General features: G+C 42.4%; 65 protein-coding genes and 8 pseudogenes. 40 read left to right on the top strand and 33 right to left on the bottom strand.

From position 1 onward, the window contains the following. Window positions 1–223: 223 nt before the first annotated feature. Window positions 224–430: pseudogene (locus QQ041_RS19980) on the top strand (type II toxin-antitoxin system RelE/ParE family toxin); the annotation flags it as partial. A gap of 3 nt (window positions 431–433) precedes the next feature. Here QQ041_RS19980 and QQ041_RS19975 read toward each other — a convergent pair. The 3 genes and pseudogenes from QQ041_RS19975 to QQ041_RS19965 form a co-directional block, all read right to left on the bottom strand. After that, a pseudogene (locus QQ041_RS19975) lies at window positions 434–863 on the bottom strand (recombinase family protein). 135 nt (window positions 864–998) lie between these two features. Continuing rightward, complete coding sequence (locus tag QQ041_RS19970) at window positions 999–1,913, bottom strand: AAA family ATPase (protein WP_171388188.1); 915 nt, start codon at window positions 1,911–1,913, stop codon at window positions 999–1,001. Further along, window positions 1,910–2,935 (bottom strand): DNA mismatch repair protein, encoded by a 1,026-nt coding sequence (locus QQ041_RS19965; protein WP_105058895.1) that lies wholly within the window; start codon window positions 2,933–2,935, stop codon window positions 1,910–1,912. The genes QQ041_RS19970 and QQ041_RS19965 overlap by 4 nt, the downstream gene beginning before the upstream one ends. A gap of 1,328 nt (window positions 2,936–4,263) precedes the next feature. On the opposite strand from QQ041_RS19965, the pseudogene QQ041_RS19960 reads away from it, so the two are divergent. Next, window positions 4,264–4,602 (top strand): annotated as a pseudogene (locus QQ041_RS19960) (hypothetical protein); the annotation flags it as partial. Window positions 4,603–5,777: 1,175 nt separating this feature from the next. Here the strand turns inward: QQ041_RS19960 and QQ041_RS19955 are convergent. Next, the gene (locus QQ041_RS19955) at window positions 5,778–6,077 is read right to left on the bottom strand and encodes a hypothetical protein (RefSeq protein WP_171750933.1); all 300 of its coding nucleotides are present in this window, start codon (window positions 6,075–6,077) and stop codon (window positions 5,778–5,780) included. A 116-nt stretch (window positions 6,078–6,193) separates the two neighbouring features. Here QQ041_RS19955 and QQ041_RS24180 point away from each other — a divergent pair. Beyond that, window positions 6,194–6,651, top strand: a pseudogene (locus QQ041_RS24180) (metal-dependent hydrolase). A 120-nt stretch (window positions 6,652–6,771) separates the two neighbouring features. Here the strand turns inward: QQ041_RS24180 and QQ041_RS19950 are convergent. After that, window positions 6,772–7,200, bottom strand: coding sequence for a GNAT family N-acetyltransferase (locus tag QQ041_RS19950; RefSeq protein ID WP_171388189.1), 429 nt, complete (start codon window positions 7,198–7,200; stop codon window positions 6,772–6,774). Window positions 7,201–7,291: 91 nt separating this feature from the next. Further along, window positions 7,292–8,578, bottom strand: coding sequence for an opine metallophore biosynthesis dehydrogenase (locus QQ041_RS19945; protein WP_285954900.1), 1,287 nt, complete (start codon window positions 8,576–8,578; stop codon window positions 7,292–7,294). Window positions 8,579–9,045: 467 nt separating this feature from the next. Between QQ041_RS19945 and tnaA the strand changes: the two genes are divergently transcribed. Further along, window positions 9,046–10,461 (top strand): tryptophanase, encoded by a 1,416-nt coding sequence (tnaA, locus tag QQ041_RS19940; RefSeq protein WP_171750945.1) that lies wholly within the window; start codon window positions 9,046–9,048, stop codon window positions 10,459–10,461. Between the two features lie 68 nt (window positions 10,462–10,529). Here tnaA and QQ041_RS19935 read toward each other — a convergent pair whose 3' ends face one another. From QQ041_RS19935 to QQ041_RS19920, 4 genes are all read right to left on the bottom strand, one after another. Further along, window positions 10,530–11,156, bottom strand: a complete 627-nt coding sequence (locus QQ041_RS19935) for a winged helix-turn-helix domain-containing protein (RefSeq protein WP_285954899.1) — start codon at window positions 11,154–11,156, stop codon at window positions 10,530–10,532. Window positions 11,157–11,271: 115 nt separating this feature from the next. Beyond that, a complete protein-coding gene (locus QQ041_RS19930) occupies window positions 11,272–11,448 on the bottom strand; it encodes a hypothetical protein (protein ID WP_171750932.1) in 177 nt (58 codons plus the stop codon). A 733-nt stretch (window positions 11,449–12,181) separates the two neighbouring features. Then, window positions 12,182–13,255, bottom strand: coding sequence for a ParB family protein (locus tag QQ041_RS19925; protein WP_105058899.1), 1,074 nt, complete (start codon window positions 13,253–13,255; stop codon window positions 12,182–12,184). Beyond that, complete coding sequence (locus QQ041_RS19920) at window positions 13,255–14,454, bottom strand: ParA family protein (RefSeq protein WP_108167740.1); 1,200 nt, start codon at window positions 14,452–14,454, stop codon at window positions 13,255–13,257. Before QQ041_RS19920 ends, QQ041_RS19925 begins: the two co-directional genes overlap by 1 nt. A 238-nt stretch (window positions 14,455–14,692) precedes the next feature. On the opposite strand from QQ041_RS19920, the gene QQ041_RS19915 reads away from it, so the two are divergent. The 4 genes from QQ041_RS19915 to QQ041_RS19900 all read left to right on the top strand — a co-directional run bounded on the left by QQ041_RS19915 (window position 14,693) and on the right by QQ041_RS19900 (window position 19,385). Next, on the top strand, window positions 14,693–15,823 hold the full coding sequence (locus QQ041_RS19915; RefSeq protein WP_285954898.1) for a carbohydrate porin: 1,131 nt from the start codon (window positions 14,693–14,695) through the stop codon (window positions 15,821–15,823). 162 nt (window positions 15,824–15,985) lie between these two features. Next, window positions 15,986–17,242 carry a phosphoadenosine phosphosulfate reductase gene (locus QQ041_RS19910; RefSeq protein ID WP_171388193.1) on the top strand — a complete coding sequence of 419 codons (1,257 nt, stop codon included), beginning with the start codon at window positions 15,986–15,988 and terminating at the stop codon, window positions 17,240–17,242. Beyond that, window positions 17,232–17,870: a ParB/RepB/Spo0J family partition protein gene (locus tag QQ041_RS19905; protein ID WP_171388194.1), complete on the top strand. Its 639-nt coding sequence runs from the start codon at window positions 17,232–17,234 to the stop codon at window positions 17,868–17,870. The genes QQ041_RS19910 and QQ041_RS19905 overlap by 11 nt, the downstream gene beginning before the upstream one ends. Window positions 17,871–18,086: 216 nt before the next feature. After that, complete coding sequence (locus QQ041_RS19900; RefSeq protein ID WP_237300755.1) at window positions 18,087–19,385, top strand: aromatic amino acid transporter; 1,299 nt, start codon at window positions 18,087–18,089, stop codon at window positions 19,383–19,385. Window positions 19,386–19,878: 493 nt separating this feature from the next. On the opposite strand, the pseudogene QQ041_RS19895 reads toward QQ041_RS19900, so the two are convergent. The 8 genes and pseudogenes from QQ041_RS19895 to QQ041_RS19860 form a co-directional block, all read right to left on the bottom strand. Further along, window positions 19,879–20,096, bottom strand: a pseudogene (locus QQ041_RS19895) (IS110 family transposase); the annotation flags it as partial. Between the two features lie 77 nt (window positions 20,097–20,173). Beyond that, window positions 20,174–21,007, bottom strand: a complete 834-nt coding sequence (locus QQ041_RS19890) for a DMT family transporter (protein ID WP_285954897.1) — start codon at window positions 21,005–21,007, stop codon at window positions 20,174–20,176. Window positions 21,008–21,017: 10 nt separating this feature from the next. Then, entirely contained in the window at window positions 21,018–22,292 is a 1,275-nt protein-coding gene (locus QQ041_RS19885) for an opine metallophore biosynthesis dehydrogenase (protein WP_285954896.1), read from the bottom strand. Continuing rightward, complete coding sequence (locus QQ041_RS19880) at window positions 22,289–23,077, bottom strand: nicotianamine synthase family protein (RefSeq protein WP_285954895.1); 789 nt, start codon at window positions 23,075–23,077, stop codon at window positions 22,289–22,291. The genes QQ041_RS19885 and QQ041_RS19880 overlap by 4 nt, the downstream gene beginning before the upstream one ends. Window positions 23,078–23,097: 20 nt before the next feature. Further along, the gene (locus QQ041_RS19875) at window positions 23,098–23,865 is read right to left on the bottom strand and encodes an ABC transporter ATP-binding protein (RefSeq protein ID WP_237300751.1); all 768 of its coding nucleotides are present in this window, start codon (window positions 23,863–23,865) and stop codon (window positions 23,098–23,100) included. Next, the gene (locus tag QQ041_RS19870; RefSeq protein ID WP_285954894.1) at window positions 23,865–24,926 is read right to left on the bottom strand and encodes an iron ABC transporter permease; all 1,062 of its coding nucleotides are present in this window, start codon (window positions 24,924–24,926) and stop codon (window positions 23,865–23,867) included. The genes QQ041_RS19875 and QQ041_RS19870 overlap by 1 nt, the downstream gene beginning before the upstream one ends. Further along, complete coding sequence (locus QQ041_RS19865) at window positions 24,919–25,926, bottom strand: ABC transporter substrate-binding protein (protein ID WP_237300749.1); 1,008 nt, start codon at window positions 25,924–25,926, stop codon at window positions 24,919–24,921. Before QQ041_RS19865 ends, QQ041_RS19870 begins: the two co-directional genes overlap by 8 nt. 438 nt (window positions 25,927–26,364) lie before the next feature. Further along, window positions 26,365–26,955: a winged helix-turn-helix domain-containing protein gene (locus tag QQ041_RS19860; protein ID WP_237300748.1), complete on the bottom strand. Its 591-nt coding sequence runs from the start codon at window positions 26,953–26,955 to the stop codon at window positions 26,365–26,367. A 1,451-nt stretch (window positions 26,956–28,406) separates the two neighbouring features. Here QQ041_RS19860 and QQ041_RS19855 point away from each other — a divergent pair. Then, window positions 28,407–32,681 carry a beta-prism lectin domain-containing protein gene (locus tag QQ041_RS19855; protein WP_285954893.1) on the top strand — a complete coding sequence of 1,425 codons (4,275 nt, stop codon included), beginning with the start codon at window positions 28,407–28,409 and terminating at the stop codon, window positions 32,679–32,681. A gap of 119 nt (window positions 32,682–32,800) precedes the next feature. Here the strand turns inward: QQ041_RS19855 and QQ041_RS19850 are convergent, their stop codons facing one another. Together QQ041_RS19850 and QQ041_RS19845 are read right to left on the bottom strand one after the other, a co-directional pair. Beyond that, complete coding sequence (locus tag QQ041_RS19850) at window positions 32,801–33,973, bottom strand: YbfB/YjiJ family MFS transporter (RefSeq protein ID WP_237300746.1); 1,173 nt, start codon at window positions 33,971–33,973, stop codon at window positions 32,801–32,803. 19 nt (window positions 33,974–33,992) lie between these two features. Further along, complete coding sequence (locus QQ041_RS19845; protein WP_265676754.1) at window positions 33,993–35,789, bottom strand: FAD/NAD(P)-binding protein; 1,797 nt, start codon at window positions 35,787–35,789, stop codon at window positions 33,993–33,995. Between the two features lie 522 nt (window positions 35,790–36,311). Between QQ041_RS19845 and QQ041_RS19840 the strand changes: the two are divergent. Continuing rightward, a pseudogene (locus QQ041_RS19840) lies at window positions 36,312–36,443 on the top strand (GNAT family N-acetyltransferase); the annotation flags it as partial. Window positions 36,444–36,545: 102 nt separating this feature from the next. Here QQ041_RS19840 and QQ041_RS19835 read toward each other — a convergent pair. The 5 genes from QQ041_RS19835 to hipB all read right to left on the bottom strand — a co-directional run bounded on the left by QQ041_RS19835 (window position 36,546) and on the right by hipB (window position 41,818). After that, window positions 36,546–37,556, bottom strand: coding sequence for an AbrB family transcriptional regulator (locus QQ041_RS19835; protein ID WP_237300744.1), 1,011 nt, complete (start codon window positions 37,554–37,556; stop codon window positions 36,546–36,548). Window positions 37,557–38,625: 1,069 nt separating this feature from the next. Beyond that, entirely contained in the window at window positions 38,626–39,936 is a 1,311-nt protein-coding gene (locus QQ041_RS19830; protein ID WP_285954892.1) for a hypothetical protein, read from the bottom strand. Window positions 39,937–40,952: 1,016 nt separating this feature from the next. Further along, window positions 40,953–41,219: a HipA domain-containing protein gene (locus tag QQ041_RS24175; protein WP_353057843.1), complete on the bottom strand. Its 267-nt coding sequence runs from the start codon at window positions 41,217–41,219 to the stop codon at window positions 40,953–40,955. Window positions 41,220–41,297: 78 nt separating this feature from the next. Further along, window positions 41,298–41,576: a HipA N-terminal domain-containing protein gene (locus tag QQ041_RS24170; RefSeq protein ID WP_353057842.1), complete on the bottom strand. Its 279-nt coding sequence runs from the start codon at window positions 41,574–41,576 to the stop codon at window positions 41,298–41,300. A gap of 44 nt (window positions 41,577–41,620) precedes the next feature. Then, window positions 41,621–41,818 (bottom strand): type II toxin-antitoxin system antitoxin HipB, encoded by a 198-nt coding sequence (gene hipB / locus QQ041_RS19820; protein ID WP_285954891.1) that lies wholly within the window; start codon window positions 41,816–41,818, stop codon window positions 41,621–41,623. A 391-nt stretch (window positions 41,819–42,209) separates the two neighbouring features. Here hipB and QQ041_RS19815 point away from each other — a divergent pair, with 391 nt between their 5' ends. Then, on the top strand, window positions 42,210–42,479 hold the full coding sequence (locus QQ041_RS19815) for a hypothetical protein (RefSeq protein WP_285954890.1): 270 nt from the start codon (window positions 42,210–42,212) through the stop codon (window positions 42,477–42,479). A 429-nt stretch (window positions 42,480–42,908) separates the two neighbouring features. Here the strand turns inward: QQ041_RS19815 and QQ041_RS19810 are convergent, their stop codons facing one another. Further along, window positions 42,909–45,026, bottom strand: coding sequence for a hypothetical protein (locus QQ041_RS19810; protein ID WP_285954889.1), 2,118 nt, complete (start codon window positions 45,024–45,026; stop codon window positions 42,909–42,911). A 1,060-nt stretch (window positions 45,027–46,086) separates the two neighbouring features. On the opposite strand from QQ041_RS19810, the gene QQ041_RS19805 reads away from it, so the two are divergent. From QQ041_RS19805 to QQ041_RS19765, 9 genes and pseudogenes are all read left to right on the top strand, one after another. Beyond that, window positions 46,087–46,377 (top strand): co-chaperone GroES, encoded by a 291-nt coding sequence (locus tag QQ041_RS19805; RefSeq protein ID WP_237300828.1) that lies wholly within the window; start codon window positions 46,087–46,089, stop codon window positions 46,375–46,377. 33 nt (window positions 46,378–46,410) lie between these two features. Further along, window positions 46,411–48,015 (top strand): chaperonin GroEL, encoded by a 1,605-nt coding sequence (gene groL, locus QQ041_RS19800; RefSeq protein WP_285954888.1) that lies wholly within the window; start codon window positions 46,411–46,413, stop codon window positions 48,013–48,015. Window positions 48,016–48,246: 231 nt separating this feature from the next. Continuing rightward, window positions 48,247–48,726, top strand: coding sequence for an Hsp20 family protein (locus tag QQ041_RS19795; protein ID WP_285954887.1), 480 nt, complete (start codon window positions 48,247–48,249; stop codon window positions 48,724–48,726). A gap of 71 nt (window positions 48,727–48,797) precedes the next feature. Next, on the top strand, window positions 48,798–49,415 hold the full coding sequence (locus tag QQ041_RS19790) for an Hsp20/alpha crystallin family protein (RefSeq protein ID WP_285954886.1): 618 nt from the start codon (window positions 48,798–48,800) through the stop codon (window positions 49,413–49,415). A gap of 335 nt (window positions 49,416–49,750) precedes the next feature. Beyond that, window positions 49,751–50,206 (top strand): annotated as a pseudogene (locus QQ041_RS19785) (IS5 family transposase); the annotation flags it as partial. A 149-nt stretch (window positions 50,207–50,355) separates the two neighbouring features. Next, window positions 50,356–50,577, top strand: a complete 222-nt coding sequence (locus QQ041_RS19780; RefSeq protein ID WP_285954885.1) for a hypothetical protein — start codon at window positions 50,356–50,358, stop codon at window positions 50,575–50,577. Window positions 50,578–50,922: 345 nt separating this feature from the next. Then, window positions 50,923–51,339: pseudogene (locus tag QQ041_RS19775) on the top strand (GFA family protein). Between the two features lie 148 nt (window positions 51,340–51,487). Next, window positions 51,488–52,223, top strand: a protein-coding gene (locus tag QQ041_RS19770; protein WP_285954884.1) for an IS6 family transposase whose coding sequence is annotated in 2 segments (ribosomal slippage) — window positions 51,488–51,852 and window positions 51,851–52,223 — 738 coding nt in all. Because the reading frame shifts where the segments join, the coding sequence is not laid out codon by codon here. A gap of 67 nt (window positions 52,224–52,290) precedes the next feature. Further along, entirely contained in the window at window positions 52,291–53,010 is a 720-nt protein-coding gene (locus QQ041_RS19765) for an endonuclease (RefSeq protein WP_171388291.1), read from the top strand. Between the two features lie 932 nt (window positions 53,011–53,942). Here the strand turns inward: QQ041_RS19765 and QQ041_RS19760 are convergent. The 3 genes from QQ041_RS19760 to QQ041_RS19750 all read right to left on the bottom strand — a co-directional run bounded on the left by QQ041_RS19760 (window position 53,943) and on the right by QQ041_RS19750 (window position 57,503). Further along, entirely contained in the window at window positions 53,943–54,515 is a 573-nt protein-coding gene (locus QQ041_RS19760) for a DUF2913 family protein (protein WP_237300742.1), read from the bottom strand. Window positions 54,516–54,825: 310 nt separating this feature from the next. Beyond that, the gene (locus tag QQ041_RS19755) at window positions 54,826–55,956 is read right to left on the bottom strand and encodes a hypothetical protein (protein ID WP_285954883.1); all 1,131 of its coding nucleotides are present in this window, start codon (window positions 55,954–55,956) and stop codon (window positions 54,826–54,828) included. A 713-nt stretch (window positions 55,957–56,669) separates the two neighbouring features. Continuing rightward, window positions 56,670–57,503 carry a hypothetical protein gene (locus QQ041_RS19750; RefSeq protein ID WP_048661255.1) on the bottom strand — a complete coding sequence of 278 codons (834 nt, stop codon included), beginning with the start codon at window positions 57,501–57,503 and terminating at the stop codon, window positions 56,670–56,672. A 796-nt stretch (window positions 57,504–58,299) separates the two neighbouring features. Here QQ041_RS19750 and QQ041_RS19745 point away from each other — a divergent pair. The 20 genes from QQ041_RS19745 (at window position 58,300) to QQ041_RS19650 (ending at window position 78,305) form a co-directional block, all read left to right on the top strand. Next, window positions 58,300–58,479, top strand: coding sequence for a TraY domain-containing protein (locus QQ041_RS19745; RefSeq protein ID WP_048661537.1), 180 nt, complete (start codon window positions 58,300–58,302; stop codon window positions 58,477–58,479). 345 nt (window positions 58,480–58,824) lie between these two features. Further along, window positions 58,825–59,190, top strand: a complete 366-nt coding sequence (locus tag QQ041_RS19740; protein ID WP_048661538.1) for a hypothetical protein — start codon at window positions 58,825–58,827, stop codon at window positions 59,188–59,190. Between the two features lie 78 nt (window positions 59,191–59,268). After that, a complete protein-coding gene (traA, locus tag QQ041_RS19735; RefSeq protein ID WP_048661539.1) occupies window positions 59,269–59,556 on the top strand; it encodes a type IV conjugative transfer system pilin TraA in 288 nt (95 codons plus the stop codon). Window positions 59,557–59,565: 9 nt separating this feature from the next. Then, window positions 59,566–59,868, top strand: a complete 303-nt coding sequence (gene traL / locus QQ041_RS19730) for a type IV conjugative transfer system protein TraL (protein WP_048661540.1) — start codon at window positions 59,566–59,568, stop codon at window positions 59,866–59,868. Between the two features lie 14 nt (window positions 59,869–59,882). Then, complete coding sequence (traE, locus tag QQ041_RS19725) at window positions 59,883–60,458, top strand: type IV conjugative transfer system protein TraE (RefSeq protein ID WP_048662546.1); 576 nt, start codon at window positions 59,883–59,885, stop codon at window positions 60,456–60,458. After that, window positions 60,445–61,230: a type-F conjugative transfer system secretin TraK gene (gene traK / locus QQ041_RS19720; protein ID WP_080967332.1), complete on the top strand. Its 786-nt coding sequence runs from the start codon at window positions 60,445–60,447 to the stop codon at window positions 61,228–61,230. Before traE ends, traK begins: the two co-directional genes overlap by 14 nt. Then, the gene (locus tag QQ041_RS19715) at window positions 61,220–62,758 is read left to right on the top strand and encodes a TrbI/VirB10 family protein (protein ID WP_132785210.1); all 1,539 of its coding nucleotides are present in this window, start codon (window positions 61,220–61,222) and stop codon (window positions 62,756–62,758) included. Before traK ends, QQ041_RS19715 begins: the two co-directional genes overlap by 11 nt. Before the next feature lie 2 nt (window positions 62,759–62,760). Beyond that, on the top strand, window positions 62,761–63,156 hold the full coding sequence (traV, locus tag QQ041_RS19710) for a type IV conjugative transfer system lipoprotein TraV (protein ID WP_171350078.1): 396 nt from the start codon (window positions 62,761–62,763) through the stop codon (window positions 63,154–63,156). A gap of 150 nt (window positions 63,157–63,306) precedes the next feature. After that, on the top strand, window positions 63,307–65,856 hold the full coding sequence (traC, locus tag QQ041_RS19705) for a type IV secretion system protein TraC (protein ID WP_171350080.1): 2,550 nt from the start codon (window positions 63,307–63,309) through the stop codon (window positions 65,854–65,856). Then, window positions 65,807–66,538: a type-F conjugative transfer system protein TraW gene (gene traW, locus QQ041_RS19700; protein WP_080967333.1), complete on the top strand. Its 732-nt coding sequence runs from the start codon at window positions 65,807–65,809 to the stop codon at window positions 66,536–66,538. The genes traC and traW overlap by 50 nt, the downstream gene beginning before the upstream one ends. A gap of 159 nt (window positions 66,539–66,697) precedes the next feature. Then, window positions 66,698–67,708 carry a conjugal transfer pilus assembly protein TraU gene (gene traU / locus QQ041_RS19695; RefSeq protein ID WP_048661614.1) on the top strand — a complete coding sequence of 337 codons (1,011 nt, stop codon included), beginning with the start codon at window positions 66,698–66,700 and terminating at the stop codon, window positions 67,706–67,708. Between the two features lie 253 nt (window positions 67,709–67,961). Then, window positions 67,962–68,675, top strand: a complete 714-nt coding sequence (gene trbC / locus QQ041_RS19690) for a type-F conjugative transfer system pilin assembly protein TrbC (RefSeq protein WP_171762886.1) — start codon at window positions 67,962–67,964, stop codon at window positions 68,673–68,675. Window positions 68,676–68,711: 36 nt separating this feature from the next. After that, complete coding sequence (traN, locus tag QQ041_RS19685) at window positions 68,712–70,439, top strand: type-F conjugative transfer system mating-pair stabilization protein TraN (RefSeq protein WP_171762885.1); 1,728 nt, start codon at window positions 68,712–68,714, stop codon at window positions 70,437–70,439. A 23-nt stretch (window positions 70,440–70,462) separates the two neighbouring features. Next, window positions 70,463–71,248: a type-F conjugative transfer system pilin assembly protein TraF gene (gene traF, locus QQ041_RS19680; protein ID WP_132974765.1), complete on the top strand. Its 786-nt coding sequence runs from the start codon at window positions 70,463–70,465 to the stop codon at window positions 71,246–71,248. Window positions 71,249–71,323: 75 nt separating this feature from the next. Next, window positions 71,324–71,737, top strand: coding sequence for a type-F conjugative transfer system pilin assembly thiol-disulfide isomerase TrbB (trbB, locus tag QQ041_RS19675; protein WP_048665083.1), 414 nt, complete (start codon window positions 71,324–71,326; stop codon window positions 71,735–71,737). Then, on the top strand, window positions 71,734–73,140 hold the full coding sequence (locus QQ041_RS19670) for a conjugal transfer protein TraH (RefSeq protein ID WP_048661582.1): 1,407 nt from the start codon (window positions 71,734–71,736) through the stop codon (window positions 73,138–73,140). The genes trbB and QQ041_RS19670 overlap by 4 nt, the downstream gene beginning before the upstream one ends. A gap of 3 nt (window positions 73,141–73,143) precedes the next feature. Beyond that, a complete protein-coding gene (gene traG / locus QQ041_RS19665) occupies window positions 73,144–75,957 on the top strand; it encodes a conjugal transfer mating-pair stabilization protein TraG (protein ID WP_285954882.1) in 2,814 nt (937 codons plus the stop codon). Window positions 75,958–76,040: 83 nt separating this feature from the next. After that, window positions 76,041–76,577, top strand: a complete 537-nt coding sequence (locus QQ041_RS19660) for a hypothetical protein (RefSeq protein WP_285954881.1) — start codon at window positions 76,041–76,043, stop codon at window positions 76,575–76,577. Between the two features lie 357 nt (window positions 76,578–76,934). Continuing rightward, a complete protein-coding gene (locus tag QQ041_RS19655; RefSeq protein ID WP_285954880.1) occupies window positions 76,935–77,504 on the top strand; it encodes a GNAT family N-acetyltransferase in 570 nt (189 codons plus the stop codon). Window positions 77,505–77,516: 12 nt separating this feature from the next. Further along, entirely contained in the window at window positions 77,517–78,305 is a 789-nt protein-coding gene (locus QQ041_RS19650) for a DUF2971 domain-containing protein (RefSeq protein ID WP_285954879.1), read from the top strand. A gap of 66 nt (window positions 78,306–78,371) precedes the next feature. Here the strand turns inward: QQ041_RS19650 and QQ041_RS19645 are convergent, their stop codons facing one another. The 4 genes from QQ041_RS19645 to QQ041_RS19630 form a co-directional block, all read right to left on the bottom strand. Further along, window positions 78,372–78,686 carry a regulator gene (locus QQ041_RS19645; protein ID WP_285954878.1) on the bottom strand — a complete coding sequence of 105 codons (315 nt, stop codon included), beginning with the start codon at window positions 78,684–78,686 and terminating at the stop codon, window positions 78,372–78,374. A gap of 421 nt (window positions 78,687–79,107) precedes the next feature. Continuing rightward, window positions 79,108–79,410 (bottom strand): type II toxin-antitoxin system RelE/ParE family toxin, encoded by a 303-nt coding sequence (locus QQ041_RS19640; RefSeq protein ID WP_285954877.1) that lies wholly within the window; start codon window positions 79,408–79,410, stop codon window positions 79,108–79,110. After that, a complete protein-coding gene (locus QQ041_RS19635) occupies window positions 79,382–79,618 on the bottom strand; it encodes a hypothetical protein (RefSeq protein ID WP_285954876.1) in 237 nt (78 codons plus the stop codon). The genes QQ041_RS19640 and QQ041_RS19635 overlap by 29 nt, the downstream gene beginning before the upstream one ends. A gap of 510 nt (window positions 79,619–80,128) precedes the next feature. Beyond that, on the bottom strand, window positions 80,129–81,334 hold the full coding sequence (locus QQ041_RS19630) for a hypothetical protein (RefSeq protein WP_285954875.1): 1,206 nt from the start codon (window positions 81,332–81,334) through the stop codon (window positions 80,129–80,131). Between the last annotated feature and the right edge of the window lie 262 nt (window positions 81,335–81,596).

Raw genomic sequence — 81,596 nt, 5'->3', positions numbered from 1 at the left:
CCCCCCCCCCCCGACTCCCTCATAGATAATCAATCGTAATTTCTCCTTTAATAACATGTCATTAGCCGTAAACGCTCATAAGGTTGAGTGGCATTTAATTAATCAAAAAAGAGCACAGCAACTCGTTGCTCAAACTATAAAAAGCATGCACAGGCCCCAGGACCACTCACAACCAAAGAAAACAGAGTATGTCAGGAACTCCCCATAACCTTCTTCATCGATTTACTTTTCAGAACTAAAGCAATCTATGGAATTACTGGCGAACAACAAGTTGCTCAGCATAGAAGTTTTTGAACTGGGCCAAAACTACTTCCGGTTTCCTTTAAAGCACCATGTAATTTATTACATCCAGAAACAAGAGCACATAGTTATTGCAGCCGTTCTGAGTAAACACATATCTCCAGCTAAGCACTTTTCACAAATCTCTTAACCCTCAAGCTAATTTAAGGGTTAACTTGCGTTGCTTAATATAGTCACGCAGCGTACTCGGCGCTTCATCGAACAATTTTTCTGTGGGACTAATCCCCAAGCCCATCTTTAAGTACTTCCTTCGCTCTCATCGAGATAAACTCACGCTCTATTTCGGCCGTAAGTCCTAGCACCGTAGCGGTTATGCAAGATTGCATTAAACCATCCAGTGGTAAGTTATGTTTAGCTATATAAACATTGATCTTCTTTTCCATACGCACTTCAAGTACCTCAAGCACTTGTAACATCGAACGAGCAATTCGAATGACTTCAATAAACACGATGTAATCTCCGTTCGTCATACCCTCGACTAACTTACGTTACCGCCATTTTTTCTTTCCTGTTGCCACATCTAGGCTGTCTGAGGAGACTCTTAAATACGCGTAGTTCGCCATGCTTTCTCCTTAAGTAAAAGCGATCCAAACTGAACAAGCTGAGCGAAAAAATTGAACGAGTAACAGAAAGTGCGAACAGTGTCAGATAAGAAAACAGCACCGGATGTCGGTGCTGTTCAAAGTGTGATAGGTTACTTACAAGACGTCTCTAAGGTTTTTTCGCTCTTCAATTTCTTTTTGCTCTGGAATAGTTCCGGGCAGTGTGATTTTTTTTGGGTTTTGCTTAATGCTTTGCGCTGAGCGAGCAGGCTTAGACGCCTTAGATTTTAAACTGAATACCTGTGGATTAATAGTGAGGCTTTGTCTCACTTCAACCGCAAACTCTTGATTTTCATTTTCAGGTAAATAATTGCTCTTAAGATATTTAATCGACAAAGATTCTTTGTTTCTCTTTAACGTAAACAAGCACTTTGTTAGTCGCATTACCGATGTTAAACCTGCGCCTGATGCCATGGTAATTTCTTGGTTACCGCGGATCTCATCTTTATTTACATGATGGACAAGCAACAAACTGGCACCTGATTCACTGGCAAGGCTCTGAAAAACATTTTTGATTAAGCGATCGTGTTTTACCTCTTCACAACGGCCTATTGATTCCGTCACCGTATCCACTATCACTAAGTCGAATTCCGAGAAGGTTTGCTTGAGTTGTGCTAAATACTGCTTATGTTCTGCCTGTTCTTGTGCAGAGCTATCTGGCGGGATCACTATCGGTTCAATATCGGTTAGAAAGTGGAGATTATTTTTTAGCTCTGACTTAATAGTGGCAGTGCAATTAGTCAGCTTTTCTTTCATGCGAGATTGAATCACGCCAACTCCGTCTTCTGAACTCAATACCAAAGTTTTTGCGGGTTTTCCGGCCGCGCTCATCCCGAGTAAAGACATTGAAGAAGCGTGTTCCATTGCAATACACAATGCTAGATGAGACTTACCGACATTAGGCGCAGCAATCAACATGCCTACATGTCCTTTAAGTAAACCTTTCAGGCTGAAGCTTAGGTTTTGACTTGCAGATGAAGACATCAAGCTATCAAGAGATTGAGTGTTCATGATCCACCCTCCCCTATATAAAATATCTGTATACCATTACCTACATCGCGAAATTGAAGGCTAAAGTCTTTTTCGATTTGTACGGCATTAGCCAACAAATCTTTTCTGAGATCACTACGGAAGCTATGGCTGACTTTTGAAGCAATAGATTGAATGTAGCTATCGAGTGCCCACTCAAACTTCTTGTTGTGTAAGAATTCAGCTTTATGCGTAGTAATGTATTTTAAGAATGAACGAACCGACGGTTTACTGTAGTTGGTCATTTTGTGTTGTTCTAATCGATAGTAGTAACCATGGTCGCGTATTGCTTGCAGTAAACGCATATCTGGCACTAAGAACACGTGGTTAGTGAGGTTCTTACTGTTCTTACGACCTGTTTTGAATTTACTTCGATCACAATAAAATCGGTAATCTTGAACAAACTCTAACGGCTTTTTGCTGACTACATTCTGCTCTTCATCAAGTTCATTTATCACCAAGTGAGCCGTTGCTAACTGAGTAATACGACGCTCTATTTGATCATAGTTCGCGCGAGTGGTCGCCATACCCATTCGGGTTGCTAACTCATACATACCCATTGACAGAACAGTCGCATCTCGATCAATAAATGAATCGAAACCATCTTGTTGAGTATCAGAGATATCACCGTCCGTTATGGTTTGGTATACCTGAGACCAGGTTAAACGTGAGCCAGCATCATAAGAATTGTCGTCCAATTGAATAGTTTGGGCATAGGCCAGCATGGTTTCTAAGATATCTCGATGTGGTTGAAGTAGGTAATCAACATGCAGATCAACTCTGAAGTTTTTTCCATAACTGTTAATATTCACGCTTTCTAATGGATAGTTAGGATCAGTCCCCCCGCTTTGTGCAATCTCAATGAGTTTGGATTGCATTGTGGATGTTAAGCGTGAAGCTGGATGAAAGATGGTAGCTCTCGAAAATAAAATGGATGAGATAAACCGATTTTTACGGTCTTCTTCATTAATAACCGTCAAACTAGAGCTAGATGTTGAAGTCATGATCATTACCTAATAACGCGATAGTATTATTCTAACAGATAACCTTACTTACCTCACCAACTTCGGTAGATGTCTATATGATTTCGGTAAATATCTATAGTACATCACATAAATTATGTATAAATATCGGTAAATAACCACTTACTTCGGTAAATGTTTACTTGAGTGTTAAGGATCAAACTAACTATTGGATTAATAATCAAGCCTATGTTTTGATCGTTTTTTAGACAACTTTGCCTAATAACCATAAATTAAATTTAAATCATGATCTTCCCTATCTTCTAGATCGGTTAATGTTAACAGTGAAATTCTTTAATTCGGTAAATGTTTATATGTTTGATCGTTTAATATCAATATGTCTTCGGTAAATATTGATATACCTTCGGTGAATATCTATATAATTTCGGCAAATGTTCATATTTTTAGGCGGGTACTAAGAAACTAGAACCTTTAGGATCTAGTTTTATAACAATACCAACTTCACTTAGGTTCAGCCGGTGACTTAACGAGCAACGTCAAATCTCTAGGGAGCTTTGACGTTGCTCATTAAGTAAGTGTTAACACTCTAACAATCTTATTTGATCCATTAATTTTTTGTTATGTACTTGCATCTTAGGGGATTACTACTCTGATCGTTGTAGGTATTCACCAGTGATATAAAATAAATGGGGGGAACTAAGTTTTTAGCTTGGTAAAAATAGTAAGTCACAGTGTCACAGTGTCACATTGTCTAGATGGAAACACGTTATGTGGATCATTGATTGTTAATGATCCAAGATGCTTTCCCAAATTGTGATCGTAAAGAAACCAGTTTGCTGTCAGACAATTACTGGAGTGTACAATTTAGGTAGGGAGATGAAATACATTGCAAAATGGTCCCAAGACAACAAAGTACATTCAGAACATTATAAGCCTTGGAGGAGGCTCAATTTGATAAAAGTGGATTTCTTGGCTGATTATCTTCTTGATACTCAAGCTTTACTTCGATGATACGCATAAACTGACTAGAAAGCACAGATAGTACGTAAATGTTTACTATCTTCCAAAGTGTGGTTAATGGCGTCAAGCAAGGACTACTTCTTCTATCTTTTTGGCCTATTGTCACGTCTTTTTCACAGCTAATTAACTTAGTAAGCGATGTAAGTTATACACAGCAAAACCTTGATTTGGTTTATGGTTGTGGGTGCTTGGTGATTTACAGATGTTAGGAATGGGAAGAAGGTCAACGCGTGTTGATTAATGTTTTCCTTATATGGATTAGTTTATTTGGGTTCAGTGCTGCTTACGCCAATGATTGGGGGATGAGTATCCCTTGAGAAGAAGCTGAGTTGCTTCCGTCAGAAATCAAGTCTTACGACCCCCCTACTTTAAAAGTTAAAAGGTTAAGATCCCCACTATAATGTCTCAACCCATACCCTCCCGCCGGCACCAAAAGTGGATCCGGATTTAATTTTTAATACTGTACTTAAGTGCTACCCAGAGAAGAGTAAGCTTGGTGCTGGCATGAAATTCAATATCGATGAATATGACCCAGAAGGATGGCTTGAAGCCACAAAGCATTACATTGGGGTTATTGGCAAGATGCCGTTTTACTCGACAACTGAACAATCTCGCGAGCTGAATGGGAGTATCAACGTCGTATCGCCACAGTTACCTCAGTAGCAAGCAAGCTATCGATCGATAGAAACTAATGGGGCTTTATCTCTTTTTGGTGGTGATGTGTGAAGCTACATATACCGATTGGATTGTGTATATCGGAGCATTCTGATAATCCATTTAGGTTTAAACCGATCACTGATTCCCGCTGTTTTTCAAGCAAGTTGTCGTTTTTTTACAATTCAGTAACACTAATGGTTACGCTGCACTTTTTAGGGTCAAGTACACCTCATAGATATAACTCCAGTCTCTTGTTTGCCGATTCTGCCTGGATGAGCCAATTGAGTCTGGCCGTAGATTTATATACGCTGACGGAGAGTCTCGTTATCCTCGCTGCATTGTCTCTGTTGAGGTGTTATATACTTTATGCTCATTATTTACCAATCTACAAAGTTATCCATCCAACATTGAGCTTCTTCAATGGAAGATAACCCATCAAGTGGCCAAGAAGGGCAATATTTTATTGGTTTAAACAACGACTCTAAGTATGGGTTGTCATTGCTTACTCAAGGCCTAGAGTAAGGTAAGATCTACTACTCCAAGGGCATACATCTTTGCAAGTATAGTGTAGCTTCTCATAGGAGCACCGTTGTCAGAGTGCAGTGCTCCTATGAACGCACCTTTCTCGCCATATTGTCCTTTGGAGTAACTCTGCTTCCTATTCCCCCAATTCCAGACCTGATTTGGTTTGCAGGCTTTTTGTATCTTTGGTGCGAGTTCGTTTGCTTAGCTGATTGGTTTTAGTACTCGATAAAATTTTGACTTGGAAGAAATATAAATACCTTTGTCAGCCAACATTGGAACTATGATATTTGTTGGTAAATCTGCATACTTTGGAGCATTGCAGGTATCTAAGATCTGCTGTCTTTCTGTTTCTGATTGCTTGTTGTGAGGCTCATTTTTATGAAGGTGTTGTCGCTTGTCGTCTGAGATTTCTCCTGTATTCTGTGTCCAGCGCTGAAACGTTCGTATGGACAATCCAATGGGTAGTGCAAGCTGTTGTCTTTGTTGTCCCCTTACGTACAGCTTCGTCAACAATAGTGACAATTTTAAGCCGCTCTGGAATAGGAATCAGTCTTCCTCGCTGGTTTCCCTGAGGGCATTGAACTTTTCCCGCAGAATCAGGTAATAAAGCCGTTTCAGTGCGTGATTTCTCTTTACGTGCTAATTCTTTTGTCTAGATTTTTTATTTTTCGGCGATATTCACGTAGTTGCTTATTTTCATTGTGTGATAATGAGGAGGCCGATGTTGTACTCTGTGCCTTGATTGATAGTGTTCGCCAAGCTTTAACGTCATCGACAAATAACCCTTTAGCTTACAGTATTCAGCCAACTCTCGTTCAGACATTGTTGCAGTATCAATTACGATGAAAAATAGCTGCTCTGTTGAATAATCAGTTGTGTTATTTTCTAATGACGATTCTGTTGATAATAGACCGCTTTCAACAAGTTCATTTATCCACTTAGATACCATGGAAGGACTCACTTCTAATTCTTTAGTAATTAGGAATGAGTCCAATTATACGGTGGTAACAACCAAGTTTGACCTTTACCTTCAAAAACTCGCTTTCCTCTCCGCTCTACTTCCGATACTTATTCACAATTAAATGGCTCAATCACACATTAATTGTTGGCGCTATTTGCGCTGTAATTTCATCGCCTCATTGTGTTGAAGGTGTAACTGCCCCCAATTGGTTTGAATACGTGCTTAAGCTTGGTAATAGACACATCAAGCATCGAGGCTCTACGCATGTATTTACTCATGGTTACTCGCTGCCCTCGCCTTTATTTCGGTTTAGGATTCCTACGGGATCGGGATGGCATTTGCTTGGGGCGGCGCTAGCCATATCTTGATTGATGTGATGACAGTGTCTGGGGTCCCTTTCTAGCCTTACAGCGACAGAAGTTTTTATTTGTTTGGAGGAATATTTCGGACAGGCTACCCAATTGAATATGCTATTTCGGCCGGAGGGGTGATGGTGTGTACTACCCTCTCCCACCTTACTTGTGGGACTGGTTTTCACCTTTTCTTTTTTGATTGGGGATGCATGTATCAATAAGGTGTGATTGAGGCGCTTGAATGGAAAGCTAATCGTTTTAGACTAATTTAAATACGGGGAAAAGTTGTCAATGCTCAGCCTGAGCATTGACAACTTTTCCCCGTATTTTGAAAGATAATATTAGTGGGTTGATTTGTGTTTTTTCCAATAATCAAAACTATTGAGTAGTGCTAGTTCAATACCTTGTCCGTGATATTGACACGATACATAGAACCGTTCGATATAAGCATAGAAAGATGGAGCTCGTTGTTGGATTACTGGCTTTTTTTTAGGATAATGAACACTGATTATTAGGTAGCCTACTATTTGTTTCTTTTTTGTTTCAGCGACAAAAAAATAAATGTTTTTATTCTCGATCTTTTCTTTCATCAAGGATTCGGTGAAAAGTAAGTCAATAATTCTTAGATTACTTAAGTTGTAATCATTCAAGCTGTATTCGTTTTGCTCTCTGTTGTAATGCCTAATTTTACTGTGGCTGCCTGCCAGCTGTTCATGACATAGAGCATTGATAGAGGATATGTCGTTGATAGTTGCTTTTCTTATTCGCACCTTAATCTCCTTTTCCTTCGTTACTTCTTGTGAAGCAAAACAGTAAAATGCGAAGCAAACACCTTCTATGCTTATAGTAATTAAGGATAATTTATTGGCTGATAGAAGGTGTCGCATAAACGTAGTATTCATAAGCGCGTTGTTTTAAGGCTTGGATTAATGTACTGGGTAGGTTTCTTTCTTTTACCCAAGATTCAAACACTTCTATTGATTGAAAGGTGATAGAAGAAACAAGGCTAGATTGTTGAACTAAGTGATTAAGCCAGTAAAGTGTCTGCAAATCTTCTAATGGTGCTCTAGGTAGTTGTAGTCGTCCTTGCCTAACCTTTCCCTTGAGATAAGGTTTAGCTGAAACCTCAAAAGTGTTTTTTTTTGTGTTGGATTCTGAAAAAGGGTCTGGGTCTATCAGTATTGTGCTATATCGGACATAGAGTAGGTACTCTTGCTCCATCTCACTAAGTTCATTGAAAGAATCTATTTTATTCCTTGGAATTGTAACCTCATGTATAGGGAAGTTTTCATCATTGAGCAACTGAAGCAAGTTGATTGGTTCCGCTGAGTAATGCTCTAGTAGTCGAGAAATTGATTTCCAATGATGTAGTAATTCTTTGATCAACCCCATGGTGATAGGGCCTTCGGGATAGAGCTTGTACATATATTTAATGTCTTCTTCGTTTGAAATAATATGATCTAAAGAAAACGTATTGATTAAAAAAGCAGGATGTACATAAGTTGCGATGTTTCTGCCTTCTACACTAAATGGGTTATCAAATAGGATGACTTGAACTTCAACTTTTTCTAAGGCGTTTCTTAAAGCATTAAACAATACCTCATTGGGTTCGGAGAGATAAATATACACCCTTTTTTTCACAGTTTTAGTCGTGACAGTAAGGGGGTGTTGTGTTGTTGGATTATATGAAAAATGAGACGTTGCAAAGTAGCTAGAAAAAAGAATGATATTTGGAGATGCCTCTTTCTTTTTTAACATCCCTTTTAGAATAAGACACCCACCGATCATGGATGACATAAGGATGATTTGCTTTAGATTTTTTAAGCAGAGTTCAGAAAAAGAAGCCAGCACATCACAATAAGCGTGAGCGGGAGTCGCTAGGACTAACGTATCCCAGGAAGAGGGAAGGGGAGATAAGTCTGTATAAAGCTCATCAAATTTAATAAGACCAACTAGTGGTGCTAATTGTGGATTACTTACTTCACAGTTAGCAACGTTTTCGTGCTGTCGCATTAGTCTTTTTCTATTCTCCCATTGATGAGAACTTTTGCTTATGAGAGCTATTTTTTTGCTAAAAGGAGAAAGAATCTGACTGGTTTGAATGCCGGCGGGTCCTGCGCCTACAACTAATGTATTGCCTAGAATCATAATAAAATCGCTATCTCTATTTTACCAGAAAGGTATCTTTATTTTCTTTATCAATACCATGATTTTCTATAGTAAAACTATAGAGAATATATCTTTTATTTAATTATTATTAATAATAAAAATTAATGACTTAGCTTTACTCTCCTTCTTGTCAATTGCGCGTGAATTTGAATATTTTCTTTCTTGGGAAAGCGCAATTTTTTGGCCTCTCCAGTTCCATTTTTTACTTAATATACCTTGTTTATTAATAGTTAATTTACGCTGAAATTAATATCCAAACCCATTTTTTGGGTTAATTTTAATGAGGTTGGATTGAGAAAAGCTAGAAGCGCCTTAATCCGTAATTAATCAGGGTGGAATGTACTGACTACAGAGTTTTAGTTATGCCTTCCCCAAGCACTCATTTAATAATAAAAATGTCTGGAGAAATACCTATGTCAGTAAGTAGCAATAATCAAGAACATCCGATGGATTCACACTATTTGCCGGAGCCTTATCGAATCAGGGTTATTGAACCAGTTAAAAGAACAACGGAGCGAGAACGAGAGCAGGCGCTGATGAAAGCAGGGTACAACCCTTTTTTATTAGAGAGTGACGATGTGTTTATCGATTTGCTGACTGATAGTGGTACAGGTGCAGTGACGCAAGCCATGCAGTCTGCAATGTTGAGAGGTGATGAGTCGTACAGTGGCAGTCGAAGCTACAGGACACTTAGTCAAGCGGTAAAAAATATTTTTGGTTATAATTTTACCATCCCCACACACCAAGGGCGGGGAGCTGAACAGCTATATGTCCCCGCTTTGATCAATAAATGTGAGCGAGATAAGGGGCTAGAACGAAACAAAATGGCTGCATTTTCAAATTACTTTTTTGATACCACACAAGGGCACACCCAACACAATAACTGTCGAGTGATCAATGTGCCTTTACCTGAAGCTTTTAATACTAAAATTAAAGCAGACTTTAAAGGTAACTTTGATTTGAAAGCGCTCGCAGCTGGAATCGAAGAGGTTGGAGCTAAAAACGTGCCTTATATTGTGAGCACGATTACTTGCAATTCTGCAGGTGGCCAGCCAGTCTCTATTGGAAATCTTAAGGCTGTTTATGAATTAGCGAAATCTTATGATATCCCTGTTGTTATGGATTGCGCCCGCTTTGCTGAGAATGCTTATTTTATTAAGCAGCGTGAAGTAGGCTATTCAGAGTGGAGTATTCAAGAGATCACTAGAGAAGTGTTTAAATATGCCGATATTTTTGCTATGTCAGCAAAAAAAGATGCAATGGTTCCTATTGGGGGGCTACTCGCTTTCAAAGACGATAGCTTCTTAGATGTGCAGTTGGAATGCAAAACGTTATGTGTGTTATTGGAGGGCTTTCCAACATATGGAGGCCTCGAAGGTGGGGCGATGGAACGTTTGGCTGTTGGGCTTTATGATGGAATGGAAGAAGACTGGTTAGCGTCACGCTTGCAGCAAGTCGAATATTTAGTTAATGGCTTAGAAGCGTTAGGGGTTCGTTGCCAGCAAGCGGGTGGGCATGCTGCCTTTGTTGATGCTGGTGCATTATTACCTAATATTTTACCAGAACAGTTTCCGGGACATGCTTTGTCTTGTGAGCTTTATAAGGTGGCAGGAATTCGAGGTGCAGAAATCGGTTCTTTATTACTAGGGTGTGATCCTGAAACAGGAAAGCAGCTTCCTTGCCCAGCTGAATTGTTTCGTTTAGCTATTCCCAGAGCAACCTATACACAGGCCCACCTTGATTACATTATTGCCGCTTTTAAAGAAGTAAAGAAACGTGCTTCATCGATTGCAGGTTTAAAGTTTACTTATGAGCCTAAGGTATTGAGACACTTTAACGCTACATTTGAACCTGCACTTTAAGTCGTGCCCCTTTGCATACAGCAAAGGGGCTGTTTCTCTTTTTCTGAAAAATTAAAGAGTAATGAGGGTTATGGGTTAGTGTGATAGCTTTCTAGGGGCTGATAAACTAAGTTGTTTTGAGAGGCTAAGATGATGAATTTAAGTTCATCTTTTTTAGCTAGGCAGATTTGGCTCGATTGCTTATTGACGTTGACGATGTCAAATGTGTGCCAAAAGTAGAAATAGCTGATTATTAGTACAGAGAGGGTAGTAGAAGATAAGACCACAAGAGCCCATTGATAGAGTCTTAGGTAGTTATTGGATGTTCTTTTGAAATGGTTAGAATGAAGTGATTTTATCGGTTTGGGTGGGTCTAGAGAAGTTTCAAACTCAGGGATATGGAGCTTGTAACCTTTTCTTGGAACATTAACGATCTTTATACTATCAAGTTCTAATACTTTTCTGAGGTTGGTAATAGCGACTGGCAAAGAGTTAGGGCCGATGATATCCGGGTTACCCCATGCAGCAATGACTAACTCTTCTTTAGTCGAGATAGATTCTTCTTTTTGGATCAGAGTTTCTAATATGCAGCTTTCAGGCAGGGTGATTGAAAATGATTTTTGATTACTGAGAATGAGTTGAGCCCCCGATTCGTCTCTTTGCAATACGCAATTACCTATAGGTAGTTTTACGTTGTCCAATTGTGCTCTTAACATAGCATTTCTCCATATTCTTAGGGGGGGTTATTAGGTTATATCTAGACTTAATATAATGGTTCATATTTTGAATTGAAGTGTGAGTTTTTTAAAAAATGAAATTGTGCCACCAATTTCATATTAAGCTAAAGGTGAGATCTTTACCTCTTTTTTCTTCTAAGTAGATTTGCATCCAACGCCAGTCTTTATCCTTACAGGCTTTAAAGGTGCAATGAACATTTTTGCCCTCAACGATATCATTGTCGCAGAAGTCGATAAATGATTGGAAAGAACGGCATATAAGTGTCTCCATACCCCAAAACTCCTTTTGAGAATGTATTCATATCGTACCCTTTCAATTTATAGTTATACATTCTGAATTTTTAATAAAAAATGATTATTAATAAACGTGTTTAACCATTAGTTTTTACTGATTTATATTATTTATAGATAAACCAGTATAATAACATTAACTTATACGTTATTAGCTGGGTGAGTATATGAAATAAAAGGAGGGTGAGAATACTAGAAAATAATCAGTTGTTGATGTTTGTTACGGTGGTTCTTCTTTACGCCTTCCAGCTATGCTTTATAGTGTCGCTCAGACGGTTTTGCTACGGTTTTTAGTCACTTCCCTCGTAAAATCTTTTGGGATAGCGTGTTTGTCGATGTTCTCAACCCGAAAGTAGCATTATTTTGCTTTTCTTCCCCAGTTTGTAGCGCAAGAATCGGAAATATAGATTGTTTTAGGGTGGGATTAACTCAAGGTCTTTGAGTTCATTTATTAGCCATAAATTAATGGTTTTTTTGTCAGGTTTTAACCACCATTTAAACGTTGGCTCACCTCGAGTCAAGCACTCTGCACTTAGCCAATTTTTTGGATATAGAGGATGAAGTCATGCTAAGTCTAATAATGAAGTTCCCCAAACCTATTTTGTTATTAATGGCTTAGTCGTGTTACTTGTAGTCATCCTATTTTTTGTAGGATTCTAGTGATTATAGAGAAGGAGAAAGGCTCCGAGGAAATAGAGCCTTTTTTGAGAGGGTTACTGATGTTTACCTAGTATTGATTGGATAGCTTCATCAAGTTCAGCTTGAACATCCTTGGATAATCGCCCAAATTCATACGAGAAGTTACGGCCTTTCACTCTTTTACGTGCGAACATACCTTTGCTGTCGAATTCAGCTAACAAAGTCACGGTAGCTTTGTCTGATTGTTGTTTGGTTTCAACAATCTTTAACTCAGTTTTAATGCAAGTAATCAGCTCGTCTTTGGCGTCTTCTTGGCTCTGCTCAGGCTGAGCATTGACAGCTTTACTGGTTATTTTTTTTATGAAATTACTCAAAGCTTTATTATCATTGGTAAAGGCTTTCATCACTTTAGCTAGCAGTGAATAATCAGTATGAGACAAGTCGTTAACGACAGGGAATAGTGCAATCAATTTACTGTCAATACTGGCTGCTTTTAGCGCTCGACCTACTGCTTGGCGGCTTATATTTAAGATTTTTGCCGTATCCTCTTGAGTGAGTTCGCCGTTCTTCATGAGAGTTTGACACTGTAATCCAATTTCGCGCTGGTTGTGCTCTTTTGCGGTTTGCAACTGTTTTGCTAGTGCTTTGGCATCGGCAGTAGACAGTTCGTCTTGGGTGACGAGAATTCGAAATGTTTTTACGCGGCCTTCTTGAAATAAGAACCAAGCACGGCGGCGAGAGCCATCAAGCACATCGATACGACCATCTATTTCGCGACCAACAGCAGGGTAAAACTGTTGAAACTCTAACGAGTTTAAATCTTCCAATGACTCTTTGGTTAGCAAAGATTGGTCACGGCCATTAACATCAAAAGTCACAAAAGAGTTCTGCTTAACCTGATCGTGTGACAATGTCACTTCGTTAAAGGTCGCTGTTGAACCAGAAGCTAGTTGCCAAACCATTTTTTGGCCAACGGACTCTAATCCGAATGTCGCTCTAAGGTAATCTTCAGCGTTTTGTCCACTTTTTTCTAGCTCAGTGCTGAGTTGATTTGTGAGTGTGTCTAAATTAGCTTTGGCCGCGGACTGTTGTGCTTGCGCTGAACCAGGAGCATTGCCTAGAGGGCTACCGCCACGTTTTTTCGCCATTATTTGTTCTCCTGTTCACGCCAAACGTTGAGAAGATCGCGCAAGATCTGGCTTGTCACTTCATAGCTGTTTTGTTGCGCGCTTTGGAAGGTTGCTTTGCTTTTCGGGTATTCACTTTTGGACAGGTCAAACACGGTCGAGAGTAGGGAAGATGACTGGCGGACAGCTTCGCTGTGCTTAAACTCTTTAGAGTACAAGTAAGGAGAGAACTGATCGTACAGGTTATTCATTAATTCGGTCGTGGTTGAGCTATCACGATGGTTAGTAAGTAGTATTTTCATGAAGTCGTAGCCTTCATGGTTTGCGTTCTCTAACAGCGCCCACACTTGTGGAATGTAACTGAAGTAAGAGCAGGTAGCATCAATGTCATTCTCTGTAATCGACAAAGGGAACACTACATTCGTTGCGGCAAAATACGCGTTAAAGGTCGCATAGCCGAGCGAAGGTGGGGTATCGATAATGATGATATCGAACTCGTCTTTAACGTTATCTATGATGTCTTTTAGTAGTGAATAAGGTGAAGCTAAGGTTTGGCCGAACACTTGCTCATGAAACCAACCTTCCATCGCCCGATCACTTTGTGCTGCAGGTAAAATGCGTAAGTTTGGGATAGTCGTTTCAAGAAAGGCTTCAGAGATAACTTGTTCAACGGTTTCACCTTCATCAAGATCGAAGGTTTTCATCATCAGATCACCAACAGACAAGTTACCTTCTTGCTCGGCTTCGGGGGCGTAATACATTGAAAGTGTGGCTTGGCCATCCATATCTATTAAACCAATACGGTACTCTTGGTGAAACTCGGTCGCTAAACCTGATGCGATAGTTGCGGCAGAAACGGTTTTGCCAACCCCGCCTTTTTGGTTCTGGATAACCATCACTTGCGTTTTTTGCTGCTCACTGCGTATAAACTTATCGTCTTTACGTAGATTATTTGGCAGTAGGTTACGTACCTTGTACATTTCCGCGATATCGATCGACCATTGGGAGTCTTCATGACGACGAGGATCTATCTCAGCGGCAGTAACGTACCGATCAAGCGTTTTTGCATCAATGCCAAGGTAGGTTGATGCCTCTGCTCGGGTGAAGTTACGCAACTCTTTGCGGTGATTAGCCAGTAAACGTTGATTGCGACGTTGAATATAAGCGTCTGCACCGGTTTTAAGCGCTTGAAACGTGGTTGTAGTGTGTTGGTTTTCCATTTCTGCCTCCATATAGGAATGAGAAATAGTATATACCTCATTTTTTGATGTTGGTATCTAAAATTGAGGGATTTTTTTATTTTAACAAATGATTATGACAAATCAATAAAGCAGAACACTTAAATTATTTATTAATTACAAGTATTCATTTTCCAAATCCGTATTAATAATCAACTGAATAACAATAAAAGTTGAGCTGAGTCGTACAACCCCATGACAACAACAGGAAGTTATTGATATGAGAGAAAAAGTCCCATTTACGGAGAAAGCCAAGCGTTTTTGGTTAACGCTTGTCGGTGCTGGCGTTTTTATCACACCAACGTGGACGAGTGCTGCTGAAGAGAAGGCTCTAAAGGGTGCGGTGGATTACTATGTGTTTGGTTTAACGTCGAGTGAAAACTTGTCGGATCAGGAGAGCAGCGCAGCGGCTGGCATAGCACGCATTACATTAAATTGGCTTGCATATCAAAAAGAGAGTGATACTGGAGCTTTGCAGCTGAGGGTCGATCATAAGCACGGTTATACAGATAGTACGCCCTCTGAGTTTGTCATGGATAATGTCGGAGGGTTTGGTTTAATCCAACCCGCTTTTAGTGATATAGGTTTAAGGTTAACGAATCTTTATTGGACACAAACCTTTAATAAACAATCTACCGATATGATGGTTGGTTTTTTAGATACGACTGATTATGTTGATACTTATCAGTTGGGTAATCCTTACTATGGTTTTTCTAACTTACAGTTTAGTACCGGTTCCGGTTCCATCCCAATCCCAAATGAATCAACATTCGGCGGCGTTCTACGCCATATGATGTCGGAAAATTATTATTTTTATGCAAGTTTCTCTGATGCAAAAGCTGATTCGACTAAGCCTTTCGATGGTGTTGAACAGTTCATTAATGATAATCAATACTTTAAGTCCCTAGAAATAGGTTGGGTGGAGTCGAAAGACGATTTTTATTTGAAGAATTCACACCTAACCGTTTGGCACAGTGATGGGCGAAAAGAGCAAGCTAGTGAAAACTATGGCGCAAATTGGTCGTCCATATATAAAACGGGCTCATGGATACCATTTTTCAGAGCCGGTGTCGCGCAAGGACCTGAGGCTCTATACAAATCTTCTGTCGTGTTGGGCACCGGATATAGTGGGGTAGGGCCTGGTCTGCTTGGTGTTGCTGTTGGTTGGGCTAAACCTAATAGCCCTAGGGTAGTAGACGAATCTTATAACTCAGAAATTTATTACCGAATGAATTGGGGGCCGATTTCCCTAACCCCTAACGTGCAATATCTTTATTCTTTACCGAATAACTCAAAAGCTGATGACAGCTGGGTTGTTGGTTTAAGAGGTAATATTCACTTCAGTTTTTAATGTAAGCCAAGCCGCTCTTCCCTACACTACAAACGGAAGAGAGGCCCTTTACTGTGAAGCTTTAAATCGGTGCTTAGAAATTAAATTAATTACCAATAATTAATTTATAAAAGACACGGGATTTATATATTTTTATTTGAATATTAATAAATTGGCGGACCTATGATTACCAAGGGCAGAAGAAAAGGTTCCTTCTCTCGAGACAAGATTCAGCTGGATTACAATGTGCTCGAAGGAGCGCGCCAAAGAATATTGTACCTTCTCGATAACTTTAGCCACTTTTATGTCTCGTTTTCCGGTGGGAAAGATTCTGGTGTTCTTTTAAATTTAACTATCCAAGAATCAAAAAAACGTGGTCGATTACCTGTTGATGTACTCATTGTCGATTTCGAAGCCCAATACCATGAAACTCATGCTTTTATTGAGCGTATGGTACTTCGTGGTGAAGTAAATCCATACTGGGTTTGTTTACCGCTGAGCTTAAGAAATTCAATTTCACAATTTCAGCCTAAATGGCTTTGTTGGGATCCTGATAAGGAAGCGCAATGGGTCAGAGAGATACCACAACATGAAGGCGTGATTTCCGATCTGGAGTATTTCCCGTTTTTTAAAAAAGGTATGGAGTTTGAGGATTTCGTCTTTAAATTTGCTCGTTGGTACCAACAAAAGAAAGACTCGCCAATTGCTGTGCTCATTGGTATACGAGCGGATGAGTCTTTACATCGTTTTAAAACCATTAAAAATCGCGCCAAAAAGAAATTAGATGATAAATATTGGACGACTCAAATGCAGAGCGATGTCTACATGGCTTACCCTCTTTATGATTGGAGAACTCCAGATATTTGGATCGCTAACTCGCGCTTCAATTGGGATTACAACTGTATTTACGACTTAATGCATAAGGCTGGCGTTCCTCTTTCACAGCAACGGCTTTGCCAACCTTTTGGGGATGAGCAAAGAAAAGGGCTTTGGTTATATCAAATTTTGGAGCCTCATACCTGGCAAAAATTAGTAGCCAGAGTTGAAGGCTGTAACTTTGGCGCTCGGTATTCAAAAAATCAGGGCCGTATCCTTGGTTATTATCGCTTTGAATTACCACCGGGGCTTAGCTACCGGCAATACAGTAAATACCTTCTAAAAACTATGCCGCCACATGTTGAACAACACTATCGTGATCGAATTTTTAAATTCTTACAATGGTGGCGTAAAAACGGTCCTCAAAAAGGAGTGACCTGCATCCCCGATTACGCAGAGAGTAAATTGGAATCTAGGAAGCAAGTTCCTAGTTGGAGAAGAATTTGTAAAGTACTGATTAAAAATGATTATTGGTGCCGAGGACTCTCTTTTGGGTACAACAAGTCCTTAGCAAAGCAATACCATGCCCTCTATGGAGAAGAGAGTAATACTAATGAAAAGTGAGCCTATTCTAGCTTATCAGCATCGTCCCAAGAAGCCTTTGAAATCTATCAATCACTCGAACAAACAAGTAATTGATAAGGTAGCAATTTACAATAAAGCCGCCAAAGTACTCATCGAGCTTATTCCTGATTTACCGCCGGCTTGTCATGTTGAAATGCTTCCACTTGATGAAATAGAAGCTAACCAATACAACCCGAATAAAATGGCGCCTCCAGAAAGTAACCTCCTAAAAACGTCGATGGAGAAAAATGGCGTAACTATGCCTATTTTGGTCAATCGTTTAAAGAATGCAGCGAAAAAATACGTCGTTATCGATGGCTTCCATCGTTATCAATTACTGTTAAATAACCCAGAGTTACAAGCCTTAAAAGGTTATATCCCCGCAGTGGTACTTAATTTACCTGAAGAAAAGTGTATGTCGGCATCTGTTCGTCATAACCTTGCGCGAGGCTCCCATCAAGTAGAGCTCACTGCAGACCTTATCATTCAGCTTAAAGAAATGGGTTGGACGAATAACAAAATTTGTTACGAACTTGGGATGGACCAAGACGAGGTTTTACGATTGCAGCAGGTCACAGGCCTGGCTGCAGCCTTTAAAGATCAGGATTTTTCCCGCTCATGGGAATAATCCTTTAGTAAGATGAAAACCAAGACGAACTTTATTCTGTTTAAGTCAGATTATGTGCCTAATTTAGTATGTAATTATTATTTTTTTCTAAGATTTAAGCGCTAGAGTTCAGATTCTAGCGCTTTTTAATAGTCATCCCTCAGAAGAATTAGATAGAACGGATGGGGTGATGTTCATACATAAAAGCAATGTCGGACTAATGAAAGGTAACCACTTATGGATAGTACAAAACAGGTTATGGACAGTGCAAAACCAGCAATAACAACCAAGCCGCCTTCACTTATTGGAGGTGCTTGCATCGTCGCATGTATTTGCGTTGGTGCTGGTATGCTTGGGCTCCCAGCCGCTGGGGCTGGAGTCTGGACCATCGGGGCTTTAATGGCTTTGGTTTTCACCATGATTATCATGACAACCAGTGGTTGTTTATTACTCGAAGTTTTAAAAGATTACCCTTACCGGTCATCTTTCTCTTCCATAACGAAAGATTTGTTAGGTAAAGAGGTTAATTTCTTTAATAACCTAATGATTTACTTTGTTGGGGGGATCTTGCTGTATGCCTATATCACCTCTTCAGGACTAATTTTGAATGAATATTTTGGTATTGCCCCCCAACTAGCCTCCATCCTTTTCGTTTTTATCTTTTCCGGGCTAGTTTGGCATTCAACAAAAATGGTCGACCGTATTTCGATTGTGCTAATGCTTTTTATGATCATTAGCTTTAGCTTTGGCACCGTAGGCCTTTGGTTTAATGTTAATCTCAGTACTTTGCTTGATACTGCTCATCTGAAATTTGAGTATGCGCAATACGTTTGGGTCTTTTTCCCCATTGCCTTGACTGCGTTTGGGTACCACCATAGCGTCTCAACATTACGAGATTACTACCGTGAGGAAAGGCTCGCACAAAAAGCCATCATAGGTGGAACGATCATCGCTCTTTTTACTTACACCGTTTGGTTAATGAGTATTTATGGGAACTTACCAAGAGTAAGTTTCGGACCTATCATTGCCGAAGGTGGCAATATAGATACTTTACTCATTAGCCTAAAAGCAGTATTAGCAGAAGAGACGTTATCAAATGTCATTAGCGCTTTTTCCGCGGCCGCTATTTTGTCGAGTTTTATAGGAGTTGGCTTGGGGGTATTCGATTTTTTAGCCGATTTATTCCAATTTGATGCCACTTCGAAAGGCAGAACCAAAACTTGGGCGGTCACATTTATTCCGCCGTTGATTTTCTCTCTTCTCTTTCCTTTCGGCTTTCTTGCTGCAATTGGTTATGCTGCATCGGCCGCTGCAATTTGGGCATGTATAGTACCGGCCTTGTTAGCAAGGAAATCGAGGCTGCAAGTAACCTCTCACAATTTTGAGGATAATGAAGAAGGTCATAAAAAATCAAAGCCTTACCAAGTACCGGGAGGAGAGTTGGTGTTGGTTGGTGTATTTATTTACGGTGTGGTCATCATTGTGATCAATATATTAGTTATGTTCGAAGCACTGCCCGTTTTTGAGGGAGTTTAACCTTAATTACTTAAGTGGCACACCGTGCCACTTAACTACCCGCATTAAAACTGGTTTTGTTGCGTCATTTATTGAAACTAAATTCAGAACCTACGATCTGCTCAGCTACATTCACACTCTCTCGTAGCCTTATTCCTAAAATTCTTCAAAAAAACAACTGATTGGGTTCAATATAACTAATCACTCATTAACCGTGGTTCTCTGACCTTTTAGATTGATGAAGATGCAGTATGGCTGGGCGCAAAGTAAGTTGTAACATATATCCGAACTATTTCTAGGTCATCTGTGCGACCTGCGCCATGATGTATTCCGCTCCTTAGTGTCTATTCAAAGCCACGGTTTCAATGAACTTGTTACGTAATAAGATTGTCGTAAGGGTAGTTCATCGTTTTTCATCAGCTATTGTACTCAGTTGCGTATTCAATAAGTACCTTTTCAATTACATAGGCTTGAAAGGCGATTAACGTCGTACTCACAATCAGTGACTAAAACATGCCGAAAACTGCCGACCATTCTGAAATGTTTTCACCAGAACTAACTTCACTAACAATCGAAGCAGTTAAGATCGGGTCAAAGCTAGGGATATTCTTAATCGCCTTGTCACTCGGACTCTGTTGGCTCAGGTGTAGTGATGCACTGAATTTTGCCGCTAATGTTGATAAAGTCACAGTATAAGGTTTGCAGTAAGTTTCTCATTACGTGGGATAACTCAGTTAAATCAACCACCACGAAGGTTTATCTATTTGGGCTTGTTTTATATACAAGGAGCCATTAATTACTAAAGTGAGCTATTGTTTCTTCAAAGAAAGGTATATACATGCGAATACAATAGTGATGCTGCCTAATGCCGTCATCCAGCCTGGAATCTCATGCCAAAAAATAACCCCCCAAAGTAAGTTGAAGACCAGACCGATATAGCGGGTGACTGCAACCACTCCAGCATTTTCATGACTGAATGCTTTTGTTAAAAAAACTTGCCCAATCAGTGATACAACACCAATGGCAATCAGATAAATCCAGGCAAGGCCCTGTGGTATCACAAACTCATCTTTCATTAAGTAACCTGATACCAGCATAGCAGTGAAAAGAAAGTAGAAAACAATCTCGTAAATATGGTGGGTCTTGCTTAGGTGGCGAATAGTAATAGAGGCTGCCGCTGCGAAAAAAGCACTTGCTATCCCTGCTAGTGCGTAGAGATTAAACGTGTCAAAGTTAAAAGGATTAACAATTAAAGCGACTCCGACTAAAACGAGAGGCAAAAGGAGCGCCGCTTTTCTAGGCAGCTTTTCGCCTAGAATCAGGCTGGAAAGCAATATAACGAAGAACGGGGACAGGTAAGCCAAAATGATGGCATCCGTTAGAGGCATGTGGGCAATGGTGTATACAAAAGCCAGCAGATAAAACGCCCCAAACAGACCTCGGAGCAGAAGCAATGGAATACCTGTGGTAGAAAACCTGATATTTGTTTGCCACATTAACCACGAAATCAGAACCGTTCCTATGGCGCTTCGAAAGAAGACAATTTCAGAGCTAGGAATCGTTAAGCTGGCCGCTTTAATAAGTGCGTTCATAACACTAAAAATAAAAGCAGAAAATATAGCTAACGTTACACCGTTACTCATGAGTCTCTCTCTAAAGCTCGTTTGCTCGGCGTACCCACTTGAGGTATTTTTGCGCTTGAGTGTGACATTCTTCAATCAAGAGGTTAGGGAGTTGAGACTCTCTTAACCAAGATTCGAACATGCCTAATACACGGTTGATGCTCGGTAATGCAATCCCATGTTCTATACCCAATACTTGAAGCCAGTAAAGAGTCTGTATATCTTCTCTGGGTATTCGAGGTAAATACAATTCGCCTTCCTCTACCTTGCCTTTGGTGTAGGGCACGGCAGAGAAGTCGAAGTAGCATCCATTGGTATCCGGTTTAGAAAAAGGATCTATCAGAATCGCACTATATCGTACGTAAACTAAATATTCCTGCTCTATTGGTGTGAGCGACATGAATTGTTTAATTTGACTACGATGGATGGTTTCTGGATGCACAGGGTAGTTGTCATCATTGAGAAATTGTAACAAATTAAATGGTGTTCCGTTAAAGTGCAGCATCAATCTTGATATATCGCGCCATAGTTCAACCAAAGTGTGAATGGTTTCGGTTGTGATCGGCCCCTCAGGGAAAAGTTTGTACATGTACTTAACTTCTCTCGTCTCACTTAAGATATGATTGAGCGAGAATGGTGTAATGAAAAATGCGGGGTGAACGAAAGAGGTAATGTTTCGTCCCTCGACGCTAAATCCATTTTCCAACTCGACAACTGCGACACTGACATCTACTAAAGTTTGAGCCAACAGATTCAGGACTGCACATTCAGCTTGACTGGAGTATGCATAAATACGTTTTTTTACTGCTTTTGTAATGACACGAACCCCAGCTTGTCCAGTTATGAATTTAGTGGCTGCAAAGTAATTGGAAAACACTAGCACATTAGGGGCTAAACTCAGCTCTGCAAAAAAACCTTTTACAAGCTGGTGCCCTCCAAATAAGGATGAAATGAGAACCACTATTTTTATAGTGCTTAAACAAGATTTGGGTAAAGCTACCAGAACATCTGCATAAGCATGAGATGGTGTGACTATAACTAATGTATCCCATTCTCCACCTACTGCTCGTAAATCTTCAAAAATAGCATCAAATATCACTTGTCCAGCCAGTGGCTCCAAAGAGGGTTTTGCAGCAATAACATGTGCAATACTTTCGTTGTGTAAACTTTCGAACATGGCTTTCCAGCGCTCGGATGAGCGGTTTACTAACCCTAATTGTTCGCACTGGTTTTTAAGGATTTTTGCTGTCTGAAATGCGGCTGGACCTGTGCCTACGATTAATACTTTTCCTAATGAAGCCGTCATTCTGCTCGCTCCATCAAAACGGTATCATATATAGCTGTATCGTTTGGGATCAGTTTTGTTCCCCATCCTTCAATGAGGTTAGGGTTAAAAGGGTAATTGAATGCGGATTTCAAACCGTTGCCAAACCGGACTAAGATACGGTGAGAGCGGTTAAGGTGGGGTTGAAGTTGCTTAAGTAGTTCCCATTTGTGTTCTACTAAAGATGCGATTACGACATGGGTTGGTCGAAAAGAGACGAACTCAGTAATTAGATCTTTGCAGCTAAAAGTGGTCGACAAGTGAGATAAGTCTAGTTGATTAGCCATCGTCACTGCTTGCTCATCAATATCGAGGCCATGAACTACAGCACCGGTAAACTGAGATATAGTGAATGCAGAAATCGGATACGAACCAGAGCCGATAAACAGCACTCGTGAGTTGTTTCCAATCCCTGCGTTCTTTAGTTCAATTTTGGTGTTTTCAGACAGTTGGTATAAATATTCACTGAGATTGAGCTGATGCTCTCTGGCACATTGGGATTGATGCTTCTCCAACATACACAAGGCTTTTATGGTAGTTTCACGAAGTTGTTTAATTCGACGGTCATGCTCAGGGGCAACCTCCAACTCTTTGCTAATGGCCTGAGGTTTTTCTTGCAAAATCCAAGAAGATAATTCATCCAGCTTCTCCTGCAAAAGGGCAAAACACTCACAATTTTCAAGACTGTAGTGCGTCAGAGCTTGGATCTGAGATTCAAATGTAGATATAGCGATTAATAATTGATAATGCCTGTTAGTCATTGTCATAATAAATTCCAATTACGCTTTTAATCAGTGTCAAGGATCCGAATTGGGGTGACGTGAGTATGCCCATGTACGCAACAACCTACGTTCACCTGAACCTGATATATCTGGCTGAGCCTTTCAGAATCGAGCACGTCTTGTGGTTTACCACTGTGTTGTACGACGCCATCACTAAGCAAAAGAAGGTGGTCGCAGTACCGAGCTGCAAGAGAGAGATCATGCAGTACTGCAATGGTGATGATACCTCTTGCTCGTGTATATTGACGAACAAGGTCTAAAATTTGAACTTGATGCCTAAGATCTAGGGCACTTGTTGGTTCATCTAAAAGCAAGACGTCGGGCTCAGCAACCAGCGCTTGTGCCAAGGAAACTAGCTGTTGCTGACCGCCACTGAGCTGAGAAAACTGTCTTGGAGCGAGATTTATCAGACCTAAATAGATAAGGATGGATTCTGCTTTTTGTTCTTGTTCAAATGTGACATTCCAGCCCAGCTGATGCACAAAGCCAAGCAACACAAACTCAAAAACAGTTAATTGACAGGATGATTTGTTGAGCTGACACAGGTACGAGAAGGCGCTAGGTGCTAACTTTTTTCCGTCCCCTCCACTGGAATTAACCTTCCCATCAGAAGGAATAATGCCCATGACGGCCTTGAGTAAGGTCGTCTTTCCTGCACCATTTGGGCCTAAAATAGCAGAAAATTCTCCGCCCCAAAAGTGCGCTTCTACCTTCTCCAAAACGAGTTTTCTTCCTACGGTGACGGCGAGATTATCTATTGAAAGTGACTTCATTAGATAAACCTCCTGCTTATTAGAAAATAAAGAAGTATCGGGACACCTATCAAGGATGTGACGATACCAATTGGAATGATAGTGCCTGGTACGATCAACTTAGCAACAAGGGACGAGGTACATAAAAGCAACGCGCCCATCAATGCGGCCAAAGGTAAGTAGAAACGCTGATCTTCGCCGACTAATATTCTTGCGAGGTGAGGGGCTACTAAGCCAATGAAACCAATGGTTCCGACAAACGACACTGCGCCCGCAGTTAATAAGGAGCAAAGCAGAAACATCTGTAGCCTTAACTTGCTTGCCTTAATCCCCAAAGCCAGTGCGCGATCTTCGCCCGAAGTGAGGGCGGTAAGTGCCCACACTTTCGACAGCGCAAAGAATAAACTGAACATGAAAACGACTCCTGAAACAAAGAAGGACAACCAACTCGCTTTCAACAAACTGCCAAATAACCAAAAAACAATTTGTTGTAGCACCTCTGGTGACGCTAAATATTGGGTTAATGACTGGAGAGCTTGGAAAAAGAACAGAACGACAATACCCGATAAAATGAGTACTTTGGCGTCCATATTTCGACTCTTACCAATAAGGTAGATCGCTAGGCTCGCTAATCCAGACGTCAAAAACGCGGCAAACGGCACGCCTAACCAATGCAAACCAAACACTGAAAAACCGGTTAATAAAGCCATGGCAGCACCGAATCCAGCAGCGGCGGAGATGCCAAGGGTATAGGGGCTTGCTAGGGGGTTGGCTAGCAGGGTTTGCATCAGGCCGCCAGCGAGGCCGAGTGAGGCACCAACCATGATACAGGTGAGAGTGATGGGGAGCCGAAGTTGCCAGACGATGAGTGTTGATAAGTTGTCACCAGAGGGGCCACCAAGGAGAGCTTCAAGAACTTGCTCAACACCGAGCCACGATGATCCAGTACCAATATCAAACAAAGCGGAAAGGCTCATCGCCAGAAAGGTGACCAGCAAAATCTTACTCCGCTGCTTCTGCATTCGTTGATAAATACCGCCGCTGGAATTAAGGTTAGACGTCATTTTAATGCTTTTATTCATGGTTTACTTCCACCTGAATCATGAAAGTGCCTTTGAGCGCTTGCGGCATGTAGTTCTTAAAAAAATTTTGGTGTAATGTCTTAGGTTCAATGTCTTTAAATGCTTCTGGGTAAATCGACTTCGCTAGGTATAATAAGAAGACGTGATCGTAAATAGTACGAGTTCCTGAGTGGTACATACCGTAAACGTCACCATTTTGAACCGCAGTGAGTTGTTTCCATCCAGGACGGTTTAGGTATGGGCGGTATCTAGCCTGCACTTCTTCCATTGTGCTGTCGAAGCCAAGCAGTGCGCTGTCGCTATGCTTAGCCCAGTGGGCTCCGGATATAAAGATTACCTCTGGATCTTGACTCAAAACATATTCGGGCGTTAGCTGAGCAGAACCTTCAAACATCCCACTGGCGATATTATCGGCACCCGCCATGTTCAAAAGGTTGCCCCACATTGTCGTTGAGTAAGATTTACCGTATTCACTCGGCCCACCTGTACCCGCTTCAACATACACACTGCGTACTTTTTTGTTTTCCAGATGTTTCATAACACGTTGTTTTACCAGGTTAATGGCGCTTTCGTATTCTGTTGCAATAGTCTCTGCGCGCTCTTCTGCGCCCATTACTTGACCTATAATACGTGCACTAGCAACGTGGTTTTCAAGCGTTTGAGCGTTGAAGTCCACAACTACAACTTTGATGCCACTCTTTTCAAGGATTTCAACTTTTTCATCAAGAGCCTCATATTGCCATGCCGCAATAAGCGCAACATCTGGCTTAGTTAATAAGAGCTTCTCGAAATCAAAAGTACCAGTGTAAAGAGAGCCTGAATCGATAATCGTTTCTAACTCTGGAATGATTTTTTTATATGTTGCCCATTGAGATTGACGGTAATCTTTCCAAGAATTTTTTGGGAAAATAGCCACTTTTTTGTACGCATCTGGTCCCACGATGGCCAGATAGTCTTCAAAATAAAACCCTAGGAAAATATTGCTTGCTGGTTTTTCCAAATCTATCTCCCTTCCGAGTACGTCCTTGACGTGAATCGAAGCAAAAGCCTTGGTAATACAGCTCAAAGCCAAAATTGCAATGCTGAGGTATTTCAAGTAATAACTACAACTACATTTCATTGATATTATCTCTAATTAATAAAACACAACTCACATTAATTGTTATGTTATAACGTTTTAAATTAATTATTGATAATTAATTCCAAGGAAGTCGGAGAGGCAAAGCTTGAGGTGAATGGCCATTTTATTTTAAGAGAGTAGGACTGTGCCTTAGTATATAGGTGTCATTAACTATAAAATTATTTTGAAAAATTTTTTACCTTGTTGTTAGAGAGTGATAAAGGGTTGTACGATTTACTTAATTACCTTAAATAAATCGTACACTAGAGCCAGTGATTATATGTTGTACTCTTTAGCATAATTATAAATGACGAGAGATTATGGAACCGTCTGAGAGGCTGCGGTAAAAGCGACTTGTTTTTCAGAAGATGTTAAGATTAATTCTAGTTCATCTTTTTTAGTTAAACATATTTGACTAGATTGATTATTGACATTTACATTGACAATCTCGAATTCATGCCAGAAAGAGAAATAACCACCTATTATTATTGTAATTAAGATCGTTGAATAAATACTCCAAAATGCGTATTTAGGGTAGTGATTTAATTTTATCTGTTTAGGTAAGTCTAGCGAAGCTTCAGATTCAGGGATATTAAGTTTGTAACCTTTTCTTGGAATATTAACGATTTTGATATTATCAAGTTTTAAGACTTTTCTTAGATTAGTAATCGCAACTGGTAAAGAGTTGGAACCAATGATATCCGGGCTCCCCCAAGCGGAAATGACCAACTCTTCTTTGGTAGAGATGAGCTTATCATTCTTAATGAGAGTCTCAAGTATACAACTCTCAGGTGCTGTGATAGAAAATGATTTTTTATTACTAAGAATTAATTCTGCGCCTGATTCATTACGTTGTAATAAACAGTTTCCAATAGAGGCGTTTAAGTTTTCAAGTTTTGGTCGTAGCATAACTTTACCATCTAATATGACATCATCAGTGAAATTTGAAGTTAGTTCCCCCCGTCTTTTGATGATGATTTCAAGTTATCAACAAGGAGATGAATGTAGATTATAATTTATTTGGTATAAATGTAGGCTAAATAACCATAGATTATAATGCTAAATACTTACACTCCAATTAGTTATTAGAGGTTTCTGAGTTGTTTTTTATTGATGGATCAAGGATATACCAAGACATTCTCGGGGAGATAAAGAAGTAAAAAGGGCTAAGTTTCATCATTTTAATCTCCTTTCTTCGTGTGACAATAATATTTAAATTAATACATATATAGATACTAATCAAGAGACATTATTCTATTTTTTATAAAAAATAAATATAGAGTAATTGCTTGGTTTTGGCACGATTTAATGAGTTTTTATACAAATCAGTGAAGAGAGAGCCGGACACAGGTGAAGTTCTACGATTACATCAGGGTCACTGAAACTTCTAAAGGTTTTTTATCAAGCGTGGAAGTCGCTCATTTTGATGAAAATGGCAGCTCGATACTTGGCAAGATGTGAATAATTTATTATTTAATTAGTTTTTGTGACGATAATCAAGTAAAAGGTTCCGATACGCAGTGAATGTAGTTGTTTAACTCCTCACCTGACAACTACATTCGTATATTGGAGAAAATTTAGCTTGAGGTTACATTTGCTTGCAGAATTCCTGAACTATTCTTGAACAGACCATTGAGGTATCTTTGACCTTTATAATTGAAGGCAACTACAACCCCATTATAATTAGTACCATTTTTAGCTAAATCAGTACAACCTGTTGCTTCAGCATTAACAACGTTATAGTAAAAATTAGATTTCGTTGCAGTGCCGCTGATTGTACATTCTCCATTGATGATAAAATACCCGTCTTCTTGTAGAAGCCAAGTTGAACCATCATCAGAATTTGTATGCGTTCTAGAAAATGAACGAATATATTTAGCTCATACTAATGGGACTGTTATTCATCCTAGCATCAAACCTACGAGAGTAGGTTGTTTATAATTGATTACTATAACAGTACTTTCTCTCTGCAGAAGCTATGAGGAAGTGCTGTTTTCTTGGAAATCTTTATATTCTAAATCTTTTTTGCTGATTTCCCATGTTTTATAGGTTGGGTTATCGCTTACTACCTCGCTCCCTTCCGGTAAGAATTGCAGCCGCTTGACCAATAATGCGCCTTCAAATCGAAGAAATAGTCCGTCTCTCACCGAACACCACTCAGAATGATAGATACCGCCTTATTTGGCGATATCTGTGTCGATATTAGGAATTCAATGATTTGAAGACGCTTACGAGAAAACTAAGATTTATGATAAAGAGACATAATTATGTATAAATTATGTCTCTTTATTTGTTCGCTATTCTAATTTCATTATCAATAAAGTTATGTTATTCGCCCTACGGGGAAGCTGGAGGGACATATGGTTATTGAACGCAGATTTCTCTTAGGAACAAAGACGTTTCTTGGGATATTTTTTTTGGTATTCAGCACTATTTCTTCAGCGTTTCAGCCTCCGAACGAAAGGTTTTTTCACTATGAATTTGGCAGAACTGATGCCAAATACGCAGTCAATGTTGAGATGAGTAAGCTCAATGAGTTGTCAATTCGTCACGGGGCCGCGATTGATGGATTTGTTTACACTTATGACTCTGAAGAAAAAATCTATCAGATCGGTGGTGAGGGCGGCATCATTTCGTCCTTAGATACCGCTGGTTTAAATAAAATGGTCATATATAGCGGCAACTTTTATTGGGGAAGTGCTGATGAACCATCGATAGTAAAAATCGAATTTCATTATAACAACGGAGATAAAAAATCCTTTGGCAGTTCTGATTTTTCGTCCAACATTGTCAAAAGTGAACACGAGATTCAACCAGATTTAATTAGTATCTCATTCTGGTCTAATGGCTGGCTTATTGATGGCCTCAGATTTAACTATCCCCGGTTAGACAGTGCCCCTCCAAGTGACGATTTTTCTGAAAATTTTCCTCAGTTAAAAATAAAAAGAGCACTTAGTCAGGCTGGCGAGGGTTTTTTGTATGCAGTTATGCCGACCTCAAAACGGATTGGTTTATTGACCTACGATGGGACAACGATCATTGATGTGCCAACGCACGAGCTAAATTACGATCGTCTGACCATTCTTGAGTGTGGGAGCCATAACGGTTTTGTTACTCGCCCAGCAGTGCAAAACCATGAAAACGTCTTAGGTTTCACTGGCTATGAAAGCCTGGATGACTCATGCCATTTGGCCAAAAACAGCGAGTTTAAATGGTTTGCAGGCAATTCATCGGAGCTCAATTCGTGGTATTCGGATAGCTTGCAAGGGGAGCCCCAATGTTACTCTATAGATGGAGAACTCTGTGTCACTCAGCTTGATTACACCCAGCAGCACGAGATTACTAATCCTTTCATTTTGCAAAACATGGGAACCAATGCCAATCGGATTGCGGGATATCTTAGCAACATCAATCAATTAATTCTTAAATTCGATGGGAATCTTCAAGGGACAGGAACCTTAGCGAGTCTAGTGCTACCCGAAGCCTTCGAACAGACTATGACCTATTCCGTATCAAATAATTCACAAGCTTATATACAGGCTTTAGCATCTAACAGGCAAGCCCTGTTCATCCCACCAGGAACAAGTGCGGGTGAGACTTACACACATCGTTCACCTATCGAACAAGGCAAGCGCGTCATTGTGGATGTTAGCTTGACGGAGTCACCAGTGACAGTCTATTTACCCAACGGGAAAGTCCATCGACTTTCGACTGGAGATAGGAAAATCTGGACCTTCCTTGGCGGCGAGTGGTTTGAGGAAGGACGTAATATTAATGACTATCCAGACATTGTCCGTCGTGCTCGGCCCGTCACTTGCAATCAAACCTTAATCGATATACCCGGGCACTGGTGTGCCAAAGCGACCTCATTGGGACAAACATTCCGCCACCAGACAGTGCAAGCCAACATCGACGCTACATTGAGCAATATGGAGACCCTTTTCACGACGATGGAAGCCTATGAAGCGAAAAGGATTAAAGACATTTACCTACCGCGCATCTCGTCCTTACAAGAACGTGTCGCCAGTAAAAAACGTGATAAGAGGGAGCAATGTGCGTGGGCGTGGGTATGGTGGATGGCGGTAGCATGTGGCGTCACTTCCGATGAGTATAATGATTTACGAGATGCACTTGACGCTCTCAATCAAGAGTATGAAGCGACTCTAGAATCATCCCGGGAAAAAGTGCAACTGGCGCGTGGGAGCCGTTGGCATAAATTACATGAAACATGGGCTCAGAATGATGGAACCCATTTTGCGGGTCTACTTCTGGAAGAAAGTAAGACCTTAGATGACCTTAAAACACTTAAAGCGGGCTACGATAAAAGCGCGCAACAAGCCAAAACGGATTATCAGGCTGCAATGACGAAGTACCTTAATGATGCCAGCCCGGAGCATGTTCTGTTGAAGACGATTGAAGATCTGCCACTAGTTGGCCCAGAAATCAAACACATTGTCGATTATGCTCGCCACCCTTCTGCGAAAAATCTCAGACGCATGTTATTGGGGTTAGCGGGTCCAGTGGGAGAAGCAGTCGAAGGGGTGGTCGAGCTCACCACTGAACCAGGGACGTTAAACCAAAAGGAAATAAAGTTTCTGACCGACGTGCTGACTGATTTAAGTAATGACTCAACTATTGGCGAAGGTTTACAAGACGTCGTGTCCGATGCCATCAATGATTTAGGCGATGAGGTGATTGAGAGCATTCGTCAAGCGGGCCTGTGGCGAGATAAACCGGGTGAAGTAAACCTTATCCAGTCTGACTATCAAAATCTGGTTGACTGGCGTTCTCAAGCTCAACGTATTAACTATGACTTCTGGCAAGGCGATAGTGAGCAGGAAATCAATGTCCAGCAAAAGTTTACGCCTCAGAATAGCAACTTCGCTTCGTTCTTAGCCGCCCCGACGGTCTTTGATTCGAATTCTCTGACTGAGATTGAGTATGCGAGTGGCGGCAGCCTCTTCGCCACAAAACTGGCGAACATTTTCAATCATTCTTTTGGAACAGGATATGAAGATGTGGCTAAATCCAACCCTGCTTATACATCATGGACACGCGATCAGGTCACCAACGAATTGTATAAAGTCATTGCTGACCCAGCGTACTATCAGCAGCGCCAACCCTATTGGGTGGATTCTACAGCCATAGGAAAGCGTCCTGCCGGTCTGGTCTTTACCGATCAACACGCGATGATCGTTATGAATTCTGATCTGGTATCACGCAACAGTGCGGATTTTTATAAATTTTATTTCGAAGAATTGGGTCATTTGGTCAATTGGTGGCGTTGTAAAATTTTTGAGGTTAACGTCAGTCAGTGCCAATCACCGGGAGATGCTGGCGCGCGTTTTAGGGATGCGGTTCTGATTGACCCATCGCTCCATACCGCTGCGTTGCCGTCCTTGCTGGCTGACTTACCTCAGCATCCTAATGTCGACAAACAAACAATACAATTTGCTGATAACAGCTTTGCGACGTTGGAGGGCTGGCCGGACTACTACACCGTCAATGAGCACATTGGTGGTAATGGCAAATTTTCCTGGCTGTTGCGCTTAGGGCTGGATGTGTCTAGTCAGGATCTCAGGGGATTGGTTGATGTATTTGAGCTGGAAGTGATTATCAATGCCCCAAGCCCAGCACTGAAAGGCAATCCGTGGAAAAAATCGGCTAACGGCTACTGCAAAACCGATACAGACACTGACTGTAATATGCCAACGATGTGGATGTCGGTTGCTTTCCGAGATGCATTAAAGGTGGTCAGCGGGAGTATGCCACAATTTAAAGACGCGAAGGCATCACAAGCTGGCTTTGATATTCTGCCAATGCTGGTGAGAAAGCATGGCGGTAAGCTGCCATTTCAGCTCACGTCGGTCAACAGTACCGACTGGCGCTACATGGGCTCACACGATATCTATTACAAAAAATTTACCGGCAGCCTGGTAGCAAGACTGAATTTGTGGAAAACGCAAAAAGTGATGAGAGGTAAGACGCCGGGCACTACTTTCAAACCGGAGATATCATTAAAAGCGACCCCCGCCTCTGGGAGTTATGTTGTTGAAATTGCGACCAAGGATAAGGAAGATTTTGCGGCTTGGTTGGCCGGAGATATCGTATCTTCAGTGGCAGGATGCGCTGTAGGTTTTGTGGTGGGAGTGATAGCCGAAAGAGACCCGGTGACGCTGTGTCATGCTCTGTCAGATATCACCGAAGCGGTAGAGACGGCTTTTCAGGGATTGGACAAGCGGCCGACTATGTTCTTTGAAGCCGACGGTAATATCACCTTACCAGTATCGCTCGAATATCGATACGCGACAAGCGGTGATAAGATCCGCAGGAGAACCGCGACAGAGGCTCCTTCAGGGCGAGTCCAATACAGCGAAGATGGGCGAGCTCACTACTTGGTGGGAGAGGCACCCGGTTCTATTCCAGAGGAAGACATCAGTCACAATCGGGTCAGTATCACCACCAATCCACAGACTTCTTCTTTTCGAACCAAAGCTGGGAGAGCTTTCTCTAAACTGGGAGCCAAGTCGATTAACCCAGTTGGGGTTTTTCGATTTAGGGTTGGCTTTGATTATGCCGAAAAGGTGATACAGAAAGGAGCGTACGCTTTGCCGTCTGCTGTGATAGAAGACTGAGAGCGATAAAAGTTATTACGTCTGACGTATAATACCAAGGTCGTCCAACTCTAGAAAAAAATGGGGGAGAGTTTCATGATCGATTTCTTTTTTAACTGATCGTTTGAGCAGTGTTATGGTTACTTTTTGGTTGATGTAAATGTAATGCAGACTATCGATAAAATGAGTGCGCTCGCACTGATTATAAATAGGGCGTTATAGCTGTTGAGTTGTGGGGCATAATGAGCCATCACAACGGCACCTACGCCTTGCGATATAGCAAAGGCCATTGTCATTGCCCCCCAAAATTTCGTATGGAGTTGTGTCCCAACAATTTCTAAGGTGTAAGTTGATACGAGTGTTACGGTGCCAGGGGTAAACATACCAACGAGTAGAGATGAAGCAAAAAGTGCAATCATATTGGTATTTAGCAAGGGAAGTGCTACCCCTATAGCTTTACACGAAAAAGCCACCAATAGTGCTTTTTTAAGTCCGAACTTATCACCTAATATACCGGTCACGATTGGTCCAACCGCAGCTCCTATACCAAAGACTGCCCAATAAAAACCCCCGCTCGCGAAACTCATTCCTAGCTCACGAACAAGATAATCGACCCAAAAGAGAGAATGCGGTAGGTAACCAATGGCGTTAAAGGCATAAGCTAAAAGTACACAGCTAATACTTACACGCTCATATTTAGATAAGGCACTCAATCTAGAGGGACTTTGAGCGCCGTGATTTGGTTTAACCTCGAGAGACCATGTGTTCCATGTTAAGACAGTCGCGAGGAAAGCGATCGCTCCTATACCAAGCCATGCGCTTTCGACACTTTGAGAGATAAGTAGAGGTGTGAACGTGCCTGAAATCATCGCACCCAAACCAATTCCTGAAAACACTACGCCACTGATTCTTGCTTTCATATCTTGGGGGTGAAGGCGAACGATCATTGGTGGGACGAGTACCATAAGAACAGCTCCCGATATTCCAGCGATGGTTCTCAATGTCAAAAACCATTCAAAGGGAGCAGAATTCAAAGCACAGCCAAGGTAACTAAAGCTACTTAATAACAGAGAGGCACGTATGAGTGTAGCTATTGAGTAATATGTCTGTAAAAAACTTGAAGCAGGGGGCCCTAAGATATAACCAATGAGCGTTGCAGCGCCAAGAATGGAGGCATCTTCGCTTGAGAACCAACGGTTTTGAATGAGCACAGGCATTAAGGCTATGTAGGCAAAGCGTCCAATGCCATTCCCGACTAATATTGCAACTAGCCCTGCGAAAGAGGTGCGGTTTAATAGTTTAACTTGTGACATCTTCATCTTAAGCCTGGGCCTAAGACAACTGTTTAAAGAGAGCCCGGACCGACCTACCTGCATCGACAAGCGCCGTAGAGTTAACACCAGGTCTAGGTATGATAAAGGTGTAAAATTTATTGCCTTCTGTCGGAATGCCCAGCGCCCAAATGTTATTTTGCTCGATTCCGTTTGCATCGATCACATTCATGTTTGGTGTTACATCAATCCCACCGGGATGATAATTTCCATTGAAGTAAAGCCTTGTATATTGTTTAGCTAAAAGGTTTTTCCAGAGCTCAGTCCCATCGTCTTCCGGGCTGTGTATTGTGATCTTTCCATGAATTTTTATGTTGGCTTGTTCTTGTAGTTCAGGCCACACTGTTGATTTGAGAGTGAACAAGTTTGTATTCGAACTATGTCTTACGTCTGGCGAAGGGCCAAGATTTAACTTGAGTACACCACTTTTTAGCAAAGCGACCATCTCTTCTATTCTTTCTTTTGGTGGACCTACGGCGAGCCGGTTCATCAAAGGAATAAACACAGAATCAACCCAACGATGTGATTCTTCCGTCAGGCCTTTAAAGTCGATAACACTTCGAATGAGATCTCTTAAGTCACGTAATACGTCGCTAGCCGATTTTATTGGGCTACTGAGGTTCCCTTTTTTAGCTTCTTTAATATCGGCTTCAAGGAAATCTATCAGCCAAGCAATATAGACGTCTGGAGAGGCAAGCGCGTAGCTTGGGACTGGTGCGGTAAGTTTCTCCCAACTAAACCTATCTTCAATCGAAATGGTTTTAGCAACGAGCACTTTCTGTTCATTCAGTCGTGAGTATAGAAACTGGTTACAAAATTTTTGGGCCGCAATAAGCCCTTTCTTTTGGCTTAGGTAGCTTTCGTAGTACGCATACTCCATGTCTTTTATAAGCAAAGGCAGTATGTCTTTTATAAAACTGACGTCCCCTCGTTCTCTAAAGTTGGCGACCTTCTCAGGTGTTAGAAACTTAGCATGGTACTGCTTAGATGTTCCTTTTTGGTTTTCCGCTCTTCCGGACAAAGGCAGACCAGAGCGTGAATAGGCGATGATTTTGGGCTCATTTCCAGAAGGTAAATATTGAAGGCAACCTTTTTGAGGGCGGATGAATTCTCCGCCACGCCCAATCGACAACTCTGCCAGAATGTCACAAGCCGTTAATCCGAGCCCTTGGAGAGCGACCGTTTGATTTGAAGTGATATTTTTTAGTTTTTCTTTTAATGGGTATGGATTAAAAATTTCTTGGGCAGTATCAGGGTTTATATATTTGGCTTTCGTGTGCCCTGTAGTTAAGTAGAGGTATTCAACATTGGTGATAAGGCTTCGGTCATCAAGCAAATTCCAAGAGTTATCATCTAATTTGGTGATATCAATAATTTCAGAAGGTACATAGTCGATCGTGATATGTGAAAAGGACATATCAACAAGGTAGTGAAATACCCAATTCAGATACTCACCAAAAAGAGCACGAGAATAGTATTCGTTCGGCAATATTGTTTTAGGACTTAGCTCATCTTTGGGTCTTTCGCACAACCATTGATAAAAATTAGGCCCTGAAATTATATTTTTAGCTTCACTCACACTCTCATCAGCGAACATAGTGATTTGAGAGCTGACTGTATTTACGAGTAAATGATTCGGTTGTTTGACATTATGACACCCAGAGCCTGGAAGGTTTGGGTCAAATACTTTTATATCTAATGGTTGATGGGGGGGATCTATTGAGAGGGCTATTATACGCTCTAAAACGCTTAGTCCTCGAGGGCCAATACCAATGATGCCAATCGTACTATTTTTCATAAGGAGCCTTGTTGATTAAAGATGTCACGGTGAGCCTGATTTAAACCTCGGATAATTTCGAGCAAATGGCCTATTTTCATCAGCGTCGGGGTCATATTCTACCCCATCAAATCTTTAGGCTAACAGCGTAAGAATAGAAACACATCGAAGTAATAATAATTTATGCCCCTTGCTCTTGAGTTTCTCTCAAAATTATTCGGTCGGTAGTGATCAATTCAACGAAGTTGCACTTAATCTGAACAAAAATTTAGACATAAAACCTCTCGGTGGCTTCTTTCGTTATTAATACCTTCGAGGCTCCTAACTGACATAAATGGCATGGTGCCGATGAGGAGGTTGAATGGCTTAGATATGAAGTGGGTTTTTGGGAATGGTGATTAAAATGTTTTTTGGAATAACATAAGTGCACCAAACTTTATGACTAGGGTTTTGGTGAGTCACACTTGGAGTTCTGTAAATAAGTGTGAGTTACGACACCAAAGTTAAAATACCTAAGGTGGCGAGTAAACCAAGGGAAGCAACTCTTGGTTAAGGCTTCATGAACACACGAATTATGGTGTTGCTGTTGAACAGGTCGATGAGCTTTATATAAAACCAATGAGTGCAAAGGAATGGGGAAGTGGTCATATTGATTGGCTTGGCTATATGAATTGACCCCAAAGGCTCGCATGCGTTTACAGAGTTCAGGTTACTTGGACTAACCTAGGAGAATAGCGTTAATATTAACCGAGGTTTTTTAATGAAACTAAGCCAATGTCACCTTTCATAATTGCTTCGTAAATGTTTATAAACATTGGAGCAGAGAGGAATAGAATGAAGGATTATCATGCGAATGATATGACTAAGCATAATTAGTGCAGGCTCTAGCCCAAGATAAATAGCAGCAACAGTCATAGACTCAACACTGCCTGGAACCCATGACATCAAGAGTACTAGGAACTCCTTATCAATTAGCTTACTGAATATATAAGCAAAACTAACCGTTACTGTAAGACTTAACGTTGTAGCAATGATCCCTGCTCGCGCATAAGAGAAGACATCTGCACCGGTTATATCTTTTAGACGGATCCCTATCAATGCCCCTAGAGCGGATGTCGCAATAAATACAAGTTCTGTCGGGACAAGAAAATTGTATGACGGTAACCCTGCGTTTACAAACATAGTTGCTAACATTCCAGTTACCATATACGGTGCAGGAGTCCCAATTTTATCGAAAAGTAAACCTGAAAAGTAGGCGAGGAAAAGTGGGAGAAGTATACAAAGATTGTCTAATGAAATAGCAGGTCCAGGAATTGGTGATTTGTCCGTTGAGACAAGAAGAGCGGAAGCAATGATTAAGAATATGAGTCGAACTGTGTGAGTGAAAACTACTTTACTAGAAGGCGAATTGTGCTTTTCATTAATGACAAGAACCGCGGCCATTGCTCCCGGAACCGACCCAAGTAGGCTTTCATATTTTGACCATTTCTCTCGCTTATAAAGCCAGATATAGGAGGTGAGAACTTGTGCTGACATACAAAGGACGAGTCCTATAAAAAGTAATATCGGATAACCCTTGGAAAGAGTTTGTACAGGGACGATTGAGCCCACTGTGGTCCCAAGGATTAACTGGACACCAGTCAATGTGCTTTTGGGAAGAGTTAGAGTAAACCCTGCTTTTGACGTTAATAAAAGAGCAATCAGAGCACCGAACATTGCACCTAATGGTATCCCGAAATATGTAAATAATAGCGAGCCAACCAAAGCTATGAATGAGGCTAGATACATGTTTTGGTTTCCCTCTTGTTCAGCTTGAAAGATGATAATAAAGCGGAAATTTGGTTATTAATCACATCTATGTTATTGACCATTGTCTAATAGCTGAGCAAAGTTACCGGAAAGGTAAGATGCCTCCTTGCCTGGGATAGGAACCTGATGATGGAGCCAGTTCTGCCGCTTGCAGAACTGGAGCTATGAAAATAGACAGCTCTACAATCCTGAAGGCTTATCTGCTTGGGATTAATTTTGTGCTAGCAGCCTAATTGCATCTAAAAATTAGTGCGTATGTAGTCAACCAAACTTTGCGACATAACCAGTAAGCAAGAGGACGAAGATTTATTAATTATGTTAGCGGTACTTATCATATACCCCAATGTCTTTTTTTAAATGGTCAGAAAGGTATCTCACATCGAGAGATGCATTTTTATTTTTTCTACTTTTTAACTTAATCCGAAGATAGCGTAATAGAGTCTCTAAACCTCGTTTTTTTTGAATTATTTTTTCTAGTTTTTTATTTATCATAGCAACGTACTCTTTTTTTTATAAGAAAAACCATGATTTCAACGACTAAAGTTAATTGAATGGAAATATATTTAAATCTAGTAAATTGTTCTCCTTAGAAAGGGGATTTTAGTTAAATTTTAAATTATTATATAAATTAAAATAACGAATATGAAGGCTATTTGATAATAATTTAAATTTAATTTATTTTTATTAAGAGTTTATGATGGGATTTAGAGTTAGATACTGTCTGCGAAATGCCTCCAGTCTCTAAATGATATTTATTTTATGGGATTTCTTGATGTGATGGTGCGTTCTAGAATCTTGTCAGTACTTGGAGTATTAATTTAGATACAGCGCGTGGTAAAATTTACACCACAACCCCTTCCAATAGAGGGGTAGGTTTTATCTAATAGTTATCTGTAAGAATATAAAATGTTATTGAATCGTCAGCGAAAAATAGATAAGTGCGATGTAATAGGGTGGAGGCTATTTAGAGTGTAAGTTTTTAAACGTTAATCTTGATGTTTGAGGTGATTTTTTAGAAAAGAATGCCGCTCCAGACGACATTCTTAGTCTATTTTTTGTTAATCAATGGATAATCAGTTAGCGGGACTGGTAAAATAATAAGTTTCCTGATGGATCGATAAGACCTTAAAAAAGAGGTGGTTCGATTGAATTTAATTTCATAGTCTGTCCCGTCTTTTCTTTTAAATGCCAAGCGACCAGTTGAGCCTACGGGTATTGACGTATCTAAGTGTGGACCTTGAATGACACGTATTTTCATCGTGTCGACGACGTTAAAAAGGACGCTTGCAAACTCTTGCCTGTATGTATTATCTAACAAATCAAATCGATATTGACCCTCCGACCCATTTATGTACAACCGATTACCGCTTAATATGATGGCATCATTCTCAGTGTTTCTATCGGCCTTAAGGCGAATGTGAGAAGTAATATCTGTATTTTCACCTTCTTCATTTATAGCACTTACCATTATTGGACTCCCCAATTTTAGGTAAGGTATATCTTCGAAAGATAGCTGTTGACCATTTAATTCAATATTTTTGGCAAGAGTCATTGAATGATGATTTTGATTATATATGTGAGTATCTGATGTTTTGATGTTGTTGTAATCAATATCAATCTCATAGGTGATTAGTTCCTCTGCTTGAAATTCGAGAGTTAGGAGAGATGGTTGGAAGTTTCCTAAAAACGTTAGGTTCCCCCATGAATCTACTATTAGGTCTTCAGAACCTGAAACTGTGTACGGTCCTATAAGCCAATTTTTGCTATAGTGATTGAAAATGTCGTTCAGAAATGGAGAGACATTAACCTGAACTGGTTGTTGGTTAAACTTATCATACGATATCCTATAAACACCATTTACTTCGATGTGCTTTAATGAAGGTGCGCCAGAGCGGTTTATTATCTCATTGCTCCCCATACTGCTTATCGCCACAAAATCTATAGCTTGGATGGGATTGATATAATCTCTTTCGCGGCAGTCAAACGTGAACAATGATTCATGCGTTTGGTTTCCTGGCACTCCATAAATTTTGTCATCAAAAAGAACCATTGCCCGTGGTTCAGAAAAACTCAAATTACAGGTTGACCAGGCTTTTTTTCCTTTACTTCCGGGGACTTTTTCACCGTTGGAGTTAATGAATTCAACTTCTAGGTTACGGTTAGTGACATTAACGTCATTCAATAATAAACGGACGGGCAAGCCTTTATCCCTTCTCGTGTAGAGGCTATCTGCTACATTAAGGTTTAAACGTAGCTCTGTGTTATCTACCTTCACTTTGTAATAATCGGGCTGATGGGGTAGGTACGAAGAAAGCTTACTCCCGTTAATCGAGACAGAGACTAAGGCGTTTTCAGACATAATAAGAAAACCGTCTTCAATCCTCCCAGCCCCGTCAGGGCTTACCTCTATTTCGACTAAGGATGTGACATCTAGCGCATAAAGTATTGGTTCGCATATCATGTTAGTGACTAGCTTAAAGGGTCAACTCTTCGGTGCCGTTGAAACACTGATTACCTGTTGCTTCGTTTTGGCAGTAGCAACCATTGCCTACAAACAGAAAAGAAGATTCCGAGAAGAGCACCTTTGAGTTCTTCATTCTTCAATAGCGTCGTTAAAATATTGAAACTCGATATGAAGTTAAATTGGGAGACGTAGGATGTATAACTTGAGCATAGATAGTAAGAGAAAGTATTCGTAATTCATGGAGAGAAGTTATGCATGTACTAATAAGCTATCTATCTGTACTTGCTTTTAGTACTGCCATGGCTCGGGTGTATTTAACTGCGACATCTGAAGAGCACTGACGTCGGGTAATTCAGTTTTCTCGTCAAACTGAGTCAGAGACGATTTTAAACTGGCTTTGAACGCTTTTTTAGCTTGTTTCATTTCGTCAGAAGAGGGGGAATGAGGATTCCCTTAGAGCATGAGTTGGAGTGGATATCGGGAGTGGGAATTTTGATTTATTATATAAAATTTAAATTAATTTGAATTTTATATGAAAGCCCCACTCCAAAAGGAACAGAACCCGTGTCCAATTATGTAAATCTCGCGTAATAATTTGGTTTTTTATAGCTAAATTTTCTTAATTATTTTCTGAGTATTTTCAAAAATAGAGTCTGCGATATGCTTAGGAAAGTCATCAGGCAGTGTCGCACTTACTTGTAACATTGCTTTAGGTAAGGCATCTTTCATTTCATCGATTATCTATTGCATTGCTTGACCCCATTATCGGTTCTATCCTTGGGCCGCCTTAAGATTCGTATTTAATTGATGATGGCATACCAAATACTTGGCAAATATCTTCCTAAGGAAAGCGTAGTAATCCTGCTCTGCCTTTTGTCCTGCGTCTATCAAAGCGCTCCATAGCTAAAGCTTTAATGCTGTCTGTTTTGATTATATTGACGTTGGGAACTGCGAATTTCTATAGCTCTAGCTGGCTCAATACAAAGGTACTCGTTTTCTACGCTATCTTTGAGAGCGAGTGTCGCGTTAGCTTGTTGGATCTCTCCAATAGGTAATTTGATAATGTGGGTCTTCGGCGTGTTGCCTTTCGGTATACACCATTGCCCATCAACGAATAGTAGAGCCGTTTTCTCTTGGGCACCTGCTACTGAGATTCTAAAGTCTTCTTCTTTGATCATCCCGAGCGGAATATCAGACTTGTATGCAGAAAGAACAGATTCTAGTTTTTTTGCTTCGAGTACTTCGTAGCTAAGTGGTTATTTGATATAAGGCAGCTCTGGAGGAAGTAAAGCAATCGCACCAACACTGTACTTTCCGATTTCTTTCAGGATATCAAATGGTTGTTTGGATGACGCGTTGTACCTTGCAACGATTCTATCTCTGACTTGAGGGCTGTCTGGCAAAAGATTGTCAAAATAGTTTATAACCGCATTGGTGATCCAGTTTTTATCATATTGAAAAGTGTGAGCACCATTCTGATGTTTCTCTAAAGCGTCAACAAGTTCACCATTCATGTATGTGATTAGCTTCTGCATTACCAACTATCATTATCATCTAGCAAAGTTACCTGTGCTTTTTCTTAGATACTCAATGTGAGATCCATTGCTTGGGCAAGCTTAAAGAAGGTAGAAAGTGTTGTTTTGTTTGGGGTGTTCTCGAAGTTCGAGATAGTCGCTTGCTTGATACCGACTTTCTTTGCTAGTTCTGATTGTGTCCATCCATTCTTTTGGCGTATCAGTAGCATCATATTTGCTAATTGCTTTGGACTATATATCATTTTTCCAACCCTCTATAGAGTTAAGGCGTGCCTTTAAGATGTCTCATTATCCTTTAATGAGGTTATAATTAACTATATTCCTTAGTAGGGATATTGAATGACATGAAGAGAAATAGGGAGCAAAGAGATTCGTTGAGTCAGAGAGTGTCTATTTAATACAATCGGTGATGTTTTGTTTGAGATTGGAAATCAGGGTTTAATCCTAACGAATACACAGACTATTACCTCATTTTTTTGATGATTACCATTTATTTAATGAGTTTAGACGTAGGGTAAAGTCTGACTTAGAAGTCAACTATTATTGGTGGTAATTCGTCTGTCCAGAGAGAGTCTCTTAATAGATCTAACATAATTAGAAGACAAGTCATTGCCTCCAGGCTTTCCTGAGTAAGTGCTCCAAGCATTATTAAATGCTCCTGAATATATGCAATATCGTATATTCAATAATTTACCTGATTTTGATCGCGTGTTATCGCAGATTACTCGGCACACCACGCATAGTGCAATGCTGGATATCTTAGAAAAAATTGGTGTTCGGGTGCATTTTGAGCACTTAGCGAATAATCTATTGGATGATGAAGCAATATTGAGTAATCAACCAGAAGGCGCTGCGACGAAAATCCTTGCAAAAGAAATGACTAGGTTGCAGTTGTGGAGGTGAAATCTAGTCAAGTAAATTTAGAAGAAGATAGCGTTAGCTTAGGTGTAAAATACTACTTTAACTAAATGAAAGACCCACCCATTAACGATGGGTCCAACTCGCCTAGACATAATGTCTCCACGAAAGATAGTCAACAAATTCCGGACATTGACTTAAGCCGATTTTCGATATTTACTGACGATAGCTCTCATTTGCTTGATGAGGCTGGCCGGTGCCGATTGTATATTTCAGCTATGATCTAAGAGTGGGGTTACTCTATTGAGTAATTCTGTGCCGCACCAAGATGTGTCCTTCTAAAGCCCCCATCCTGCTCGACACAAATCAAGCATGGTAAAGTCACCTAACGCTTAGAGAACAAGGTTTACAAAGCCTATTGACCAGTCCCATGCAAATCAGATTTTTCGAAAATAAGCATTAACATGATGAATATCAATCTGTAAAAAATAACCGATCAGAAATTTCATTAGGGAGAATATGGACAGAGCCATACTTCGCTCTTTCTCCAGAGCGAGGGGGAGACGTAAAGAATTCACTCCCTCCTCCATATTCAACTGCACTTATTAAAGGGGCACCTGTATCTATAAGAGCTATTCTTTTTTCCTCCTTATTAACTAAAACCCGAAAGTCATTATAGAGCAACTCAAATTTTGGGTTATTTTGTAAAAATTCAATAGCAGGAATATCAGGACCTAATTTTACCAATACACGATAATTCCCCAAATCCTCCTGACTCCCTAAAAATATACCAGCAAACGCGTGGGTGGCTTTTGTATAGTAGTTACCTTGAGTATCTTTCAGAAGAAAGTTGAATCCTCCTCCAATCACTTCGCTAAAAATTATATCTTCGGTGCTTTTAAGAGGAAGAGGTTGGGTGTAATAATCAAGGCTATCTACATAAGATGGAAACACAGGAGAGACCCCATCTGGATAGTCGCTGACTATCCAATTATAACGTCTATCGGTATATTGATAGAGTTTTCCGTCAACCCCTAGATATTGAATAATAGTCAGAGCGTTGGTTGTGCTCATAGAAAAGAAATCTTTTGCCTTTGGAGTTAACTCTAAAAGGAAAGGATCATTGTCGAAATGAGAGGTTAGGTGATCTGCTCCTCCTAGGATGTAATAATTTCCAGAGCTTCCCAATGCTAGGATTCTCGTGCCAAAAGTTGGTGTGAATAAGTTGATGATATAATCATTGGCTGGGACTTTTAACTTTATAAATTGTCCATTAACAGCCGCTGACGAGGTCGCATTAACATGATTTTCTTGAATATCCGTGGCATGGTGTGAGCCTGTAATCCTAAACACTTCCCCATCATTAGTTAAAGCGTACCCAAAAGTAAATGCGTATCCACCACCTTGATGAAGAGTTGTCATCTTAATATTTTCTGCAATTTTAACAGGTAAAGCCACTTTGCTTTTCCAATCCATGGGATCAGACCTTTTACCACCTAGACCAAACGAAGAGGACCCTATGCCCCAAAGCTCATTTGTTTTGGTCAACAGACCAACAGGACCAGAGTGAATGGTTGAGGCGAACTGGCGGATATTCTTTGGCCAACAACCTAGATCCGGATTTGAAATAATTTCATTTCTAGACGGTGGCGTATGGAATCGCTCTTCCAATATTTCATCATTGAAATTGCAGTTTCTATTTATTACTAGGATCCCTTTTGTTGCAGTTGTTGGATAAACTGTATCTGTAGGCGCCTCATAAAGCAAAACATTATCTACGCCTAAATAATGTTCTTTCTCACCGCCAAAAACAATCATCCCCCCATCTTTAGTTGCCGCTGTAATAGTAGTATGTCTTTTTATAGGAATATTGACCAATCCAGGCGTTCTCCACACCGGATAATAAAGCCCCTGAGCCGCAGCAAATATAACCCCCGGGTCCGATCCTACCGTTTGTCTAAAACCTAAATTTAACCCTGCTATTTCATCATAACTAGGGAAGGATTCTAGGTAAGGGTTATCATCTAATCTTTTTTTTGTTACCAAATTACCATTGCTGTCTTTCCAAAGCTCCCCTGTCGTTGTATTGAAGAATACTTCATTGTTTTCTGGTAAACCTAAATGATTAATTTGTGTAACGGAATATCCACCATTTTCATCAATAATAGCGTGGCCGTCTTTATTTCTTAGGAGAGTTAAAGGCTTAGAACTCCCAATATTGGTAAAGGGTTGTAACGAGTAAGGGTTAACGATTTGGTTCGATTGATTCAGGAAGAATTGGGGGCGTTCAGTCTCTCCAGTTGAGAGAACAGAAACGGGTTTATCCTTTACCTTCCCATCAGCACCTAGCACTAAAGCAACAGCGTTCCCATTAATATCAGATAGATGTGGTACCTTCTGGTAACCCCCCCCGAACTCATTGATTAACTTCTCACCGTTTTCAAGTGTAATATACTCCTTTGTGGGCTCCTCAGCTTTTGCTGGCTCGTCAATTTTAGCGAGCTCTTCAGTTATTGCCTTGTCTCCACAAGCGCTCAGCATTAGGCTCAAGACGATTACGGTTAGTAATTGCGGATACCTATGTATATTCATTTTTTTCAACCTATGATTTATTGAAATAATGATCATTCTTCACGGCTGATTGAGATATAAATAGTAATTTATTTTAAATTATTAACCATATCGACGCAAAAACTCACCGGTAAAGGATGTATCTAGTTCCTTATCTTGCAGGATAGATAATTAAACTCATCACATTAAAGTACTTACCATGAAATAAGTGCCCAAACGAATGGAGTCGATTTAGCTAAAAAATTCCTTCTTGCTTGTACTATACAAATAAGAAGGTGCGTTTATGCAGGGGAAGTCTTCTGAGCAACAACAGCTTCAATCAATGAGGTGATTACGTGAGTCGAGCATAAACAAAAAAACAACAGCTAAAAATCAACGGATAGCTTTGCTCTCAAAATTTAACGTGAAAATGCTTCCGCTATTGTGCTCAAGATAAGAGGCCATAAGGTATTGGTAAAAGCCTCTATGGCTAATAGGTCACCGGAGGCTAGTCTTTCATGCCGTTTTCAAATTCGCGACAGGCTGAATTAAGCGCTTGCTGTTTTTGTTTTTTAAACACTTTACAAAATAATCTTCGTATAAAGCTTCGACGTGGTCTCTCTTGTAAAAAAATTTCGGATATGTTGAGCATAAACTATTATATGCATTATGGCACTGGGCAATAAGACGTTACACTATAAAACCTAATTCTTAAGTAGTCTTTAAATATTTCATCAATATAAAAGCCTGTAAATATCTGAAGTGCAATACCATTATTTGACACTTAATACTAAGGGTATTTTGATAAGATAAGGTCTAAAAAGCCAGAGCGCGACAACTCTTCGAATGCCTCCCCAATCTTTCCCCGTTGACGATTTTGTTCCTAATTAAAGCGATAAGTAGATGCATTCTCACTCAAAAATATTAATAACTATTTGCTATATATAATTAAGTTTTCTTTGATAATTAGAATTAAAAAATTTCATTATTCCCTTGAAATCAATTTTATTCATCCTTATTTTATTGACTGAAAGGGCATTACTTAGCCCTATTCCTCATTATTATGTCTTTTATTTTTAACAATTATAGGAGGCTAAACCTCATGAATATTCGTCCTTTAAATGACCGTCTTATCGTTGAAAGGCTTGAAGCAGAAAGCCTCTCTGAAGGCGGAATTTTACTTGCGTCTCAAGCAGTCCAAAAATCCAACCGAGGAAAAGTTGTTGCAGTTGGTTTAGGTCAACGATTGGATAATGGTGAGCGTGCGGCTTTGGATGTCAAAGTCGACGATATTGTCATTTTTAATGAAGGTTATGGTGTAAAAACAGAAAAAATTGATGGGTCAGAGTATCTTATCCTTTCTGAATTAGATGTATTAGCAGTCGTTGAGTAATTGATTTTTAAGTTATTTTTGAGGAGATAAATCATGACCGCAAAAGAAGTTATATTTGCTGATGAATCGCGTCAAAAGATGCTCAATGGGGTAAACCTATTGGCTGACGCAGTTAAAGTTACTCTTGGCCCTAAAGGACGAAATGTTGTTCTCGATAAGTCATTTGGAGCCCCCGTCATCACGAAAGATGGTGTATCTGTGGCAAAAGAAATTGAACTTGAGGATAAGTTTGAGAACATGGGGGCTCAAATGCTGAAGCAAGTTGCCTCGAAAGCTAATGAGGAAGCGGGAGATGGAACTACAACCGCGACAGTACTGGCGCAATCTTTAATCAATGAGGGATTAAAGGCCGTAGCATCGGGGATGAATCCAATGGACTTGAAGCGAGGGATTGATAAAGCGACCGAAGCTGCCGTGAATAAGCTCCGTGAGGTATCTCAACCATGCAGTGACAAAGAATCAATTACTCAAGTCGGAAGTATTTCAGCAAACAGCGACAGGTTGATTGGGAACATTATTGCAGAAGCTATGGAGAAGGTAGGTCGCAACGGAGTCATTACCGTTGAAGAAGGTCAGGGTTTAGATAATGAGTTAGCGGTTGTGGACGGTATGCAGTTTGAGCGTGGGTATCTTTCTCCGTACTTCATGAACAATCACGAGAGCGGAGCAGTAGAACTAGATAATCCTTACATTCTAATGGTTGATAAAAAGGTAAGCAACATTCGTGAGTTACTTCCTATTCTTGAAGAAGTCGCCAAGCAAACTCGATCTTTATTGATTCTGGCTGAAGATATTGAGGGTGAAGCTTTGGCAACACTGGTAGTGAACAATATGCGTGGTATTGTGCGCACTGCCGCTGTAAAAGCTCCTGGATTCGGTGACAACCGCAAAGCAATGATGGAAGATATAGCAGTACTGACAAGTGGCACTCTGATTTGTGAAGACTTAGGTCATGAGCTTGAAAAGATCACGCTAGAGCAATTAGGGAGCGCGAAGAAAGTAACGATAACAAAAGATACAACCACGATTGTTGGTGGGGTGGCGAACGAACAAATTATCAAAGACCGTGTTAAATCGATAGAAAATCAAATCGAACTTGCCACTTCTAAGTATGATAAAGAAAAGCTTCAACAGCGAATAGCTAAACTCGCAGGTGGTGTGGCTGTGATTAAAATTGGCGCAGCGACTGAAGTGGAGATGAAGGAGAAGAAAGATCGTGTCGATGATGCATTGCATGCCACTCGAGCAGCGGTTGAAGAAGGTATCGTTGCCGGAGGTGGTGTAGCGCTCGCTAAGATAGGGAAAGGGCTGGTTGACCTTACTGGTGACAATGATGACCAAAATGTTGGTATTCGTGTTGCGCTTAGAGCGATGGAAGAGCCACTTCGACAAATTGTCACCAACGCGGGTGACGAAGCTTCTGTCGTCGCGAACAATGTTAGGAGCAGTGGTGTGAATGACGGTTTCAATGCAGCTACAGGAGAGTACGGTGATATGTTTGATCTGGGTATTATTGATCCAACAAAAGTTACGCGCTCTGCGCTTCAGTATGCTGCGTCTGTTGCTGGGCTAATGATAACCACTGAGGCTATGATTTCCGAGCAAATGACAGATAAGCAGTCAAGGGAGCATATTTAGTAAAAAATCTAAGCGGGCAAGGAAGTCCGCTTAATTATCAGGTGTAGATAATATAAACTCAAAGATTTCTTATTATTAAATAATATTTAACTCATATTATTATAAGAAAATTTTATAAATTCAAACTTGAACACGGATTTTAAATAATATAAATTCAATGTAAAATTTGTATATATAGAAAATTTTATATCTATTGTTTTTATTTTTATTGCTTCTCATGGAGGATATACTATGAACTCAATCGACCTAACTCCACTATATCGAAATAGTGTAGGATTTGACCGCCTGGCATCACTTCTAGACTATGCGTTAACTAGTGAAACATCTGTTGGCGGTTACCCCCCATACAACATAGAAGTTCTTAGCGAGAACCGTTACGCCATTACATTGGCTATAGCGGGCTTTGTGCAAGAGGAACTTGATATTCAAGTCGAGAAAGGTGTACTGACTGTGCGCGGTAATAAGAACTCTGAACCGGAAAGAAAATATCTCTATCAGAGTATCGCCAACCGTACATTTGAGCGTAAATTTAACTTAGCAGATTATGTTGAAGTTACCGACGCTGACCTCTCTCATGGTTTATTAACTATTACTTTGGTTAAAGAAATACCTGAAGAAATAAAGCCTAAATCTATTGCCATTAATCAAGGTGGTAATTTTCTAGAGCATAAATCCGAAGGTTATAATGATGGTGAAGTCAATAAAAAATAAATAATTAGAGGGTGTATAGTACACCTTCTAATTATTAACTATGAAGGTCAATAATATTATGAGGATTTTTTATGAATATCGAAAAATTATCCCCCTGGAATTGGTTTAAACATGAAGATGATTCTAAAAATCAAATTCCGGTATCTAGAAATGAAGCGTTTTCTGAAGTTATTTCCGGCGAGAATACTATAGCTTCCTCACAGAAAAGTGCTTTAGGTTCGCTGATCCAGCTACAAAATGAAATGGACAGATTGTTTGAAGAAGCATGGCAGCGGTTTGGGATCCAAGGTTTTTCACATGGGGCTCCCATAGGCTCATTACTTGAAAATAACCTATTCGGTCCCCAAGCGCTCTATTCAAATCGAGCAAAATTAGATATTTCCAGCAGTGAGAATGGATATGAAATTTCAGTCGAACTTCCCGGGCTTTCAGACGATGAAATTCAGGTTGAGTTGAGTGCGAATACACTGATTGTGAAAGGGCAAATGCAGGAGGAAAAAGAGTCTAAAGATAAGCAGTACTACCGCATGGAACGCAGCATGGGGACATTTCAAAGAACGTTATCTCTGCCTGAGGATATTGATAAAGACAATATCTCTGCAAGCATGAAAAACGGGCTTTTAGTCATTCAGATTCCAAGAAAAGCCACGAAAAACGACAACGTTAAACGTATATCTATTTCGTCCTGACTAGAGCTGGAGGCAGTTAAATCTGCCTCCTTCGTTAGTGTTTGATTTGGGACTGTTGTAAAAACAACGATACGTTTTAGGATGGCTGTTTTCTCATCTTCAGTTTAGCCGTAAATGGTATCAATATTGAATATCGCCTTTATGAAGGCAGAGCTAGCCCACACTTGTTCCCTTTCCGTTACGGCGTAATTAAACCCCTTATTAAGCTTCATTTTTGCTTCGAATGAATGGATAGCGGTGAAGTTTCTTACGTATCGCTGGACTTATTGGATGAACCAGCGGCTTTGTTGCGTAATTCAGTGGAACTGAATCCAGAACCTACGAGCTGATCAGCTACAACCTATGAAATCATCGCAGCCGAGCTAAGTTTATCGACAGTTACAGATGGAGAAGTGCTCCCGAATTTACTGATACACACCCGCCGAAGTATCCTTGAGGTGTCTGGTGATGGCGCTTATGACACGAGAGCGTGTCACGATGCGATTAAGCTTAAGCGAGCCGTTGCGCTTATTCCTCCAAGAGAAGGGGCTGCTTTCTGGGATCACGGTCACCCTCGAAATCTCGCAGTAGGTTGCCAGAAGTTATATGGCTCAAATAAGTATTGGAAAGAGCGGTCTGGATACCACAAACGTTCACTCTCAGAAACAGCGATGTATCGAGTTAAATAGTTGCTAGGAGGGAAATTGAGCTTAAGAAATTACAATGCCCAGGTGGGTGAAACTTACGCGATGATAAAAGCGTTGAACAAGCTTACTAGGTTAGGTAGGCCTGAAACTTGTCGTATTGACTAAGAAATACGCGAAACGGGTTGGCTCTATCTCTAAATTTAATTACGCAACAAAGCCACTCACGCTCTGTAAACACCGTTTGTCGCAATTATAAGAATATAGATAAAGCAGCTTTATCATGGAACTTACAATAACATCAGAAGGAAAGCGTCATGAATGGTAAGAACATAAGAATAGTTATGAGATGGGTACACATAGCGTTAGCGCTATTTGTTGGTGCGGCCTTCTATTCACCCTTAGGAAGCTATGAAGCATATATTACAGCTACGCTATGGGGTCTAATACCAGCACTTGCTTTAACAGGTATTGGTATGTGGAAACAGTCGTTAGTTATGAAAGTTTTAAAGCCGATAAGCAAGAAAGCGCACCGGTAAGGTTAAATGATTACGCGAGAACCAATAGTTCTCGCGTTTGTTCTTTTGGCTGCTGGCTCATTGCTGTCCAGAAATGTTTCATAAACAGTTTGTTGTGAAGTTTAAGTCTGTAGAACTATAAAGTTACATATTAGCTACATAAAAATGGTTTTAGGCTATAATTCTCACTTAAGTTATTGAAATTAAATTTAAAATTCCCCCTTTACAGGGGGAGAGACACACTTCTCGGATTTTTCAATTCAAGTTGATTTTTATGTTTACGGTGTAATGACTTAGGTTAGATGGTAGCGTCGCTCGTTACTTAATTCGATGTTAGCTGCCATATGTTATGAGGAGGAACAATAAATGGAATATCCACTTAAAGGAGCATGTCAGTGCGGGCAAGTGACCTATGACTGATATGAAAAACCACTAATGGTTTTTGCTTGCCACTGTACAGAATGCCAAAAACTGTCTACTAGTCCATTTAGCATCACAGCAGTTGTCGATGCCGATAAAATAGAGTTTTCTGGTCAACTGAAAAGTTGAGAGCGTTTAGCTGATAGTGGCAATCGTAATTGCGCGATGTTCTGTCCAAATTGTGGAAACAGAATTTACCATTTCAATCCGGATGCACCGGAAACAGTTAAATTAAAGCTCAAACCAACTGAGCTATCTGCAGCTGATATTTTCGAACCTCAAGCACATGTTTGGGTTAGCGAAAAGCTAGATTGGTATCAAATATCAACTAATGTAAAGGTTTTTCCTAAGCAGCCGAGCTAGCGGTGAACAAGTGTTTAAGATATTAAAATACTTTTTCTAATCTATTGAGGTTTAGTGGGTTTCGTAGCACTAACTTACTTTGGGCGGTTTTGTCGCAAACAAGGGTGGTAGGTTATGCTTACCCTCAACATTCATCGGCTTTAACATTATGACTATTAAGTTCACTGGCCGTCATTTTCCTTCTGAGATCATCCTGCAGTCCGTTCGTTACTATATTTCCTATAAGCTAAGCTATCGTGAAATAGAAGAGGTGTTAGCAGAGCGCGGAATCAATGTTGACCACTCAACCTTGAACCGTTGGGTCATTAAATATGCCCCCTTGCTTGAGTACCTGGTTCGTAAAATAAAGAAGCCTGTCGCTTCTTCGTGGCGAATGGACGAGACGTACATTAACGCCAAAGGTCAGTGGAAATATTACTCTCGAGCGGTTGATAAGTACGGTCATGTCATTGATTTTTTACTCTGTAATCGCCGTGATGAGAAAGCGGCTCGCGCCTTATTTACCAAGGCTCGGCTATAATGGATTACCAGAAAAAGTGGTTATCGATAAGAGTGGTGCCAACGCGTTAGCGCTGCATAACATCAATGTTCAACTCTGGCTGACAGGGAAGATGCTTAACCTGATTGAAGTGCTTCAAGTTAAGTATCTGAACAACATTGTCGAGCAGAGCCATCGGAAAGTGAAAGGTAAGATGCATCAGTGCCTGGGATGGAAATCAAATGAAGGTGCAACAGCCACACTCGCTGGTGTGGAGCTGTGGTCGATGATTAAAAATGGGCAGCTCGACAACCCTGATGGTTATCGGCTCGATGGTAATCGATTGGTGCGTGATGCGCACCACTTATCGTCAAGCCGATCATGGCGGGTATTTGTTGTCTCGTGAAGGGGGGAGCGGTGGGAACCCCCTCAAGCCCGAGTCAAATTATAAATTTGGAAGGTAGGAAGTCAGTATGAAGAGAGCTTTTGTTACTACAGTGTTGTTATTTCCACTTTATGTCTTTGCAGGAAATAACCATATTGAATCATTCAGTACGGCTAAAAAGCAGTTAGAACAGAGTGTTTATTTCGATCATCGAAAAACATTGTATTGTAATGCCAGCTTTGATGGTCAAAAATTCATCATTCCCCCTCCTGGTTTTAAGTCGGATAAATACGAGAAGCGAGCAAAAAAAGTGGAGTGGGAACATGTCGTCCCAGCCGAAAACTTTGGCCGAACATTTATTGAATGGCGTGAAGGGGATGAGTTATGCGTCAATAGCAAAGGGCAGGCTTATAAAGGACGACGCTGCGCGAACAAAGCGAATCAAGAATACAGACTGATGCAATCTGATTTGTATAATTTGTTTCCTGCAATTGGTTCGGTTAATGCGATGCGCAGCAATTACAATTTTACGATGCTACCGAACGAACAGTCTGACTTCGGATTGTGCGCGATGAAAATTAGTGAGCGTAAAGTTGAGCCGCCGATGAGCGCTCGTGGTCGTATTGCTCGAACGTACTTGTATATGGAAGAGACTTACGCTCGTTACAATATGAGTAAGCAGCAACGTCAGTTAATGATGGCATGGGATAAGCAATTTCCTGTGAGTACCTGGGAATGTAAACGAGCTGATCGTATCGAACTTATTCAAGGTAATGTGAATACTATCTTAAAAAAACGCTGCCATTAATCTTCACGACATGATGCCAAGGTTTAGTTGTCGAATCGTATCTAACGTTATCAAAAAATACCGAGTGGTAAGGAAAAGGAAGTGCGAAGTATTTTCTTTTTGTTACTGCTGTGCAGGTAGGGCGTAGCCCGTAGGACGGCATAGAGTCCTCACATTTAGAGCTTGGAAGCGTTAGCGAGTAGTCTTTGGTTATTGTTAGCGTGTAGCTGGCGCATAATTTACTGTTCATTAACATCAATCACTTTGCCCTGTTTTTAACCGAAAGTGTTTCTTGAGGGTAGAGAGTTTGAGCGTCGCTAAAGCTTATGGATTTAAAGTGGCTGTACTGAATATCTTTGATTAATTTAGTGTTCAAACTTTTCTGAGTAAATGCACAGTAAATATGTAAGTTCTTGGTGGCTATAGAGGATAGAGCACTCTCAAGTTGAGTTTCAGTAACAATGTAAATCAAAGGGGGTGTTTCGGAATATCTCATATAACCATCAGCCTCGTAAGAGCAGATTGCTGATTACTTGTGTCTGTATAAAGAAAAAGTATAAATAGTCCTAAACTCTGATTGTGTCTCTGCATTGTAAACTGGCGTCCGTTAAGGTTTTGGGTGAATTTTTACCTTACCATTAGGATGGAAGGCTCCGTGTTACAGGTTGTTTTAATGGCGAGTATCGCTGTACATTATACTCGACCTAAATCCGGATTTGGGTGGCAAAATGAATAAGACCCTATGCGAATGTTAAAAGGTTCAGGCGTAAGCCAGAGTTGCGTATTGAAAAAACTCTACCTCGTTATGACCTACTTGGTCAGACTAGCTTTGGGGTGCGTTGTCCTATGGGAAAGCTTTCATTCAAGGTTGAAGTTGGGCATTTAGTCGGGCACCAGTCTACCCAAGGTAAAACCGAGAAATAGAAGGGCCCTCTTTAATTGCATAATCGTTATCACTCTCGATGCAATAAAAGGTGAATGACTTCATCTTCATGGTCAACTTCTACGCGATAAAAGCCTTTGGCTTGCAGCGCTTCAATTAACGCTTCCAACCGATGGGTTTTCACCTTCATTGGCAGTGGTTTAATTTGGTTATTATCTTCATCAAACCCCTGCTCTATACTTTTTTCTTTCATGTAAAGCGTATCCCGCTCCATTTCTTTTTCGAGATTTTCTAACATAGATGGAAACTGATGCTGCTCAAATAATTCCGTTAACATGATATAGAGTTCATCAGCCTGCGAAAATTTGGCTTGATACTCGAGGTTCATTTGATTGGCATTCCATAGTTTTTCTTCAAGGTTACCTGTTGCACTACGGCCAATGCTGAGCATGGTCTTTAGCTCATTTTTACATATCGAAAACTGAGGGTGTTTTATTTTTGGTTTGATGAATTTTACCAAAAATTCATTTCTTCTTTTCGCTGTCCAATATCCCCCTTGCTGACTTATCGTTAAATACAGGGCGAGAAGCGCATTCGTCACGATCTCATCAAAGGCTTGATAATGTTTAAGGTTTCGACTCATGAATATATTCTTTCTATTTAACAGAAGTTTTAGTTTATTAAAAAAAGTGTTGTTAATCTTTTCAAAAGGGGATTTTTGTCAGTCTTTTCAACTAGAAACTCATAATTTAAAAGTCACCATGCTCCTCTCGGACTGAATCTTTAAAGCCCTAATCTAAAACGAGATAGCTCTAAACTCTGAATACCGTCACATCACTTCGTTATCCTAGAGAGCTTTTTTACGGTCTTTAATTGCGTGAGATAAACAGGGGCCAGATTGACTGTAAACTGGCTAAAAATGTCAGGATTAAGCCTCTTTTTTAAACACAGGCTCAATAGAAAGCAAGAGATCTCAAATATTTGTTTAGTTGATTGATATTGTTGATTTTTCTTGTTCGTTTTTCCAATGAAACTATCGAATCATCGATCATTTTAATATACTTTTCCATTTTGGCTTGTGTCTTCTTCTTGCTTGGTGCTGAGAATTGTCTCCAGACTTGAGACTTAAATCCTTGTTGATTAAATATGTCACGGTGAGCCTGATTTAAATCTCGGAGCTTCATTTCGAGCAAATGACTCATTCTCATCAGCGTCGCTTCATCGAGAAGGTAATCAGAGTCGGGGACATATTCTGTCAGCATTCGGACTAAGGTCATCACATCGTTCTCTCGTTTGGCTACCGCCAGTATCTGCATTAAACGATGTTTCTCCTCTTTCTTTGACGGATCAGACTCTTTATCAGGATGGATAACACTCGCAATGCGTTTGTACATTTTGTTGAGTTGAGTGCCTCGGAACATTTCTTTGAGGTTAAGCGCGTTGTCGTCTTCACTCTCAAAATAATCGAATTCAAAATCGTCCCACTCGTCTTCGGTTTGGTCCCGCGGTGAAAACGTGTCGTTATTATGTTCAACAAAAGAAGCACCTAAGGTACTGATCAAAGCTTCGATGGCGAATGGGTCACCAGAAGCTAGGATTTCGCGGATCTCTTTGTGGGGTAAATCAATCTCAGCGCCGAACATCTCCTTCATGCCGTTTTCAAATTCGCGACAAGCTGCATTGAGCGCTTGCTGTTTTTCTTTCTTAAACACTTTATCATGATAGGCCTCATACTCTTCGCATAAAGCCTCGACTTTGTCTTTATCATTGAAAAAAGGGCGTTCAAGTAAGTCCATTAACTCCTGTTCAAGCGCTTGCATCAAGCGATTTCGGATATTGGTTTTGAGTTTTTTTGAGGTCAAAAATGACATCAAGTGCTTGACCCAGACATAGCGAAGATGGTCGAGCTTTTTATCATAGGGAGCCAGTTTATTTTCGTATTCAGAAAAAAGCTGATCGACCTTAAGCTCAGCCTTTTGATTACGACGTTCATTTTTTTCTATCTTCCTCCAGAGCTCAGATAAATAATCTGACTGAGAATGTGTAACGTTATTTGAGTGAAAAATAGGGAGTGTCATATCCATCCTTTTCTCTTTTTCTAACCCATCAGATCTTTAGGCTAACAGCGTAAGAATAGAAACACATCGAACTAATACTAATTTATGCTCCCTGAGCTTAAATTATCTTCTGACGCAGATAAATCGAAACGCTAACCTTAACGTTCAGGGGCCTATTCATTTTGTAAAACAGTAAGCTTAATCTGCTGAATAAGAACCGTGACCATTTTATGAAATTAAGAAGGAAAGTCTCTCACAGCGCCATACTGCTCTTTTTATGCTGCCATATAGACAACACTAAAAACCCTAGCCCTACTAGGCTATACCATCCGGATGAAGGTGAACGTTAAGTGAGGAGATGATGAAAGGGGGCCACATGACTTAGCGTTAAATCGAAGAAGGTGCCTGTCGTATGACAAAAGAAAGTTTCCGCGTCGTTTTTTAGCTTGTCCTTAATTATTTATTTTTTTATTCATTTAACTATTTATCTTCATACGTAGTGTTCATAAGCGCCGCCCCTTATTGAGCACAATTTTAGCCGTTTTTTTTATCCTCCTTTTATTGCACTGCTTTTCTCATGAAAAATCGTGAATAGAAAAATCCTTTCCGAATAAGGCCAAGCGTGCAAGTTAACCCTAAACAACCCGGTGATTAAAACAAGAAAAATGAGAGATAAAGCAGGGTAGGATAAGGTTCAGACGTGCTGATCCCTCCGCTTTCGCGGAGACAAAAATATCCCTTTAATTAGGGGCTAGGTCGGGTTGATACTCACTAAAGAAGGCTGAGGTTGATTGAGCGTACGTGTTTAATGTTGACGCATTGAAGATCTCTTGTATCCCTGACGCGATCTTACGAAAAGACAGCCACTGAAAGCTCAGTCCTTTCTTTGTCTGACGCTTCCGTGTCGCGAGGATCAATTCGCTGATGTTGGCGTAACGCACGACTTTTAAGTCATTAAAGAAGCGAGGGGTAAACTGTTTGTATGCAGGTGCGCTGCGTATCGTCCCTTCGTCTTGGTCGACACACACATTGATCCGCTCACTGTGAAAATAGCTGGCACGCTTTAGATACTTCACCGCTTTCGCAAAGGACTTCGGCGAAATAAACTCCCCAAAGCGCAACGCATAATCTTCTTGAAGTTGATCGTAGCTGATGGTTTTCAATCCCGCTTCTGTGGGCAAACCGATGCGCCCTCCAATGAGGTCTGTGTTCGGCAGAATGCACGCTAATACTTTCGCAATTAAGGTGCGACACTGCACATTATTCACCGCTTCACCGCCCCATGCATTGAGTGACGGGAAACGATTGGGGTTGGTAATAAATTCTTCACACCCTTTTAAGATCCGCGCGTATTCTGGCGGTAGGGTTTCTACCTTACCGCTTCGGAGCAACCGGCGAGACTTAAATCCGATCTCAAAAGGCGTCTTAGGGTTTCGTGCGTTCTCTTCTTCAACGACACGTTGATACAATTCGATCAAATCCAGTTTCCGAGCCTTACGCTTACGGCGATACTCCGCATCGTAACTCGATTTATCGAGCGGGGGAGGGGAGGAGTCGTGTCCAGGCGTCTTCATAACATTCACCGTCCACGTTTAAAACACACAACGCTTCATCCCAAGGGATAAACAAGCGGTGTTATTGAGAATGTGGAGTCTACTGGGCGTTAGCCCAAGCGAAGGCTGAGTCAAGGTCATATTTTGAAGTCCAAGAGGTTTTTGGGGTGTTTGGATTGGCCGTCCAAACGGTGAAATTTCACGCTATCTCAACCGGGAAAAGAAATCAAATGCCGGTTTTTTAGACACAAAAAAGCCGACTACTCTTGGAAAGTCGGCTTTTTTGCGAGTGCTATATAGTCAGAGTACCACCTCTAACACACTCTAAATCCTAGAAAAAACACACAACATTGGGCACTACAGGTTAGTGAGCAATGTTGTGTGTTTTAACCTTATAGACCTCAGGCAATTATAGCGTGTCGTCACCTGATATTTCAATCTCGAAGTCTCAAAATGCTCTCTCGATGGTTAATTGTTAACATAATGTAAATAATGCGCAGATATGAAAAATCCATAAATAACAACAAGATAAAAAATAACCTTAGAAAAATTTATAGCACATTGAGGGGTGGGAATTAAAATAATTAATCTATTAATTATATAAAATTCAAACAAGCCCTCCGTTAAATATCATTTAATTTCTATTAAAATCAATAGTTTATTATTATGCGTATTATTTACATTATGTTAAATTCAAGAAATGATAAGTCAGTCACAAACCCAACAAAATTAGACGCCAGTGAGCGATTACATGACTCATTGATGTTTCGGTCTGAACGAGAGCGTTTCGGTTTTTTCTATTTAGGAAGACTTTTGTATGAATTTTAAATCAGAATGTATGGTTGAGAACAAGGAAGTCGGTATCGCTTTTAATCTTTCATCAAAGGCGAATAAAACGTTAACGCTCTCAGCGAAAAGAGCAGAGCGGGCCAAAAAGCGCGAAGGGAAACTTCGATTAGAAGATCACCTCAAACGTTTTCCTAATTGGTCGCTGTAACGAATCAGATTGCCGTCTGGGATTATTACCTCAGATGGCCTCGAAGGTGGGCTGCCTTCACTATTGCAAAAAGCGCCGCAGAGGGGCGCAGGCCTGCGTAATATGCCTAACAAATTCAGGAGCCCTCTCTGGGGCGACGTCCAAGGCTGTTTTTCTACTCAATTAAGCATGCTGGTTGAGTGGTGAAATAGAGTTACTTGGGAATACCAGACACCACATCCTTTGGATGTGCGCCTTCTACTACAAGAATGCTCAAGCCAGTTTGTAGCACGGCTCTTGAAAGAGAGCCCATCGTTTTGTTTTTTTTAAAAGAACAAAACAATGCCCTAACAAGGAGTGTGGACGATGCAAATTATCTACGGATATTGTCGTGAAGATGAGGCCGCGAGTTTATTAGGCCACTTTGTTGAACAAGGGGATTTTGTCAGCGTCAAAGAACTGGGAACGGTTGGGCGTGAACACATGGCGTTTGCCGCTTTGTTGCCTTTTACTGGGCACCTTGCATTTCCTTTCTGTTGGAAGGGTGTTCATTTGGTCGCGGTTCAAAAACAAGCTCAGTCAGTTAATCGTCTCACTCTCCCAACTTCAAATAATGCTTGTAAAAAACGTTATCGGAAGCTTAAGAACACCATCATTAGCGCTCAAAATTGGAAGCAACATGTGAGCCGTAATCGTGGTTTGAAGTACGCGAAGTCTTCGATGTTTTCTTAAGGATGTGGGAGGGAGCCCCCTTTCCCTCCATCCTGACCATGTACTTGATAATTTTATCACTCAATAAGGATACTTATTATGAAAACACGCACCCAGCGCACCCTCCTTGTCGGGCTTGGCGTTGCTGTTTCGACACTTCTTATCACTCAGCCTGCTCTGGCTGCCGATATCTTCGCGTCAGGTAAGCAAGCCATGAAAGACACGGCGGGCAAAGGCTCTGCGGTTGAAACCGCCATGCTGGGGACTGGGCTTGCAGGGGCGGTCGTCACTGGACTGATGAGCCGTAACTGGTTTGCGGCCGTTGGCGGGTTCATTGGTGGCTCAGTCTTGTGGAATGTTGGAGCGCCACTCGTCGGCTTAGGTTAAGGAGTCACAATGGAAGACCCTCATCAGTTTTTCTCTATCCCAAAACACATGAACAAAGGTCGCCGCTGGCTCGGGTTCCCTGTTGATGAACTCGTGCCTGCCCTCTGCATTTTTGGCCTCTCATTCTGGCTTAAACACGAAATGATAGGGCTGACGTTATCGCTGGCTTGGTTTGGGGGGTTGCGTTACATCAAATCACAATACGGCGATAATATCGTTACCCTGTCACTTTATTGGTGGGGCGCTTCTTTTGTCAGCCCCGCCCTCTTTAAGCGTACCCCCTCAGCCTGTCGTCGCTATTGGATTTTCTAAGGAGACCCTTCATCATGGACCCGTTTGTTAAACGGGATAAGCTGGCCGTCAAAAGTCTCCTCAATCTTTTTTTGAGTGCAGGCTTTCTTTTCATGCTTATCACTAACCTGGTGTTGGGTTACACCAGTTATCAAGCCCTTACCCATCAGAGCCGAACCCTAATCCCACCCACCCTCTCTCAAGCCTTTACGGTTTCGGATGGCACAGTCGATGAGCCTTATCTTGAGCAAATGGCGGATTATCTTCTCTACTTGAAACTCAACATTACGCCAGCCAGCGTTGGACGTCAGTTTGGTCAGTTACTTGAATATTTAGACGAGACAAGCTGGCACATCGTTCAACCTAAGTTGCTTCGAGAAGCCACGGTAATTAAAAAAGACAACATCAGCAGCCAATTTTCTGTCGAGTCTGTCCGTATTTCTCTCAACACTCTCCAAGTGCAACTCTATGGGAAACTCCAAAAGCACGTAGGCCAACGCGCCCTAGATCCGGAGATGAAGTGGTATCAAGTCAACTTTAGCTATGACCAAGGCGTCATAGGTTTACTCTCCATTGAAGAAGTCGAGGTCGACACCGATGAATCTTTATGAGCAATCATTCACCCCATCGCCGCAATGGCACCTTTATTTTTTGTCCATCGCGCTTTGGGTGGTCTTTTTCATCCCCTCTTTTGCCCTAGCTGAAAATGCCGCTATGGTGAGCTATGAGTTTGACGAAGGCGACACGATCCCCTTGTCACTCTCTTCCATTAACGTGAACCGTTTGCTGGTCAAAAATGACCGTATTATTTCGATCGTCTGCCCGAAAGGATTTTGTACCTCAACGGGCAACCAAAAAGACGCTTCCGGCTCTATCACCTTAAAAATTAACCTTCCCTTACCGTTTACCGCGCACCTGACGACAGAAAAAGGGCGATTGTTTGCTCTGTTTATTACCCCCAAAGCCACCCCGTCTTTGGTCACGGAGTTTGTTTGGTCGCAAAACTATAAAGAGCAGCAAAGCCCGACTGAGCAGGCGGCGGATTACCCCGCCGCCATGACAGCGCTCACCAAAGCCATGATGCGTTTTGTTCATGATGGCGCCCCCATCGCCGGCTTTAAACGTCACGACGTTGACCCCAAAACCTTACCCAAAGATGCAGCGTCACTGGCCATCATCCCTCAAACGGTCTTCGTTGGCCGTGATTACTCTGGGGTGGTTTATCAACTCAAAAATCAAAGCCGCAGTGACATGGCACTGACCACCGCACAGTTCTACAGCTATTCCGCACGCTCAGCCGCGCTCGATACCTATCAGTTAAAACCTGGGCAAACCACCACGCTCTATCTCATTACCGGAGGAGGCGCCACCCATGATCGATAAACCCAAAGACGCCTTTGACCGCTTTAAAAAACGCGTCTTCAAAGATACCGACGGTGACTTTGAAGACGGTGGCACGGTCAATGCCGTAACAAGAAAGCGCAATCGCACCATTACGTTCACGGTATTACTGGTGCTTGCCGCCCTGGCTTTTGCTGTTTGGCGGTTAACATTGCCTCCCCAAGAGCAAAGCAAGGACATTCAAGACGTCGGATTTGGTGCTGTCGTCACCGATGATTTTACCGACAAAGACAACCAGTCCGCCCTGACGTTTCAACAAGATAAAATCAACCAAATCGAGCAAAGCTTAGCGCGGTTCGAAGGCACCTTAAGTCGCTTTGGACAAAGCTTAACCTCTGAGTTGGAGAATATTAAAAAAGCCAATGAGCGCGATAAAGCATCGCAATTGACGGAGCTTGAGCAGCAGATGCAACAAAAGCTCGATGAAGTTGACGCGCTCAAGGTCCAACTTGAGACGCAATTAGCCTCAGCCCTCAATGCAGGCGATCCTTCGAATCAACATAGCGTAGAGATCCATCAGGGAAGCACTTTTGGCCAATACAAACTGCCCCCAAGACCTGCCATTAATAGCAACATAGATACCGCCAAGGTGAATGAGTTCCAGTACCAAGAGCAAGATGATGTGGCCTTTAGCGGGGATGCCTTTGATAGTTTTGAATTTCACTGGCAAGCCAGTGTAGAGGAGAGACAATCCCGTCGCACGACCGATAACTACGTGCCAACAGGCACCTTTGTGACCGCCGTGATCACCGGCGGCGCAGACGCTAATGGGGGCGTCTCTGGACAAGGGGATACCTCACCGATTGTCTTTCAGACCGTCAATCAGGGGATTTTACCCAACGGTGAGCAATCCAAATTAAAGAATTGCACGATCACCGGTGCCGTTTACGGCGAAATCTCATCCAGTCGCGGCGTCGCTCGCACCAATAGAATGAGCTGCATCCACCCTAATGGCGATATTCTCGATATCCCCGTCAATGCGACCGTGTTTAACTTTGGGCGCAATGGTATTCGCGGTACCACCATTATGAAAAACGGTAAAATCGTTCAAATGGCCGGCATTGCGGGGATCTTGCAAGGTGTCGGTGATGCGGGTAAAGCCCTGGCACAAACCACGACACCGACGGCGCTCGGACCAAGTCAAAGCATCAACAGCGATAAAATTGGGTTGAATCTGCTTGGCGGCGCCACGGAAAGCGTTGGCAGCAAATTGGCGGACTACTACATCAAACTGGCCGAGCTCTATCATCCGATAGTGGAAGTCAATCCTGGTGCCATCGTCAATATTGTCTTTTTGGAAGGCTTTCCATTAGATCCCCTATTGGCCGATGAATACGAAACCCGTATTAATGAGCAGCGTGAGCAAGTCTCCAACAGCAACCAGCTCTTGGATGTCATCACCAACGTTCCCTCTCTTCCACAAACCACTCAAACTGCCCCCATCAACCCATTAGCGCAAAAAATAACCCAACAAGGGTTAAGCGACGTGGGCTTTGGGCGTGAGGAATAACCATGAATAGGCATTCTTTGTTCTCACTATCGATACTCTTAGGTCTGACCGGTTGCAGCGCGGGCTTTGAGAGCGAATACAGTTGCGATAAGGTCGGCGGCGTTTCAGGGTGTGTCACCATGAACGAGGTTCGAGACAACCTATACGGTTATACCGGAGACAGTGGAAATGCCACCGTCTCTCCTCAATCTCGTCTCGCCCCACCTACTGTCTTTACCTTACTGCCAAGGCGTAGCCGAGATGGTGAGCCTGAGCGAAGCCAAGAACACGTTAAAAAACTCACCGTCTTCCCTTTCATAGACAAAGACAATCACTACATCGATACGATGGATGTTTACTTTGTCTTAGACGATAGCCGTTGGTCTGGGCGCCCTGCGCGCGCGATTTGGAAAGATTGATTAGGAAAAAAAGAAACGAAGCTTAAACATCATTTTTATCATGGGCGCGCGACATTCAGTCTCAGACTTCTCTCAATTAGGGGGTAATCCATCAAGCGATCCAAGATTGTGTCACGCCCCCTAACATTAAAATAGAAAAAGGGATCCCCCATGTTTTCCTCCTCACGCAGTGGCTTATCCGCCTTATTTCAAGAGGCCAAGCAAGCCCAAAACCACCTTCACCATGAACTGCCGTATCGAGACTACGATCCCATTGAGCAGGTGTTCGACAATACTCACTCTCGCGGTTTTGGTTTTAAAATCAGTCTCCTTGGGGGCGCTAACGACGATTTAATTCAGTCGTTAAGCCACCTTATGGGGGATTTACCCGCAGGGGATAAATGGGATTATCAAGTGCAGCTTTTTGGTCACAACCGAGTGGCGCACTATCTCGAAGGGAACCAAGCCCTTCTCAGTCAGCGGGGCGGTATCTGTCAGAAAATGGCCAACGATGACGCCATTTACGCCCACTACGCGGCGCAACACGGGTTTCTACATAGGCAAAAAAACAATCGCTTTGATTTGCGCGACTACGACGCATTCTTTTTTGTCTCCACCACGGAAAAAGACCCACAAGAGCTGCTTGATGCGAGAATGACTCTAGAAACGGGGCTGGCGCAGCTTGGTTTTGATTTACTGCCCGTCACGCCTGAGGGACTGTTGACCAGCGTCGGTGATACCTTAAACTTTGATAAACGCCAAGACAGACCCAATGAAAAAAGCTACAACCCATTAGAACCTTTGAACCTGCAAGCGTTATCTCCCGATACCGAAGCGTTAACCCATCGTGGTCATATCGCCACCCGTCATACCAATGACCAAGGGGAAGAGGTACGCACACGCCTTGTTCATTTAGGGCTTTCTCGATTGCCTGGTGATTATCGCTTGTACGCTTTACCAGAAGCCTTTTCTTCAATCCGTAATGTGTCGCGTAACATCACTTGCCCTCATCGCGTTACCTTGAGTTTTCGCAATGAGCCAACCGGTAAGCAAAATGCGGATAACGATAACAAGATAAAAGACTTAACCAAGACGGTGAACAGCCAAATGGCGATACTCGCGCCCATGGCTGAAGATGAACTCAAAGAGCGCAAAGCCTTGCAAAAAGGGTTGTTGTCTAAAGAGTTCACCATTGCATCTATGGTGCTCACGGTCTCGCTGATGACCGATAAAGCCCACCAGAAAAAAGACACCCAAGCGGCGAAGGAGTCATTTAGCCATGCTGGCCTTGACATCATTCCACTGAAAATGAATCAGCCACAAGCGCTGCTCTCCACGTTGCCTTTTATGATGAGTGAAGGATTATGGGGCGATTGTAAAAAAGCGGGGCGCGTTCGTACCTTAAAGAGCTCTAACCTGGTGAATTTCTTTCCGCTCATCATGGACTTTAGCCAGCTCAAAGGTGGCGTATTGCTGCCCACTATGCGCCAACAAATTTCGTTCTTTAACCCTTTCACCTGTGGCAGTGATAACCAAAACATCGCCCTGACGGGAGGCTCAGGCGCAGGGAAAAGCTTCCTAGTCCAAGAAATCGCTGAAACGGTTTACGCCATGGGCGGTAAAGTGTGGATCCTCGATAAAGGAGCCAGCTATAAAAAGCTGACCCTGAGCCTTGGGGGGACCTACATGACCCACGCCAACATCTTCTTAAACCCGTTCACGCATTTAGGCGCCATGCAAAGTGCTGAGTTTGAGTTTGTGGATGATGACGGCAGACCTGTCGATCCCATGATGGAAGCGCTCGATAATATCACGGCGTTGTTTGCCACCATCGCGTCACCCTACGTACCACTGACGGCGTTTCAACAAAGCGTCTTAGGCGATGCGATAGTGACGGCATGGGAGCGTAAAGGTCATCAAGTCTTGGTGGATGATGTCAGAGACGCCTTGATTGAGATTGCTGGAGAAGAAAGCGACCGACGCATTAAAGACATAGCGGTGCAACTGAAAAAGTTCTGCACAGATGGCATGTACAAAGACGTGTTCAACAAGCCATCCATGCTCGACCCCAATGTGGAAATCACCACGCTTGAACTCGATGGGTTCCCGCCTGCTGTGCTCAGACCCGTGATTTTTGCTCTCATGGTGTCGATTAACCAGCAGATGTACCTGGCTGGATCTCGCTCTACCCCAAAGCTGTGCATCATTGAAGAGGCCTGGAGCCTCCTCTCTGGGGCAAACGAGCAAGCGAGGGAGTTCATCAACACCGGTTATCGCACCGCCCGTAAGTTCGGCGGCGCTTTTTGTACGGTGACTCAAGGGATTGAAGACTTCTTTAGTAACGAGGAAGCCAAAGCCTGCTACAACAACTCAGACATTCACATCATTCTTCGTCAAGGGGAAGGGTTTGATAAGTATCTGCTCCAAAACCCGGATGCCTTCTCACCGTTTGAGCAGCGCATCATTAAAAGCTTCGCCCCGTCTGTTGAAGCAGGATACAGCAGCGCGCGCATCAAAGCGGGTGGCCATGTCACCTATCACCGCTTTTTCGCCTCTCCGGTGAAACGCGCCATGTTCTCAACCGAGCCTAAGGAGTTTGAGTATTGTGAAAATCTTTATAAACAAGGCCAATCACTGGAGCGCGCCATTGAGCAAACCTCCAGGCACTTTTATGGCAAAGACATTGACGCCTTTAATCAAGCCATTGGGGCAAGCACTTAGTTTGCTGCCTTTTATCCTCGCAGCAGGCATGGCCACTTTTAACGCTCACGGGAAAGCGCTGGGGCAAGTCGCCCCGGTCTTCCCTATCGGTGAAATCGACATGCTGGAATGGATACACCAAAGACTGAAAGGGTTTGAGGCCAGTGGTCAATTGGCGGACATGCAAAACGAGTTCACTGAGCGCGCCCTGCAAAGCATTGAAAACCCGCCGCCGGTTGCAGGCTTAACCACCACAACCGATCCCCGCACCTTTTATGTAGATCCAAGCATCACTCTCCCTAAAGACATCATCGCCCCCACCACGGGGGCCGTGATTGCCAAAGCGGGCACCAGAGTGAACCCCTTTGATAGCCGCACTTGGCCAAAGGTAGACGGTCAAGACGTTTTGCCTCTATTTGAGCTCAGTAAGGTACTGGTCTTTTTTGATGCCAGAGACGCGCAGCAACGAAGGTTCGCCAGCGAGTATCAAAACGCCAAGCCAATCAAGTGGGTGCTGACGGGAGGCAGCCCGAATAAAATGGCGACCTTACTTGATGCAAGAATGTATTTTGCGCAGCAAGGCCACTTAACCCAATCGCTTAACATCACTCACGTCCCGGCCATTGCCTATCAAGATGGCACGCGCTGGCGCATCGATGAAGTGAACGTATCGGGTTTGCAGCCCTTGGAAGTAGAGCAATGATAATGAAATGGCCTTAGAAGTGCGCGCCTCCCCTTGATCATGCTTCCAATATCACTTCTTTTTCTATTAACCAAGCTCGCTTTTGGCTGCGATAATGTGGCGAAGCCTGTTGTCGAGACAAAAGGAGTCCCACGCTCTGCGTGGAAAAAGGACCCCACCATGACTCAACGACACTTGCGTTTACTGTTGTGCTGCCTATTGGTTTTTATTGCCCCATCAACCCTAGCAGCCAGTGCGGCGTGTAAAAGCCGTTTTATTAACCCCATTACCGATATTTGTTGGGATTGTTTGTTCCCGATGACAATAGGCTCATCCACAGTCATGCCGTCCAAATATCCAGATACCAATAACCCCACAATGCCTATCTCTTATTGCCCGAAACCGCCGCCTATCTTTGTGCAAATCGGCATCAACATTGGCTATTGGGAGCCTTATGCCTTAACCGATATCACGCGCGTCCCTTATTGTATGGTGAACATGGGCGTGCAAATGTCAGGCGCCAACACTCAGCGTATCGGTGGTCGCGTGACCGCTCGTGACAGTGACAGCAGTGACGGAGGTTTTTATCACGCCCATTGGTATAAGTACCCCATCATTTATTGGCTACAACTGATGCAATCCACCGCCTGCATGGCCACAGATGTGTTTGATGTTGCCTACATGACGGAAATTGACCCACTTTGGGACGACGATGAGTTATCACTCATTCTCAATCCCGAAGCGTTACTGTTTGGTAACCTAGTGGCTCAGCTTGCGTGCGTGCCCGAAGCCATGTTGACCTCCACTAACACGGCCTTACCTATTGATGCGTTATTTTGGTGTTTAGGCTCACAGGGCAGTGCCTATCCGCTTACTGGCACCACCAACTATCGAGACACGCCCATCCAGGCGGCGACACTCTTGATGCAAAAGCTTAACTACAAACTGCATCGACAAGGGATCATCTGGGAGACGCGCGGCGAAGATGGCGCGATTTGTTATCAATATCCCGATCCTATTTTGCCAAAATCTCGTTATCGGTATCAAATGTCGGGCCCTATTCCCGATGCCGCCTGGTGTCACCCGTACACCACCACGACCACGCTCTGGGAAGCCGGCCATGACAATCCGGTCACAGGGGATAACTTTGGTTTTGTACAATGGCGAAAGCGCAACTGTGTCTTTTTATAAGGTGAAGCGATGATGCCCAGACCTACCCACAAAAATGAGACTGACCTATTCATTGCCAGTCACCCTGACTCCCTTACCGATTTTTTAAAAATAGATCTCGCCAACCACAAGCACATTTACTGCTGTTTCCCGCTCTCGCAGTTTTGCTTCTCGTTTTGTCGCGATCTCAATGCTCGTCAGGGGCAGTCAATCAGCTGCCAAAACGCTCACACCCTCTACCCACCCTTTCAGCGGCCATAATGAAGAGTTTACTATGACCATTCCATCTTTTGAGAGCACCTTTAGGCGCTCTCTTGTTTTTCTGTGTTTTTTTATCGCGTTACCCACCCAAGCTTACACGGAGCAAGAGCTCAAAGCTTTTGCCAAGCTTGAGCAAAAAATGACTCAACAACCGGAGGCGGCGAAGGCGTGGCCTACGGACGACATACAAAATAAAGCCCAGGCTTATCGAGAAGAAGCGCTGACTCTCAGCCGCAAGGTTCAAGAGTTGATAAAAGAAGAGACTCTTTCCCCCTTGCTAGGAAGACAAAAGCCCACGCGCCACCCTGACCAAGCCCCAAAAGGGGTGATGGTGTTTGTGTCACTCACCATGCCCAAGACCGCGCTCAAGCAGCTTCTGATGCAAAGTGAACACTTAGGCGTGCCACTGGTGATACGCGGTGTCTTACCCGAAGGTTTTCCGGCCACGGTCAAGCGGATCGAGGCCTTGATACGCTCACCCAATAAGGCGCCCATTCAAAGCGGCTTTTCCATCAGCCCCGATTGGTTTAAGCAATTTGATATTCACCACGTACCGGCCTTTGTTTCGGTTAAAAAAAACCGCTGCTTACCTAAGCAGCCTTGTAAAACCAGTGACTACGACATCCTTTACGGCAACATTTCACTTTACCAAGCTCTGGATTACCTCGCTGCCGGGGATGCGCAGCAAAACATTCACCCGCTGCTGCGCACGCTCTATTCCCAATAACCCTCTCTCGCCCCAATTTTTGATGAGGTGCTCTATATGCGCATTGACCTTTGGACTGCGCTCACGCTCAGTCTTTTATCCACTATCTCGCTTGCCAGCGAACAGCACACCTTTACCGAGAGCGCTCATTGGGCGAAACAAACGGCAAGCCAAGCTCTCACGCCTCATGCCCTCCCGCTCAATGTCGATGACTATTGCAAAGACGCCACGTGTCGAAAAGAGATCCGCAGTCCAAAAGAATCCACACTGTCAGACAGTGAGATCAATGCACAAAAAGGGACAGAGTTTGTGACCAATGAACTGGCTCAAGACATCAACGCGAACTTCAATAAAGGTCGACCCGATGTTAAATACGACCCGGCGATGCGCTTTGCCTTACTTGGCCAAGAGAATGCTTTTGAAATCACTCATGGCATCTCAAATGCCTATGTGGATTGTGATAGCGGCTCCCAGTGCCTTATCGAACACATTCCTAAACAGTGTCATCGTCCAACGAATAACAATGTGCCTTGTACAAAAGTTCCCGTTGCCTCCGTGAGCACCGGTGAGGTGAGCTACCGCTGTCCATCCGGTTGGACACAACAAGGGAGGGATTGCCAACGCCCCCTCCCACAATGCCGATACAATAATGACAATTACGTAAGGCAATCAGGGACTAGAAGAGGTTTTTCGGGATTAGAAACCACGTATTTTTGGGATGGAAAGATAGTCTCTCCCAACCAAGGCTACACGCTTGGCGAGTTAATACATACCATCAACTTAAACTGGCAATGGAGCGCATACTGGCATAAACGCTACCAGATTTGTCGACCCACCACACAAACGAAAAAAGCCACCTTGAGCTGCTCAAACGGATTCTCTTTATCCGGGGGGAACTGCATCAAGAACAATATGACCTGGCGAACACAATGCAGCCTGATGAACTCGTGCAAGGTCACTAGCCAGCAATGTCTTGAAGGCCGAGCCACACGCTCGGTGAATGGCATTCCCACCACGCTCAACTGTTGGAAATATCAGGTTAACCATCGTTGTGACCGCCCTGACACCTGCGCGGACCTCCCGAAAGACTGTACGACTCAAACTCGACATTGCAGCCTGAAGCAAAATGGGGTGTGCGTCGAGCAAGAGGTCACAAAGAGCTGTGCTGAGAAGACATGCCGAGCCACTGACCTGCAATGTGGTGAGCACTCCTTCTGTCTTGACGGAGAGTGCTATGTGCCCGAGCCCAAACTTAACGGCAACTTTGACAAGTCCGTCGCCGCGCTAGCGGGGCTTGCCGAAGCCGTGAAAGACATCGGAGACCCACCCAAAATATTCACGGGTAAGCCGATGAAGTGCAATAAGAAACTCGCGGGTTTTAACGATTGTTGTAAAGACTCAGGATGGGGGCAAGGATTGGGAGCGAAATGCAGCGAAGCGGAAGAAGCGCTGGGGAAAGCCAAAGAGAAAGGCTTAACCCTGTACGTGGGGCAATACTGCGCCAAGAAAGTGCTGGGTGTCTGCACACGTAAAAAGCGCAGTTACTGCGTTTACGACAACAAGCTGGCCAAAATCATTCAAGAGCAAGGCTCTATTCAGCAACTGGGTAAACGGTTAGGCAGTGCAAAAAATCCCACCTGCGCCGCCATTACTCCCGAAGAACTGGGTCAAATCAACTTTGAGCACATTGATTTTAAAGAGTTCTACCCAGAAATGCGAGCCAACACCAACCTCCCCAACTTTGATGAAATCAAGAAACGACTTCAAAGTGCCACGGGCGGATAACCACCTCGACTGAACCAAGGTCTATGATGATGAAAAATCCACTGCTTTGCGTCATTACCCTAACGCTGCTTGCCCACCTCCCACCCACTCTGGCTCATGAAACCCCTCTAGGGTGGCGATGGTACAACGAGCCTAAGGCAAGGCCCGACAAACCCAAACCTAAGCCGCTACCAAGCAACACGCAAACCACAGTATCAAGCCCTAAAACCCTATCGGCCACCGAACAGATGGACTGGTTTCACTCTGTGCATATTGAGGCGCAAAACGACGCGGTCATTCATCCCAAAGATAAAGACAAGCTCGCGAAGTTTTTAGCGTTAAATCATTTTATCACGGACCAAACCGACCAATTGGGCATGACCTTTAAAGCGCTGCTGCTCGAAAGACCGGAGTTTTCTTACACCAAAGACCATCCGACCGAGCAAGCAGCAAGACAGGTGTATTTAGAGTTAGAGGAGAAGAAGAAAACCGCGGCGGTTGAAAATATGAAGCAAGACGGATGGGGCTTTTTCTTTGTCTATGACGGGGAAGATACACTGAGCCAGCAACTCGCCCCATCCATTCAAGCGTTTGCTGACCGATACCATTTTGAGCTCCTTGGGATCAGTAATGACGGAACCTTCATCACTCACCTCAAAGAAAACCGCCACAATCAAGGCAAAGTCTCGGTGCCTTTTACGCCCGCCTTAATTTTGGTGCAGCCAAGCACTGGAGAGATGAAGCCACTGGCGTACGGCTGGATAAGCCAAAATGATTTAATTGGACGCTTTTACAACGTCGCCACCAATTTTGAGCAATCGGATTTTTAAAGCAACTTCGTCCATGCCGCTCTCTTAAAGGATGTTCACTCTCTTTTATTTCTTCCTAAAACGTCAGGAGGCGCTATGCCATTTCTTCGTACCCTTGTGCTGGCTTTTTTGATTCATGCAACCACCGCACATGCTGCTATGCAAAACCAATATGCCCTGGTGTTCTTTTTTGAAAGCACCTGCCCGTACTGCCATAAGACAGCTCCTAAAATCACTCGCCTTGGCGAACGATTTCAATTACCGGTTTACGCCTTCTCTGTTGATGGTCCAGGCATTCTAGGGTTTGAGGTCCCTATTCCTGTCACACCAGAGATAGGCAAAACCTTTTTTCCAGGCCAGAGGAAAACGGTCATGCCTGCGACCTTTTTAATGAACGTCAACAGCCGTAAATTCTCACGTCTGAGCATTGGAGACGTCCCAGAAAGCACGCTGGCTCATAGCATTCAGAACGCCCTTAACGATCCGCGTGTGCAGGAGGCGCTGCAATGAAGCGATCACTTTTCCACCACTTATCCACCGTTTCGGTGCATAAGCGAGTTATTCCTTTCGTTCTTATCAGCTTATCAAGCGCTAGCCACGCCGACACCAACCACTCACTGGCGCGTTTTTTTGATAACTCAGGGTATAACGCCAACGTCTCAAACCCAACGGCTTACCAAGGGCAGTCGGCCAACTACTACACCGGTGGCAGTTTGTTTGTGCGTAATCAAATTGTCGATGCACAATTGGTCAGCGTCACGGTCCCTTCAATCAGTACGGGATGCTCTGGCATTGATATGTTTATGGGAGGATTTTCACACATCAGCTCAGACCAACTGGTGAAACTGGGCAAAGCGATTATTCATAATGCTCCTCCTTTTATTGTCAATTTAGCCCTGCAAACCTGGGCGCCGCAGCTCAAACAAAACCTGGATAATCTCCAAGCCAGGCTCGACAAATATCTCAATCAATCGGTGAACTCTTGTGAAGCCGCGCAAGCGTCCATCGGTGGACTGGCAGCCTTTGCTTTGCCCGCCACCAAAAAGCACGTCTGCGCGGCCCTCGGCACACAAAACAATGCCTTCTCGGATTGGGTGCAAGGTCAGCAGGAATGTGGCGCAGGAGGCAAAGCGGCCGGTCAATTAGCGAACGCCAAAAAGGATCCAGCGCTAAAAGATATGACCCAAACTCATCACAACGTGGTCTGGTCTGCGATCATGAATAACGCTTTTTTGTCCTCCGACAAAAATCTAGCGCAATTTATGATGAGCTTGTCAGGCACTTACGTGTACGACAAAGACGGCAACCCGCGTTACTACCCTAGCCTTTTGACCGACAACAACAATCTGGTCAATGTCTTGCTCGAAGGGGGCAAGTCTGACGTTTATCAGTGTCGCAAAACAGCCCCTGATGCGTGCATTACCATTACCAAGCGCAATAACCTCTCCATCACTCAAGCCAACGGGATTCAAAACCAGATACGCAAACAACTGGACTCGATACTGCAAAAGATAGCCACCGACCAAAGACTCACGCGTCAACAAGAGGGCTTTCTGGAGCTGATTCAAACGCCGGTACTCAAGTTCTTTATTGACGACTTATCCGCCAAGCAACCCCCCGATACCAGCAACTACTCGCGAATGATAGCGGTGGAGCTGCTTAATCAGTACCTCGTGAGCATGTTAAATGTTGCCAGCCAATCCTTAGCCAACACCAACAACAGCCAGGATGACATCGCCCTCATCACTCGTGATATCGATAACGCCAAACGCTTTACCGCGGGGCTTGCCGATAAAGCCATTGAAGCGCTCAACAAACGCAATCAACTGATTGATTCGCAGAGAAAAACCGCGCTGCAAAGCACAAATGAAATCAGCACGACCACCAAACCTGCGCAAGCTTATGGGAACTGACCTATGATACTCGAATATTACACTTACACTTCCGGCGAAGTGGTCAACAAAGCCTTTAATGCGCTGGCCACTTTTTTTAGAACCAATACCTTTGGGGATTACTTACAGATGTGCATGATGCTGGGGCTTGTTACCAGTTTGTTTATCTTCATGCTGTCACGGAATCCCAAAGACCTCATCAAATGGATGGTGGTGTTCTTTGCTGTGCCCCTGTTTCTAATCAATATGAAAGCCGACATGCTTATCATCGATAAGACGGAACCGGGTAAGGCTTACAAGGTGGATAATGTCCCTTACCTCGTTGCCGTGCCTACTTACTTTTTCTCTTCTATCATGGTGGGGATGGCCGAAGGCGTGGAAGGCATTTTCACCACCTCTGACGATGAGCGTTATGGTCGGACTGGGATGCTGTTTGGCTCTGAGCTTTATCAGCTCTCAAGACAATCCAGGATCAATGAGTTGGCGCTACAAAAGCTCTGGCGAGACTACTTTCATAACTGCATGATTGGGGATGTGAGAATCAACGGGAAATACACCTGGGATGAACTCTTTGCCGCGCCTGATATTTTTGCCTTTCTAGACGGCGTTAGGCAAAGCCCACTGCGCGCCCTTTTTCTTGATGAAGGAGGCGGTCAAAGCACCTACAAGCGGTGCGAAGAAGCCTACCCTATCATCAAGCAGCGCTTTAATGATGCCGCAGATAAAAACATGAGTTTGTTAGCGCATCAATTGCTCGGCAAAGACGCGGACCGTTATAAACCCCAAGTGGTGCAATCGTTGCAGCGCAGCTACAACAAATTTTTTGCCATCAGTACCAGCGCGTCCAACACCATCAAACAAAATATGTTGATGAACGAGCTGCGCTATAACCTTGATAGCCTAGACCCAACGCAAGCCGCGCTCAATTACGCCTATACCACCAACAAACTGCAAACCACCTCGATGTGGGCGTCATTGGGCTTAATGGCGAGAGAATACTTGCCGATGCTCCATACGATGATGTTTATGTTGTTCGCGTGTTTGGGCTTCTTTGTTGCCGGGGCGGCAGTCATTCCTGGCTTAACCATGATGGTGCTCAAAAACTATTTTGGCACGTTTGCCTTTTTGGCCACTTGGCCAGCCTTGTTTGCCATCATCAACGGCTTTCAGCTTTGGGGGCTGGAGTCTCTGTCTACGGATGTCTCGGGGAAGTTCGGAGGGCTGGTGCTCTCCAACGCGAATACCGCGGATGAGCTTCACAGTCGCTTCGCCTGGATGACCGGTATCTTGATGGTAGCCGTCCCTATGATAGCCAAAGGGATTTTAAAAGGCGGTCAAGAAGTCCTGTCGAGCATGAACTATCAGCTATCGAGCATGATTAACTCGACCAATGCTAGAGCCAGTGCTGCGGCTTCCACGGGTAATCTGGATTTTGGCAGTATGCAGATTGACAACCACAGCATGAACAACACGCATGCCAATAAGTTTGATACAAATACCCTAACCAACCAGGGCCACACCTACACCCAAAACCCAGACGGCTCGGTGACCACACAACACGGAGATGGGCGCACCACCTACGACAGCTCACAAACCACCAGTCGCGGCAACATCAGCGCCAACACGCAAAGCATGCTGCAAGAGAGTGTGGCGAATGCCCGTAGTCACACAGCGCAAAACCTAGAGCAAAATAGCACCCAACTGGGTCAAACTATCCAAGGAGGCGCCGCGCTGAGCGACCGCTGGCATGACAGTGTGAGTAAAAACCTGGCTTACGGTGAAGGCAGCACCAGTGGCTTTAACACTCAAGTCAGTCAAGGCATGAATGACATGCAAACGGCAGTGAACAGCGTGAGTCAACAAACGGGTTGGACGAAAGACCAATCACAAGCTTACCTGCAAAGTGTCTATGGCGGCTTCGAGGGCGGCGTAGGCACAGGCAAAGGGGCATCGCCATTCAATTTAGGCGCCAGTGGCGGCGTGAAATGGTCTGATGATGAACGTACGGCTTACAGCAAGATGAATACCGAGCAAAAGCAGCAGCTTGAGCAAGCCACGAAACAATACACCGAAGGGGCCAATGCCGTGACCAGTGCCGGCACGCAGGTGGATAATAAAGACACACGAACGTCGGTTGAGCAGTTTGCGCATGATTTTGCGATTAACGCCAGCAACACCAAATCTCTTGGTGCTAGCGTGATGCAAAGCCAATCGGACTTGAACGCCCTATCGAATACTCAAACGCGCTTAGACTCTGGCAGTGCCAGCTTTACGGCCAACGCGATTCAAGGCTTCCAGAATTACTTGGAAACGACAGCGAAGTTAAAACAACCAGACGTCCAACGCCTAATGACCGCCCATCAACCGGAAGATATTGCCGATGCTAAAAAGTCTTGGCAAGAATTCACTCGCACTGAAGCGTTCGCCACCATGGCGGGGCTCGATGGTGATGCGGCAAAAATTGTGGGCAAAATGAACCAAGCGCACCAAGCCACCACACCGACAGGGCCACTTACCCTCTCACCGGAGCAAAACAACACGATGGAGAAAGAATGGGGTAGTACCGTCGATACCGTGGCTGCTACCCGCACGGCTATGCTGCACAACAATGAAACGGGCGGACTGTTTAATCAAGAGCGCTTTGATGGTGTAACCGATGAAGTGAGGTATCAACAAGAGGAGGCGCAGAAACCCATCAGCAAACCTGAGCCGATGATTAAACTGACCATCGCGTCGCAAGTCGAAGAGGAGGTCACTCCACCCGAAAGGACGGAATACGTCACCTCCGACCAAGCCTATCCATCAGCGCCAAGATACACAAAAAAACCGAAAGCATAATATTGATCTCGGTGCATAAAATAGAACTTTATGCACCACCTAGGTGCTGGTATTATGAACAGGGTTCTAAAGGGAGAGTGACCATGAAAACTGTCTTACCATTACTGCTACTTACCTGTGCGAGCGTGCAAGCTCAACCCCGCTCTCCTGAGCTCACTCAACTGCTGAGCGAGATACACGAGCAGTACGAGCTCGCGGTAATAAATAAAAGACCATATTCCCAAGACCTGCCAGACATCACCAAACTGCCCTACTTCTTGCAGCACATTGATGAAACAGACACTGTGGGATCCATACGTTTAAACGCCTACCTACAAGGTTTGCATACTGCGTATTTTGACAATGCCTATAATCAAAAACGACTAGGGGGGGGCAGCTGGTTCTGTATGCGCGACACGATGGCGCTCGACCCAAGACGTCACCCAGAGTTTATTGTAGATCTCATCTGGAAGGTGTTAGAGAAAACGGCCAAAATCGATCCAGAAGGTTTTAGACAAGGAAATTATGCAGCAGCTTTTAGTGTAGACACTGCAACTGTCATTAACTACGGCTTACAAACCGAATACCCTTGCTACAGCCCTATTCCTAAATCGTTACAATTTAACGGTTGGAAATATTAATCTCGGCACAGCTATTTCTAGAACGAAGTGGCCCATTGTTGGATAGACTTTTTACTCCTGCACATCCTGTTCATAAGCTTTTGCCCTACTAATAGTTATCAATTCTTCCAATGCTGTTAGCTGTTAATCCCCGAGATGTATCACGGGGTAAATTCGACCTAACTATCAGCACTCACACAACCCTGCTCTAGTTGCAAGCTTGCGCGCTAGTTATTGGCTTTGAACTATGCAAAATAGTTTGATTTAATCATCGAGCTTATGTTGATATATCACTGTTTATAAATAAAATTTCCAGTAAAATCGTTGCAACAAAGTACTAGACAGAAAAATTCTGTATTTAAATATTGGGATGTAGTGATGGAAATAAAACCGGAGTTTTTCTTGGATGAAATCTTCAAAATTGAAGCTGAGGGAATGCTCAGTGATATCATGCTATCAACAGTAATGGTTTCTTTGGCATTTGATTTTGATGAACAAAAGCAAAAAGTAGCATTAGATTATATTTCCGATGTTTTGAGGGAGTGCTATAACGCCGGACATTTAAAAGTTGCGGTGCAGCATGAAGGTGAAACTATGTACGGATTTGCTTTATTGTTTATTCACCCTCAACATCCAGCTGCTTATCTACACAAAATATTTGTTCATGAACCTTATAGAAATCATGGGTTAGGCACAAATATCTTAAAAAATCTAACAGATTCAGTGAGTAGTGTCAGCTTGGTATGCTCTGATAGTAAAGTTGCTTTCTACGAAAATAATGGCTTCCGTTATGTTCAGCCTTTTCAAATGCCAGAAAATGATCAGTTTCAATTGTCTAGAGGTTTATATTCTGGATTGTCAGTAATGACTTCCTCCGAGGACACTATGGAGGCTCCAATATTTTTCCTTAATGACAATGATCTCAGAACTATCGCTGGGTTGGAGTAACAAGCATTGATCTTGTACAAATATGTTTCATTGGATGCAGCTAAAGCTATCATATCAAATTCATCCCTTGGATTTAGCTCAATAAAGAGCTTGAATGACCCCTTTGAAGGCTCTTATTTTGGTTTTCGTGAAACACCAAATATACCGTTTGAACTTTCGGTTGGAGCAGTAAGGAACAAACTAGAGGCGAACTACGCTTTACTTTCTCTCACTCGGCAACCTCACAACGCCTTGATGTGGGCACATTATGGAGCATCACATTCTGGCGTAGTAATTGGAATAGACGTTGAAAAAGCGGGGTTCACTGACCTAGAAACTAACGTGATTCCGGTTCAGTATGGTGAAGTGATTTATACATCAACAAAACCTCATAACATGTTTGAACTTCTATCTAGTAGTGAACTGATGGCGGTAGGAAAAGGTGCTAAATTTGAAAGCAGTACCTACAACCTATTGAAGCGAGCTTTTTTGTATAAGTCGTTAGAGTGGGCGTATGAGGAAGAGGTTCGAGTAGTCAAAGACATATCATCTACTCCATATAGGTCTAAAACTAGATATGGTGGGTTCGAGAACTCTTCTGGAACATGGAATAAAATTCCACTTAACCAAAGAGCTCTCTATTGCTTGGATGTTCCTCGAAATTCAGTTGTTAGTGTTCATATTGGTGAAAAATCAAAACTCTCATCTGACATTCTGGAAAACTGGGAGCTTCAAGGCCTAAAAGTTTATCAGTGTCATGCTGATTTAAGATCATGGGACATAATTTCTAGCTGTAAAAAATCAGGTCAACAAAGCATTTAAGGTATAAACCCAACGCTTGGCATGTTTGTTCCATAGTTGGGTTTCTTTGTTTATGACGCTTAAGGTCTAAACGATTTTCTTAATGTTTGCTATTGCCCTAGCAAGGCCAAGTAAATGTGTTGACGTTTTTATTTCTAATTCCGATTGAATCCCCAATAGCGCAATCCCTGCCAATATTTGCTGCGGCCTCACTACTTGACCAGTCGGCAACTCCATTCTGTCGTATAACATTTTGAACTGTACCCAATCTTCACTAATGCTTAGTTCCCAACCTGTGACAGTTCTCACAGATTTAAAACACAGTTCAGCGACCTCTTCCTTTGTCATTTGGCACTCTAACTCTCGAAAAATGTAATTCTTACTCATTTCGCGATACTTCAATGATAAAACCTCTAAATACAAGAGGTTGCACTACATTTATAAGATATGCACCATTAAACATAATCAGACAAAGTGCGCACTGTAAGAAGGCGTGCTAATTGGCAAATCTGCCTCATAAAAGTTATCTATGAATCGCTAATATTAAATTTCTGAAACACATTTATGTCAGTTCCTTCATAGTTAGCACTTGTAACTCAGAAGTGCCCCATTATTGGTTAGACCTTTTACTCATTCACACCCTGTTCATGGGTTTTTACCATACTAAAACTTATCCACTCTTCTCATGCTGTTAATCCCCGTGATGTTTCACGGGGGGTAGATTCCACCTTTCCTTCAGCGTTAGCTAACCTTAAGTTTTTTTTCGATCAGTTTGTAGGTGTTTGAGGGGCACAAAAAAGCCTCGCGCTTGGCGAGGCTTTGGTTATCTAAATGTTCTGGATGCATCTCGATAAAAGTTTTCATGACTGCCCAACGCCATTAAGGTCAGGACTAACGTCCCGTCTTCATCGTAGTTGTACCCAAGCAAGGTGAGCTGCTTGTTCATCTTAAACTTGTGCACCCTAAGAAAAGACAAATCGCCTTTCTTCATCACGCCAATAAAAGGGTTTTCTATAACCTCTTTCACTGCTTTATCTAGATCTTGTTTCTGGTTTTTGTGTAGCTTTTTTACGGTCTTGGCAAATGTCGTAGTTTGCTCAATCTTTGATACTTTCGCTAAATTCATAAGAGGTCGTATTCCCGTGCTCTAATTCGGCTTTAGCGATGATTGCCTGCAGTACGAACTCGTAGGTTAAGTCAGGGTTATCCTCCATGATCTTGCCTATTTTCGCCCAATGCTCAATTTGCTTGGGGGTCGTTCGATTTAAAGCTGTTCCAATGGTTGCAGCTCTATCTACTAGGCTCTCATCAAGTCTAACGCTTGTAGTAGCCATATGTATTACCTTGGTCGATGGTCATTTGTTTGTTGATGCCAATTGTAGCGCATTGCATCATATGTGGCAACTTGCAACAAAAGCCCTGCTAGTGGGCTTTTTCACTTCTCATAAGTGACTAATGAACTTAGCCTCTAAGGTCGTGCTCTTCTGATGTATCCCCCATACCTGAGATAATGCATCATTTACTAAATTAGAAAAAGCTTCTGTCCAACCTTGAGCTGGCTGACATAGTTAGCTCAATTCTGCCCCATTGTTGGTTAGAGTTCGAGATCGTAAATATCGTGTTTATATATATTAACCCTATAAGAGGTAATCCGACCGAGTCTACCCTTCAGAATTTCTCAGATATGCAGTATCGACCATAGGGATATTTAAAACTTTTGAGTTAATTTTATGCGGTGAAGAAAGGCGTTACGATATATGGAGTACTTTTGGTACTTTAGCTGAGAATTCATGCCGCCTAGCATGTTCAAATGGCAAGGCGGCAATAGACTTTTGAACGAAATGTTAGTTCGCTTCGACGCCATTGATGAATTTCTTCCCAAGTGATTGCTTGATCGTTGTGGTGTAGTTACCTGACTCTTCTTCGTTCCACAGTCTGTCCAATGCGTTTTGGTTGATTTCAAGTAATTTAACTAGCTTTGGTGTGATAGTGACATTGAAGTCAACTTTAAGGGACTTCTCAAATGCCTCTTCTGATTCTCGGTTAGTTAAGCCTTTATAATTTTTAGGCATTATTTCAATTTCTCCATCGGAACTTGAGTCATTAACGAAGATGTTGATATTCTCGAATTTGATCCCATTACCTATTATGGATTTAAAAGCAGCCTCAATTGTTTCCTCTGTAGGATTTCTTTCAATCAAACCGATGAAGCTATTAAGCTCTTGAGTATTAACTCCTTTAATCTCACCACTTAAGCCAAGTTTGTTCGATAGTTGGGTAATGTTTGGAGATTGAAGATCTAGTGAGTCAACTTTCCAATCAAGCTTCAGGCTCGTATTGTCTTCAATTGTAATTGCTGAATGAAACTTCGCGTCTTTGAAGCTAAATCCACCAGATCGATCGTTGAAACCTCCATCATTTGCAATTATTTCAGTATTATGGGTGTCATTGGTGATATTTGACTTAAGCTCAATGCCGTTTATATAGGCTTGTTCTCTTCTTTCAGAGATTCTAATTCCGTCAATTTTTGTGGATGTAGTGAAGGCTTCTTTATTGCCTTTAAACAGAATCTCAACATCGCCAAGTTTGAAGTTGCTTGAGCGGCCTGTATTGATTTCTCCGAGTGAGAAGTTGCTTTGTAGATCTAAAGACTGATTGCTGGTATCGAATGTGTATTTTATGCTTTCATTTAAGCTTGCTATCTCTCTGATTAACGTTGAGGTAAGTCCTTTATCCTTCGGGAGACTAAAATTACCTTCAACGCTAAGTCCGAATGGCGCAACCGTTGCTGTGTGGCTTAGGTAGATTGGTTCAGGAAGTCTTTTTGAACCATTGTTTATGTAGATAGCGAAATTCTGCTTGATATTGTTATTGTTGATTTCCGTATCGATCAGTTGGGCATCAATGAATTGGTTTTTTAGTCCAATTAGTGAGCTTTCAACTTCACTGGTCACAGTTTCTGCTGCATTCTTAATCAACATGTTATTGGCAACGAAGGCACCACCACCGATGATCGCTGTACAGCTGATTGCAATTAAAGTTTTTTTCATCTTTGCCTCTGATAAATATAGGAATCAATTAGTTATGCTATTTTATATGAATTCAGTTGCTTTCACACCATAAACCAATCCTTCCTATTAGCGCTCAACAATTACTTTGTTATACCTGTAGTTATTCATTAAATACTAATTTAGAAAAGTCACTGACACGGAATTGTCCGTGCGACGTGAAGTCGCATGAAGCGCTGTTCACCGCGATAAGAGTGAACCGTTTGTATCACCAGACGACCCTAAGGCTCTGAATAAAGCAGCG

This window comes from Vibrio sp. TMPB1044, assembly GCF_030442075.1.
Lineage (GTDB): Bacteria > Pseudomonadota > Gammaproteobacteria > Enterobacterales > Vibrionaceae > Vibrio > Vibrio satsumensis.
The sequence above is the reverse complement of the archived record's forward strand: the minus strand, read 5'-3'. Positions and strand labels throughout refer to the sequence as shown.

Bases quoted from the DNA above. Each gene is read 5' to 3' on its own strand.
- QQ041_RS19855 (WP_285954893.1), top strand. From the start codon at position 28,407: ATGGTTATTGAACGCAGATTTCTCTTAGGAACAAAGACGTTTCTTGGG.
- groL (WP_285954888.1), top strand. From the start codon at position 46,411: ATGACCGCAAAAGAAGTTATATTTGCTGATGAATCGCGTCAAAAGATG.
- tnaA (WP_171750945.1), top strand. From the start codon at position 9,046: ATGGATTCACACTATTTGCCGGAGCCTTATCGAATCAGGGTTATTGAA.
- QQ041_RS19780 (WP_285954885.1), top strand. From the start codon at position 50,356: ATGAATGGTAAGAACATAAGAATAGTTATGAGATGGGTACACATAGCG.
- QQ041_RS19880 (WP_285954895.1), bottom strand. From the start codon at position 23,077: ATGACAATGACTAACAGGCATTATCAATTATTAATCGCTATATCTACA.
- traN (WP_171762885.1), top strand. From the start codon at position 68,712: ATGCGCATTGACCTTTGGACTGCGCTCACGCTCAGTCTTTTATCCACT.
- QQ041_RS19850 (WP_237300746.1), bottom strand. From the start codon at position 33,973: ATGTCACAAGTTAAACTATTAAACCGCACCTCTTTCGCAGGGCTAGTT.
- trbB (WP_048665083.1), top strand. From the start codon at position 71,324: ATGCCATTTCTTCGTACCCTTGTGCTGGCTTTTTTGATTCATGCAACC.
- QQ041_RS19795 (WP_285954887.1), top strand. From the start codon at position 48,247: ATGAACTCAATCGACCTAACTCCACTATATCGAAATAGTGTAGGATTT.
- traL (WP_048661540.1), top strand. From the start codon at position 59,566: ATGGAAGACCCTCATCAGTTTTTCTCTATCCCAAAACACATGAACAAA.
- traK (WP_080967332.1), top strand. From the start codon at position 60,445: ATGAATCTTTATGAGCAATCATTCACCCCATCGCCGCAATGGCACCTT.
- traF (WP_132974765.1), top strand. From the start codon at position 70,463: ATGATGATGAAAAATCCACTGCTTTGCGTCATTACCCTAACGCTGCTT.
- traA (WP_048661539.1), top strand. From the start codon at position 59,269: ATGAAAACACGCACCCAGCGCACCCTCCTTGTCGGGCTTGGCGTTGCT.
- QQ041_RS19670 (WP_048661582.1), top strand. From the start codon at position 71,734: ATGAAGCGATCACTTTTCCACCACTTATCCACCGTTTCGGTGCATAAG.
- QQ041_RS19885 (WP_285954896.1), bottom strand. From the start codon at position 22,292: ATGACGGCTTCATTAGGAAAAGTATTAATCGTAGGCACAGGTCCAGCC.
- QQ041_RS19920 (WP_108167740.1), bottom strand. From the start codon at position 14,454: ATGGAAAACCAACACACTACAACCACGTTTCAAGCGCTTAAAACCGGT.
- QQ041_RS19875 (WP_237300751.1), bottom strand. From the start codon at position 23,865: ATGAAGTCACTTTCAATAGATAATCTCGCCGTCACCGTAGGAAGAAAA.
- traV (WP_171350078.1), top strand. From the start codon at position 62,761: ATGAATAGGCATTCTTTGTTCTCACTATCGATACTCTTAGGTCTGACC.
- QQ041_RS19945 (WP_285954900.1), bottom strand. From the start codon at position 8,578: ATGATTCTAGGCAATACATTAGTTGTAGGCGCAGGACCCGCCGGCATT.
- QQ041_RS19860 (WP_237300748.1), bottom strand. From the start codon at position 26,955: ATGCTACGACCAAAACTTGAAAACTTAAACGCCTCTATTGGAAACTGT.
- QQ041_RS19810 (WP_285954889.1), bottom strand. From the start codon at position 45,026: ATGAATATACATAGGTATCCGCAATTACTAACCGTAATCGTCTTGAGC.
- QQ041_RS19790 (WP_285954886.1), top strand. From the start codon at position 48,798: ATGAATATCGAAAAATTATCCCCCTGGAATTGGTTTAAACATGAAGAT.
- traW (WP_080967333.1), top strand. From the start codon at position 65,807: ATGGCAAAGACATTGACGCCTTTAATCAAGCCATTGGGGCAAGCACTT.
- QQ041_RS19930 (WP_171750932.1), bottom strand. From the start codon at position 11,448: ATGGAGACACTTATATGCCGTTCTTTCCAATCATTTATCGACTTCTGC.
- QQ041_RS19835 (WP_237300744.1), bottom strand. From the start codon at position 37,556: ATGTATCTAGCCTCATTCATAGCTTTGGTTGGCTCGCTATTATTTACA.
- QQ041_RS19715 (WP_132785210.1), top strand. From the start codon at position 61,220: ATGATCGATAAACCCAAAGACGCCTTTGACCGCTTTAAAAAACGCGTC.
- QQ041_RS19640 (WP_285954877.1), bottom strand. From the start codon at position 79,410: ATGAATTTAGCGAAAGTATCAAAGATTGAGCAAACTACGACATTTGCC.
- QQ041_RS19765 (WP_171388291.1), top strand. From the start codon at position 52,291: ATGAAGAGAGCTTTTGTTACTACAGTGTTGTTATTTCCACTTTATGTC.
- QQ041_RS19910 (WP_171388193.1), top strand. From the start codon at position 15,986: ATGATTACCAAGGGCAGAAGAAAAGGTTCCTTCTCTCGAGACAAGATT.
- traU (WP_048661614.1), top strand. From the start codon at position 66,698: ATGACTCAACGACACTTGCGTTTACTGTTGTGCTGCCTATTGGTTTTT.
- QQ041_RS19870 (WP_285954894.1), bottom strand. From the start codon at position 24,926: ATGAATAAAAGCATTAAAATGACGTCTAACCTTAATTCCAGCGGCGGT.
- QQ041_RS19660 (WP_285954881.1), top strand. From the start codon at position 76,041: ATGAAAACTGTCTTACCATTACTGCTACTTACCTGTGCGAGCGTGCAA.
- QQ041_RS19915 (WP_285954898.1), top strand. From the start codon at position 14,693: ATGAGAGAAAAAGTCCCATTTACGGAGAAAGCCAAGCGTTTTTGGTTA.
- QQ041_RS19970 (WP_171388188.1), bottom strand. From the start codon at position 1,913: ATGAACACTCAATCTCTTGATAGCTTGATGTCTTCATCTGCAAGTCAA.
- QQ041_RS19935 (WP_285954899.1), bottom strand. From the start codon at position 11,156: ATGTTAAGAGCACAATTGGACAACGTAAAACTACCTATAGGTAATTGC.
- QQ041_RS19965 (WP_105058895.1), bottom strand. From the start codon at position 2,935: ATGACTTCAACATCTAGCTCTAGTTTGACGGTTATTAATGAAGAAGAC.
- QQ041_RS24175 (WP_353057843.1), bottom strand. From the start codon at position 41,219: ATGATCAAAGAAGAAGACTTTAGAATCTCAGTAGCAGGTGCCCAAGAG.
- traG (WP_285954882.1), top strand. From the start codon at position 73,144: ATGATACTCGAATATTACACTTACACTTCCGGCGAAGTGGTCAACAAA.
- QQ041_RS19900 (WP_237300755.1), top strand. From the start codon at position 18,087: ATGGATAGTACAAAACAGGTTATGGACAGTGCAAAACCAGCAATAACA.
- traC (WP_171350080.1), top strand. From the start codon at position 63,307: ATGTTTTCCTCCTCACGCAGTGGCTTATCCGCCTTATTTCAAGAGGCC.
- QQ041_RS19805 (WP_237300828.1), top strand. From the start codon at position 46,087: ATGAATATTCGTCCTTTAAATGACCGTCTTATCGTTGAAAGGCTTGAA.
- QQ041_RS19755 (WP_285954883.1), bottom strand. From the start codon at position 55,956: ATGGATATGACACTCCCTATTTTTCACTCAAATAACGTTACACATTCT.
- QQ041_RS24170 (WP_353057842.1), bottom strand. From the start codon at position 41,576: ATGCAGAAGCTAATCACATACATGAATGGTGAACTTGTTGACGCTTTA.
- QQ041_RS19750 (WP_048661255.1), bottom strand. From the start codon at position 57,503: ATGAAGACGCCTGGACACGACTCCTCCCCTCCCCCGCTCGATAAATCG.
- QQ041_RS19890 (WP_285954897.1), bottom strand. From the start codon at position 21,007: ATGAGTAACGGTGTAACGTTAGCTATATTTTCTGCTTTTATTTTTAGT.
- QQ041_RS19925 (WP_105058899.1), bottom strand. From the start codon at position 13,255: ATGGCGAAAAAACGTGGCGGTAGCCCTCTAGGCAATGCTCCTGGTTCA.
- QQ041_RS19745 (WP_048661537.1), top strand. From the start codon at position 58,300: ATGAATTTTAAATCAGAATGTATGGTTGAGAACAAGGAAGTCGGTATC.
- traE (WP_048662546.1), top strand. From the start codon at position 59,883: ATGGACCCGTTTGTTAAACGGGATAAGCTGGCCGTCAAAAGTCTCCTC.
- QQ041_RS19630 (WP_285954875.1), bottom strand. From the start codon at position 81,334: ATGAAAAAAACTTTAATTGCAATCAGCTGTACAGCGATCATCGGTGGT.
- QQ041_RS19760 (WP_237300742.1), bottom strand. From the start codon at position 54,515: ATGAGTCGAAACCTTAAACATTATCAAGCCTTTGATGAGATCGTGACG.
- QQ041_RS19845 (WP_265676754.1), bottom strand. From the start codon at position 35,789: ATGAAAAATAGTACGATTGGCATCATTGGTATTGGCCCTCGAGGACTA.
- QQ041_RS19655 (WP_285954880.1), top strand. From the start codon at position 76,935: ATGGAAATAAAACCGGAGTTTTTCTTGGATGAAATCTTCAAAATTGAA.
- QQ041_RS19635 (WP_285954876.1), bottom strand. From the start codon at position 79,618: ATGGCTACTACAAGCGTTAGACTTGATGAGAGCCTAGTAGATAGAGCT.
- QQ041_RS19740 (WP_048661538.1), top strand. From the start codon at position 58,825: ATGCAAATTATCTACGGATATTGTCGTGAAGATGAGGCCGCGAGTTTA.
- QQ041_RS19905 (WP_171388194.1), top strand. From the start codon at position 17,232: ATGAAAAGTGAGCCTATTCTAGCTTATCAGCATCGTCCCAAGAAGCCT.
- trbC (WP_171762886.1), top strand. From the start codon at position 67,962: ATGACCATTCCATCTTTTGAGAGCACCTTTAGGCGCTCTCTTGTTTTT.
- hipB (WP_285954891.1), bottom strand. From the start codon at position 41,818: ATGATATATAGTCCAAAGCAATTAGCAAATATGATGCTACTGATACGC.
- QQ041_RS19830 (WP_285954892.1), bottom strand. From the start codon at position 39,936: ATGTCTGAAAACGCCTTAGTCTCTGTCTCGATTAACGGGAGTAAGCTT.